The sequence below is a fragment of the Dethiosulfatibacter aminovorans DSM 17477 genome (assembly GCF_900142005.1).
In the GTDB taxonomy this organism is placed as follows: domain Bacteria; phylum Bacillota; class Clostridia; order Tissierellales; family Dethiosulfatibacteraceae; genus Dethiosulfatibacter; species Dethiosulfatibacter aminovorans.
In genome coordinates this window covers 57,672-173,014 of the sequence record NZ_FQZL01000005.1, presented here as the reverse complement: position 1 = coordinate 173,014, position 115,343 = coordinate 57,672, and the positions used below count along the sequence as shown (strand labels likewise).

At 42.1% G+C, this 115,343-nt stretch carries 95 protein-coding genes, 2 tRNA genes and 3 riboswitches (2 of these 100 cut by a window edge); of the genes, 23 read left to right on the top strand and 74 right to left on the bottom strand.

Annotation, left to right across the window (positions count from 1 at the left end):
• Positions 1-2,985, bottom strand: the 5' portion of a protein-coding gene (locus BUB05_RS02510; RefSeq protein WP_073046634.1) for an AAA family ATPase. The gene continues 207 nt to the left of window position 1, outside the view; the window shows 2,985 of its 3,192 coding nt (coding positions 1-2,985); it begins with the start codon at positions 2,983-2,985; the stop codon falls past the left edge of the window.
• The gene (locus tag BUB05_RS02505) at positions 2,982-4,148 is read right to left on the bottom strand and encodes an exonuclease SbcCD subunit D (RefSeq protein ID WP_073046631.1); all 1,167 of its coding nucleotides are present in this window, start codon (positions 4,146-4,148) and stop codon (positions 2,982-2,984) included. The genes BUB05_RS02510 and BUB05_RS02505 overlap by 4 nt, the downstream gene beginning before the upstream one ends.
• 300 nt (positions 4,149-4,448) lie before the next feature.
• On the opposite strand from BUB05_RS02505, the gene BUB05_RS02500 reads away from it, so the two are divergent.
• From BUB05_RS02500 to BUB05_RS02490, 3 genes are read left to right on the top strand one after another with little or no spacing between them, the layout of a single operon-like run.
• Positions 4,449-5,486, top strand: a complete 1,038-nt coding sequence (locus tag BUB05_RS02500; RefSeq protein ID WP_073046628.1) for a TRAP transporter substrate-binding protein — start codon at positions 4,449-4,451, stop codon at positions 5,484-5,486.
• Between the two features lie 53 nt (positions 5,487-5,539).
• Entirely contained in the window at positions 5,540-6,037 is a 498-nt protein-coding gene (locus BUB05_RS02495; RefSeq protein ID WP_073046624.1) for a TRAP transporter small permease, read from the top strand.
• Between the two features lie 2 nt (positions 6,038-6,039).
• Entirely contained in the window at positions 6,040-7,326 is a 1,287-nt protein-coding gene (locus BUB05_RS02490) for a TRAP transporter large permease (RefSeq protein WP_073046621.1), read from the top strand.
• 101 nt (positions 7,327-7,427) lie between these two features.
• Here the strand turns inward: BUB05_RS02490 and BUB05_RS02485 are convergent, their stop codons facing one another.
• The 10 genes from BUB05_RS02485 to BUB05_RS02435 all read right to left on the bottom strand — a co-directional run bounded on the left by BUB05_RS02485 (position 7,428) and on the right by BUB05_RS02435 (position 17,191).
• Positions 7,428-7,652, bottom strand: coding sequence for a MoaD/ThiS family protein (locus BUB05_RS02485; protein ID WP_073046618.1), 225 nt, complete (start codon positions 7,650-7,652; stop codon positions 7,428-7,430).
• An 18-nt stretch (positions 7,653-7,670) separates the two neighbouring features.
• Positions 7,671-8,006 (bottom strand): MoaD/ThiS family protein, encoded by a 336-nt coding sequence (locus BUB05_RS02480; protein ID WP_073046615.1) that lies wholly within the window; start codon positions 8,004-8,006, stop codon positions 7,671-7,673.
• A gap of 156 nt (positions 8,007-8,162) precedes the next feature.
• Complete coding sequence (locus BUB05_RS02475; RefSeq protein ID WP_073046612.1) at positions 8,163-9,938, bottom strand: aldehyde ferredoxin oxidoreductase C-terminal domain-containing protein; 1,776 nt, start codon at positions 9,936-9,938, stop codon at positions 8,163-8,165.
• 436 nt (positions 9,939-10,374) lie between these two features.
• The gene (locus BUB05_RS02465; RefSeq protein ID WP_217683714.1) at positions 10,375-11,526 is read right to left on the bottom strand and encodes an iron-containing alcohol dehydrogenase; all 1,152 of its coding nucleotides are present in this window, start codon (positions 11,524-11,526) and stop codon (positions 10,375-10,377) included.
• A 779-nt stretch (positions 11,527-12,305) separates the two neighbouring features.
• Positions 12,306-12,381, bottom strand: a tRNA-Val gene (locus BUB05_RS02460).
• Between the two features lie 65 nt (positions 12,382-12,446).
• Entirely contained in the window at positions 12,447-13,148 is a 702-nt protein-coding gene (locus BUB05_RS02455) for a DUF2161 family putative PD-(D/E)XK-type phosphodiesterase (protein WP_073047169.1), read from the bottom strand.
• 6 nt (positions 13,149-13,154) lie between these two features.
• Positions 13,155-14,186 (bottom strand): type 2 isopentenyl-diphosphate Delta-isomerase, encoded by a 1,032-nt coding sequence (gene fni, locus BUB05_RS02450; protein ID WP_073046606.1) that lies wholly within the window; start codon positions 14,184-14,186, stop codon positions 13,155-13,157.
• A gap of 59 nt (positions 14,187-14,245) precedes the next feature.
• On the bottom strand, positions 14,246-14,785 hold the full coding sequence (locus BUB05_RS02445) for a GNAT family N-acetyltransferase (protein WP_073046603.1): 540 nt from the start codon (positions 14,783-14,785) through the stop codon (positions 14,246-14,248).
• The gene (locus tag BUB05_RS02440) at positions 14,778-16,244 is read right to left on the bottom strand and encodes an alpha-amylase (protein WP_073046600.1); all 1,467 of its coding nucleotides are present in this window, start codon (positions 16,242-16,244) and stop codon (positions 14,778-14,780) included. Before BUB05_RS02440 ends, BUB05_RS02445 begins: the two co-directional genes overlap by 8 nt.
• A 185-nt stretch (positions 16,245-16,429) precedes the next feature.
• Positions 16,430-17,191 carry a DUF948 domain-containing protein gene (locus BUB05_RS02435; RefSeq protein ID WP_073046597.1) on the bottom strand — a complete coding sequence of 254 codons (762 nt, stop codon included), beginning with the start codon at positions 17,189-17,191 and terminating at the stop codon, positions 16,430-16,432.
• A gap of 316 nt (positions 17,192-17,507) precedes the next feature.
• Here BUB05_RS02435 and BUB05_RS02430 point away from each other — a divergent pair, with 316 nt between their 5' ends.
• On the top strand, positions 17,508-20,123 hold the full coding sequence (locus BUB05_RS02430) for a stalk domain-containing protein (RefSeq protein ID WP_073046594.1): 2,616 nt from the start codon (positions 17,508-17,510) through the stop codon (positions 20,121-20,123).
• A 166-nt stretch (positions 20,124-20,289) separates the two neighbouring features.
• On the opposite strand, the gene BUB05_RS02425 is transcribed toward BUB05_RS02430, so the two are convergent.
• Both BUB05_RS02425 and BUB05_RS02420 read right to left on the bottom strand, forming a co-directional pair.
• Complete coding sequence (locus BUB05_RS02425; protein WP_073046591.1) at positions 20,290-21,177, bottom strand: hypothetical protein; 888 nt, start codon at positions 21,175-21,177, stop codon at positions 20,290-20,292.
• A 255-nt stretch (positions 21,178-21,432) separates the two neighbouring features.
• Positions 21,433-21,508: transfer RNA gene (locus tag BUB05_RS02420), tRNA-Lys, on the bottom strand.
• A gap of 360 nt (positions 21,509-21,868) precedes the next feature.
• Here BUB05_RS02420 and BUB05_RS02415 point away from each other — a divergent pair.
• Positions 21,869-23,578, top strand: coding sequence for a SulP family inorganic anion transporter (locus tag BUB05_RS02415; protein WP_073046588.1), 1,710 nt, complete (start codon positions 21,869-21,871; stop codon positions 23,576-23,578).
• A 37-nt stretch (positions 23,579-23,615) separates the two neighbouring features.
• Here BUB05_RS02415 and BUB05_RS02410 read toward each other — a convergent pair whose 3' ends face one another.
• From BUB05_RS02410 to BUB05_RS02400, 3 genes are all read right to left on the bottom strand, one after another.
• Positions 23,616-25,247, bottom strand: coding sequence for a M20/M25/M40 family metallo-hydrolase (locus BUB05_RS02410; RefSeq protein WP_073046585.1), 1,632 nt, complete (start codon positions 25,245-25,247; stop codon positions 23,616-23,618).
• A 76-nt stretch (positions 25,248-25,323) separates the two neighbouring features.
• The gene (locus tag BUB05_RS02405) at positions 25,324-26,763 is read right to left on the bottom strand and encodes a YfcC family protein (protein WP_245819719.1); all 1,440 of its coding nucleotides are present in this window, start codon (positions 26,761-26,763) and stop codon (positions 25,324-25,326) included.
• Positions 26,764-26,776: 13 nt separating this feature from the next.
• The gene (locus tag BUB05_RS02400; protein WP_073046582.1) at positions 26,777-27,916 is read right to left on the bottom strand and encodes a M20 metallopeptidase family protein; all 1,140 of its coding nucleotides are present in this window, start codon (positions 27,914-27,916) and stop codon (positions 26,777-26,779) included.
• A gap of 270 nt (positions 27,917-28,186) precedes the next feature.
• Between BUB05_RS02400 and BUB05_RS02395 the strand changes: the two genes are divergently transcribed.
• Positions 28,187-28,846 (top strand): TetR/AcrR family transcriptional regulator, encoded by a 660-nt coding sequence (locus BUB05_RS02395; RefSeq protein WP_073046579.1) that lies wholly within the window; start codon positions 28,187-28,189, stop codon positions 28,844-28,846.
• 68 nt (positions 28,847-28,914) lie between these two features.
• On the opposite strand, the gene BUB05_RS02390 is transcribed toward BUB05_RS02395, so the two are convergent.
• Entirely contained in the window at positions 28,915-30,201 is a 1,287-nt protein-coding gene (locus BUB05_RS02390; RefSeq protein ID WP_073046576.1) for an adenylosuccinate synthase, read from the bottom strand.
• A 427-nt stretch (positions 30,202-30,628) separates the two neighbouring features.
• Between BUB05_RS02390 and BUB05_RS02385 the strand changes: the two genes are divergently transcribed.
• The 6 genes from BUB05_RS02385 (at position 30,629) to BUB05_RS02360 (ending at position 37,190) form a co-directional block, all read left to right on the top strand.
• Positions 30,629-31,984, top strand: coding sequence for an aspartate-alanine antiporter-like transporter (locus BUB05_RS02385; RefSeq protein WP_073046573.1), 1,356 nt, complete (start codon positions 30,629-30,631; stop codon positions 31,982-31,984).
• A gap of 541 nt (positions 31,985-32,525) precedes the next feature.
• Positions 32,526-33,674 carry an ABC transporter substrate-binding protein gene (locus BUB05_RS02380; protein ID WP_073046570.1) on the top strand — a complete coding sequence of 383 codons (1,149 nt, stop codon included), beginning with the start codon at positions 32,526-32,528 and terminating at the stop codon, positions 33,672-33,674.
• Positions 33,675-33,785: 111 nt separating this feature from the next.
• Positions 33,786-34,664 carry a branched-chain amino acid ABC transporter permease gene (locus BUB05_RS02375; protein WP_245819729.1) on the top strand — a complete coding sequence of 293 codons (879 nt, stop codon included), beginning with the start codon at positions 33,786-33,788 and terminating at the stop codon, positions 34,662-34,664.
• A gap of 3 nt (positions 34,665-34,667) precedes the next feature.
• Complete coding sequence (locus BUB05_RS02370) at positions 34,668-35,717, top strand: branched-chain amino acid ABC transporter permease (RefSeq protein WP_073046563.1); 1,050 nt, start codon at positions 34,668-34,670, stop codon at positions 35,715-35,717.
• Position 35,718: 1 nt separating this feature from the next.
• On the top strand, positions 35,719-36,477 hold the full coding sequence (locus BUB05_RS02365) for an ABC transporter ATP-binding protein (protein ID WP_073046560.1): 759 nt from the start codon (positions 35,719-35,721) through the stop codon (positions 36,475-36,477).
• Between the two features lie 8 nt (positions 36,478-36,485).
• Positions 36,486-37,190, top strand: a complete 705-nt coding sequence (locus BUB05_RS02360; RefSeq protein WP_073046556.1) for an ABC transporter ATP-binding protein — start codon at positions 36,486-36,488, stop codon at positions 37,188-37,190.
• Positions 37,191-37,269: 79 nt separating this feature from the next.
• Here the strand turns inward: BUB05_RS02360 and BUB05_RS02355 are convergent, their stop codons facing one another.
• From BUB05_RS02355 to BUB05_RS02270, 18 genes are all read right to left on the bottom strand, one after another.
• Positions 37,270-37,797, bottom strand: coding sequence for a hypothetical protein (locus BUB05_RS02355; protein WP_073046553.1), 528 nt, complete (start codon positions 37,795-37,797; stop codon positions 37,270-37,272).
• Positions 37,798-37,892: 95 nt separating this feature from the next.
• Complete coding sequence (locus BUB05_RS02350; RefSeq protein WP_073046550.1) at positions 37,893-38,630, bottom strand: peptidylprolyl isomerase; 738 nt, start codon at positions 38,628-38,630, stop codon at positions 37,893-37,895.
• Positions 38,631-38,738: 108 nt separating this feature from the next.
• Positions 38,739-39,155 (bottom strand): DUF1292 domain-containing protein, encoded by a 417-nt coding sequence (locus BUB05_RS18400; protein WP_094762654.1) that lies wholly within the window; start codon positions 39,153-39,155, stop codon positions 38,739-38,741.
• Positions 39,156-39,323: 168 nt separating this feature from the next.
• On the bottom strand, positions 39,324-39,761 hold the full coding sequence (locus tag BUB05_RS02340) for a threonine/serine exporter family protein (RefSeq protein ID WP_073046547.1): 438 nt from the start codon (positions 39,759-39,761) through the stop codon (positions 39,324-39,326).
• The gene (locus tag BUB05_RS02335; RefSeq protein WP_073046544.1) at positions 39,758-40,546 is read right to left on the bottom strand and encodes a threonine/serine exporter family protein; all 789 of its coding nucleotides are present in this window, start codon (positions 40,544-40,546) and stop codon (positions 39,758-39,760) included. The genes BUB05_RS02340 and BUB05_RS02335 overlap by 4 nt, the downstream gene beginning before the upstream one ends.
• A gap of 197 nt (positions 40,547-40,743) precedes the next feature.
• A complete protein-coding gene (locus BUB05_RS02330) occupies positions 40,744-42,627 on the bottom strand; it encodes an aldehyde ferredoxin oxidoreductase family protein (RefSeq protein ID WP_073046541.1) in 1,884 nt (627 codons plus the stop codon).
• A gap of 4 nt (positions 42,628-42,631) precedes the next feature.
• Positions 42,632-43,042 carry a 4Fe-4S dicluster domain-containing protein gene (locus BUB05_RS02325; protein WP_073046538.1) on the bottom strand — a complete coding sequence of 137 codons (411 nt, stop codon included), beginning with the start codon at positions 43,040-43,042 and terminating at the stop codon, positions 42,632-42,634.
• A gap of 99 nt (positions 43,043-43,141) precedes the next feature.
• Positions 43,142-43,417, bottom strand: a complete 276-nt coding sequence (locus BUB05_RS02320; RefSeq protein WP_073046536.1) for a MoaD/ThiS family protein — start codon at positions 43,415-43,417, stop codon at positions 43,142-43,144.
• A 177-nt stretch (positions 43,418-43,594) separates the two neighbouring features.
• A riboswitch (molybdenum cofactor riboswitch) is annotated at positions 43,595-43,720 on the bottom strand.
• Between the two features lie 73 nt (positions 43,721-43,793).
• Positions 43,794-44,630 (bottom strand): MerR family transcriptional regulator, encoded by an 837-nt coding sequence (locus BUB05_RS02315; protein WP_073046533.1) that lies wholly within the window; start codon positions 44,628-44,630, stop codon positions 43,794-43,796.
• A gap of 190 nt (positions 44,631-44,820) precedes the next feature.
• A complete protein-coding gene (gene nhaC, locus BUB05_RS02310; protein WP_073046530.1) occupies positions 44,821-46,263 on the bottom strand; it encodes a Na+/H+ antiporter NhaC in 1,443 nt (480 codons plus the stop codon).
• A gap of 183 nt (positions 46,264-46,446) precedes the next feature.
• Complete coding sequence (locus tag BUB05_RS02305) at positions 46,447-47,307, bottom strand: response regulator (RefSeq protein ID WP_073046527.1); 861 nt, start codon at positions 47,305-47,307, stop codon at positions 46,447-46,449.
• 1 nt (position 47,308) lies between these two features.
• Complete coding sequence (locus BUB05_RS02300) at positions 47,309-48,586, bottom strand: ATP-binding protein (RefSeq protein ID WP_073046523.1); 1,278 nt, start codon at positions 48,584-48,586, stop codon at positions 47,309-47,311.
• A 159-nt stretch (positions 48,587-48,745) separates the two neighbouring features.
• Complete coding sequence (locus BUB05_RS02295; protein ID WP_073046520.1) at positions 48,746-49,426, bottom strand: HAD family hydrolase; 681 nt, start codon at positions 49,424-49,426, stop codon at positions 48,746-48,748.
• Positions 49,426-49,887, bottom strand: coding sequence for a 6,7-dimethyl-8-ribityllumazine synthase (gene ribH / locus BUB05_RS02290; RefSeq protein ID WP_073046517.1), 462 nt, complete (start codon positions 49,885-49,887; stop codon positions 49,426-49,428). The genes BUB05_RS02295 and ribH overlap by 1 nt, the downstream gene beginning before the upstream one ends.
• A gap of 1 nt (position 49,888) precedes the next feature.
• Positions 49,889-51,097: a bifunctional 3,4-dihydroxy-2-butanone-4-phosphate synthase/GTP cyclohydrolase II gene (locus tag BUB05_RS02285; protein WP_073047160.1), complete on the bottom strand. Its 1,209-nt coding sequence runs from the start codon at positions 51,095-51,097 to the stop codon at positions 49,889-49,891.
• 13 nt (positions 51,098-51,110) lie between these two features.
• Positions 51,111-51,764, bottom strand: coding sequence for a riboflavin synthase (locus BUB05_RS02280; RefSeq protein ID WP_073046514.1), 654 nt, complete (start codon positions 51,762-51,764; stop codon positions 51,111-51,113).
• On the bottom strand, positions 51,765-52,877 hold the full coding sequence (gene ribD, locus BUB05_RS02275; protein WP_073046512.1) for a bifunctional diaminohydroxyphosphoribosylaminopyrimidine deaminase/5-amino-6-(5-phosphoribosylamino)uracil reductase RibD: 1,113 nt from the start codon (positions 52,875-52,877) through the stop codon (positions 51,765-51,767).
• A 181-nt stretch (positions 52,878-53,058) separates the two neighbouring features.
• Positions 53,059-53,172: riboswitch (FMN riboswitch) on the bottom strand.
• A gap of 124 nt (positions 53,173-53,296) precedes the next feature.
• Entirely contained in the window at positions 53,297-53,743 is a 447-nt protein-coding gene (locus BUB05_RS02270) for an Hsp20/alpha crystallin family protein (protein ID WP_073046508.1), read from the bottom strand.
• 248 nt (positions 53,744-53,991) lie between these two features.
• On the opposite strand from BUB05_RS02270, the gene BUB05_RS02265 reads away from it, so the two are divergent.
• Complete coding sequence (locus BUB05_RS02265) at positions 53,992-55,041, top strand: DNA polymerase IV (protein ID WP_073046505.1); 1,050 nt, start codon at positions 53,992-53,994, stop codon at positions 55,039-55,041.
• Here BUB05_RS02265 and BUB05_RS02260 read toward each other — a convergent pair.
• The 3 genes from BUB05_RS02260 to BUB05_RS02250 are packed head-to-tail and all read right to left on the bottom strand — an operon-like array spanning position 55,038 to position 57,613.
• The gene (locus BUB05_RS02260; RefSeq protein ID WP_073046503.1) at positions 55,038-56,219 is read right to left on the bottom strand and encodes a class I SAM-dependent rRNA methyltransferase; all 1,182 of its coding nucleotides are present in this window, start codon (positions 56,217-56,219) and stop codon (positions 55,038-55,040) included. The two genes, BUB05_RS02265 and BUB05_RS02260, sit on opposite strands and share 4 nt — an antisense overlap.
• Before the next feature lie 13 nt (positions 56,220-56,232).
• Positions 56,233-56,916, bottom strand: a complete 684-nt coding sequence (locus BUB05_RS02255) for a FadR/GntR family transcriptional regulator (RefSeq protein WP_073046500.1) — start codon at positions 56,914-56,916, stop codon at positions 56,233-56,235.
• A 13-nt stretch (positions 56,917-56,929) separates the two neighbouring features.
• Positions 56,930-57,613: a FadR/GntR family transcriptional regulator gene (locus BUB05_RS02250; protein WP_073046497.1), complete on the bottom strand. Its 684-nt coding sequence runs from the start codon at positions 57,611-57,613 to the stop codon at positions 56,930-56,932.
• A 358-nt stretch (positions 57,614-57,971) separates the two neighbouring features.
• On the opposite strand from BUB05_RS02250, the gene BUB05_RS02245 reads away from it, so the two are divergent.
• Positions 57,972-59,111: a baeRF7 domain-containing protein gene (locus tag BUB05_RS02245; RefSeq protein ID WP_073046492.1), complete on the top strand. Its 1,140-nt coding sequence runs from the start codon at positions 57,972-57,974 to the stop codon at positions 59,109-59,111.
• Between the two features lie 49 nt (positions 59,112-59,160).
• Here the strand turns inward: BUB05_RS02245 and BUB05_RS02240 are convergent, their stop codons facing one another.
• The 5 genes from BUB05_RS02240 to BUB05_RS02220 all read right to left on the bottom strand — a co-directional run bounded on the left by BUB05_RS02240 (position 59,161) and on the right by BUB05_RS02220 (position 65,500).
• Positions 59,161-60,543 carry an FAD-binding oxidoreductase gene (locus BUB05_RS02240; protein ID WP_073046491.1) on the bottom strand — a complete coding sequence of 461 codons (1,383 nt, stop codon included), beginning with the start codon at positions 60,541-60,543 and terminating at the stop codon, positions 59,161-59,163.
• 118 nt (positions 60,544-60,661) lie between these two features.
• Entirely contained in the window at positions 60,662-61,822 is a 1,161-nt protein-coding gene (locus BUB05_RS02235; RefSeq protein ID WP_094762651.1) for an amidohydrolase, read from the bottom strand.
• Positions 61,823-61,828: 6 nt separating this feature from the next.
• On the bottom strand, positions 61,829-62,992 hold the full coding sequence (locus tag BUB05_RS02230; protein WP_073046480.1) for an amidohydrolase: 1,164 nt from the start codon (positions 62,990-62,992) through the stop codon (positions 61,829-61,831).
• Positions 62,992-64,230: a Zn-dependent hydrolase gene (locus BUB05_RS02225; RefSeq protein ID WP_073047156.1), complete on the bottom strand. Its 1,239-nt coding sequence runs from the start codon at positions 64,228-64,230 to the stop codon at positions 62,992-62,994. Before BUB05_RS02225 ends, BUB05_RS02230 begins: the two co-directional genes overlap by 1 nt.
• 67 nt (positions 64,231-64,297) lie before the next feature.
• Positions 64,298-65,500 (bottom strand): hypothetical protein, encoded by a 1,203-nt coding sequence (locus BUB05_RS02220; RefSeq protein WP_073046477.1) that lies wholly within the window; start codon positions 65,498-65,500, stop codon positions 64,298-64,300.
• Between the two features lie 199 nt (positions 65,501-65,699).
• Here BUB05_RS02220 and BUB05_RS02215 point away from each other — a divergent pair, with 199 nt between their 5' ends.
• The gene (locus tag BUB05_RS02215; protein ID WP_073046474.1) at positions 65,700-67,550 is read left to right on the top strand and encodes a helix-turn-helix domain-containing protein; all 1,851 of its coding nucleotides are present in this window, start codon (positions 65,700-65,702) and stop codon (positions 67,548-67,550) included.
• Between the two features lie 14 nt (positions 67,551-67,564).
• Here BUB05_RS02215 and BUB05_RS02210 read toward each other — a convergent pair whose 3' ends face one another.
• The 7 genes from BUB05_RS02210 to BUB05_RS02185 all read right to left on the bottom strand — a co-directional run bounded on the left by BUB05_RS02210 (position 67,565) and on the right by BUB05_RS02185 (position 74,211).
• Positions 67,565-68,248, bottom strand: coding sequence for a FadR/GntR family transcriptional regulator (locus BUB05_RS02210; protein WP_073046471.1), 684 nt, complete (start codon positions 68,246-68,248; stop codon positions 67,565-67,567).
• Between the two features lie 11 nt (positions 68,249-68,259).
• Positions 68,260-68,442 carry a hypothetical protein gene (locus BUB05_RS18535; protein WP_139257918.1) on the bottom strand — a complete coding sequence of 61 codons (183 nt, stop codon included), beginning with the start codon at positions 68,440-68,442 and terminating at the stop codon, positions 68,260-68,262.
• Positions 68,426-68,941, bottom strand: a complete 516-nt coding sequence (locus BUB05_RS02205) for a FadR/GntR family transcriptional regulator (RefSeq protein WP_175548493.1) — start codon at positions 68,939-68,941, stop codon at positions 68,426-68,428. Before BUB05_RS02205 ends, BUB05_RS18535 begins: the two co-directional genes overlap by 17 nt.
• 300 nt (positions 68,942-69,241) lie before the next feature.
• Positions 69,242-70,003, bottom strand: a complete 762-nt coding sequence (locus BUB05_RS02200; protein ID WP_073046469.1) for a dimethylarginine dimethylaminohydrolase family protein — start codon at positions 70,001-70,003, stop codon at positions 69,242-69,244.
• Between the two features lie 44 nt (positions 70,004-70,047).
• Positions 70,048-71,508 (bottom strand): alanine/glycine:cation symporter family protein, encoded by a 1,461-nt coding sequence (locus tag BUB05_RS02195; RefSeq protein ID WP_073046465.1) that lies wholly within the window; start codon positions 71,506-71,508, stop codon positions 70,048-70,050.
• A 154-nt stretch (positions 71,509-71,662) separates the two neighbouring features.
• Complete coding sequence (locus BUB05_RS02190) at positions 71,663-73,327, bottom strand: M20/M25/M40 family metallo-hydrolase (RefSeq protein ID WP_073046463.1); 1,665 nt, start codon at positions 73,325-73,327, stop codon at positions 71,663-71,665.
• 8 nt (positions 73,328-73,335) lie between these two features.
• Positions 73,336-74,211 (bottom strand): dimethylarginine dimethylaminohydrolase family protein, encoded by an 876-nt coding sequence (locus tag BUB05_RS02185; protein ID WP_073046460.1) that lies wholly within the window; start codon positions 74,209-74,211, stop codon positions 73,336-73,338.
• Positions 74,212-74,384: 173 nt separating this feature from the next.
• On the opposite strand from BUB05_RS02185, the gene BUB05_RS02180 reads away from it, so the two are divergent.
• The gene (locus BUB05_RS02180; RefSeq protein WP_073046457.1) at positions 74,385-75,032 is read left to right on the top strand and encodes a GntR family transcriptional regulator; all 648 of its coding nucleotides are present in this window, start codon (positions 74,385-74,387) and stop codon (positions 75,030-75,032) included.
• Between the two features lie 132 nt (positions 75,033-75,164).
• Here BUB05_RS02180 and BUB05_RS02175 read toward each other — a convergent pair whose 3' ends face one another.
• The 6 genes from BUB05_RS02175 to BUB05_RS02150 all read right to left on the bottom strand — a co-directional run bounded on the left by BUB05_RS02175 (position 75,165) and on the right by BUB05_RS02150 (position 84,001).
• Positions 75,165-76,916, bottom strand: a complete 1,752-nt coding sequence (locus tag BUB05_RS02175; RefSeq protein WP_073046454.1) for a sigma-54-dependent Fis family transcriptional regulator — start codon at positions 76,914-76,916, stop codon at positions 75,165-75,167.
• A gap of 71 nt (positions 76,917-76,987) precedes the next feature.
• Positions 76,988-78,088, bottom strand: coding sequence for an NAD/NADP-dependent octopine/nopaline dehydrogenase family protein (locus BUB05_RS02170; protein WP_073046451.1), 1,101 nt, complete (start codon positions 78,086-78,088; stop codon positions 76,988-76,990).
• A 64-nt stretch (positions 78,089-78,152) separates the two neighbouring features.
• Positions 78,153-79,559 carry a YfcC family protein gene (locus BUB05_RS02165; RefSeq protein WP_073046448.1) on the bottom strand — a complete coding sequence of 469 codons (1,407 nt, stop codon included), beginning with the start codon at positions 79,557-79,559 and terminating at the stop codon, positions 78,153-78,155.
• A gap of 455 nt (positions 79,560-80,014) precedes the next feature.
• Positions 80,015-81,571, bottom strand: a complete 1,557-nt coding sequence (locus BUB05_RS02160; RefSeq protein ID WP_073046445.1) for a hydantoinase/oxoprolinase N-terminal domain-containing protein — start codon at positions 81,569-81,571, stop codon at positions 80,015-80,017.
• Between the two features lies 1 nt (position 81,572).
• The gene (locus BUB05_RS02155; RefSeq protein ID WP_073046443.1) at positions 81,573-82,661 is read right to left on the bottom strand and encodes an S-methyl thiohydantoin desulfurase family protein; all 1,089 of its coding nucleotides are present in this window, start codon (positions 82,659-82,661) and stop codon (positions 81,573-81,575) included.
• A gap of 68 nt (positions 82,662-82,729) precedes the next feature.
• The gene (locus BUB05_RS02150; protein WP_073046440.1) at positions 82,730-84,001 is read right to left on the bottom strand and encodes a cytosine permease; all 1,272 of its coding nucleotides are present in this window, start codon (positions 83,999-84,001) and stop codon (positions 82,730-82,732) included.
• A gap of 307 nt (positions 84,002-84,308) precedes the next feature.
• Between BUB05_RS02150 and BUB05_RS02145 the strand changes: the two genes are divergently transcribed.
• The 3 genes from BUB05_RS02145 to BUB05_RS02135 are packed head-to-tail and all read left to right on the top strand — an operon-like array spanning position 84,309 to position 88,269.
• Positions 84,309-85,850, top strand: coding sequence for a sigma-54 interaction domain-containing protein (locus tag BUB05_RS02145; protein WP_073046437.1), 1,542 nt, complete (start codon positions 84,309-84,311; stop codon positions 85,848-85,850).
• Between the two features lie 4 nt (positions 85,851-85,854).
• Complete coding sequence (locus tag BUB05_RS02140; RefSeq protein WP_073046434.1) at positions 85,855-86,955, top strand: DUF917 domain-containing protein; 1,101 nt, start codon at positions 85,855-85,857, stop codon at positions 86,953-86,955.
• A 9-nt stretch (positions 86,956-86,964) separates the two neighbouring features.
• Positions 86,965-88,269 (top strand): hydantoinase/oxoprolinase family protein, encoded by a 1,305-nt coding sequence (locus BUB05_RS02135; RefSeq protein WP_073046432.1) that lies wholly within the window; start codon positions 86,965-86,967, stop codon positions 88,267-88,269.
• A gap of 143 nt (positions 88,270-88,412) precedes the next feature.
• Here the strand turns inward: BUB05_RS02135 and BUB05_RS02130 are convergent, their stop codons facing one another.
• From BUB05_RS02130 to BUB05_RS02105, 6 genes are all read right to left on the bottom strand, one after another.
• Positions 88,413-89,819, bottom strand: coding sequence for an FAD-binding oxidoreductase (locus BUB05_RS02130; RefSeq protein ID WP_245819717.1), 1,407 nt, complete (start codon positions 89,817-89,819; stop codon positions 88,413-88,415).
• 25 nt (positions 89,820-89,844) lie between these two features.
• Complete coding sequence (locus BUB05_RS02125) at positions 89,845-91,011, bottom strand: YkvI family membrane protein (protein WP_073046429.1); 1,167 nt, start codon at positions 91,009-91,011, stop codon at positions 89,845-89,847.
• Between the two features lie 175 nt (positions 91,012-91,186).
• The gene (locus BUB05_RS02120) at positions 91,187-92,179 is read right to left on the bottom strand and encodes an electron transfer flavoprotein subunit alpha/FixB family protein (protein WP_073046425.1); all 993 of its coding nucleotides are present in this window, start codon (positions 92,177-92,179) and stop codon (positions 91,187-91,189) included.
• Positions 92,180-92,983: an electron transfer flavoprotein subunit beta/FixA family protein gene (locus BUB05_RS02115; protein ID WP_073046423.1), complete on the bottom strand. Its 804-nt coding sequence runs from the start codon at positions 92,981-92,983 to the stop codon at positions 92,180-92,182.
• A 433-nt stretch (positions 92,984-93,416) separates the two neighbouring features.
• On the bottom strand, positions 93,417-94,829 hold the full coding sequence (locus tag BUB05_RS02110; RefSeq protein WP_073046420.1) for an exopolysaccharide biosynthesis polyprenyl glycosylphosphotransferase: 1,413 nt from the start codon (positions 94,827-94,829) through the stop codon (positions 93,417-93,419).
• A 141-nt stretch (positions 94,830-94,970) separates the two neighbouring features.
• Positions 94,971-96,383: a sugar transferase gene (locus tag BUB05_RS02105; RefSeq protein ID WP_073046416.1), complete on the bottom strand. Its 1,413-nt coding sequence runs from the start codon at positions 96,381-96,383 to the stop codon at positions 94,971-94,973.
• Between the two features lie 185 nt (positions 96,384-96,568).
• Between BUB05_RS02105 and BUB05_RS02100 the strand changes: the two genes are divergently transcribed.
• Positions 96,569-97,726, top strand: a complete 1,158-nt coding sequence (locus BUB05_RS02100) for a hypothetical protein (protein WP_073046413.1) — start codon at positions 96,569-96,571, stop codon at positions 97,724-97,726.
• Positions 97,727-97,792: 66 nt separating this feature from the next.
• Here BUB05_RS02100 and BUB05_RS02095 read toward each other — a convergent pair whose 3' ends face one another.
• From BUB05_RS02095 to BUB05_RS02050, 10 genes are all read right to left on the bottom strand, one after another.
• On the bottom strand, positions 97,793-98,488 hold the full coding sequence (locus BUB05_RS02095; protein ID WP_073046410.1) for an ECF transporter S component: 696 nt from the start codon (positions 98,486-98,488) through the stop codon (positions 97,793-97,795).
• A 57-nt stretch (positions 98,489-98,545) separates the two neighbouring features.
• Positions 98,546-100,066, bottom strand: a complete 1,521-nt coding sequence (locus BUB05_RS02090) for an S-layer homology domain-containing protein (RefSeq protein ID WP_073046408.1) — start codon at positions 100,064-100,066, stop codon at positions 98,546-98,548.
• Positions 100,067-101,767: an ABC transporter ATP-binding protein gene (locus BUB05_RS02085; RefSeq protein WP_073046405.1), complete on the bottom strand. Its 1,701-nt coding sequence runs from the start codon at positions 101,765-101,767 to the stop codon at positions 100,067-100,069.
• Entirely contained in the window at positions 101,740-102,657 is a 918-nt protein-coding gene (locus tag BUB05_RS02080; RefSeq protein WP_073046401.1) for an energy-coupling factor transporter transmembrane component T family protein, read from the bottom strand. Before BUB05_RS02080 ends, BUB05_RS02085 begins: the two co-directional genes overlap by 28 nt.
• Positions 102,658-102,673: 16 nt before the next feature.
• The gene (locus tag BUB05_RS02075; protein ID WP_073046397.1) at positions 102,674-103,636 is read right to left on the bottom strand and encodes a DUF4430 domain-containing protein; all 963 of its coding nucleotides are present in this window, start codon (positions 103,634-103,636) and stop codon (positions 102,674-102,676) included.
• A 119-nt stretch (positions 103,637-103,755) separates the two neighbouring features.
• Positions 103,756-107,598: an S-layer homology domain-containing protein gene (locus BUB05_RS02070; RefSeq protein WP_073046394.1), complete on the bottom strand. Its 3,843-nt coding sequence runs from the start codon at positions 107,596-107,598 to the stop codon at positions 103,756-103,758.
• A gap of 160 nt (positions 107,599-107,758) precedes the next feature.
• A riboswitch (cobalamin riboswitch) is annotated at positions 107,759-107,947 on the bottom strand.
• A gap of 99 nt (positions 107,948-108,046) precedes the next feature.
• Positions 108,047-108,556 carry a flavodoxin family protein gene (locus BUB05_RS02065; protein ID WP_073046391.1) on the bottom strand — a complete coding sequence of 170 codons (510 nt, stop codon included), beginning with the start codon at positions 108,554-108,556 and terminating at the stop codon, positions 108,047-108,049.
• Between the two features lie 113 nt (positions 108,557-108,669).
• Complete coding sequence (locus BUB05_RS02060) at positions 108,670-109,869, bottom strand: MFS transporter (RefSeq protein ID WP_073046388.1); 1,200 nt, start codon at positions 109,867-109,869, stop codon at positions 108,670-108,672.
• Between the two features lie 187 nt (positions 109,870-110,056).
• Positions 110,057-110,896 carry a DUF1048 domain-containing protein gene (locus BUB05_RS02055; RefSeq protein ID WP_073046386.1) on the bottom strand — a complete coding sequence of 280 codons (840 nt, stop codon included), beginning with the start codon at positions 110,894-110,896 and terminating at the stop codon, positions 110,057-110,059.
• Positions 110,889-111,224 carry a PadR family transcriptional regulator gene (locus BUB05_RS02050; protein WP_073046383.1) on the bottom strand — a complete coding sequence of 112 codons (336 nt, stop codon included), beginning with the start codon at positions 111,222-111,224 and terminating at the stop codon, positions 110,889-110,891. The genes BUB05_RS02055 and BUB05_RS02050 overlap by 8 nt, the downstream gene beginning before the upstream one ends.
• A 230-nt stretch (positions 111,225-111,454) precedes the next feature.
• Here BUB05_RS02050 and BUB05_RS02045 point away from each other — a divergent pair, with 230 nt between their 5' ends.
• From BUB05_RS02045 to pepD, 3 genes are read left to right on the top strand one after another with little or no spacing between them, the layout of a single operon-like run.
• A complete protein-coding gene (locus BUB05_RS02045; protein ID WP_073046380.1) occupies positions 111,455-112,519 on the top strand; it encodes a 2,5-dihydroxypyridine 5,6-dioxygenase NicX family protein in 1,065 nt (354 codons plus the stop codon).
• Positions 112,520-112,527: 8 nt separating this feature from the next.
• On the top strand, positions 112,528-113,592 hold the full coding sequence (locus tag BUB05_RS02040; RefSeq protein WP_073046377.1) for an aminopeptidase: 1,065 nt from the start codon (positions 112,528-112,530) through the stop codon (positions 113,590-113,592).
• A 20-nt stretch (positions 113,593-113,612) separates the two neighbouring features.
• Positions 113,613-115,049: a beta-Ala-His dipeptidase gene (gene pepD / locus BUB05_RS02035; protein ID WP_073046374.1), complete on the top strand. Its 1,437-nt coding sequence runs from the start codon at positions 113,613-113,615 to the stop codon at positions 115,047-115,049.
• Here the strand turns inward: pepD and BUB05_RS02030 are convergent.
• Positions 115,046-115,343 carry the 3' portion of a PucR family transcriptional regulator gene (locus BUB05_RS02030; protein WP_073046371.1) on the bottom strand. Its footprint extends 1,298 nt past the window's final position, so only the last 298 of its 1,596 coding nucleotides appear in the window; its start codon lies beyond the right edge, outside the window; it ends in the stop codon at positions 115,046-115,048. The two genes, pepD and BUB05_RS02030, sit on opposite strands and share 4 nt — an antisense overlap.

Sequence of the window (115,343 nt, the reverse complement as noted above, 5' to 3'; positions counted from 1 at the left end):
CTGGACGCCTCCCGCATATGACTGCACCACATCAGAAAGCCCAAGAGCCATTGATAGGGATGCCTTGAATCCTTCCCCTCCGGAAAGGGTCTTGACATGTCTCGATTTGCCAGTATAGTTGTCGAACACTTCCAGCTCGAGACCACTTTGCTTGTTCTTCCTTTCCAGTTCCTCGGTCCTCGAAAGTACAAATCTGCCCTGGCTCATCTTTCTGAGCCTTATATTGGCTGCTTTCAGAATGTCATCAAGAAATGCCGCCAGTACATACCTTTCAAAGGTAATCATTCCCTTGTTCCTTCCCTGGGCTATAGCGGCAAGGTTCCCAAGGACCTTGTACCTGTTCTCCCTGTCCCCGATTTCTTCCTTTATCTTTTTAATGCTCTCAACAATCTCCGAATTGTTTGCAGACCGATTCTCAATGGCGCTTCTTGTCTTGATCATCTCATTGATTGCACTTCCGATACTATCTACTGCCTTGTCGAATTCCTCAATGCTGGCCACTTGAAGACCCTTTGTTTCAGCAACAAGCTTTTCATATTGCTGTTTCTGGAAGTGGAGCTCCCTGCGGTGTTCTTCAACGATTTTTCTGTTTATTTCCAATTCATCTGCGGTCATCTTTGAGCTGACATAATCATCAAAAGATAAAAAACCTTCACTTATGATCTTAGCTTTCAGTTCCCTGCCTGCCTTTTCACTCTTTTCACAGGAACTTTTTTCTTCATTTCTCAGCTGTTCAAGACTGGCCTTCACTCCGGCAAAGGACACCTTTGCAGACTCAAGGTTCCTTCTTGCACTTTCGTAGCTTTCTTCCACCCTTCTCTTGATTGTTGCCACTTCGTTCATTTTTGTAATAAGACTTTTTACGCTTCGCAGTTCTTCAGGAACTTCAGTATAGATTGCCTCAAGCTTCGTCTTCTCACGAGACAATTTACCGGCTGATTCGAGCTGTGTTGCAGTGAGGCTTTCTATCTCCTTGTCCAAATCCTCAATGTTCTTCCTGGAAGCCTTGATTTTTCCCTCCAGCTCATTGCCTTCATCCGCAAGTGCTTTCATCTTCTTTCCTTCACCTGCTATATCATCAAGCTTCATCCTGCAATTCTCCATTATGGCCGGCATATCCTCCTTACTTAGAGCCTCAAGATACTTCATGTCCCTTAACTTTCCGTCATCAGTCGATTCCGAATAGCAAACCAGCTCATTGAAAAGAATTTTTCTGTCTTCCGATATCTTTTTCAGCTTTTCTTCCGATACCGCCACCTTTCTAGCTGCATCATTCACCTTCTTATCCTGCTTTTTGACATCTTCTTCCAGCTCGTTTATCCTGTCTTCAGATATGGACTCACCTGAAATTAATGCAGGCGAAGGATGGTCAAGTGACCCGCATACGGGGCATGGCTTTCCTTCTTCAAGTTCCGCAGCCAGAAGGGCAGCCTGGTTTCTAAGGAAAACAAGCTTGCTTGACTTGTATACCTTGTCCAATGACTGAAGCACCTGCTCTTCTTTTTCCACAGTTTTCCTGTATTTTTCCAAGTCTGTCCACACCTTGTCCCATTCCTGGAAATTCAAATGTATTTTTTCAAGATTCTTCCTCTTTTCTTCCCACTGCTTGTATTCACTTCTCAACCTGACCTGGGCGGTCTTTGCCTCACCTGATTTTTTCAGTCTTTCCTCATATCCACCAAGGTTTTTCCTGGTTTTATCAAGATTGAGCAAAGAGGTTTCCTTCTTCTTATGCTGAATCTCTGCATCCTTCCCCATCTGTTCAACAGACCTGCTGACAGCTTCAATCCTGCTTACCTTGTCTTCCAAAGCTTTAAGGGAACGGAGCTTTTCTACAAGTTTCTCCCTCATTGCCCTGCTTTCAGAAGAATCCTCCTTGCCGAATACAGCCTCTGCTTTTTCAAGAATTCCTTTTGCTTCTAAAAGTTCTTTTTCCTTCTTCTTTCCCTTCTCTATTATCCCGTCAAGTTCCTTCTGTCTTTCATCGCGGTTCTTTTCATGCTGAAGTATGAGGGCAGCCTTCTCCCCCTTCATTATCCTTTCCTTAAGGTCCTTGATTTCTGCCGACCTTTCCTCAAGTTTGCCTACTTCCTCAGCTGTACTGTCCTTCAGCTTCAGCTTTTCATTGTCACTTTTTGCCTTTTCCCTCTTGGATACAAGGTCCTCTTTCTCCTTGTTTTTGCCTTCAATCTTAAGAGACATGTCTCTTTTCAAACCTTCGTCCCTTTTTATCAATTCAAGAGTCCTGAGAATAATTTCGTCCATGTTCTTGCTGGCCGAAGCAACAAGTTCTTCAAGGACCTCGTCTTCTCCGCAATCTATTTTTGCAGCTTCATAGTTCCTCAACCTTTCCTTGTCCTCTATGTCCCTGTGCAGCGCCTTTGATTTCATATCCAGATTCATCTGCATCAGGTTGTAGAGCCTCGTATCGAAGAGCTTCCTGAGGACCTTTTCCCTGTCCTGGCTGTCAGAGTTGAGCATCTGCCTGAACTCACCCTGGGGTATCATCATTATCTGCCTGAACTGGTCGGCATTTATTCCCATGAGTGATTCTATCTTTTCATTGACCCTGCTGACTCCCGTCATAACTTTTCTTCCTTGACCCTGGCCTATGAGAAGCTCCGCCTCTGGCTTCTGCTCCGTAAACCCTTCCCCCCTGGACTTGGGTTTATTCTGTTTCGGTATCCTCTTCACACTGTATCTTGTTCCCTTAAGCTCGAAATCAAGCTCCACCTCTGTAAGGAGGTCGTCCCTTGAATACTGGCTTCTCAAACTTTCAGCCGACCTTCCGCTCTTTCCTCCGCCGCTGCTTCCACTTGCCTCCCCGTACATCGCAAAGCTTATGGCATCGAATATGGTTGTTTTCCCGGAACCCGTAGGTCCCGTAACAAGGAAGAGATTTCTTCCGTTGAGCTCCTGAAAATCCACAGTCTCTATTTCACCGTAGGGTCCGAATGCTGTCATCCTTAACTTTAATGGTCTCATACTTCCCTTCCCTTTCTTCCTATTTCATCGAATATGTCCACCACTATTCCCTTCTTGCCTTCATCGAATTCTTCACCTGACAAGTTCTCGTAAAACTCTCCAAAAAGCTCCACAGGATTCTTCCGTGAAAACTCGTCTCCTGCAGAAGTCCTGTCCTCACCGGCTTCCCTGTCAAACTGTTCCCTCTCAAGTCGCAATATATTGGGATAGACAGACCTAAGCCTACCTATGGGATCCAAGAGTTCTCCCTTGTCTGTTAGACTTGCCATTATGTAGTCGTCGGTATTTCCCAGGGAATATATTTCTCTGTCCATGAGGCTGTTCAGGTCTCCCTTGATTATCCTCAAGTCCCTGAGTGGCTCCAGCTCCCTAAGTTCATATTCTACATTCCCATCTCCATCCATATCCACTATGGTTATGGATTTCCTCTGCCTCGCCTCAGAGAAGGAATACTTCAAAAGGGATCCGGAATACCTTATCTTCTCATTTTTCACCTTCTGCGGCCTGTGGAGGTGGCCCAGGGCAACATAGTCAAAGGGATCATAGTAGTCGACATTGACATATTCGGACCCTCCTATGGACAACGGCCTTTCAGACTCGCTTGTCTCCGGAGCTTCCGTACCCATAAGAAAGGCATGGGATATGCACACATTCCTTGAATTGCCATCCATCTTGTCCACAATCCTTCCAAGAACCATCTTCATTGCATCATCATGGGTCTTGATTTCTCCTTCCCCATAAAGTTCCCTTACAACTGCAGGCTCTGCAAATGGCACTGGATAGAAATCCACAGTCCCATATTCATCCTCCACCTTCACAGGGATTATTTCCCTGGAAATATTTCCCCTTATATGGAGTCCCCTATCCGTAAGTATTTTGCTTGCAAAACCTACCCTGTCAGGGCTGTCGTGGTTACCTGCTATGGCAATTACTGTGATTTCATGCTTCAGTATGATTTCAGAAAGTGTATCGTCAAGAAGTTCCACAGCCTCCACTGGAGGGATGGACCTGTCGTATATGTCTCCTGCAATTATGAGCACCTGCGGCTTTTCAATCTCTATTGTCTCCACCAGCTGCTTAAGCATATGTCTCTGGTCTTCCGTCATATGGACTCCGTGAACGAGCTTTCCAATATGCCAGTCGCCAGTATGTATTATCTTCATATGTCACCTCTATATTCAGACCAGACAGCGGGGCTTGCCCCACTGTCTGATCATAAATTTTTCTCACCAGATAATTATAACACTTTATAGGAGTATTTCGAACAGGTACTTTTCAGTATATTTCGAAAGGTAAAGGCTTTTTTGTTTTTATGCAAAATATTTATGAACATCATAACAAAACCTTTTGGTTCTCAAAAACTGCTGTGTCATAATTTGTCATATTTTGACATCTGATAATCTTTTTTGTGAAACCCTTTTCCTGTATACTTTAGAAAAACACATTAATGGAGGAGAAACACTATGAAATCAAAAAGAATTTTAGCACTTATACTTGCTCTGATGTTGCTGTTCGTTGGGTGCTCAAGCCCAAGCAATACCGATTCAGGAGAAGGTACTGAAGTCAAGCAGGGAGAATTCAAGATCAAGGTGGGTCTGGTTACACCTGAGCAGGACATAGCAACCCAGTCAATGAGACACTTCGAAGCAGAAGTGGAAAAGCTTTCTGAAGGAAGAGTTGACGTTGAGTTGTTCCCAGGTGGAGCAATCGGAGGATCTGCAGACATCTTCAATGGTGTTCAGGACGGAAGCATAGAAATGTGTGTTAACATCTATCCACCTTTCGCACAGTTTACAGATGCATTCCTTCTTTACAACCTGCCATACCTTTTCAGCAACAAGGAAGTTGCATTTGAATTCCTTGACAGCGACATAGCAAAAGAAATAGCAGCAAGCATAGAAGACAAAGGATTCAAGCAGCTTGCAGTATTTGACGGCGGATACAGAAATGTGTCAAACAACGACAAGCCCGTACACGCACCGTCAGACCTTGAAGGACTTAAAATCAGGACTCTCAACAACCCTGTTCAGATTGACTACTTCAAGGCATATGGAGCCAATCCTACTCCACTGCCATACGGAGACATCTACGTAGGTCTTCAGACCAAGACAATCGACGGACAGGAAAACAGCTTCAGCAATATTGCATCAATGAAGTTCAACGAAGTTCAGAAATACGTTACAGACACTCAGCATGGATTCGACCCTGTCGGTATGTTCATAAACACAGATATCTATGCTTCATATCCGGACGAAGTGAAGGCTATAATAGACGAAGCTGCTCTCAGCACTCAGGCATTCAACAGAGAGCTTGCAATCGAACTTGAAGCAAAAGCATTGGAAACAATAGCGGAAACTACTGAAATCACATACTTGACAGATGAAGAGAGACAAGCATTCATAGACGCAGCAATGCCTACATACAAAAACTTTGAAGAACAAATCGGAAAGGAACTTTTGGAGAAGGCTCTTGCAAAGATCGAAGAAATCGAAAACAAGTAGGAGTTAAATACAGGGTGTCTTTTGACACCCTGTACTATTTACGGAGGTTATAAATGAAATTTTTAAAATTGCTTGACGAGCATGTAGAAGAGTGGATACTGATAGTCACTTATACGGCCATGCTCATAATAGCCTCAGCACAAGTGTTTTTCAGATACGTGATCAATTATTCCATATCATGGAGTCAGGACCTTCTGACTTACATGCTCATCTGGTCCGTATTCATTGGAATCTCACTGGCTGTCAAAAAAAGGAAGCATATCAAGGTAGAACTTGCCTTTGTAATACTTCCAAAAAAAGCACAATTTTTCCTGAAAGTATTTTCAAACCTTGTATTCATGGTATTCTGCGGAGTATTCAGCTATTTCTCCTTGATAAAGGTATACAAACTCATCTTCATCAATCCGCAGATATCGGAATCAACGGGTCTTTCAATGTGGTTGATTCAAATTGCAGTACCAATCGGATTCATACTTAGTATTTACAGACTCGTAGTCGACACAAGACTGCTCTTCCAGGAAAGAGCGGATCAAATAAGGATAGGAGGTTAATCATGCATATATTTTTATTGTTGGCTTCCTTTTTCCTCTTCGTATTCCTGTCGGTGCCAATAGGCGTATCAATAGGAATCGCACTTTGCATCTATGGATTTTCAGGAGGTGCAATGGGACTTGACTATATTTCGCAATCAATATTTTCCTCAATGAACAGCTTCCCTCTAATAGCAATCCCCTTCTTCATACTTGCGGGATCAATAATGGAAGGAGGCGGGCTGTCGAAGAGACTTATTAACCTTTCAAATTCCATGGTAGGGCATGTCAGGGGAGGACTTGGAATAGTAACCGTCCTCACGTGCATCTTCTTCGGAGCCATCAGCGGTTCAGCAATAGCTACAGTTGCAGCCATAGGAACAATCATGATTCCTGCAATGGAGGAACAGGGATATCCCAAGTCCTTCGCTACTGCACTTACTGCAGCGGCTGGAGTTCTCGGAACGATCATACCGCCAAGCATCCCCATGGTAATGTACTGCGTGGCACTTCCAGCAGCATCACCCGGAAACATGTTCATGGGTGGAGTTGGCCCCGGTCTATTGGCGGGAGGCGCCCTCATAGTTCTTGTTTACTATTTCGCACGTCGTGACGGCTACATGGGATCAAACGAGAAATTCAGCATAAAGAATGTTCTCAGGAATGCAGTGAAGGCAATCTGGGCCCTCTTCGTACCGGTAATCATAATAGGCGGTATCTACGGAGGAATATTCTCTGCAACAGAGGCTGCCGTGGTTGCCTGCGTATACGGATTCATCGTCGGAAAATTCATATACAAGGAACTTTCCATCAAAGCCACTACAACGGCATTCATAAGCTCAGCCATAACGGTATCTTCAATACTCATAGTTGTTGCAACGGGATCGGTTCTAGGAAAGATCCTCACAATCGAAGGCGTACCGAAAATGGTTGAATCAGCACTTACTTCAATGAGCAGCAACATATTTGTGCTCCTAATAGTAATAAACCTGATACTTCTGGTAGTTGGTTGTGTAATGGAGACTTTCACGGCCATCATAATCCTCAGTCCAATACTGTACCCTATAGTTGCACAGTACGGTATAGACGTATATCACTTCGGCGTAATGATGATACTCAACCTATCAATAGGATTCATAACACCGCCGGTTGGATCAAACCTATTCGTTGCCTGCGGTATAACGGGCATGAAGTTTGAAAACCTTGTAAAGGCAATCTGGCCTTTCCTTCTGGCTCTATTAGTTGCACTGATTCTGGTAACCTTTATACCAAATATCACTTTATTTCTTCCGAATTTGTTTGGCATGTAATAACACAACACCGGAATCAAAAACACCCGGCACTCCAGTGAAAATTCACCGTAGTTGCCGGGTGTTTGTTTTCTGTTTAAGTTGCTTGCTCGCTGTACTTCTCAACCTCCGCCTACAGGGGGAAACAAAGCCAGCACATCGCCATCCTTCATCTCTGCATCTTCATCCACCCTTCTGCCGTTGACCATTATGATGGCAACATCCTTGAGGGGTATGTCCAATCCTTCTATTATGTCCTTCGGAGTTGTACCTTCGTCGATGTCATGTATTGCCACCTTTTCCCGATTTTCCCTCAGGGTTGCAAAAAGCTTCACTGTTATTTTCATTAACCTCACTCCCACAAGTTACTTCTTTTTCCTATTAATGATTTTGAAATTTGCTTCGTTATCCTGATTCTTTCCGTAAAATCCAAGGGCAATCCTGTATGGACCGGGACAACCAGGCGGAAGAAAGGCCATTCTGTCTCCAGGATTAATGGTATAGTCAAGACCCTGCACAAAGCCGTTTACAAAGATTACTTCGACATCCTGGGGATCGATTCCCATCCTGTATGCCAGTTCAAATCCTGACAAAGGACCCTCCACTTCAAGAAACACAGGCATTGATCCATATTTCTTCCTGATGTATGAATCCAGTTGTAAAAATCCCCTGATTTCAATTTTATTAGACTTGCCACACATAATTTTCCTCCTAGACAAAGTAGCTATTATGCATCACCCAGTATATAATTGAGCCGGACACAAATCCGGCTCAATCATGTAATCTATATATATAATGTTAGGATATATTGTCCCAGAATGTCAAGACAAAAATCCCTTCTTTTTTATAGCTTAATTCTAGCTTATTCTGAGTTCTTCTGATTCACCTTCACTATCGAAATTCATAACCTGGTCAATCTCTTCAGGTGTGAAGTCCCAAACAACATTGTGTGGTGACAATGGTTCATATTCCATGAATTCAGGCAATCTGTCGTCTTCCCTGGTGAATCCCGCCCTCTTGTTGAAGTCCAATTCAACCTTGAGAACCGATTCTCCCAGCTTGTTTACGTCATCTGCAGTAAGAGCCAGTCCGTACTGTGCGTTTATCATATCTATCAGAGCCTGGAAGCCTGCCGGATTGTCAGCAATACCGAAGTATACGAAGAGGCACATTCCCGTGCTGTCTATTGCTGCAGTTCCTATCTGCATGGCTCTTGCATATTCTATCTGTCCATCCTTCTTGAGTGGGTCGATATCTGCTCCAACCTTTAAAATATTACCTGAAATACAGTATCCTGCCGTATGGTCCGCTCCCATTGGAGTCGTTGCATAGGTAAGTCCTATACCCTTGACTGAACGAGGATCGTATGCAGGTATTGCCTGATTCTTAACTACAGGGACCCTGAAAAGACCGCATGTTTTTCCTACAACGGCAGCTCCACTTCCTATAATCCTTGCAAGTGGTGTAGGCTTGGCCATATCCTTCACTATTTCAAGTACGGCTTTCCCATCACCCCAGGGAATCAATCCACCTTCCATTGCAGTAGCCACTGCAACAGCAGTTTCTATACTATCCACTCCAATATCATCCATTGCCCTGTCTATATATGCTATTGCATCAAGATCCTCGATACCCGCATCGGCTCCAAGTCCCCAGATGGTTTCATACTCAAAACCGCTTGTTACATACTTTCCACTCTTGTCGGCATACCATTGCGAACATCTGATTACACATCCAGGATGGCATCCGTGGGACACCTTGCCTTCCCCGCCACGTTCTGTAATTGTCGCATTCAAAGTTTCACCGGAGATGTTGTCATTATAGTCTATTCGTCCCTTTGTAAAATTTCGGGCAGGCAATCCGCCAGCTTCATTAAGAATATTGACAAGTACATCGGTACCATAAGCTGCAAGCCCTTGTCCAGCCACGGGATGGTCTAGAAGAGCCTTTGCAAACACCTTTGAAGCTTCCCTGAATTTTTCCGGATCTGCAACCTCTATCTTTCCTGCACCAGTTCCATCAATTACAACAGCCTTGACCTTCTTTGATCCCAGAACGGCACCCAGACCTCCACGTCCTGCACTTCGGATGTTTCCTTCGGGGTCTTTCAATGAGATATTTGCAGACGGCAAACGATATTCTCCCGCCGGTCCTGCAATGGCGATAGCTACTTTCTTTCCGTATTTTTCGCTTAGTATCTCTATTGCTTTATAGTTTCCACATCCACCCAGTATTTCCTCAGGAGCTTCCTCAATAGTAACTCCTTCCATATCTATTTTTATTATATAGAATTTGTCTTCCGCGGGCATTCCTTCAATTACAAAAGCCTTGATACCCATCCTGGCTACTATTTGAGACATGGTTCCACCGGAGTTACATTCCTTTATGCCTCCTGTCAAAGGACTTTTTCCTCCAACCGAGATACGTCCGGAGTTTGGAGCAGTTGTTCCGCTCAAAAGACCTGGGGCAAATATCAGCTTGTTGTTTTTACCTAATGGATGGCACGTAGGCTTGACTTCGTCATTTACAAAATTTGAAGTCAATGCACGTCCACCAAGACCTGCATACTTTTCAGGTACATCTCCAACGCTTGCTTGTAAAGTTGTCATGTCAATACGTATAAATTTGTTCATATTTCCTCCTAAAGAACTATTAATGTAATCAGTATGAGTTCTTTATGTGCAAGTAACATGCCAATATTAACAATCAAGCATTTTAAACGTTTTCACCATTCCGAAATGATACCAGATCCAGTTTTTGTTGCATTACGTGACAATTGAAGCGATATTCCACTGTTCCATTTTGTATCTATGTATCGTTTTGTAGCACCTTTTGTTTCGCTATCTGTTTTTCGGCATATTTTGTTATTTTTGCTATGTTTCGTAGCGCTTTTAACCATCTTTATTTTATAATCGCGTTTATATCGCATGCCGGTCATTCCAAAAGTTTGCAACTATGTCCACTCGCCAAATACGAACATCCTTGGATTAAACAAAGGAAAGTCCGTAACCGAACTTCCCTATAATGTATTCTCTTTATATATTGTATTTATTAATGTAATTTGCTAAATTACATAGCAATCTTGTACATCTCCATGACCTGTTCTAGTGTAGCAAGCCTTGGATTAGTCAATTGACATGCATCCAGTTTTGCATTTGTAGCCATAACCTCAAAATCTTCTTCCTTAACACCTAGTTCAGTCAAACCGGCAGGTATTCCTATTGAACTAGAAAGCTCCTTGATAGCTTCTATTGCCGCCTTTGCAGCATCTACAGTCGATAAACCATCAACATTCACTCCCAAAGCATCAGCAATATCCTTGAACCTTTCAGTATTTCCGATCAGGTTGAATTCGGATACAACCGGAAGAAGAATTGCATTGCACACTCCATGAGGCAAATTATAGAATCCACCAAGCTGATGAGCCATAGCATGTACATAACCCAAGGAGGCATTGTTGAAAGCCATTCCGGCAAGATACTGTGCATAGGCCATCTTCTCTCTTGCAACCATATTTGTTCCATTCGCTACCGCCATAGGCAGATACTCTGCAATAAGTTTTATGGACATCAATGCCGCCGAATCCGTCAATGGATTTGCTGCAGTTGAAACGTATGCCTCAACGGAATGAGTAAGTGCATCCATGCCAGTAGCAGCAGTCAAAGAAGACGGCATACCCACCATAAGCTCAGGATCATTGATGGACAGTGCAGGCGTTACTCTCCAGTCAACAATAGCCATTTTAACTTTACGGGCCGAATCTGTTATAATGCAAAATCTTGTCATTTCCGATGCAGTCCCCGCAGTAGTATTAACAGAAACCAAAGGAACCATTGTATTTTTCGACTGGTTTACACCTTCAAAATCCTGAATTTTACCACCATTCGAGGCAACCAGTCCAATTCCTTTTGCACAGTCATGGGAAGAACCTCCGCCCAGGGATACAATAGAGTCACATTTTTCTTCATTCCACACTACCAGGCCGGCTTCCACGTTTTTGTCAGTAGGATTAGGTTCCGCTCCGCCAAATATGACTACATCAATTCCTGCATCTTCAAGAATCCCTTCAACCTTTGCAGCCATTCCCAATTTAACCAGCATGGCGTCCGTTACAAGAAGAACTTTCTTCCCTCCAAGATCAGCCACCTTGTTTCCAAGTTCATTTACACATCCTGCTCCAATCAAGTTCACCGTAGGTATAAAATATTCATTCACTGCCAATTTGTTTCCTCCTTAAAATTTTTGCTATGGGACAAATTATAGCACCGCAAAAAATGGAATGCAACTGTTTTTTTGCATATTTATTAGCCCACTCACAAACCCCTCAACAATTGTATTTGAAGATTCAGCAAAAATATCGTTAAGGTTTTATCAATCCAGTCAAAGTATTATCAATGTTAATCAATGTTTATACTTTTCGTCTTATATTTCACGCAATCTATTTCTTCGATATTATATAGTGCATGTTTTTCATGCTTTTGTATATTTATAATACCTCTTTGTTTTTCTCCTAGCAGCTGATTTTATAATGAATATGCATTTTCCTAAAGCAAGTAACATACCGATATCTGCACCTCAGCAAAATAAATGTTTTCACAATTTTGCAACGACAATTTTCTTGAGTTTTTGTTTCACATTAGCGAGCTTCGGCAACAATCCAACGTTCCATTGTGCACCAGTGTTCTATTTCGATACAATAACTCATTTTTCATCATCTTCCCACAGTATGTATTGTTGAGTTTTGTCACGATTTGTTACAAATATAACAAGATTTTCTGCAAATATCTGGCTTTCCCCAAGTGTTTTTTGTTTCAAATTTTGGTAATTGCACACTAATAAAAAATCACATTTTATTTATATAGTGCGATTCCTTTATGCTGTTGACCTCCTAAAAATTATGTTGCAAACCCGACTTAAAGAGGTCAGTTTACACTACTACGCGCAGCGGATTATTTACATTATAAAAAAACCGCATCATTAAAAACGATGCGGTTTTTTACTGGTGGAAAATACGGGACTCGAACCCATGACTTCTTCCACGTCAAGGAAGTACTCTACCAGCTGAGTTAATTTTCCAATATTCACAATATAGTGATATTATAGCAAATATAAATCAAAAAATAAAGCAAAATATGCTCATTTTAATCTTCCTTGCTCCTTATCTTGTCTATTATATGGTTGTAGTTCTCCACCTCGCTGCGTCCCTTGTTGCTGAGCCTGTAGACGCCCTTGTCCGCCCTTTCGAACCACCCATAGTAGTTTTTGTAGAGGATATTAGTGGACTTTTCATTTCCGGAAGCTTCCCTAAGCTCTCCCGTAGTCATTTCATCCGTTTCCCTCAAATATGAAGCCAGTTCCAATGCTTTCTCCCTGTATGCAGTGACAAGCTTACCCTTGGTTCCGCCAGTATTGTTGTCTCCGTGCCTGTTTGAAAGCTCCCTGTCCACAAGGGTTCTTTTCTTCTTGCTTCTTGTCCTGCTGATTTGAAGATTGAAAGGTTTCGGTTCCAGGGCTATCTGAGCATAGGCATTCTTTTCGTTGAATGAAACAAAAATAAGTCCAAGCTCAAGTCTTCTCAACAGGTATTCCTTGTCCTTAAAATCCTTGGAGAATCTTTTCTTGAACTTGGGAAAAGGCACAGCAACATAGACATCTTCATATATCTTCTGTCTCTTCACTGCCTGAATCAGAAGCTTCATGCTGAGGGATGTCTTTAGCTCTATTACGATTTTTCTGTCGTCCTTTACGGCCACCACATCCATGTCATCGACTTCGCTGTAGACCTCGTATCCCATTCCCTCAAACAAGTCCTTTACCGGCTGGTATAATTCAGTTTCTTTCATTTTCAATCAATCCCTCATCCATTCTTTCAATTCTCCCTTGATCATGGGGTCCAGATTTCTCAAATCTTCAATACTTCTGCATCCTAGAAGCATCATCATGACTTTCATCTTGTGAAAAATCTCTTCCATCAATTTCTCCGCAGCCTTGTATCCCCTTTCCAGATATCGCCTCAATACAACACCGCAGACTGCCGCCAGTTCACTGTTCAAAGACAGAGACTTTACTATGTCGGAAGCAGATTCCATGCCTCCGCTTGCTATTATTTTTATATCTCCCTTAAGTTCCCTGCACTGCAGAAGACACGCTGCTGTCGGTATTCCCCAGTCATAGAGATCCGAGTAATCAATGGTTTTATTCCTGAGGTCCTCGATTTCAATGAAATTGGTTCCTCCTTTGCCGCCTATATCCACATACTCGATTCCCATATCCACAAGCCTCTTCACGGAAGTCTTCGACATTCCAAAGCCCACTTCCTTGACTATGACAGGAACTTCGATGCGCCTGGATACATATTCGATATTGTCGAGGACTCCCCTAAAATGCCTGTCCCCTTCCTCCATGCACATTTCCTGGGGAGCATTAAGGTGCAGCTGCACCCCGTCTGCCTTGACCATGTCTATGGCTCTTGATACGTCATCCAGGTTTGCATGGGCTGAAAGATTGGCCAGAACCACCTTGTCCTTCAACACCTCTCTAACCACCTTGTAGGACTTGTGGTTTCCGCTTTTCAGTCCAAGGGATTGAGAGCCTACAGCCATGGGGATGTTGAATCTGCCGGCCAGTTCAGCAAGCCCCCTGTTGATTTCAAGGGCTCCGTCGAACCCTCCTGTTGCAGCATTTATCATTACTGGATAATCAATCTTCTTCCCAAGGAAGGTAATGTCAGTTACAATCTCCGAAAAGTCCAGTTCCGGAAACGAATTGTTATCAAGAACAACATCTCCAAAGAGGTTTGAATTCCTGCTTTTCCCCTTCAAAAAATTCTCAATATGTTCCTTCTTTCTCTTTTCAGATATTTCTATATAATTGCTATCCATGTCCTACCGTCCTTTTCATATTTCATTCCATTGCTCTGCAGCAAATATTATAATATCATTTACAGTCTCTTCTCCATCCTGTAGTCATCATGCCATTTTCCATTGTAGAAGGTAAAGTCCTTGACTATGTGGAATCTTTTGTATCCCAGTTTTTCATAAAACCCGATTGCCTTTTCATTGAAGGCAAATACTCCAAGCTCCATTCTTGTTGCTCCCAGTTCCCTGGCGCGATTTTCCAAAAACTCCATGGCGGCTTTTCCCGCCCCTTTGCCGTGATACTCCTTTTCTCCTATGACTATTCCAAGCCATCCGGTCGGTTCATCCTTCCCTGCAAGGTGTTCAGGGTTCATATCAATTGAAGCCGAGCCTATTGTCCTGTCTCCACAGCGAATCATGTATATTTCCTTGGATCCGCTTCTCTCATAGCTCACCTGGAGCATGAGACTTGATACGTGCTTCAAAGGCTCCTCATGAAAATTGGGAGTAATCAGATATGCCAGGTCAGGGTCATTGTCCCACCTCGCTATATGATGAAAACCTTCAAGATCATCCTTATCAAGGAGATGAAAAGTATATATGTTTGAACTGCCACTAATCATATTGCACTCCTTCCTGTCTGCAAATCCATACGCTGACGAACCCTCCCTGAACAGGGAAGTCACCGAAGCCTTCACCATCAATAGTTACACAGCCCTGGTCATGACCTAGATAATCTGTGTAAACGCTGCCTTTGTTCTCTTCTCCCACAAACATCCTTATTGTGCCATTTTCCTTGTTTGACATGATTACGGCAGCATTCTTCCTTTTGTCTTCCGCACCTTTCCTTACCCAGCCTATGAGATTTCCGCTTTGGAAATAGTTGTCTTCATCACCAAAGCAGTAATTCTTCCTAAGATACATAAGCCTGTCTATGGAACCCTTCATTCCATCAAAGGGATTGTCTCCTCCCATTCCATAGTAATCACCGTAGAAGACACAGGGATATCCTGATTTTCTCAATAAGATCATCGCATACGCCATCTCCCTGAACCAGGGCTCAACCCAGGATTGAAGAGCCTGTCCTGGCTGCGAGTCGTGGTTGTCCACAAAAGTCACTGCCTTTTCAGGGTATTTCGCCACTACCGTGTTGTCGAATATTGTCCTGAGATCATATCCGTCCCCCTTCACTGATGCTTCATAGAAATTATAGTGGAGTCCTACATCAAAAATATCTATGTCAAAGTCTGTACTGTTGAGATACCCTTCCTCCGCCTGGATACTGTCCCTCCAGTATTCACCTACAAAATAGAAGTCCTTTCCGAATTTTTCTCTCACATGGGTCTTGAACTCCTTCACGAAATCAGTGTCAATATGCTTCACCGCATCAAGTCTGAACCCGTCAACTCCTGTCTCATTGACAAACCACTCCGCCCATTTCTTGAAATCCTCCCTGACTTCGGGGTGGGCATGGTTTATATCCGCAAACATGAGATAATCGTAGTTTCCCATTTCACGCGAAACACCAAGATTCCACCCCTTGTTCTCGCCGATTATCCTGAAGATTCCCTTTTCACCGCTTATATTGTCATAGTCCACACCGCTGAAATGGTTGAAGTTCCACTTGAATTCTGAATATTTCCCCTTCCTTCCGGGAAAGTCAAAACGAGTCCAGGCCTCAATATCTCTCGGTTCTTCCAGTTCTTTTGTCCTGTCATTGAAATCAACCTTCACAGCCATGAACTTCTCGGTACCATCACCGCCTGCCTTGTGGTTCATCACTACATCTGCATATACTTGGATCCCCTCGTTGTGAAAGGCTTCTATCATCTCAATAAGCTCTTCCTTTGTTCCATATTTGGTCCTGACAGACCCTTTCTGGTCAAATTCCCCCAGGTCGTAGATGTCATATATTCCGTATCCCACATCCGAGGTGCCTGTCGCCTTGAATACAGGAGGAATCCACAAGGCTGAAAAGCCGGTTTTTTTAAGCTCCCCGGCCTTTTCCTTCATCATGTTGTAATAGTTGCCGTCATCCGGCAGATACCACTCGAATCCCTGAAGCATTGTTCCGTTTCCCATTTCACCCTCCTTGTAAATCGATACTTACAGTATAGCATGTACTCATTTGCAATTCAATTTCTCAGGATATAAAATCAAGGCAGCCGAATCCGTAAGACCCGCTGCCTATCATATGTTAATGCATATTCGACTTCACTACACCGCTTTATCAGCCAACTGCAAGTAAAACATTTTACTCATTGATTCTACTGCATGGGAATGAAGTTGACCTTCCAGATTCCGTTTTCATCTTTATCCAAATTGAAACCGTATTTGAACTCTTCTTCGCCATCATAATCGCTGTTCCATAATACAAGAGCATGGGCCCCCTCTACTTTCACCTCTACATTATAGGCTGTCTCAAACTCACCGAAATCACTGATTCTATGTTCCTCCGGAATATTCATATGCTCTTCCTTTGTCCAAGACATATCATAGTCTTCATGATTTACATAAAGTTCATACTGCGTTTCATAATCCTTAATATAACTACAGTACAGATAAAGCTTCATAATGGTAAACGGCTCAACAGCCGTGAGCATCTCATCATTGTATTCCTCCTTGAAGCTTTCATATATCATAAGCTCGTCCTCGCTCATGTCCAGAAAGGATATTGATTCAAAATTGGCTTCAGCCTCGTCTTCAGCTCCTTCATCATGCCCGAAATTTTCCTCAAGTATTTTCCTTATTGCTGAAATACTGTTGACGTTGTCGTTTAGAATTTCAATTTTTCCGTTGAGTTTTTCGATTTGTTCATTCTTCTCTTCAACATCAGCCGCCATTGCATCCATGGACGTTTCCATTTCGGCCTTTTCTCCTTCAAGAACTTCGATAGTGCTTTCCAGGGATTCCACCTCTTTCCTCAAGTCCTTTATCCTTACGGTCTGTATATAAAACATATATACCAATGCACCTACAACCACAAGGAGAAATATGCTTGCGATTATGCTTCCAATTCTATTTTTCATACTATACCTCCACAATGTCCAAATCGTTTCAAAAATTCCAGTGCCTTCAATGGGCTATTTAACAAATATAACATGATTCCATTAGAATACCATTAGAGGAATTTTATCTTCTCTTATATATTATAATAGCTGCTTTGAACAAATAAAACTCATTTTATTCAAAACACCTTAAATGAATAAATCTTAACATTATTTTTATGTCTTTATTCGTCAACCGTAATGGTTTTCCTCCATGATTTATGCTATCATATTAGAGTGTGAAATATTCAATAAAGCTACGAAAAACTTTGCAGATTTATGCTTAATGGAGGTATTTATGTTCAAAAGAATCATGACAACAATCCTTGCGGCCGCAATGCTGGCATTTTTGCCTCAGGTACCAGTGATAGCGGAAGCAAGCGAGCTGACCACGGATATCAACCTGGTGGTGGACGGCGAGGATATTACGGAACTGTCGGCTCCAGTAATCGTTGACAACCGAACGCTGATTCCCGTAAGGTTTGTTGCAGAAGCACTGGGGGCCGAGGTTGGTTGGGATGGAGAAACCTACACTGTCACAGTGGACAAGGGGAAGGACCATCTGAGACTCATCATAGACAGCAGACTGGTTCAATACGACCTTGGAGAATCATACCAGATAATCGACGTTGCGCCAAGAATCATAAACGACCGCACCTACGTACCCTTAAGGGTCGTGAGCAATGCCCTGGGAATAGGCATTTCATGGGACGGCGACACCAGAACCGTTTACGTAGATTCATCAGAAACATCGGATGTAGAACCTTTCTATGAACTCAATATGGTTTCACTGGAGGAAGGGGATACAATAACGGGAAAAACGGATATCGAGATTGATGTTCCCGACAAGTACAAGGATATTGACGGCAATCTACGACTTCTTCTATTGGACGGAGAGACGGGAACGGGATTCATAAAGGACAGCAGGGATGTTGCAGATTCAATACTTACCTTTATCCCTGGAACTGAAACCCAGGAAAACAAGGTCCTTGCCGCTGTTCTATACGATAAAAACGGTAATTTTCTCGCAGGAGATGCCTTATCGGTGGACATTGACGTTGATCCAAAGGTTGAATTGCCTGAAATCAAGGATTACAGCAGGCATCAGGACGAGCTGGTGCTAAATCCGGACATCAACTTCCTTTCCAAATACGTCATATATGAATTCCAGAACTTGAAGACGGGAAAGGTTACTAAAACAAGCGAAAGGGATCCTTACGGAAGCTATACATTCACACCTTCCTTCGAAGAGGCAGGAGAATATACCGTCAAGGCGACAGCCTACGATACTGAGGAAAACAGCTACGTTGGAGAAGCCCTCCATGTGACAATAGATGTTGACAGAAGTCTAAGCCTGTCGGGAGTATATGACGGCAAGACAATAGACAGTCCCGTCGCCCTCATAGCAAGCAGAAACTATGATGTTACGGAAACACAATATATAATAAGAGATCCAGATACGGGCAGGGAAACACTTTTGAGATCCCAGCCCTACGGTGAATTTGACTGGTTCCCTTCTTCCGAAGACGGATTTGACGGAGAAATGGACCTTATTGTAAGGGTAAAGGATACCGGTGCAGTTGCATATGAGGATCTTGAAATCAGCGATGAAGAACTCATCCATGATTTCGACGACCTTGACGGGCTGCTGTTGACCCAGTATCCCAGCGATTCCCAGGGAGACATGGACACATCATCCAGAAGCAAGGACGGCAGATCCGTCAAGCTGTCCTACGACTTCACAACCATGATTCCCGATGATCAGTCCATTACATTCATTGAATTCGGTAAAGATGGAAGAAAGATAGACGGCAAGCCTGCAAGCTTTTCCATGTGGGTTTATGGAGATGACAGCGACCACTGGCTTAGATGCAGGATAATAGATGCAGCCGGAGAACTGTACAAGATCGACTTTGCAGACGAAGTGGACTGGAAAGGATGGAAAAAGGTCACAGCTGAAATTCCATATGGAGTGACCTACCCCATATCCCTTAAGAACATATATATAGCCGAAATCGAATACGACGAAAGGGATGACGGTGCAATTTACATTGACCAGCTGACTGCAAACTACGCAAAGGAATCCCCTTCAAACTTCCACGACAGTGAGCCTGTAAGGGTTACAGTGGACGGCAGTCCAAGGCTGCTTCTCAAGGGTGTAGGACCGGGTCAGGTCCTTACGGGTGATGTAAACCTATCCGTTGCAAGCAACCTTGACATCGACAGCGTCGAATACTATATGAAGAATCTCAACTCCGGAAAGACAACACTTCTGGGAGAAGCCAGTGCAGGAACCAAAGTCACATTTTCCCCAACGGAATATGACAGCGGAGATATAAGCATCTATGCAGTAGGCTATTATGACGATAAAGAAATAGAAAGTGAAGCAGTAGACCTTGAAGTGTTTCTTGGAGAAACATACACATCGGAACCCATATCGGGCAAAATGGAATTCAAGGAAATGGCTTCTGAGATGGCAGTGGAGTCATATAAAAAAACCGGAATGTCGGCTGCTCTGCAGACTGCCCAGGCAATCCTCGAAACGGGCTGGGGACAATACATACCTGTAGACAAATATGACGGCACCTTTTCGAACAACCTCTTCGGCATAAAGGGAACAGGGTCAAATGGTTCCGTCATCGTCAATACCTGGGAAGTATACAACGGAGTATCCTTCAGGTGCGATGACTACTTCAGGGCTTATGAAACACCTGAGGAAAGCTGGGTGGACCACAAGGCGCTTCTCCTGGAAAAAGAAAGATATGAAGGATTCAGGGATGTAATGTACGACTACACACTGGGAGCCTTCGCCATAAGGCGTGCAGGCTATGCAACAGACCCAGACTATCCCATCAAGCTCATCTACATCATCAACCACTACGACCTTATAGACCTGGACAGAATTTCAATTTAAAAATGGCAACAATATTCGAACACTCGCAATACCCCGCCCCCACTTATAGAAGTGGGGGCTTTCTGGTCAAAACTAGTGTTAAATCGCGAAAAAAGTCAGCATAACTCTTAAGAGTCATACTGACTTTTTATTTGGGCTGTTTGACATGCCCCTTTTCTATTTATTATTACTCGATTTCCAGAGCCATGAAGTTTTCAACAAGGGTTGTATTCTCTTCAGGTGTCAGACCTGCGAAAAGAATATAGTTTCCATTTGACACTATCTCATATTCCTCTATACCCATGCAAACCATCCATCTGCTAAGGTTCCCCATCTTGGGCTTTGTTCCCTCTATGTCGGAGCCTTCCTCCATTTCAAGGACAAATACAGTGGCAGGTCCAAAGAATCCGTTGTTCATCACTGCATTGCTGTATCCTTCCAGAACCTCACCCTGGTTTATATAGTTGTTTACCTTCTGTACATGTTTTTCTGCATCAGTCATATATGATACGAATTCAAGCATTGAAATTTCAGTATCTCTGAAAATAGCAGTAAACACATCCAGTGAATTTTCCAGTCCTTCAGATACCATTCCTTCAAATTCCATATTATTGAATGCTTCTACAAACCTTGCATTTTCCTCTTCTCCAAAACCTGTAAACATTGCAAAATTATCCCTTACTACTATTTCATATGTCAGTATTTCTTCATTAACACACTTTTTAAGGGCATCCATCTTTTCAGAAATCATAGCCGCCCCTTCACTGCTGTCCATTTCAATTACAACCAACTTCCCTAGTCCATTACCCGAAAAGTATGAATCCGTCTCGGCACAGCCTACAAATCCCTCCATCTCTTCAAGTTCAAAGATCCACTTCAAAGCTTCCGCATCACGATGCACCTTGATTTCATCCTTGATGTCCACTCCGGCGATTTCATAAAGCTCCAGCAACACGTCATATGATGACTTGTCCAGAAACACGCCTTCATCTTCAACACTGTCTCCTGCACCACCGTTCACACCACACCCTGCCAGCAAGGCAATCACCATCATTAAAGCTATTATTTTTTTCATCTTAATTCTCCTGTTTGTTTTATATTTTTTGTTACAGTAAACTAAGACGAATCAAATCAAATACTGTTCCAAATTAAACAGTAAAAAAATGTTAAGAATATTTATTATATTTTCTTGAAGAATTCGGGAACAAAATGATTAATGCCTATAACTAAATGCATATTGAGAATAAGATAATTTCATCATTGGAGAATCATATGAATAGATGCAATAAAAAAACCGCCAACGTGTTATCGTTAGCGATTCTTTTCTTGTTGGTGACCCATCGGCGACTCGAACGCCGGACACCCTGATTAAAAGTCAGATGCTCTACCGACTGAGCTAATGGGTCATGTCCTTTTGCAGCCCCGTTTCTTGACTGCCGTTATATAATACTACAATCATAATTTGATGTCAATACAAAAAATAACTTTTTTTACAATAATTTTTCTTTTGTTTTTCATGTTCTTTACTCGCCGCAGGACAAGCGTTTTCCTTGATTAGGATTAATATATGCCAAAGAGAAATATCCGTTTACTGTCACAAAATATTCTCGACTTTCTCTTCACTGTTGATCTGCAAATTAATCCTTTAGTGTTTATTTAATAAGAATAACGTGTTAAAATTTATTTATAACAACAATAATCATACAAAAGAGAACGAACTACTCCTTTAATGCAAGCTATATATATTTACAAGAGGAGAAATCGATATGTATTTATTCAATCCTTTAATCAACACTCTTAAAATATACAACAAGGAATATTTCAAAAACGACCTGGCTGCTGCTTCAACTGTTGCTGTAAGCGCAATCCCCCAATCCATAGCCTTTGCCATACTGGCGAAGATTCCACCAATATATGGTCTTTATTCGGCAATAATAGGCACAATAATCATTTCACTTTTCAGTTCATCGAGCCATATAATTGGAGGTCCCACAACCGCAACCTGCATCCTCATAGCAGGAAGTCTGGCTGCCTATATAAACCTGCCCACAGAAAGCTACATGACTGTTGTTTTTCAATTCACCTTCATGGTAGGGATAATACAGGTTTTGTTCGGTGCTCTCAACCTGGGGAGGATATTGAATTTCATATCACACTCCGTAATCAAGGGCTTTATTATAGGCGTGGCTTTTTTGAGCATCTTCGGTCAGGCAGGCAATGCTGTAGGAATGCTTCCTCCACACGGCATTACAGCTTTTCAAAAAGTGATCTTCATACTATCCAATATAAGAAACTGGAACATCTACTGCATCATCATTTTCACAATAGCATGCTTAACACTTTATTTCACTAAAAAAATACACTATCTTTTCCCCAGCAAACTGGCAGCCATGCTTGCAACAGGATTGATCGCGTATTGCTTTGATCTGGAAAAACTTGGTGTTGCAGTACTTGGAACAACTAGTACCACCCTTCCCAGCTTCAATTCTTTCGACATTGATTTCGAAATGTTTCTAACCCTTGTTCCAATGGCATTATCATATTCCATAGTATCTCTCATGGCTTCAATTACAACAGCAAAGACAGTTGCCAAAAATACCCATGAGAAAGTAGACAACAACAGGGAATTTATTACGCAGGGAATAGCAAATATAATCGGTTCATTCTTTCAATCCTTTGCAGGAACAGGTTCCAACTATAGGACATACATAAACTACAATGCCGGCGGAAAAACAAGAATCGCAGGAATAATGTCGGGAATAATAATCGCATTGTCCCTGCTGTTATTCGGGAGATATATTACCTATATTCCAAAGGCCTGTCTTGCTGCCATAATTATAACAGTGGCAAGCAATATGATCAATTTCAAGGAAATCATACAGTACCACAACAGTTCCAAACAGGATTTTTATGTTGCAACCATCACCCTTGCCGCCATAATATTCCTTCCACGTCTTGACAGGGCAGTACTTATAGGTACAGGGGTATCCATATTCCTTTACCTGAATGAAAGCAGCTCCGCCAAGATCAAGATACTTCACCATGTAAAATACAACGACAGCTTTGTAGAAATAGATATAGACGATCTTATGGAGGAAGAAGACATGATAGCCGTTAGAATAGAGGGCAACCTTTATTTCGGCCTTGCCTACGACCTGGCTGAAAGCTTATCGGAAATAAAAAACAAGTCGGACAATTTCATACTGCGCTTGAGGGATGTAAACAGCATGGACATAACATCCTACAACATTCTGCTTGAATTCACCCAAAAAATCCATAACAGGGGCGGAAACATCAAACTAAGCGGCGTCAGTGAAAAAATGTACAAATTCCTTGATAAAAACGGATACTTCGACCACATATCAAAAGATGATGTATTCATGATGGAGCCACAGATCTTTTCTTCCTTCATCAAAGCCATGGAAAAGGCCAAAGAAGAAATCAATGCTAAGAATACGGAAAATCAAAAGAAATAAACAAAAGACTGCCGCCGGCAGTCTTCTATATTCGTGTTTATCTCTTGAAATACCCCTCTATTATATACCTTATTAGATTCGGCACCGTCTCATTCAAGTCTATCCTGTTGACCCTTTCACTGATCTTATGAATATCCTTTCCCCATGGCCCGAGATTGATTACGGGAATCCCAAGATTTTTCATTCCTTCAAATGGTATGCTGTAAAGACTTCCCCAAAGGGGCATGTTTTCTTTTACATAATTACCCACTCCCCTTCCGCACTGGAAATCAAAATAACTGCCGTCGGATATGCCCATAAAGGCTTTCTTGTTTTTCACATCAAGTGCTGTATTCTTGTATAGAAAACCGCTGATATTATCGTCTATGTCCAGAAGGTACCTGTCTTTCAAGTCAATATTGTCCTTCAATATATGAGGATAGTACGGCGGAGATATGGACAGGACAACCACAGGATTTTTGTCTGGAATTATATCCAGAAGAGATTTTATAAGTAAAAGGTTCGATTCCGCCAAAGTGATCTCTCCCCTGTTGATTTTTCCCGCTATTTCCTTTTTCTTGTCTTCGATGACACTATTGGTCAAATTATCGTCATAGGCAAGAGCTTCACTCATAAGCTCCTGATAAGTCAACACCCTTGTTTTTATATCATAACTTTCTTTGATATTGTTGAACCTTTTGAAATTCCTGTTTATATCCCTGTAAGCCTCATCACAGGCTTCTTTACAAATATTTTTCAACTCACTCATTATTTCATACGGAGTGCTCTCCAGTGTAAGAAAACCTATATATCCTCCCGCAGCTTCAGGTACGGACACATCGTATCTTTCCTTGAAGTCCCTGGCAAAGCCCCATGACGGAGGAGGTGTAACCATTCCATGGCTGAAGTCGGAAAAATCCGTGTTCATTTCGGTCTTGTCTATGATTTTAGACAAGACATATGAAGGATTAAGTCCCTTGAAGATTTCACCCATATGGGTTCTCTTTCCCTTTACGTAGACACTCATAAGAAGCTTGCCGACAGACCCGTCAAAATATACATACTCATCCTGCCTGTCCCTGTTGTGAGGTTCAGTATTTATTGTAAATTTGTAATCCAGTGAAAACTCATTTTTCAGGTCCTCCAGCAAAAGCACGGCATCTCTCATTCCAAGAGACAAATTTTCCTCATCCGGAACCGAAATGAAAAGCACATTGCCACTGAAATAATCAACCTCCGAGAATGATTCAACAAGCTTCATTTCGATGGCCGCGCCTGCCTTCATGTCTGCAGTTCCCCTGCCGAATATCCAGTCATCGTCATGAAGATCCGCTTTGACCTCATCATTGAGCTCCATCCCAGCCATTTTTTCCTTGAGAGCGGCCGGCTTGTATGCAAATTCCATAAGCTCGCCATAGTCAAAGCTGTCCACCACATCATGATGGTTCAGCAGTATGATTGTCTCATCTCCCTTGCCTTTTACAAGAGCCCATACTGCACTCCTTTTAAAGGGATCATTCTTCATATGGAAATACCCGAAATTCCTGTCATTCTTCTTGAAATAATCAAGTCTTGAAAACCATTCGTATATGAACCTTTCAACTTCCAGCTCCTGTGCAGTTCCCGTATCACTTTGTACTGCAACAAGTTCATACATTAGCTTTTCAACATCCCTATTGTATCTGTCCATATCACACCTCTTGAAATAATATAAAAAATGATGCCATAGTTATTATAGCATCATTTTTCATCTTAGAATAAATTATTTAGAATGGTCCATAATTAATTTTTATTGCTATAAAAATAAATATTATCTGTACAATAACAGAAATCCCAAAGAATGGAAGAAACCATCTATAATACTTGTTAAGGGGTACCTTGGCTATTGCACATCCTATTAAAAGGAAACCTGTAGGCCAAAGCATATTTGAGAAACCGTCACCAAACTGATATATAAGACATGCTATCTGTCTGTTCATTCCAATAAGGTCCGCAATAGGAGTCATTATTGGCATTGATACTGCTGCCTGACCACTTCCGGAAGGAATAAGGAAATTTAGTACAGTCTGGAAAGCAAGCATTCCCACACTGCTTAGATAAAGACCCAAACTGCTGAGTGAATCCGTAAAGCTGTGAACTACAGTATCCACTATCTGTCCTTTTTGCATTACTACAAGTACTCCTCTGGCAAATCCAACAACCAATGCTGATAATACTCCTTTTGATAATCCTTCAACAAAAATGCTTGCAAGCTTGTTTGGAGACCATTTATTAACTATACCAGTGAAAATTGCCACTCCCATAAATATTGCTGCAACCTGGTTTATATACCAATGCAGATTTATAAGGCCATACCCCATGATGACTACACCAATAAAAAGTACAAACAAGGTAGCTTTTCTCGTAGCTGTCATTTCCGTCTGCGCCCTCTCGCCGTCAATTACGAAATCCGAGTAGTCAATTCCATATACATAGCTTTTTGTAGGGTCTTTCTTTACCTTGTTTGCATATCTAAGAACATATGCAACCGACAACAGAGTCATAACCACCAGTACAGCTATTCTAAATCCTATCCCAGAGAAGAGTTCAAGCTCCGCAATTTGCTGGGAAATACCGACTGTAAACGGATTAATTGTAGAAGAAGCAAATCCTACACCAACAGAAGTAAAGGACATTCCTATACCTACAAGCGGGTCATACCCTAGAGCTAGGGATAAGGTTACAAATATTGGTATAAATGCAAGAATTTCCTCATACGACAAGGTGCCTGTTGATCCCCATGCGGAAATCAGTATCATTACTGCTGCTATCATTAAGTTGGAAGACTTAGGATGTTTTTCAATTTTTCTTGTCATGGCGACAATACTAGCATCAATTGCACCTGTTCTTTCTATAACATACAGTGCCGCAAATGCCATAAAAATCAAAAATGTAATTCCTGATGCAGCAATAAGCCCTTCTTCAATACTCACTAATATGGCAAATGGCCCAACAGGACTACTGTCTATATAAGTAAAAGAAGCAGGATCTATAACCATCCTTCCAGTAGCTTCATTCAATACTCTTTCATACTGTCCTGCCGGTACTATGTATGTCAAAATTGCTGTTAAAACTACCATAACAATCAATACTACCAAAACATGTGGAAATTCTCTTTTCATTTTTACTTGTACCGGTTCATTCTTAGTTACATTTTTCCCTTCCATAGTAAACTCCTTTCTATTCTTGCATTGCCAGATTTTTAAATATTTCAACACCAACCATCATTGCCTCTTCGTCAATATCAAATCTTGGATCATGATGTGCAGTTCTGATATTCTTTTCTTCACTGCCTGTACCTAGCCATATGAAAGACCCTGGTTTCTTAGTCAGATAATAGGAAAAATCTTCAGACCCCATCATTCCTTCATCAATAAATATAAATTTGTCATCACCTATCATTGCTTTGATCTTGTCTGCAAAAAACATCGATATTCCTTTTTCATTGATAACCGGTGGTAATCCGTCATTGAAAACTGTTTTGTAGGTTCCTCCACAACTTTCAGTTACAGTCTTCACAATTGTTTCTATCCTGTTTTTCAAATACTCTGCTGTATCTTTTGAAAATGTCCTTATAGTCCCTGTCATATTTACATTTTCGGCTACACCATTGCTAATGGAACCGCCACTGATAGTTCCCACATTTACAACCAAAGGATTAAATGGATTCATCTCTCTGGCCACTAAATGCTGTATGTCATTAATGATACGTGCAGACATTGCAATCGCATCAATTGCAAGGTGGGGAGTCCCCGCATGACCACCCTTTCCAGTAACCTCAATTGAAAACCTGGTTGCCGAAGCTGCTGCATTGCCTATACACATGCCGGCGGTCCCCGTATCCATTTGATTGCTGACATGCATACCAAATATCATATCCACATCATCCATTATTCCATCTTCCACCAAATGTTTCGCACCGCTGTCAGGTCCTTCCTCCGATGATTGAAATATGAACCTGACGTTATACTTCAGCTTGTCTTTATTTTCTACAAGGGCTTTGGCAGCACCCAACAGCATAGCTGTATGTACATCATGTCCGCATGCGTGCATCTTGCCTTCTATCCTGGATTTGTATTCCTTGTCACTTATTTCAGTTATGTCCAACGCATCCATATCAGCCCTTAATCCAAGAGTCTTAAATGACTTATCGACCGCCAGTAAAGCTGTAACGCTGCTTATCCCATAACTTTCATCAGCTACAAGCCCTATTGATTCAAGCTCTTGTTTTACAAACCCGCATGTTCTGTCAAGTTCAAATCTTACTTCAGGATACATGTGCAGTTCTCTACGCGTAAATCTCAAATATTCTTTCATCATTTCGCCTCCTCTGAATTCACTTTATATTTAAAATATCCCCCAATTTCGACACGTGTCTAATTTACGCTTTAATTATATCATAAATATTATCATTGTCAACGTTTTCTTGACACGTGTCAAAATTCAAATCGGCACTTTAGATGATTCAGATAAATATCAGTTCGAAATTTTGCCATATTATCCAATGCTTTGCTGTTTTCATTGACAACACATGTTTTTTAATATAAATTTTAATAACAGGAATTAATGTTCAAATCAACGAGGTGAAAAATGGCTTACAAGAAAAGTTCTGAAACAAAGAAAGCAATTATAAACGCTGCAATAAAACTCTTTGAAGAAAAGGGTTATTACAATACAAACATTAAGGATATTGCCGGTGAAGTAAATATTGTTCATTCATCCATATACTATTACTACAAGAACAAGGAATTCATTGCACGGGAAATATTCGATCTCATAATAATAGAAATATTCAAAATCATTGACGACATTGAGAAAAAGAATCCAGACATCCTCTTTAAGGTAATCACACAGTATTGGCTGACCTTCAAATACATAGCTTTAAATAAGTCTACTCAGGTTGTTCACTTGGACCTTGTCCGTTATGCCGACTATAGTTCAAAAAACCTTGAACGTATAATAACTTCCTATTTCAGGAATGTTAAGCTTTTATTTAAAAAATTCAAGCCTCAATATACGGATAATGATTTTAAAACTTACTTAATTACAAGCGATGGTTTCTCCAAGTCACTAATAAAAGGACTAATCAACAGCCACATAGATATGACCATAGAAGATTCTCTTGATTATTTCCTGAGACACATGTTAATACACGACATGGAAATAACAGAAGATGAATATACAAGAACCTTTAATGAAGCCATTGAATTCTGCAAAAGGGTTGAAATTGATACAAAAAATCTAATCTAAAAAATAAAAACACCGCCAACTATGACGGTGTTATTTTAATAAATCATATATCTAATTTTCTTAAGCTATTAGAAAAGATCCTTTCTTATGAAAGTTTCGCTTCTCTTCGGTCCCACTGAAACTATGTCTGCAGGAACGCCTGAAAGCTCTTCCATCTTCTCTACATACAGCCTTGCATTTTCAGGAAGCTCTTCATAGGTCTTGGCCTTAAGGACATCTTCCATTTTCCATCCATCCATCTCTATATAGATAGGCTCGCATCTTCCAAGTGTTTCAAGACTTGCTGGGAAATAGTCTATTACCTCTCCGTCGAGTTTGTATGCCACACATATTTTCAGCTTCTCTATGTCGGAAAGGGTGTCAAGCTTTGTTATTGCCATTGAAGACAATCCGTTTATCTGTACAGAGTAGTTGAGCATTACCATGTCAAGCCATCCGCATCTTCTAGGTCTTCCCGTTGTAGTTCCGTACTCGAATCCCTTTTCTCTTATGTTGTCTCCCATTTCGTCGTGAAGTTCCGTAACGAAAGGTCCCATTCCCACTCTTGTAGTGTAGGCTTTGACAACACCAAGTGCATTGTCAAGGCTGTAGGGGCTTATTCCTGCACCAACTGCAATGCCGCAGGTTGTAGGATGTGAAGATGTAACGAACGGATATGTTCCATAATCTATATCAAGAAGAGTTCCCTGTGCTCCCTCGAAAAGAATCTTGGCATCATCCTTTACAGCCTGTCTCATCACAACATTTATATCAGTTATGTATTTTGAAATTCTTTCCATATGACCCATATACTCTTCCACTATTGCATCTTCATCAAGAGCCTCGGCATCGTAGTATTTCACAATAAGGTCGTTCTTTCTTTTGATATTGTATCTAAGCTTGTCTTCGAAGTCTTTCTTGTTAAGGTAGTCGCACATCCTGATACCGGATCTTTCAACCTTGTCTCTGTAGCACGGACCTATTCCCTTTACAGTCGTTCCAATTTTGTTCTCTCCTCTGGCTTCTTCTTCCAGTCTGTCTATTTCTAAATGGTATGGGAAAATGATATGGGCTCTGTCTGATATTACCAGGTTGTCGGTAGATACTCCCAGGTCGTTCAGATAATCCATCTCCTTCACAAGAGCTTTTGGATTTACAACAACTCCATTACCTATTACACACGGCTTATCCTTGTATAGAATTCCCGAAGGAACAAGATGAAGCTTGTACTTCTGGTCTCCAAGTTCAACTGTATGTCCAGCATTGTCTCCACCCTGGTATCTTACTACCATACTGGCTTCTTTTGCTAGAAAGTCGGTGATTTTACCCTTTCCTTCGTCGCCCCACTGTGCTCCCAATATAACTAGATTTGACATTTTTTCCTCCTTAAACACCCTCGGGTGTTTACTCTATTATTAACCTTCAGGGGGTCCCAGTTACACAAACAAGGACGTCCTTGAAACAATTTAAGCATTTTAGCTACTATATATTATCAGAATGTCTGTTCATAGTCAATCAAACAACGAATATTTTTTTGTTTATTTTCGTATTTGTTTATTCACATCCAAATAATTGCATCTGTTACTAAAACAATAAGCCATTTATCAATACAAAAGGCTGACATGACGAATAAATTTCAATCTTCACATTTATTAGTTCGTTAATTGTTTAACGCTTTATTTGTGTAATAATTTTAAATTTCATTTAATTTATTTAAAAAACTATTTAATATATATTGAAAATGTTTTCCTGCGGCGGTATCCATGATAGATTTATAACAAAGAAAGATTTAGGAGGTAGTATATGGAATTCAATATTACTGAATGGATTATGAATCCCTTCGTACTAATGTTTATTACTGTTTTATCAGGTATGCTTTTCGGGAAAGTCAAATTCGGAAAGTTCAGCTTCGGAATTTCAGGATGTCTTTTCACAGGGCTTGTTATAGGATGGGGAATCCTTAAATATGCCAAAGACCTCGACGACAGCAAATATGCAACTGACTTGATAGTATCTGGTGTAATACCCAAGAACTTTTTCTATCTGTTCCTAATATTGTTTGTTGCAGCAGTAGGTCTTCTAGCATCAAAGGATATGGGCCTTGTTCTCAAGAGATATGGTACAAAATTTGTTGTACTGGGAATACTCATTACATTCCTTGGCGCATCTACGACTTATGCCATGACACTTCTCAACTCAAAGGCAAGTCCATACGAAGTGTCAGGAGTCTATACAGGGGCTCTAACCAGCTCACCGGGCCTTGCCGCAGCCATTGAAACAGCAACAGGTCATGCTACTGACTGGTCAGAAGAATACGAATACCTTCCGGCAGAAGAGAAGGAAAGATTCCTATATATACTTGGCGAAGAAGGCGCCACTTCAGAAAACACTCCAACACTCACCGACGAGCAAAAGACAGCATTCATAAACAACGCAGCTGCAGAAATCGGAGTTGGTCATGCAATAGGATACCCAATGGGAGTTGTAATAGTAATAATAGCAGTTAACTTCTTCCCAAAACTTTTTGGAATAGATGTAGAAGATGAAAAGAAAAAATACAGGGCTGAGATGGAACAAGCCAGAAGTGAAATAGGAGGAAAACAAATTGAAGAAGTATCTTTTGACCTTACCGCATTTATACTTGCCTGTTTTGTTGGCTTTACGATTGGCAAGCTTAAGATAAACCTGGGGCCTCTGGGCTTCCTTTCACTCGGAGCCACTGGTGGAGTTCTAATAGGTTCACTTATTCTTGGACATATCGGAAAGATCGGTCCTCTCAATTTCAGAATGAGCAACCAGATTTTGGGTACCATAAGACAGATATCCCTTGCTTTCTTCCTTGCTGTCGTTGGACTTAGATATGGATTCAAGGTTTTCGAATCACTGGCAGGAACAGGTGCATATCTTGCTCTGGTATCCGTAGTTGTCGGAATAGTTGCCATGGGCATAGGCTTCTTCGTAGGAAGACATGTCTTCAAAATCAACTGGACAATGCTTTCAGGAGCCATCTGTGGAGGAATGACTTCAACACCCGGACTTGGAGCTGCTGTCGATGCAGTTGGAAGTGACGACCCTGCAACAGGATATGGAGCCACTTATCCATTTGCGCTCCTGGGAATGGTTGTATTCACCATCATGCTTCACAATATGCCTATGTAGTTTAATATATTCCTCAATATAAACCCTAAATATCACAGAATAATTGACAGCAAAAGGAGCCTTCCGGCTCCTTTTTGCTGTATACATATTAAAGCTGTCCAATATTTAACCAACCTTATTGTATAAAAGACCTGTTAGCATAACAGGAAATAGTTGTAATGCCAAGTTTAATGTGTAATGTTTTGCACTTCCTGCATATTTATGCATCAAATAAACCTAGCAATCTCTTCTTCTGACGTCAACTATTATTGTACTAAAATCAGATCATTTATCAGGATTGTATTTTTAAAAACAAACATTGTATAAAAATGTTACAATATTGTAACATTCAATTGTAGCCTTTTTTAGCCGCCATAACGTATTTTTGTGCACTAATTAATTTGTGCGCGTAACAAACACACAATTCGTTTACACAAAGTCAATTAGATTACAACTTTGTAATTTTTTGTTTATTCGCAATAAAAACCACTTGAATAATTATTAACCCTGGTATACAATATATAAAGAATTTTCATTAAATCTTGGGGAGGACAAAAACAAAATGAAAAAAAGAATTTTAGCATTAATGATAATAGCCGTATTGGTATTATCAACAGTACTTACAGGTTGCGGCACCAGCGAAACCGCAGAAATTGAAGAAGCACAAGTAATCAAGCTTGGTTTCATAGGACCTTTGACAGGTGACTACAGTCTTTACGGCGTATCAAACGACGAAGGTGTAAGACTTGCAGTTGAAGAAATCAATGCAGCTGGCGGAGTCAACGGAAAGATGCTTGAAGTTGTATCCTACGACTCAAAGGGAGACAAGACTGAAGGTGTCAATGCATACAACAGACTTAGAGACCAGGATGGAATAACTGCACTTCTTGGAGCTACATTCAGTGGTGTTACTCTTTCTGTAAAGGAAATTGCAGTAGAGGACGGAATGCCCGTACTTACTCCTACAGCAACTCACGCTGATGTAACTATCGATGCACCGAACGTATTCAGAGCATGCTACACTGACGCATACCAGGGAATCACTGCAGCAGTTTTCGCAGCTGAAAACCTTGGAGCTACAAAAGCAGCGATCCTTTACAACACAGAAGATGCTTACTCTGAAGGACTTGCAGTTTCATTCAACGAGAAATTCGCTGAAAACGGAACTGTGACAAGCTACGAGGGATACACAAAGAACGACGCGGACTTCAAAACAGTTCTTACAAAGATTCAGGCTGAAAACCCGGATGTACTTTTCCTTCCTGACTATATAGCAAAGGTTGGAACAATACTTGCTCAAATAGAAGAAATCGGACTTGATGTTGTATGCATAGGTGTTGACGGATGGGACGGAATCGAAGAAGATTATGCAGATGTTGCAGAAGGACACTATTTCGTAAACCACTACGCAAAAACTGATGAAGCTGAAATCGTTCAAAACTTCATAGCAGCTTACGAAGAAATGTGGGACAAAACTCCAAACGCTCTTGCAGCACTTGGATATGACGCAGCATACATCATGAAGGATGCTCTTGAAAAAGCTGGTTCCGAAGATTCAGAGGCTATAATAGCAGCTCTTGCAGAAACTGATTCAGACGGTGTAACCGGACATATAGTATTCGATGAAAACGGAGACCCTCAAAAAAGCATTTCAGTTATCCAGATCGTAGACGGAACACACGTTCTGGCTGCAAAGGTTAGCGGAAACTAAAAGCAACACATAGACATTCAACAATTATAACGGAGATATGGATAAAACCTTGTAGGAGAGATTATGTCTCTCCTACAGTTTTATTTGCTATCCAAAGGAGGAACGACATTGATTTTATTCTTACAGCAGTTGATAAACGGTCTGTCCGTAGGTAGTATATATGCTGTAATAGCCCTTGGTTACACCATGGTTTACGGTATAATCAAGCTGATCAACTTTGCCCACGGCGAAGTAATGATGATGGGTGCATATTTCGCATTCATTACAGTTATTGCAACTGGAATGCCCTTCATAGCAGTGCTCGTTGTATCAATGGTACTGGCAGCACTTCTGGGTATTACTATTGAGACACTGGCATACAAGCCATTAAGAAAGGCACCAAGAATATCCGCACTAATAACTGCAATAGGTATGAGTTTATTTCTGCAGAATCTGGCCCTTGTAATATTCAAGGCAGACCCAAAAGTTATGCCATCTGACGTTATAGTAAAAAAACCTATAATGATCGGACCGCTACAAATAGGTACAGTAACCATAATAACAATAGTACTTTCAATATTCTTCATGGTATTATTGGATTTCTTCATTAAAAGAACAAAACCCGGAAAAGCAATGAGAGCAGTTTCTGAAGACAAGGAAGCTTCAATTCTTATGGGGATCAACGTAAACAGGACAATAAGCATCACATTCGCCATCGGTTCGGCACTTGGTGCTTTGGGTGGAGTACTTTACGCCATCGCATATACCCAGGTGTATCCTACAATGGGAATAATGCCTGGACTTAAGGCTTTTGTAGCCGCTGTACTCGGTGGTATAGGCCTCATTCCCGGAGCCATGCTTGGAGGTTTTGTAATAGGTATGGTCGAAACCATTACAAAAGCATACATTTCCAGCCAGTGGTCAGACGCCATAGTATTCGGTATACTCATAGTGGTTCTTATATTCAAACCTACAGGCATACTTGGCAAAAACGAAAGAGAGAAGGTGTAGAAAATGAATACAAACATAAAGAGAAGTTATACATTCAATATCGTATCCATCATTCTCCTCTTCATAGTGATGAAGGTTCTAATATCCGCCAACATATTGACTAGATACTATACGGGCATTGTCATTTTCATTTGCATAAACATAGTCCTTGCAACAAGTCTTAATCTTGCAACAGGATATCTGGGCCAGCTGGCACTTGGACATGCCGGCTTTATGGCCGTGGGAGCCTATGCTTCCGCCATAACGGCAATTGCACTTAAACCTACGCTTTATGCACACCTTAAGAGTCTGCAACTGCCGGAATATCTGGACTTTCTGCCGGGATTGGTTATTCTGCTAATCAGTCTGACCGTAGCCGGCATTGTAGCAGGACTTGTAGGTATAGCGATTGGTATACCGGCCCTCCGTTTAAGAGGCGACTACCTGGGTATAATCACCCTTGGATTCGGTGAAGTCATAAGGGTGGTCATCAACAATATGAGGGGTTTAACAGGCGGAGCCCAGGGACTTACAGGAATTCCCAGGATTTCAAGCTTCAACAGCGTATTCTGGATTACCGTTTTGGTAGTTGGAATTCTATACACACTTACCCACTCCAGACAGGGACGGGCGATAATCTCGATCAGAGAAGATGAAATAGCTGCAGAAGCCGTAGGAATACAGACAACCAGATACAAGGTTATGGGCTTTGCAATTGCAGCATTTTTTGCCGGTATCGGCGGCGGTCTCTACGCTCATTATATAGCCGTCTTGGATCCCAACACATTTGGATTCATGAGATCCGTTGAAATACTGGTTATTGTCGTACTTGGTGGAATGGGAAGCTTGACGGGGTCAATTATTGCAGCAATCCTATTGACAATACTTCCAGAAGCACTGAGGGATTTTGCAGAGTACAGACTTCTGATCTATTCCGGACTGCTTGTTGTAATGATGATATTCAGGCCTCAGGGAATATTCGGAACACACGAATTCTCAATGTCAAAGTTTGTTCACAAGCTTAGGCACAACCAGATTATCTCACCGAGAAAAGAAATAAAGGAAGGTGAATAATATGGCATTATTGGAAACCAAAGGAGTAGTAATGCAATTTGGCGGACTGAGAGCCGTTGACAATTTTGAAGTATCCATTGAGGAACACGAGCTTGTTGGTCTTATCGGTCCAAACGGTGCCGGGAAAACTACAATATTCAACATGCTCACGGGAGTATATACCCCAACCGAAGGAAGCATCACGCTTGCGGGAGTTGACGTTACCGGCAAAAAGCCATACGAAATTGTAAGGCACGGCGCAGCAAGAACATTCCAAAACATAAGGCTTTTCAAAGACCTGACAGTGATAGACAATATTAAGATAGCCTATCACAACGAAATGAACTATTCCACATTGGAAGGAATATTCAGAGGAAAAAGGTACTGGGCCGAAGAAAAGAAAGCACAACAGGAATGTCTTGATTTCCTGAAAATTTTCGATATGGAGGACTATGCAGATACTCTTGCAAAAAATCTTCCTTACGGAAAACAGCGAAAACTTGAAATAGCGAGAGCACTTGCTACAAATCCCAAAATATTAATGCTTGATGAGCCTGCTGCCGGAATGAATCCTCAGGAAACCCACGAACTGATGGAGACAATCCATTTCATCAGGGACAAGTTCGATATAACAATACTGCTAATCGAACATGACATGAATCTTGTCATGGGTATCTGCGAAAGAATAGTGGTTATCGACTACGGAAAGATTATTGCCAAGGGAACTCCTGACGAGATCAAGAACAATCCCGACGTAATAAGGGTATATTTGGGAGAGTAGGTGAAAAGATGTTAAAAATTGAAGATATAAATGTTTTTTACGGTAAAATACATGCCATACACGACCTGAGTTTTCATGTCAAAGAAGGCGAGATTGTAACACTTATCGGTGCTAACGGAGCAGGAAAGACCACAATTCTAAAGACTATTTCAGGAATTCTAACTCCATCCAGCGGTATAGTGAAGTTCAGGGATGAAAATATGGCAAGCATTCCGGCCCATCAGATAATCGATATGGGAATGGCCCACGTTCCAGAAGGCAGAAGGGTGTTTTCGAAGATGAGCGTGCTGGAAAACCTTGAAATGGGTGCTTTTATAAGAAAGGACCAACGTGAAATCAAGGAAGACCTCGAAATGGTATTCACCAGATTCCCAAGGCTAAAGGAAAGGATGAAGCAAACCGCAGGAACACTAAGCGGTGGCGAGCAGCAGATGCTTGCAATGGGAAGGGCTCTAATGTCAAGACCTAGGATCATCCTCATGGACGAGCCTTCAATGGGGCTGGCTCCAATCCTCGTTGATGAAATATTCAAGATCATAAGGGACGTAAACGATGCCGGCACTACAGTTCTTCTCGTTGAACAGAATGCAAACAAGGCCCTTAAGATTGCCGACAGAGGCTACGTACTTGAAACAGGAAGCATAATCGCCGAAGGAAAAGCCAGCGATCTTCTTGAAGACCAGGCTGTCAAAGAAGCTTATCTTGGTGGCTGATATCACCTGATTGTGAAACAAAGGCTAAATAAATCAAGGCACATGGAAATTCCAATCAATTTCCATGTGCCTTTAAATTTTATTTTTGATCCCTGTAACCTTCCCTTATGACTCTGTACTCACCTGTAACTGTATCAACTTCGAATATATTGAAGTTTGTTCTGATATCAAATCCTTCGTAATGGGTTGCTAAATTTATTGAAGCCGAACCTCCAGCACCGCTGGTTATCCTGTGGAAAACTCCAGGCGGCCACACCACAACTGCATTTCCATCACAAATTTTCACCCCGTTGTGTTCTATAGAGTCAGGAGTTATTAGAAACCTTTCTATTTTTCCATGTTCAGGAGTGTAAACTTCAACATGCCTTTCCCCAGCAAGTACAAAGAGATTGTCCGCCTGATGCGGATGCATGTACCATGTTTTCTCAACATCTCCTACCGGCCCCGGCGATATGGCATTTCCCTTGTGAATAACCCGGTCAACAGCATCTACTTTGGGAACCATGGACTTGTCCATAATATCAAAGTCAACTCCCGGAGTACGCCTGAACTCCTTTAACATAATAACCCTGTACAGCCCTTCAATTTCTTCCAAGATATAATCCATAACCCGCCTCCATACACTTTAATGATTTTGCCCGATTTATAATATTATATCACAAGAATGAACCGACAACCATCAAAGGCTATCGGTTCCACGTTTTAATTGTTTATTGTTGGATTCGTAAATTCGTAACCGTTCAGGTCAACTCTTATGCTCTCCATAACTACATCCTCTTCCGGTTTGTCTCCATAGCCCGTTTTCACATTTGCAAGCCTGTCAACCTCTTCAAACCCGTATATGACATTCCCAAAGGCTGCATAGTCTCCATCGAGGAAGGTTGCATCACCGTGGACTATGAAGAACTGGCTTCCCGCTGAATTGTAGTCCCTGCTTCTAGCCATGGATATGACTCCCGGCGTGTGGCTCAGATCGTTGTCAAAACCATTCTTTGCAAACTCACCGTCTATTGAATAACCGGGATTTCCCGTTCCTGTTCCAAGGGGGTCTCCTCCCTGTATCATGAAATCCACGATTATTCTATGGAAAACAAGACCGTCATAGAATCCCGACCTTGAAAGAGCCAGGAAATTATTCACAGTATTGGGAGCAGTTTCAGGATACAGCTCAAGAATTATGTCATCTCCATCTTTTATGCTTACCTTCACTATGGGCAATCCCTCCTCAGGAACATAGTCGCTGCCAGGCAGGCATTCCGCCCTGTATTCGTCAAAATCGAAATCTTCAACCTCGCCATCCCAGAAACCTTCACTGTCACTTTTTTCTCCATCAGCATTATCTTCTGCAGGCTCTTCCTGCTGCCCGCAACCGACAAGAATTGACAGGGACAAAACCGCTGCCAATATAAATACCAATAATCTTCTCAAATCAATTTTCATAAATCTACCACCTTTTAACAAATTCAAATATTATAAATTAAAATACAATAGAGATGAACACCCGTTCATCTCTATGATAATAAGCATTATATTACAAGTCGGAAAATTTTATTCCTCGTCCATTCCTCCGAAGATCTCTTCAAATACACTTCCTACCTTTTCGAATTCATCGTCGGACTCTATAGCCAGAAGCTCAACACCTTCCTCATCTTCCTTGTATCCGTAGATGAAGTATTCCTCCTGTCCCTCTGGAAGAAGTGCAATGTATTCCTGCTCGTCAATTTCAACGACTGCAAGAACAAGGCATTCCTTTTCTTCTCCGTCGTCGAAAGTAACCATCATTGTATCTTCGCTTGCTTCCTGCGGAAGTTCACGATCATGTGCACCGCATTCGCATTCGTGTCCGCATCCTTCATGGTTATGCTCTTCATGACTCTCACAGCATTTGTCTTCCTTGTTGTCTGTACAACAGTTGTCTTTTTCTAAGTTATCATCGCCGCAGCAGCAGTTATGTTCTTTACTCATATTAAATCTCCTAAATTTTATTTATCATCAGGCTTGTCATTTCCTATAGCATAGGAAGGTTAAGTATACATACCCTCTTTCTTGAAAACATATGTCCTGTTGATTTATTGTATAATATCATAATCTATACCCTAAAATCAACGCTTTAGTCTCTTAAAAGCATTAAGTTTAGTTCATATTCCCTCTCCGGCTTCCATGAATCTTTCTTCCTATGGAAGTCGTCAGTATCACAGCACTTGAAATAGCCAATGCCACTAGAACAGTCTCCGTCCCAACCTCCATGGCTTCAATGTAATCGGATTCGATTATTTTTTTCATTGAATAATAAAGGCCATATCCAGGCACAAGTGGAATGATTCCGGGAACAACATAAACAGTGGCAGGCACCCTTCTTAATTTAGCCATTATTTCACTGACCATGCCCACTGCCAGAGCTCCCGTAAACGCCGCCATGACTATGGAGTCAAATTGAAGGAGGAAAAGCGAGTACACCGTCCATCCCACAGCCCCTCCTGTAGAAGCAAGCACCAGTTGTTTCCGGGGTATATTAAACAATACTCCAAATCCGAAAGTACACAAAAAGGAGAAAATAAAATCCAGTATCATATTCTTCCTCCAAATATCATAATATATCCCTGGAGAATCGTACCTACTCCAAGAGCCAAAGAGACCGCTATCCAAACCGCCTCCGTCATCCTTGATGTTCCCGAAACCAAATCCCCTGATATTATATCCCTGATTGCATTGACTATTGCAAGTCCCGGTACCAGGGGCATGATGGAACCAATTATTATACTGTCAATGTCTGCACCCAATCCGAAGTATTCCAGCGACTTCACCATAACCAGCGTCGACAGCATATTTATCATGCCTCCAATAAAGTTCTTCACAAAGAACGGAAGCCTGTATTTGTCGGATATCATTGTGAATATGATTACCAGTACACTTGTTGCAAAGGCAAGAGGAAATTCAATCAAACCTCCACCAAACAAGAGGCTGAAAAATCCTCCCACAATGCCGCCGCCTAAAACAATCTCCCATTTCTTGAATTCCGGTGCACTGTTTATTTTTTCAAGCTCTTTGTCGGCATAAGCCACTGCAAGGTCTCCGGAAGCAAAGCTTCTGGAAAAATTATTAACCATTGCTATTCTTTCAAGGTCCACCCTTTTGACATTTGTCCTATGAATAATGGAATAGTATTCCCCTTCATATTCGAGGTTTATGAATATTCCTGTAGGAATTACAAAGCAGCTTGCATTTTCAATACCCTTGGAATTGCATATCAGATTTATTGTCTCCTCCACCCTATAGGTTTCGGCGCCATTTTCAAGAAGAATCCTTCCTGCCTTAAGCGACAGCTTGAGTATCCTGTTTATTTCATTCCTGTTCATATATTTCTCCAATTTTCCTAGACTGCATAACACCAATGTGAAAGGCATATGAATTTTCACTTTCCAAGACTTCAAAAATACTCAAATTTGTGAAATTTACTGTATTATAACAAACAACCCCTGTGGAAATCAAGCGATTTTCACAGGGGTTGTCGACCTTAATATTTGTCCATTTAATTGAATATATCTATACTTTGTTATTTTTGGGCAAGAAGGCCGTTGTATATATCCTCCATACCAAGCTCCTGGAATTTTTCCCTTGTCGGAATAGCCTTTTCCTTGTCATAGGAGCATGCCTCGTAATACCTGTCAAGGGCACTTTCCATGTCTACCTTCCTTCCTTTTGGAGGTCCTGCAAAGGCTCCTTCAGTCATGAAGCGATTAGGCAGCTTGTCGTCTTCCCTTCTGAACCCCCTTTCATAGTTCAAGGCTCTTTCGAGAGCTATCGTCCTTTCAGCCTTTCTGAGAAGTTCTTCCTTGTCTGTATCTATCCCCGTAAGTGCAGTATAAAGGGCTGCAAGGGTGGTTGCGTGAAGCTCGCAGTTGATTACATTGAAGTCACATATTCCTATAAGGTTCGTAACTACAAAGAATTCCTTCACCGATTTCAACCATTCCTTTGATTCACTGTCATCGAAGGGATCTCTCGGCTCCTCAACTCCAAGGTCTGGATACAGATATCCAAATGCATCTATGGTAGCAGCATAGGGCCTCATATGGCAGGCTCCCCTTTCGGAAGTTCCGAAGGATACTGTCATAGCAGAGCTTCCCCTTGGGTCTGTAGCTGATATTTCCATACCCTTTACAGTCATTGTGTAGTCAAGGGCCCTGCCTCCGATTTTCTCCGCTGCAACCTGGGATCCGTCAGCAAACAAGTCTCCGCAACCTTCCCTTAGGCCCATCTTTCTTATAAGCTCCACCATTGCCTTTCCATTTCCGAAATTCAGTTCTAGTCCGTCGAGGTCTTCTTTTGTGATAATTCCCTCTTCAAACAATTCCATGGCAGCCGATATCGTCGCTCCTCCTGAAATTGTATCCAAACCGTATATTGTCAAATAATAGTTTGCCATTGCTATGTCCTCGTATGAATTAACTCCACATCTTGGACCAAGAGCTGCAATTGTTTCATATTCAAGTTCACCAATCCCTACGTCTTCTCCAGAACCTGTATTCTTCATCACAACATACTTGTGGCAACCAAGCTGGCATGAATAACAGGCTCTTCTTCTGACATCAAACTTTTCCCTGTTGTTCCAAAGATTGTAAGGCATTATAGGTTCAAGCTTCTCGAAATAGTTCTGTCTGAAGTTCCTGGTTGGAAGCATTCCGCATTCATTGGCTCCGTCAAGCCATGCAGGAGTTCCATATCCATGGACTGGCCCCCAGGTATACACCTCATCCCTTATTTCCTTTATCGCTACCGCATTTATCTCAAGGAACCTGTCCTTGTCTTCTATCTCTATCTTCCCGGTTCCCCTGACTGCTACGGCCTTAAGATTCTTTGATCCCATTACGGCACCTGCTCCCCCTCTTCCGGCAAAACAGTCGTCGCTGAAAATGCAGGCAAGACTCGAAAGCATTTCTCCACCCTGCCCTATGCATGAAATCTTGAATTCCTTGCCCAATTCCTCATAGAGCATTTCAGTGGTTTCCCTTGTATTTTTGCCCCAGAGATGGGATGCTTCCCTGATTTCCACCTTGTCGTCATCTATGACCACAATTACCGGCTTGTCTGCCTTTCCTTCAAATATGACAGAATCATATCCTGCAAACTTGAGCTCGGCCCCGAAATGGCTTCCCATGTTTGACGACCCTATGGTATTGGACAGCGGCGAAAGAAAATTTATCGAGGTTCTTGATGCAGAAGCCATGGGAGTTCCTGTAAGCGGTCCCGTGTTGAAGGACAGGATGTTCTTCTCCGATAGAGGTTCCGCATCATGGGGAACCTCATCCCACAATAACGCCACTCCATAACCTTCTCCTCCAAGGTATCTTTTCACATATTCTTCGTTGAGCTTTTCCCTGCCTATACTTCCGGACGTCAGGTCTATCCTCAATACACAATCCTTATATCCTTTCATTTCATCACCATCCCAATGCCTGTCTAGGGCAAATTTTCACACATTCCGGAACTCCACCGCACAAGTCACATTTAAAGGCCATTGACCTTCCCTCTACTTCTATCATGCTTATGGCATTTACTGGACAATCCTCGGCGCATTTCCCACAGCCGATGCAGGCATCGCTTATTGTCACCGCACCAGTGAATGCATCCCTGGATATGGCATCGGCCAGACAGCGTTCCGCACATACCATGTCCTCGCACTGCTGACATACGGTCTGGTTGAAATGACCTATTTTCTTTTCCTTGATCTTTATTCCTGTAGCAGCCGGATCAACCGCTCCCAAATGAAACACAGAACACACCGATTCGCATGCCCTGCAACCCTGACACAGGTCAGGATTTACCCTTACTTTAATTACTCCCGGTTTCATAAAATCCTCCTTAAAATTTTTATAAACACCAGATAAACACATCGTCTGGTTATTGATACCTTCAGATTTGCGTACCTTGTTGATCAAGACGGTATTCCCTTATCCACCTCCTCCTGCTATGAATATTTCTACCGTGTCCCCTTCTTCAATAACCGTAGTTTTCCTTGAAATACTGTTATTCACACTTGCAATGAGCCAGCTGGGCTTAATAGTTATCTCCAGAAACTCAAGAAGTCCATGGATATCAATCCCCGACTCAACTTCCATATCCTTGTCCCTGAAGCCTGCTGAAGAAGCCAGCATTCCCTTCAGCTTCACTCTTATGAGAATGTTTCCCACCTCCATCTTTACTAAAATTCTAAGTAAAGTTATCATATTTCACACAACCAGTTTAGCAATTATGAATAACAGCGAGGTCTCGACTTCGACGACCTTGAATCAACATAATAAATTGTAGATTCATGGAAGGAGGGAGTAGGGAGCCGTTAGTCATAATTGTGGAGCGGTTACAATAATACCAACTTTACCAGACATCAAAAAAGAGCATACCCGAAATATTCGAATAGCTCCTTTGCAATCACGGCAGGCATAAAATCACTTTTAATACCCATAGTCCCTATATTCCTGATTCTGTCTATGTTTTCTGCCGGAACATAAGAATCGGAGATTTATTTGATTTTCCACTAATTAAATTATAAACCCTATTGTTACAATAGGGTCAAGGATGTTCTATTATTTTATTTTAATCCATTCATCTTATTGGAACCTGTAGTCTGATATACATTCCCCTGCTGTTTTCATCGAATACGGGAAGCTCAGTTATCACTTCACAGAGATAGTCTCCCACTATTTCATATCCATTTCCGCTGACATGGTCAAGAAGCTTTTCCGCATAATACAGTTCGTTTTCAAAGCCCTCCTCACCCTTGAAACAGATGCAGGCGTATTTACCTTCCATTACACTCTCGAATCCTTCCTCCCTGCTGTAGTCATTGTCAACAAAGACGAAAATCTCGGTGGATTTGTAGTTTCTAGCTTTAATGTTTTTCTTTCTAATTATGGAACCGACATTGTGGAAGTATATCATGGGAAGGTTGTTGAGCTGTACCTGATTCTTCAATTCCCTAAGCATATACTCATAGGTCTCTATACCCTTTTCATATATGTTCATTCCGCTGTCATAACAAAAAATACGCCTTTCGGAAAACTCTATAATTCTTACAGACTCATCTTCAAGGGTTCTTTCATATTCCCCGAGATTCTCCTTGAACCTCATTGCCCCTCTTTCCATTATTTCAAGCTTCTTCTTGTTTTCCTCTATCCACTTAAGCTGCCGGTTCAGGTTCTCAACTATAAGTTCAATGTCGTTCTTTTCAAAAAGCTTCTTTATCTGGTCAAGGGACATTCCCAGAAGCTTCATATAGTTGATAAGGTCAAGCTTGGCACTCTGGTTTATGTGATAATACCTGTATCCCGTATCCTCATCCACCATCGACGGCTTAAGAAGCCCAATATTGTCATAATGCCTCAAGGTCTGTATGGTGACCTTGTTCACCTTTGCCATCTCACCTATTTTAAGCCTGTTCATGGAACCATCCCCCTTGTCATCTAATAATTGTTTATCAAATATTCATTGATAAAACACAAGTGCATGTATAATTATATCATGAATGCTTTTTTACACAAAAGAAAAACCGCCGGTTGCTTAAAACCGACGGTTCCTGTGTCATCATATATGTTACAAGCCCGAAAAACCATTCCCATAATTTGCAATTCAGTTATTTGCCAATTTGCTCCGCTACTCCCCTGAACGCCTTCTTCTCTTCCCTTGCACTCTTCACCTTTTCCATTGTGATTCCGGTATATCCGTAGAATATGGAAATCAACGGGTTAAGAAGGTTGAGGAATGCATATGGCGCATATGCAAACGGATGAACTCCCAGAGTCTTGTACATGAATGCTCCACAAGTGTTCCAGGGCACAAGTGCCGATGTAAGAGTTCCCGAATCTTCAAGGACTCTTGAGAGGTTCTTTGGATGAAGTCCCTTCTCGTCGAATATATCCTTGTACATTCTACCTGTTATAACTATTGACAGGTACTGGTCGCCTGCAACGAAGTTACATGCAATTGCAGTAAGCACTGCTGAAAGAACAACTGATCCAGTGCTGCTTGCCAGTGAAAGTATCTTTCTTGCTATCGCTTCAAGCATCCTTGTCTTTTCCATTATTCCGCCGAAGCACATTGCACAGATTATAAGAGACACTGTCCACATCATTCCGTCGATTCCACCTCTTGAAAGAAGGGTATCAACAGCTTCAACTCCTGTATCGGATACAAATCCGTAATGTACTACATCTATTATGGCTCCAAGGTCCGCTCCCTGGAATACCACTGCAAATATTGCTCCAACAGCAGTTCCGCCTATTAGTCCCGGTATGGCAGGAATCTTGAATACAACCATGAATATTACAAGTACCGGTGGTACGAGAAGCAGCGGGCTCACTGCAAACTGTGAAGTGATTCCATCAAGTATTACCTGGATATTATGTGTATCCAGAGTGTTTCCGGCATATTTAATGCCTATGATTCCGTATAGTATCAATGCTATTACAAGACTTGGAATAGTAGTATAAAGCATGTGTCTTATATGTTCAAAAAGCTCCGATCCTGCCATTGCAGGAGCAAGGTTTGTCGAGTCGGAAAGAGGTGATAATTTGTCTCCGAAATATGCACCGGAGATTATTGCTCCAGCCACTATGTGAAGAGGTATGCCGAGGCCTTCTCCTATACCTATAAGTGCTATACCTACAGTACCGGCAGTAGTCCACGAACTTCCCGTAGCTATGGAAACGATTGCACATATGATCGTAGTTGCAACCAGGAATATACCCGGAGATATTATCTGCAGCCCGTAGTATATCATTGAAGGAACTGTTCCTGACAGGATCCATGCTCCCGTCACTGCACCGATTATCATGAGTATCAGTATTGCCTGCATTGAAATCCTTATGGTTTCAACTATTGCATCTTCCATTTCCTTCCAGGTGTATCCTGAAGTCATTCCTATTAAAGCTGCCACAATTGCCGTAGCCAGAATCGGAATATGAGGATCCGCACCGTAGATGTTGATTCCTACAAAAAGTGAAGCGATTAAAAATATTACCGGTATTATTGCCTTCCCGAATGTCATGTTTTTAGCCTTTGTCTCTTTGATTGACATATAAGTCCTCCTAAATTTAATAAAGATTGTGGTGCCATGGTGCCGTGGTATCGTTTTCTTAAATACATTCTAAATATGGAGAACAAAAAAATACAAAAAAATACCAAAATAGCAAAAAAAATCACAAAAACTTTTAGTTTCTGTGATTTTTTAAGCTGATAATAAAGGGGCTTGAATATTCTTTTAATTTTCCCTAAGCTCCTGATTTGCCATAAGGTTGTCAATAAACTTCTTTACGTTTATCTTACCGCCAGACATCCTGTTTCCACGTATGTAATCCATCTGGGCCTTGACATCCTGAAAATTGTACAGCGAATTGGAATATCTGGTGAAAGTAATGTTCATATAGTCTTCAATGCCTATGTTTGCAAGATTGTTAAGACCCATGTTGACAGCCCTCCTGATTCTCTGCTCCATCGCTTTTGGATTGTCATCGGTGAGTTTTTTGCATATGTCCTTGAACCTGTAGTCATATATTGACACCTTGTTTTCAACAAGGTATCTGCATACCTTCAGTATGTCCTCTCCGCCCTTTTCACCAAGAATTCCAAGTCTGTTGAGAATTCTTCTTATGCTGGTGATTATATCCGTTACCGGGTCGTCATCATCCTTCCTGCCTGAGGCTTTTTCCTTCTTGACAACTACACTGCTTATCTGGGAAAAGATTTTTTCCATGTTAATCTTTTCAGCAATCTTTTCCATTACAATCTTCACTTCTATATTGTTTATAGGTTTGTTGATGAAGAATTCTATTCCTGACTTGTATGCACTGCTTATCATGTTTTTCGTATTGACATGGGAAATCATTATGAACTTTATGCTTTCATTGTGCTTCCTTATGTCGTTGACCATCTCGATTCCATCCTTTTCAGGCATCAAAAGGTCTATAAGAACAATATCCGGCTCCAGCGACAGTATTTCGTCGACAGCAGCCTCCCCTCCAAGGGAAAATCCTATTACTTCGCCAAGGTCGTTGTCCTCGATTATGTTTTCCAATACCTTGATTGCAGATATGTCATCGTCAACTATGTATATTCTAAGCATCTTAACCTCCCAGATTACCCTTAGGTATGGATATCTTAAAAACCGTACCGGCACCGTATTCAGATTCAACGGTTATTTCACCGCCGAACTTGTTTTCCACAACGGACTTCACAAGGGTAAGGCCTATTCCCCTGCTGATGCTGCCGGTGTTCTCATTGAACTTCGTCGAAAATCTCGGTGTAAAAATATATTTAAGGTTTTTCTCCTTTATTCCCTCACCGTTGTCTCTTACTGTAAATACATCGTTCCCATTTTCCGAATATTGTCTGACTTCCACAAGTCCCTTTCCTTCCTTCTTCTCAACGGCTTCTATAGCATTGTTGATGAGATTTCTGAAAACGGACATAAAGGAGAAATGCTCCTCTATATAATAATTGTCCTCTATGTCGAAGAAAATGTCTATGTCCTTTTCCGTATGCTTAAGTATCCTTTCGGTGCTTTCCCTCAGGATATCAAACACATCCTTCATTTTCATCTTGCTGGTCTTGAGCTTCCTGTCCATTATTTCATCTATTCCACGAATGACCCTGATATAATCCTTCTTTATTTCATGGACATCCTTTGCTATGGATAGGGAAAGCTTCTTAAGGGACTGGTCGATTTCCGCACTGGATATTTCACCGTAGAGTGTATAGGCATCATTCATCACATTCTCTATATAGCTGAGATTCATGTCGAGAAAGTATGTTTCAGCTTTCAGGTCAGTAGCTATGGACATGAGGTTCTTGTTGCTGTCCTCGTGCTCCTCCCTTACGGCCAGAAGCTCAAAATGTCTCAGGATCCTTATTACGATAACCGCTATAGCTGCTCTTATAAGGGCGGCAATGACAATATATTGGACAGTTTCAGGCTTCTGGGTTCCCGGCAGGGTAAATACCCTTGTGATGAATTCAAATAGATTGCCTGTGAAATCACAAAGGAAAAATATGAAAAAGCTCCTTAAAGCCGTGATCCTTACCTGACTTTTGGTATATAGCAAATAAAACACAAGTCCATACATGAAATAGAAAGGAATTTCCTGATAACTGCTCATGAGCGCAGCTGTAAAATCACCTGTCAACATTGCAAGAAGCCAGCTTCTTGACAGTATTTCCGCTATTCCCGCAAATACCAGTGCAATAATTGGATTAACCTCATGGTACATGTTCAGAAGCAGAGGATAAAACACCACTGCAAAGGTTAACCTGAATCCCTCAATGGGTACATCAAGATAGAAAAGAGAAGCCAGCACGTCTACAATGGCTATCACCGCTATTTGTCTGATATATTTTATCTTCATAATATAATCAATCTCCGGCTAATATTCTGTAATCCATTATATATCTAATATATCCATCTTGCAAACAAAACAAGCAATCTAAAAACAAAACAGCGGCTTATGTTTTACAACATTCAGCCGCCTTTACATGTCACAATTCACATAATAATGATTATTCTTCTATTTAAATATCTCCAGCAGCTCAGATATGTCATTTATCAGCCTGTCCGCATCCTTCAACTCTTCACTGTTGCCGTATCCGTAAAGACAGCCTATTGTGCAGACATCGTTGCCGACTCCTACCTCCATATCCTTGTGCCTGTCCCCGACCATTGCAAATCCGGGCTTCAGCGAGCCGCTTACCATCCTGAATATTTCATCCTTCGGTATGAATCCAAACTCTTCCGAAGAATATATATGGTCGAAGTATCTGTCGAGATTAAAAACCTCGGTGACCATGTCCCTGTATTTCACACTGCAGTTGCTCATAAAAACAAGGCTATATCCTCTTTTCTTGAGCCCTTCAAGAACTTCAAGGGCTCCATGGTACAAAACTCCCTTGCCGCCCGAAAGGAGACTGTTCATCTCCTTTCCTATCATTCCTCCTGCCTTGTGCCTTATATCTGTGTCTAGGTCGGGCATGAAGTCCTTCCACATCTCTTCCTTGGTGAAACCAAGCCATCTGGCTATTTCTCCGTCTGCCCACTCTTTTTCCTCGGCACAACCCAGATCCACAAGGAATCTGTAGCACTTCCTGAATGCAGGGCCGTAGACCTTTATGCTTTCATGTATGGTGCCGTCAAAGTCAAGTATTATTGTCTTTACATCTTCAATAATACATTTTTTTGAGCTCTCCGCCATTAGATTTCCTGAAGGAGGTTTACCATTTCAACTGCAGTCAGAGCAGCCTCAAATCCCTTGTTGCCTGCCTTTGTGCCGGCTCTCTCAATGGCCTGCTCAATTGAATCAGTAGTGAGAACACCAAAGATTACAGGAATTTCAGTTTCTAAGGAAACATGGGCAACACCCTTTGTCACTTCATTTGAAACATAGTCGAAGTGAGGAGTAGACCCCCTTATTACGGCACCGAGACAGATGACAGCATCATATCTGCCGGTTTTAGCCATTTTCTTTGCAATAAGTGGTATTTCAAAGGCTCCCGGCACCCATGCAACCTCGATGTTGTCCTCTTCGACACCATGTCTCTTAAGTCCGTCAATTGCTCCGGAAAGTAGCTTTCCACCTATAAACTCATTGAACCTTCCAACTATGATTCCATACTTCTTGTCCTGTGATACCAGTTTTCCCTCATAAATTTTCATCTTATTCTTCCTCCTCGAAGTCCAGCATGTGGCCCATTTTCTCTTTTTTTGTTTTCAGATAAAATTCATTTCTTTCATTGTGGTTCATTTGTATAGGCACCCTGTCGACTACCTCAATGCCATATCCTGACAATCCGGTGATTTTCTTGGGATTGTTGGTCATAAGCCTCATCTTTCTGACACCCAAATCGTATAGTATCTGTGCACCTATTCCATAATCCCTCATGTCATCCGGGAATCCAAGCTCTATATTCGCTTGCACCGTATCCATTCCCTGATCCTGAAGTGCATAGGCCTTGATCTTGTTTATGAGACCTATTCCCCTTCCTTCCTGCCTCATGTAAAGAAGTACTCCCTTGCCCTCGGCAGCTATCTTTTTCATTGCTTCGGCATACTGCTCTCCGCAGTCGCACCTTGTTGATCCAAAAGCATCCCCTGTAAGACATTCCGAGTGGACCCTTACCAAAACCTCATCGCCTTCCTGGATGTCGCCCTTTACAAGTGCCACATGATGCTCTCCATTTAGCTTGTTTATAAAACCTATCATCCTGAATTCGCCGTACTTTGTCGGAAGGTTGGCTTCCGCAACCCTTTCCACAAGCACTTCCTTCATTCTCCTGTAGGCAATAAGCGCCTCAATGGATATTATCTTCAGGTTGTGCTTCTTGACATATTCCATAAGCTGGGGAACCCTTGCCATGGTACCGTCGTCGTTCATTATCTCGCATATTACGCCTGCCGGATACAGTCCTGCAAGCTTTGCAAGGTCTACAGCAGCCTCAGTGTGTCCTGCTCTCTTCAGAACTCCTCCGTCTTTTGCCGCCAGAGGAAAGATATGTCCAGGTTTTGTAAAATCTCCAGGTCTTGACTCCGGATTTACAAGCTGGAGTATTGTATTGGCCCTTTCCTGACATGATATGCCTGTAGTTGAACTTATATGGTCAACAGAGACAGTGAAAGCCGTCTCCTTGGGATCGGTGCTGTCAGTAATCATCGGAAATATTTTCAATTCCTCCAGCCTTTCCTTTTCCATGGGAGTGCATATAAGCCCTCTGGCATGCATCGCCATGAAGTTGATTGCTTCATCAGTGGCCATTTCTGCAGCCATGAGAAGGTCGCCTTCATTTTCCCTGTCCTCATCGTCTACCACTACTACCATTTTTCCTGCTTTGATATCTTCAATTGCTTCTTCTACCGTATTGAATTTCATTTTGTATCCCCTTTCAATAGAATCCATTTTCTTTTAGAAAATCCATGTCTATTCCTTTTTTTTCTTCCTTTGCCTCTTCCTTGAACAACGTCAGTCTCTCGATATACTTTCCTACAAGGTCGCATTCAAGATTTACCTCTTCTCCAACCTTCTTGCCTGTCAGCGTTGTTTCTTCCTGTGTCAGAGGTATGATGGAAACCTTGAAACTTTCCTTTCCAAGGGCCGCAACAGTCAAACTTGTTCCGTCTATGGTAATGGAGCCCTTGTGAATGATGTATTTCAAAATCTCCCTTCCCGCACTGATTTCAACCCATATTGCATTATCATCTTCTTTGAATCCAACAATCCTTCCCGTACCGTCAACATGGCCTGACACTATGTGTCCCCCGAGCCGGTCTCCTACTTTCAAAGCTCTTTCAAGGTTTACCCGGCTTCCGTTTTTCAGGTTTTTAAGGTTTGTCACCCTCATTGTTTCAGGCATTGCATCCACAGTAAATTCATCGCCGGTAAATCTTGTAACCGTAAGACAGATCCCATTTGTGGCTATACTGTCTCCCAGCTTAACATCATCCATTATCTTCGATGCCTTGATTGTTATTTCTGCAGAACTGCTACCCGACACAATCTTTTTCACCGTTCCTATTTCTTCAATCAACCCAGTAAACAATCAATCACCTTCTTCCTTATCTTTATTGTCAATCATTCCGGTTATGAGTATATCCTCGTCAAATCTTTTTATGTCTATATCCTTAAGCTTCACGGCATCCCTTATATAGGTTATTCCTTCACCTTCCACAGGAGTCTTTGCATTCTGTCCGCCTATCATCTTTGGAGCCACAAAAGCCATCACCTTGTCTACTACTCCGGCCTCAAGGGCACTATAGTTGAGGGTGGCGCCCCCTTCCAGAAGGACCGAATCCAATCCCATTCTTCCCAGTTCATCAAAGAGCCATTTTATGTCTATGCGATTTTCCTTGAGAGGGGTTACTATGACTTCAGCACCTTTTTCCCTCAATGCTTCAAGCTTTTCATCATATGATGAACCTGTGGCAATTATGGTTCTAACACTTGATTCAAGATTAAGTACCCTGGCATCGAGAGGAATCCTGCATCTGGTATCAAGAATCACCCTTACTGCATCCTTGTCCAGCTCACTGTCCCTTCTTGTCGTCAGGCTTGGATCGTCCGCCAGGACTGTTCCTATCCCCACCATTATTGCAGAAACCTTCTGCCTTATGTCGTGGACATACTTCCTGGACTTTTCACTGGTAATCCATTTGGAATCCCCGGACCATGATGCAATCTTTCCATCCAGTGTCATGGCATACTTCATGTAGCAGAAAGGCTTTTTTGTAAGTATGTACTTGATGAACACCTCGTTAAGTTCCTTCACATCGTCCTCAAGAACTCCCGTTACAACTTCTATTCCTGCATCCCTTATTATCCGTATGCCTCTTCCGGCCACAAGGGGGTTGGGATCCGTCATTCCTATTACGACTTTGGCGAATTTGGATTCCACAATTTTTTTGGCACAGGGAGGAGTCTTTCCGAAATGGGAACAGGGTTCAAGCGTTACATAGATTGTCGCTCCCTCCACGTCCTCAGTGGCACTCTCTATTGCATTGACCTCTGCATGGTTGCCTCCATAGTATTCATGGTAACCTTCACCAATAATCCGATTGTCTTTCACTATAACCGCTCCAACAAGAGGATTCGGACTCGTATGCCCCGTGCCCTTCTTCGCCAGGTTTATCGCTCTTTTCATATAAAGTTCGTCCATACTACCTCCTATTTAAAGTTTTTTTGTTTATTCACAGTATTTCTTTAACAGCTCTTAACTATTGGAGTTGTATACAATAGCTTAGAAATAAAAAAACTCTGAAGAAAAATCTCCAGAGTCATAATCATAAAAATGTCATACAAAACTATACAGTTATACATTGTAACATATTTTGTAGAAACAAACACTTCTTCCATCCAGACTTTACTGTCGGTACTGGAATTACACCAGTTCAACCTCTCGGCTCGTGGACTGTACCACCGGTCGGGAATTTCACCCTGCCCTGAAGATTCATATTAACTTATTATTAAAATTAACACATAATCTATTTTTTGTCAATAAGGAAAGCGATTTTTTAATTGCATTTAATATCTTAAGCTTTCAAAAGCACAGTCCCATTATTAGGACCGTGCTTTCTGCTAGTCTATATCTATTCTCTTGGATCTGTCTTTCTTATCCTTCTTTGGAATCATTATGGTTAGAAGTCCATCTTCAAGCTTTGCATTGATTCCTTCCGTCTCTGCATCTTCCAGATATACCGTTCTGCTCATTGAACAGAATCTTCTTTCCTTGTGGATGTAATTTTTCTCCTCTTCTTCAATTCTTTCATCCCGCTTGATGGAAATTGAAAGTCTGCCGTCGTTAAGCTTAAGGTCGATTTCTTCCTTTTTCACACCGGGAAGTTCAGCCTCTACTACATAGTCGTTTTCATTCTCCTTCACATCAATCTTGAAAGTATCGTGCATCAGAGTCCTTTCAGGTATCCATGAATCCGAAAAAAAACCATCCAGCATATTGCGGAAATCTCCAAAACCGAATCTTTCCAAATCCCGTCTCCTTCTGTTGAAAGGTACTAAATTAGCCATGTCAACAACTCCTCTCTATTCATTTTTAGCACTCTCCACCAACGAGTGCTAATCCTTAATTAATTTATACCACTTTTTGCAGACTTTGTCAATATTGTGAAAAGATACTTTGTTCAAAAAAATTCACAAAATTCTCATGAAAAACATCTAAAATCCAGCACAATTTTCCTTGTTATATGATATAATGAAAGAACATTAGTTCGAGTGCTTATGTAAATATTTAAAAGATTGAAAAAGAGACGGATATTATGAAAAAAAAGATACTTCATGTCGATCTGGATGCATTCTTTGCATCAGTGGAACAGCTGGACAATCCAAAACTTAAAGGAAAGCCTGTAATAGTTGGAGGCACTTCAAAGAGAGGTGTAGTTGCAACATGCAGCTACGAAGCGCGAAAATACGGAGTTCACAGTGCCATGAGCAGTGTAATGGCCCACAAGCTGTGTCCCAACGGAATATTTGTAAGAGGCCATATGGAAAGGTACAAGGAAATCTCTTCACAGGTTTTTGAAATACTTCATGAAGTGACTGACAGCATTCAGCAAATGTCCATAGACGAGGCATATCTGGATATTACCGACCTTGATGAAGATCCCCATGACATTGCTGTCTGGATAAAGGAAGAAGTGAAAAACAGGATCGGCATAACAATATCCATAGGCATATCCTACAACAAGTTCCTGGCAAAGCTTGCCTCGGACTGGAACAAGCCCGACGGCATCTTCAAGATTACCGAAGAGGACATTCCTGACATCCTGATTCCTCTGCCTGTACTAAAGGTTCACGGACTGGGTAAAAAGACTGCAGCCAAGCTCAACAATATCGGTATTTTTACCATTGGAGATCTTCTCCAATATGATATAAAAAGCCTGTCGTATATCTTCGGCCAGTCCCGTGCCGAGGAAATATACAACAGGATTAGGGGTATCGACAACAGAAGCATAAAGGTTACAAGCATCAGAAAATCCTACGGGAGGGAAACAACCTTCAGCGAAGATACAAAAGACAGGGAATACATCAGGGAGGTCCTTGACATATATCTCCTTAAGATCACCGACAGACTGAAGAAAAGCAACAAGCTTGCCAAGACCGTTACCGTGAAGATCAAATACGAGGACTTCGAACAGATAACCAGAAGCCACAGCCTGACTTCATATACCTCAAGCTACGACCTCTTCAAGGAAGCAATGGACCTTGTGCTGGACGGAGTGGAACTAAAAAAGAAAGTCAGACTCGCAGGAGTCTCACTTTCCAATATTTCCGACAGCGAACACTATCAGATGTCCATCTTCGATTAACTTACGGAGATGAACACCACCTTCAGGTAGTTCCCCTCCCTGAATTCCTCAATGGTAGCAAAATCAACGGGAAGCGAATGTTCTTCGAGTATTCTGTACCTTTTTCCCTTTTCCACAAAGGCGGTATCGATGAATTTCTTGAACTTGTCCATGTTGAATGATGCGCAGTTGGTGGAGGCTGCAATAACTCCTCCATCTTCGGTTATGTCTATGACCTCCTTCAGAAGGTCCTTGTAGTCCCTGTCTGCACTGAATATGTTCTTCTTTGATTTCGCAAAACTTGGTGGATCAAGTATCACAAGATCAAACTTCATTTCCTTCTTTGCTGCATACTTGAAATAGTTGAAAACATCCTCCACCACTATATGGTTCGTATCAAGGTCTAGTCCGTTGATGTTAAACTGTTCAGTTGTCTTCTCAAGACTCCTGTTGGCAAGGTCGACGCTTGTAGTGCTTTTGGCATCGCCGAGGGCTGCAAACACTGAAAAAGCGCCCGTATATGAAAAGGTGTTAAGCACCGTCTTCCCCTTGGAATACTTGTCCCTTATCCTTTTCCTCACTTCTCTCTGGTCAAGAAACACTCCGGTCATGTCTCCTTCGTCAAGATAAATGGCAAAGTTCACTCCGCTTTCCCTGACTATTATTGGAAACTCACCCTTTTCACCCATGACAAAATCATCTTCCTCAATACCGTCATCAAATCTTTTCTTCTGGTATATTCCTTTGTAAACAACCATCCTGCTGAGGATTTCTACAATTATATCCTTGAATCTGTAAATACCCTTGCTGTACCAGTTTATAAGATAATACCCGTCATAGTTGTCTATTGTGAAGCCGCCTATTCCGTCACCTTCGCCGTTGAATACCCTGTAGGCGGTGGTGTCCTCGTCAAAATAGAAGGGTGCCCTTTTGTTAAGGGCCGTAATTATCTTGTTCTGGAAGAACTTCCGGTCTATAGCCTCATCCTTTCTTGTAAGGACCCAGCCGTATCCCTTATTCTGCCTTCCGAAATATCCTCTTGCAACAAACTTGTTCTTATCGTCGACAAGCTTCAGTATTGCTCCCTCGCCCTTCAAGTCATGGATATTGTTGACCGCCTCCTTGAAGATCAGAGGATATCCCTCCTTGTATTTCTTAATATATCTTTTATTTATTCTTACAATTATTTCACTGTCCATGGCTTTCCTTATCCTATTGGTAATATTTATTGATCATATCCATATGAATTTTCATGCTGTTTCTCGCCTTTTCCCGGTCTCTGCTAATTATTGCTTCATATATGTCCCGGTGAAGTGTTTCAAGTATGTCCTTACTTTCATTTTCCAGTACCGTATGCCTTATATTGTAAGTGAAGAGTTGAATCATTGGTGCCATTGCATTGTAGGCATTCAGTATGATGCTGTTTTTTGATGCCTTGGCAATTAGATAGTGGAACCTCTTGTCAAGTTTCGACTTTTCCACTTCCCCTTCTGCATTCAACATTTCCCCATAGCATTCCTTGAGCTTTTCAATTTCAGCTTCAGTGATTCTTTCCGCTGCCAGGGTTGATATTTCAACCTCGATCATCTTTCTGAATTCAAGGACATCATCTGTCGTTGCATCTGTAAGCTTAATTACTATCGCCATAGGCCCCTCAGGCCATTCATCAAATTCATCCTTGATATAGGTACCGCTTCCCGGCCTGTTCTCAATGAGTCCGACGATGCTTAGTATCTTGTATGACTCCCTGATTGCCGCTCTGCTGACTTCCAATGCTTCTGCCAGTTCTCTTTCGGTAGGAAGCTTGTCGCCTCTCTTTATTCTATTCAATCTGATTTCTTCAACCAGATATTCCATAACCTTGTAATAGGTCTTGTTCGAATCTGCCCTTATCATTAAACCACCCCTGTTATTCGAAATATTTTCTTACTTCAGTCATATGCCTTTTCATTGCTTCTCTTGCTTCTACAGGGTTTCTTTCAACAACAGCTTCACAAACTTCCCTGTGAATTCTCACAAGGAGATCCTTCCCTTCCGATAGAATCCCTCTTGTTCTAACATCGTAAATAAGCATATCCATCATATACTCCATGGCATTGTACGAATTAATCAATATAATGTTTTTAGTAGCCCTGGCAAGAAGACTGTGAAACTTGTTGTCGTATTTTGCATTTATGAATTCATCATCAATATTGATAAGCTTTTCATAACAGTCCTTTAATTCTTCAATTTCATCATCTGTAATTCTTTCAGCTGCAATAGTCGCCATTTCCACTTCTATCATGTTCCTGAATTCAAATATCTCATGTTTACCTGTATCCGAAAGCATGAAGGCTATGGACATCGGTCCTGAAAACCAACTGTCGAAATCTTTTCTTATATAGGTTCCGCTGCCCTGCCTTCTTTCAACGATGCCAAGCATGTCGAGTATTTCCAGGGCTTCTCTAATTGAATTCCTTCCTATTTCAAGTATTTCAACCAGCTTTCTCTCTGTAGGGATCTTGTCTCCCTTTTTAAGCCGTCCTTCCTCCACTTGTTGTCCGATATATTCTATGACATGTTCATATGCCTGTTTGTCTTTTGAATTGTTCATATTATCACTCCAGTTTCTAGACTCATTATAGGGTAAATGTACTTTAAAGTAAAGCCGTTAGCCGTATATTCACATCAATTTGAAGTAGGGAAAGTTATGTTGTTTGCAAAATTTAATCTCCCAGCTTGTAGTTCATCAAGTTCAAATATGATATAATTATTATAGACAAAACAACTTCATTGCTTCAACAGTTACTCACCTTGTTTCTCATCAATTTAAACATTTCACTATAACAATAATCATAATACTTTCCCTATAATTGCCTAACCATGTCGCGTTTTATGCGACAGCAAATAAATTGAGAATGTTTTCATTAATACTTGCTGATATAACTCAAATATTATAAGGAGGTTTATTAATGAATCAATTAAGAAAAGATGATGTTCTAAAGCTCATCAAAACCAAAACAGATCCATGTATCTCCATCTATCTGCCTACTGAAAAGGCAGGCAAGGACATTCTGAAAGGAAGGATTCTCTTGAAGAATCTACTTAAGGAAGCTGAGAAAAAGCTTTCCTTGCTCAACATTTCAGAATCAGATACCAAAAACATCCTGAATGAAGCATATGATTTAATTGAAGATTTGATCTTCTGGCAGAACAGTAATGAAGGTCTTGCCCTTTTCATTTCAGGCAATACTTTCAAATACTTCAAGATGCCGGTTAAATTCCAGGAAAAAGTTCACGTATCCAAAGAATTCAATATTATACCTCTTTTGTCAATGCTTACAAAAGACGAGAATTATTACCTTTTGTCATTGAGTCAAAAAAACATAAAACTGTACCGCTGCGATGAATTCAATATTAATGAAATAGAGTTGGATATGCCTACATCCTTGGATGAGGCACTGCAAATGGACAATCCCGAACGACAGCTTCAGTATCATTCCGGTAATCCAAATTCAACCTCTGCAATTTATCACGGTCATGGCGGAAGTCCGGATGACAACAAAAACCACATAAACAGGTTCATGCAGATGGTAAGCAACGACATACTTGAATTCATGCCCAATAAAGAGCTTCCTCTCATTGTTTCAGGTGTCAGCTATATCGCTTCAATGTACAAGGATGCCAACAAGTATCCAAATATGATGGACCAGCATATTGACGGCAATCCTGACAATATCCATCCCAAGGAGTTGAAGGAAAGAGCGCATAAAATCATGTATGAAATGTTTAATCAAAAAACAGATGCAATGATGGACAAATTCAGCGAGGCTAAAAGTGTAGGCAACGGTTCGGACATACTGGAAGATATAATAGCCGCATCATACGAAGGCAGAATCAACAAGCTTTTCCTCACATCAAACATAGAAAAGTGGGGCTACTATGACGAGAATCTCAATTATCTTTATGAGCTTTTCGAGCCTACAATAGAAGCCGAGAACGTCATAAACATAGCAGCCATCAACACACTTAAAAACGGAGGAGACGTACTGGTATACAGTCCTGAGGAAATGAACAACGAGGACAGGCATTTTGCAACATTCAGATACTAATTTTGCTAAGAATGCAGCAAGCCGGCAGTTTTGCCGGCTTGTTTTAATTCTAGCTTATTCCCGTTCCAGGATTCATTATATTGTTTGGATCAAAAACATTCTTGATTCCTCTCATTATTTCCAGATGTTTTGGCGAATACTGTATGTCGAGCCTTTCATTTCTAATCTTGCCCACACCATGCTCTGCAGTTATTGTTCCACCCAGACTCACTGCCAACTTGTATACGTCCTTTGATAGATCCTCGTAACCCTCGGGCTTTTCTCCATCATCTGTCATAATGAAGTTATGGATATTCCCGTCGCCTGCATGACCAAAGGAAGGAATTGTAGCATTGTATTTCTTGGCCAGTTCATCTATTCCATTCATATAATCAATTATCTTGCTTACAGGTACGGCCACATCCAGTATGTCCACCACCATATGTTGTACGCTGGGATAACCGTGACTTCTGATTTCAAGGATTGTTCTTTGCTCCTTGGCAGTCTCGGCAATAAGGCTGTCAACCGCTCCATTTTCCTCGCAGATTTCAACTATTTTTTCACTTACTTCGTAAAGTGTTTCTTCCTTGGCTTCATCAAGTATGAAATAAAGGTCCACTATACCTTTCTTGGCAGGCCATTCCAGCCCCAGATCCTTTGCAGACCTCAACATGAAATCACGCTCAATATATTCAGCAGCCAAAGGTGTAATCCCCGCTCTCAGTATCTTTGGAACAACTTCCACCGCCTTCGCCTTGTCGTCAAAAGAAACCAGGAGACTCCCCGTATTGCTGGATTTGGGGTACAGTTTAAGTATGGCCTTTGTCACAACTCCAAGGGTACCTTCGCTTCCTATCATCAAATGGGTAAGGTCATATCCGGTATTGTCCTTCATAAGTTTTCCGCCTGTCTTGATTATTTCACCTGTCGGAAGCACTATTTCAAGACCCTTGATCTGGTTTCTCATTACTCCATGCCTTACAGCTCTTACACCGCCTGCATTTTGTACAATCATTCCTCCAACCTGTGCTCCTTCATCTCCGGGGTGTACAGGAAAGAAAAGACTGTCATGAGTTTTGAATTTATCCTCCAAATCGAATAGAGTGACTCCAGCCTCACATTCGACCATCAGGTTTTCTTCATCAATATCAATAATCTTGTTCAATCTCTCAAGAGACATGACAATGCTCGGCTTTATCGGCACAACTGCACCGGCGCATCCCGTACCTCCACCTCTGGCAACTACTGTGCACTTTTCCGCATTAGCATACTTCAGTATTTCTGAAATTTCACTTGCATCGGCAGGCTTGACCACAACACAGTCATAACATGGAACAGGTGCTATTGCTTGCTCTGTTTCATCGGTGATGTAACTGTCGATTTTTTCAGAATCACTTGCAACCCAGTCGTTACCAACTATTTTCTTCATAGCTTCAATAATCTTGTTTTCCATACTTACCTCCATTTTTTGGTAGAACCACTAAGTATATTATATAACCCGGTAGAACATTTGTAAATGCCTCCGGGTATAGTAGATATATTAACAATCCATCATTGCTGCCTTATCGTTTTCAGTTGCTGTTTAGATAGTCAATGGCAAAATGATAATACATGCCCGTTCCTATTTCCAGGGCATCTTCATTGATATCGAATCTAGGATGGTGATGGGGAAATGTCTCCCTGTCCTCAAATCCTGATCCGACAAATACCATGGCTCCCGGTATTTCATCAAGATAATAGGCCATGTCCTCACTGCCGGTTGTCTTCTCCAGATTCATTATGTTGTCGCTTCCGGCAACCTTCTCAGCCACCTTCCTGGCCTCCATTGCAATTACTTCATCGTTAATGGTTGCAGGTGTACCCTTGGGAATGTTCACTTCAGCTCTTCCACCGAACATTGAGGCAGTACATTCCGCATACTCCCTGATTCTATTCCATGCACTTTCCCTTGATTCCTGGCTGAAGCATCTCAATGAACCCTCAAGATGGGCTTCATCAGGTATGATATTGAACCTGGTTCCGCACTTCACTTCTCCAAATGTCAGGACCATAGGCTCCATTGGATACTTCTCCCTGCTCAACATTGCATTTGAATTCATTATAAAGGATGATGCCATTACAACGGGATCCACCGTCTCATTTGGAAGGGATCCGTGTCCGCCTTTACCGTAAAAGTCTATTATTACAGGGTCTCCAGAGGCCATCCTTGGCCCGCTTTCCACATTCACCTTCCCGGCAGGTATATTGTTCCACAGATGCTGTCCCATGATGGCATCCACACCATCAAGGGCTCCATCCTCTATCATTTTCTTCGCTCCCCTTAGGGTTTCCTCCGCAGGTTGAAACAATAATCGTACATTACCCTTCAATTCATCCCTGGATTCCACAAGGGCTCTGGCTGCACCCAGGAGCATTGCTGCATGTCCATCATGACCACAGGCATGCATTAGTCCCTGTTTTTTTGACCTGTACTCAACATCGCTTGCTTCACCTATCTCAAGGGCATCGATATCCGCCCTCAATGCAACAGTCCTTCCGGGCTTCTCTCCCTTTATTGTTGCAACAACTCCCGTCCCTGCGCATTTTTCACAATGGAGACCAATCCCTTCAAGCTCTTCGATTATTCTCTTCTGTGTTCTTGTTTCATTCCAGCTGGTTTCGGGATTTTCATGAAATTCTCTTCTCATCCTGATGACATATTCTCTTTGTTTCCTGTATGTTTCACTGTTCATGATCCTTTACCTCCCTAAAAATTCCACTGCATACTGGGCATACAGACCCGAAGCCACCTCAAGGGCATCCTCGTCAATATCGAAGCACGGATGATGATGGGGGAAAAGTTCGACCTTTTCCTCGTTTTTCGATCCTACAAAGGCAAAAGCCCCAGGCACCTCCACCGTATAGAATGAAAAGTCTTCTCCACCTGTAGTCTTCTCATACTTCACCAAACCTTCGCTTCCAAGAAGACTCCTTACTGCATCCTCTCCGATGGAAGCCATTTCAGGGTCGTTTATGGTTGGAAGCACCAGCTGCTCATATTCAAGTACAGCTCTGGCCCTATAGCTCTCCGCCGTCCTTTCAGCCACCCTTCTTATCTGCTCCTCGAAGATGTTGTTTACATCCATGCTGAAGCATCTGGTTGTTCCTTCAAGATAGGCTTCTCCTGCCAATATGTTCTGTCTCGTTCCTGCATTGAATATTCCAAGGGTTACAACTGCAGGATCCAAAGGATTGATTTCCCTGGCAACAAGGGCCTGCATGTTCATTACAGTCGCTGCACCCACAACCACGGAATCTATTCCCTGGTTGGGCATTGACCCGTGGCCGCCCTTTCCGGTAATATTGATGTTGAATATTCCCGCCGAAGCCATCCTTGGGCCTTCCTCCACGGAAACCTTGCCGACATCGATGCCGTTCCATACATGTATTCCGAAGATTCCATCGACTCCTTCAAGTTCCCCCTCGGATATGAGTTTTTTTGCACCCTTGGCAACCTCTTCTCCAGGCTGGAACAAAAGCTTAACAGTTCCGCTGAATTCATCCTTTATTTCATTGAGGATTCTTGCCGCAGTCAAGAGGCTTGCCGCATGTCCGTCGTGTCCGCAGCCGTGCATCATGCCTTCAACCTTTGATCTATATACAATTTCATTCTTTTCCTGAAGTTCAAGAGCGTCAATATCGGCCCTAAGGGCGATGGTTCTGCCTTCAGTCTTTCCCTTGATGATTCCAACCACGCCTGTTCCGGCAGCTTTCCTGCAGGGAATCCCTAACATTTCCAGTTCTTCCACGATCCTGTCGGAAGTTCTTTCCTCCTTCATGGCCGGTTCGGGATTCATATGAAATTCCCTCCTGATGGAAACCGCATAGTCCTTGTACTCTTTTGCCAGTTCCTTAATATTCATTATTCCACTTCTCCAATTCCAAGTATTGTATGATAAATCAGCTCTATGCCTTTTTGCAACTGATCATAATCCGTCCATTCCTCAGGGCAGTGGCTTCTGCCGTCCCTGCTGGGTACGAAAACCAGTCCTGAATCCACCATCGAAGCCATTATCATTGCATCATGGCCTGCTCCGCTGGTCATTTTTTTATATCCTATGCCACCTTCATCAGCCTTTTCCTGCATTGTATTCAAGATTTTTTCGGACATGGTTACTGGAGTTACATTCAAAAGCTCTCTCATTTCCCAAGCCAGCCCCCTGGAATCAGCCTTGTCCTTCAGAGACCTTTTGATTCCAGCTACAACTCCGTCTATGCAGTCCTGGTTTCTGGATCTTATGTCCACAGTCAATTCAACTTCACCAGGAACTATGTTTGCAGCTCCAGGAAAAACGTCCATGGCTCCCACCGTTGCAACCGTCCCGTCTCCCTGGGACAGGGCAAGCTCTTCTATCTGGCATACCAACTCAGAGGCTGCAATGAGGGCATCCTTTCTGAGATTCATAGGTGTCGTACCTGCATGATCGGGTCTACCCTTGATGCCTATTCTGTATTCTGCAATTCCTACAATATACTCAACCAATCCAACATCCAGGTTCTCCTTTTCAAGAACCGGTCCCTGCTCTATGTGAAGTTCTATGAAGGCCCTTATTTCATCCGGACTCCTTTTTGCACTGGAAATCTTTTCAGGCTCAAGTCCAAAGGATGCCATTGCTTCCGCCATGGATATTCCATCACTGTCACAGTTCGCTTTCAATTCCTCAAGAGTCACTCCAACCGTCATGGCCCTACTTCCGAAGACTCCTCCGCCAAACCTGCCTCCCTCTTCCTCTATCATTCCTACGAATTCCACGGGATAGGCTGTCTTTACATTGTTCTCCACAAGACTCCTCATAACTTCAAGCCCCATTGCTATACCTGCAGGTCCGTCAAAATTTCCACCATTTTTCACTGAATCGAAGTGGGATCCTACCATTATAGACGGCATTTCCACGGGATAATCCTTCATCCTGCCAAAAACCGTTCCTGCAGCATCCTCATAGACATATAGATCCAGCTTCTCAAGCTCTCTCTTTATGTAGTTCCTCGCCTGCCTGTCTTCCTCCGTAAAGGAAAACCTGGTCAGTCCCCTGCCGGGGGTTGAGTTGAATTTTGACAGTTCTTCAATGTCTTTCACTATTCTATCTAAGTTCGTCTTCATTTCCTCACCTTCCAAAGACGACACCTCTTTCGAGGTGTCATCCAGATTTTATGTTATTTTACCCTTGCTACAGAAGCTTCACAAATATTCCCGCTATTATTACCGATGCTATTGTAACTGTAGTGAATCCTCCAACCAGCATCTTTGGAAGCATTGTTTCTATCGCATACTCATATTCCGAATCACTGTCCGTAACCGACTTGGCCGCCTCTATTGTGAGTATGTAGTCTGCGGGGAATCCGTAGAGTGCAGTCATTGCTATGGAAAATGCCATCTCCTTCGTCTCTCCTAAAAGCTTTCCGATCAGCATTGACATTATACCCATTCCCGTTACACCAAGAACTATGATCCCAAAGAGTGGACCTACAATCTTTCCAAGCATTTCAGGAGTAGCCTGTGACAGACCGGCAAATATGAACGCCATGAGTACCGTCATAAGGAATCCAAAAGCATTAGCCTTTACAAGCGCCTTTTCCTCCAGGAATCCTATTTCCCTTCCAATTACACCAAAAAGAAGACATACGACAAACTGGTTAAGGTGAATATATGGTGCAACAGTTGCAGCAAGCCAAGCCACGAGACCGAGCTTCACAAGAATCACATAGCTGGACTGGTATTTCTCGGGTACCGGAGGGAATATCCTGAACCTGCTTTTTGATGCATCTTCCTTTTCAGCCAGGTCTGCACCAACTGAATTCTTCATATGCTTTACATCCATTTCACCGTTCTTCACCTGGTCCGCAAGCCTTCTGGCTTCCTTCTTAAGCAGGATGGCTGTAATGGGATACCCGAAAAAGCCCTGCATGATGTACATGCATGTAGCCAGTACGGCTATGGATGCAAGACCCATTTCCGTCGCTGCTCCCGACATGAGTATTGATGCGACCACGCCACCTGTCAGCGGAGGTGTTGCCGCAACCACTGTCTGCCAACCAAACATTGCCCTTCCTATAGTCAGTGTCATGGCGCATATGCCCACGATGCCCGATAAGGCTATGAGTATTGTCTTCCATTGTCCCAGAAGCTCCCTGACGCTCATCAGGGTACCCATATGGGTGAGAAGAAGATACATGGACAAATATACAACAGGAGTTGCAAAAGAACTCTGAGTAACTATATCTGCCGGCAATACGGTCCAGAAACCAACCAGAAACAATACTGCAGATACGAATACGGAAGGTATGAAGGCCTTTGTCTTCGTAGATACTATTTCGCCTATTGTCAAAATCAACAATACGATGCTGAAAGCACCAACCACATTGAATACCATAAATAAATCCTCACTTTATATTATTTTATAAATTATTTGATTCTACCAGATAGGACAAATATATACCATGTTATAATTAACCAATTACTATAGATTTTTTTGTTAATTTTCACTATAATATTCCTATACCTGATTAAAATAAAACATCATCGATTCTTTCCACACCCGGCAGGTAAATTTTATATAAGGACCAATGCAAATGTATAATAAGAATATAGATAACAAGAAACTGTTAAGACTTCAGTCACTCCTTGAAACAGCCAAGATACTCAACTCCAAACAGGATACGGACACAATACTGAGAACGCTCCTTGACAGATGCTTTGAACTTCTACCCGGTGGGGATATCGGAGCCATATTCCTCTACAATCAAAACACCAATCTCCTTGAAATGAGAGCATACAGCGGCATGGGGGATTCGGTAAAGGATGTAAAGCTAAAACCAGGAGAATCCATGACAGGCTTTGCATTCAACAAGAGGGAGCCTGTATTCTTCAAGGATACAAGGACGGTTATGAAATACATGGATACAATGGAGGATGAAAACACGCATATGACCGTTCTGGCAGAACTGGATTCCTCCGCTGTCAAAAGCTCAATCTGCTGCCCCCTCATGCACAGGGACCAGCCTATAGGCGTTCTTGTAATCGACAATCTCAATGAATCAACTCCCCTTGTCCAGGATGATGTAGAGTTCCTTGAAGCAATATCGGTCCAGGCTACTATAGCCATTGTAAATGCTCAAAACTATGAAAAGGAAGTCGAAGCAAACAGGACACTTTCCCATTATACCAAAGTCATCGAAAAAGAAAGGAACAACTATCGTTTTTCAACTGATATCCACGCCAGGTTCACTGATATGATGCTTAACGGGAGGACAATCGAGGATGTTCTTGAGGAATCCAAGAACATCCTAAATCTCGATATTTTTATTATTGACGAGCTCTACAATTTTGGTTATCATACATCCGGAATAAGCGACCAGATTGATTCAATAGTCAGGGAACTGCCAAACATGATAAAATATCTTAGAAAAAACACAGCCATGGCCTATCGATGTATCCACCAGGAAAAATATCTCCATATATTCCCGATTATGGTTAACAAGGAATCAATGGGATGGTTATGCATAGTATCTGATACGGACAAGCTGGAAGAATTGAAAAGGATAACTGCAGAAAGAGCTTCAACGATTACAGCCCTTGAACAGTTGAAAAGCAGCGAACTCTTCAATATGGAACAATCGCTGAAAGGTGAGTTCATCGACAACCTGATAAACAACACCTCCCCTGAATACATAGAAAAATGCTGTTCGCAGTACAATATTGACACTAACGGAACATACAGGATAATACTTTCAAAGATGGAGTTTAACAACTCATCCTATGGCAATGAAATTGAATTCAACGTGCTCAAGTCAATGAACCGACTGTACAAACCTGTTGGAGAAACTGTGAAGTATCATTTCAACAAATCATTTTCAGTCATTAAGGGAACAGGCATAGTGTCCCTTGTTGAAATCGGTCACTCCAAAAGTATGGAAAAAATCGAATCCCTGATTAAGGAAATTGAAGCAAAAATGTCAGAATACAACAGTCAAAGAGGCCAGCCTGTTCATTGCAAAACTGCAGTCAGCAACTCCTTCCACGGTATAGGTAATTTCAGCAAATCATACAATAACGCTGAATATGTGCTTAGCCTCATGACTACATACGGCAAAAAATACAAGCGCATGTTCTATGACAATCTAAAGGTGAAAGGACTGCTTTCGAGAAACGATACAACATATCTTGAGTCATTCACAGACGACATCCTGGGTCCCCTTCTCTCATATCCCTCCTCGCACAGGGATGAATTCATCAGGACACTTGAAACCTATATAAGGTCTAACTGCAGCTACACTACTGCAAAGGAAAGTTTAGGCATACACGGCAATACACTGAACTACAGGATTGGCAAGATTTGTGAAATACTGAACCTGGATATAAACGACTACAACGACAGGTTGAAGATCCAAATCGCATTCGAAATAAAGGAGCTGCTTGAATAGCAGCTCCTCTGTGATTATTTATAGTATTTGATTATCGTTTCCATATGTACCTGCATGCTCTTCCTCGCCGCTTCCACATCCCTGGAAACGATTGCCTCGTATATGTTCCTGTGGAGCTCTTCTAGTATTCCCTCATACTCACTGTCTACTACAACAGACCTTATGTCCCGGGTGAAAATCTGAAGCATGGGAGACATTGCATTGTATGCATTCAGTATTATCTGATTTTTTGCAGCCTTGACAATGGTGCCGTGGAACTTCTTGTCGTATTCAGCCCTTACCATCTCATCGTCATCACCGATCATCCTCTCGTAGCACTCCGTAAGGACTTCAATTTCCCCGTCTGTAATCTTTTCCGCTGCAAGGGTTGCCACTTCCACCTCTATCATTTTCCTGAATTCAAGAACATCCTTCATGGTGGTGTCCGACAGCTTGAATATTATAGACATTGGCTCCATGAACCAGTCGTCGAACTCATCCTTTATGAAAGTCCCCTGGCTGGGCGCACTTCTCAGAAGTCCTACTATGCTTAGTATTTTGTATGATTCTCTGATGGCTGCTCTGCTCACTCCAAGATACTCGGCAAGTTCTCTTTCAGTAGGCATCTTGTCACCCTTTTTCAGTTTTTTCATCCTTATCTGTTCTGTAAGATACTCCATCACCTGGTAGTATGTCTTGTTTGAATCTCCCTTAAGCATATCGGCCTCCTTTAGTGGTAGTATCTTCTAACAACTTCCATATGTGCCTTCATGGCTTCTGCCGCCTTAACAGGATTTCTCGAAACCACCGCTTTAAAGAGGTCGTCATGAACCCTTGCCGCCAGCTCCAGACCTTCATTGAGAAAAGCTTCTATCCTTATATCATATATGAAAAGGTCAAGCATATAGTCCATTGCATTGTATGAATTTATGATGATTATGTTTTTTTGAAGCCTTCGCAAGTATGCTGTGAAACTTCAAGTCATATTCAGTGCTGATCTCCTGATCCTCGGTCCTTGTCATCTCATCATAACATTCCGTCAGTTCCTCGATTTCTTCATCCGTAATCCTCTCGGCTGCAAGGGAAGCTATCTCGACCTCTATCATGTTCCTGAACTCAAAAACTTCCTTCCTGCTGGTTTCCGAAAGCATAATGGCAACAGACATGGGTCTTGAAAACCATTTGTCGAAACGGTCCTTAATATAGGTCCCGTCGCCCTGTCGCCTGTCTACCACTCCAAGTATGTCAAGTATCTTAAGGGCCTCCCTTATTGAATTCCTTCCTATTCCCAGGAAATCCACCATTTCCCTTTCAGATGGAACCCTGTCTCCTTTGCCAAGAGCACCTTTTTCCACCTGGTCGCTTATATATTCAATTACCTTATAGTATGCCTGTTTTCTATTGTTATCCATGTCATCACTTCCCCATTTTGCAGTTACTATAAGAATATTATAGGATAACTGAATTTCAATGTAAAGAAATACAGACATCAATGCCTGAAAATAGAGGAACCCTGCAACTGGATTAGTATATTCTCCGGATGATTTAATATGGTTCCGAAATAAAAAAGGATACATGTTCCCTACTCCCTCAGCACGAAAATTTCTAATTATATAAGGAAAATTTTCGAACTTCGAAGTCGAGACCTCACATGTATCCTGTTTTATTTCTAGTTTGTTAAAGTATTACTGTATTTGGTTATTTTTAGATTATTAAAATCTCAATGACAAGCAGCTAAGGCCTCCGTCGATTTTCTGGAATTCTGTCATTTCGACAAGTTTCAGGTCGTAGTCAAGGTCCTCAAGCTTTTTCTGAAGCTTGGGGAATCCTGCAGGCATGATTATGTGGTCGTTTACTCTTACGCAGTTGGCAGCGTACATCTCGTCTTCCGGAACGGTTATCTTCTCAAATTTCTCGAAATCGGGATGAGTTATGAACTCGCCGGCTACAAGGACCCTGTTGTCTCCGATGAAGTTTACACCTGTCTTGAGGTGGAACATTTCCTTAAGTTCAACGACCGATCCAGTATAACCGTGCTTTTCAACAATTTCAATGAACTGTCTCGCGCCTTCCTCATTTGTCCTCTTTGAAAGTCCTATATAGAAATGGTCTCCTATCTGCATTACGTCTCCGCCTTCAAGGTGACCTGGAGATACGATATGGTCAAAGTCATCGAAAAATTCAGTCAATGCTTCCTTTACCTTTATCTCCTCTCCCTGTCTTGTGTCAACTCCCGGGTTTGTGATGATTGCCATCCTGTCCGTAACAACGGCAGGATCCTCAACGAAGCATGAATCCGGATATTCTTCGTCCGGCTCCATTATCTTCACTTCAACACCGCAGGCCCTGCATGCCTCTATATACTGTTCATGCTGCTTGTATGCCTTTTCATATACAGGCACTCCCAAATCCGATGTTGTCTGTCCTGAAACCACACTCTTTCCCGGTCTTCTCACTACAAAATTCTTAAACATGTTTTCCTCCTAAATTTTAATAAATATTTATTTTTAAAATGCTTTTATAAATTTGATGCCTTGTTTATATCTTCCTGATCGTAGAAAACCCTGAATTCAGGATCAACTTCACCTATTCCAAGATACCTTGCCTTGTAGTCCTTCAAAAGCTTGATGAATGTACCGCTTAAAAGAAGCAGGGAAAGAAGATTTGCAAATATGGGCAGTGCCGTTGACATGTCTGCAAAGAGCCATACTGCTGTTCCAGGCATTTCATTCACTACAGCCACTACCACAAGCAATAAACCTGGTAATGGATACGACCACTTGTATATATCGAGTATAATCTTGTTCTTGCGGTTTTCTTCTCCAAGAAGATATCTTACAAGGACTTCAATCTGTGCATATAGCCCCGATGAAGTTGTTATACCGAAGAGAAGCACTCCCGATGCAAGTATGATTCTTCCAAAGCTTCCAATTCCCGTTTCAAATGCGCTAAGTGTAAGCTCTGCACCAGAAAGTCCCGAAGACCACTCGCCTGTCACAATTATTACAAGTGAAGTTATTGTACATATTACGATCGTATCAAGGAAAACTTCAAATATTCCAAGTATTCCCTGTCTAATTGGATGGTCTGTCTTTGCAGAAGCATGTATCATAGGAGATGATCCCCAACCTGCCTCATTTGAGTATACGGCTCTTGACATACCAATTTTTATTACCTGGGAGAATGCAGCACCTGCAAATCCTCCAAGGGCAGCTGAACCGTTGAATGCTCCTCCGATTATCATTCCAAAGGCATGTGGAAGAACCGCTGCATTTTTTATTATTACAAACAATCCGCTTGCCAGATAGAATAAAATCATGAAGGGAACTATCTTTGATGCAATCTTTCCAAGGGAAGGAAGACCGCCACTGATCATAAGATAAAGAAGTACTGTATATACTACACTTACAACGATCATGTTCATGTCAAATGTAGTTGCAACAGCTTCCGATACAGTATAGTTCTGCATTGTAAGGAAGAATCCAACTCCAAAACCAAAGATGAATATGAATGCCAGCACCTTGGGTATTACATTCCAGCCTCTTTCTTTGCCAAGACCCTTGCTTATATAATATGTAGGTCCGCCGTATGTATGTCCGTCTTCCTGTGTGTTTCTGAAATATACTGCCAGTGAAACCTCTGCCATCTTAATTACCTGACCTAATATTCCAGCAACTATGAGCCAGAATACCGCTCCGGGACCTCCTACTGCGATGGCGGTAGCAACTCCACCAATGTTCCCAACTCCTACCGTTGCTCCTGCTGCTATACTGAGTGCTTCAAGGGAACTTAAAGTTCCTTCCTCACCTTCCGTATCCTTTCCGAAGAGCCTTCCCAAAGATGTTTTGAAGATGTGAGGTATGAATCTAAATTGAAAAAATCCTGATGTTACCGTAAAAAATATACCTATAAACAAAATTGTAAGCACAAGAGGCATTCCCCATAAATATTCCCATACTATTTTCTCCATCAAAGCCATGTTGATCCTCCTTAAATTTAAATAACTTTTCCGATCCAATTATTTCAGAGGAAATCACTGGACCGAATTCCTGCAAGAAGCCCGCACTCCTTGCATCTAGCTTGGTTTATTGGTTTATAATTTATTAGCTTCAATTATGTCAATTCATTGTAGGTTATTGGTGCTTCATATTCAATTGTATCGTTTCTTCCTTGAGGACATGTTCCAAAACATGCTCGATTATCCTTGGTGTTCTCTCGTAAAGGTCTTCCCTGTATACTCTCTCGCTTATCTTGTGAAAGTCTTTTCCCCAGGGGCCTATGTTTATGCATGGCATCTGAATTTCCTTTATGTCCTCGAATGGTATGTCATAGTATTTTCCCCACAGAGGCATATTTTCCATCTGTGACAAGGTAGACTCCATGTCATAGTTCAATGATGAATAGCTCAGGTCGCTGATTCCCGTAAAATAGTACCTGTTCATATACTCCTGCTTCCATTCCCTGGTGGTGAATCTGTTGATCATTTCAAGATAGTCGGGAACATCCTCCTGAAAAAGATTTGACACACCCGGATAAAGAGGCATTGTCATTCCCGCCACAATGAACATCTCCTGCCTGTTGATAAGCTTTATAATGTATTCTACAAGTTCATAGTTTGCATTGACAAAGGACGTCTTGTTGAACCTCAAGTCATCGATTATCTTCTTCTCGAATTCATCATACTTCCTATAGTATTCGTCACCCTTTTCCTTCAGCAGGTCCAGGAGTTCATTGAAGGTCACTACATGCACCGGCCACTTATCCCCTATGGTCTTCCGATTTGTCTTTTCCATGAATATGTCCCGGGCATCATTGTATTTCTTCATGTATTCGTCACTTTCCTCAACACATACAGCCATTAACTTCTTCAATATCTCCTCTGGAGATGTTGAAAAATTCAGGACATTCATATAACCTATGGATGATTCGGGAGTCGATATGTCGTAAACCTCCTTTGAATCCTTCACGTGGACCCAGGTAGGCGGAATGCTCATTTCTCCTTCAATCTCGTCTACAAAGTCAAGGTTTAGCTCTGTTCTTGCAACTATCCTGCTCATTATTCCCGAAGGGTTGATTCCCTCAAGTACCTTTCCTGCATGGGTCAGTATCCCCTTGACATATACAAAGAAATTCATCTTTGCTATGGATCCCTGGCTTATCATTCCTTTGGTATAGTCAACCCTCTGATGGGGCTCCGAATTGATCATCAGCTTGTAATCAAGACCGTGCTTTTCCTTGAGCCGTCTGAGAATCTTAACTCCGTGTCTCATTCCAGCCGAAAGATTTTCCTCATCGGGAACAGCCAGGACTATTATGTTTCCAATCCTGTCCTCATCCTTTGAAATCTCCTTCATCAGTGAAAGCTGTATTGCTCCGCCTCCTTTCATATCCGCTGTTCCCCGTCCGAACAGCCAGTTTCCGGATTGCAGATCATCCACTGCCTCCGAGTCAAGTGAATCGGAAGATATTTCAAGTGCTTCTCCAAGCTTGTCAGGTTCAAAGGCATAGTCCTTGTATTCGTTGTAGTTTTCAACATTCACCACATCGCTGTGGTGAATGAACACTACAGTTCTCTTCCCCTTGCCTCTCAGCAATGCCCAGTTTACAGAACGGTTGTGAATATCTCCAGGTATCTTTTCCGAACCAAAATCGTCCGGATTTTCCTTGAAATATTCCATGGATTCAAAATATTCCTTCAAGAATCCGTCGATTGAATTTTCCCTGTATGTGTTTGTTATAGAATCAAGCGCCACATATCCCTTTAATGTCCTGCCAATCTCATCTCTGATGTTGCCCATAGGATCACCTATACTCTTGCAACAGGACAGGTGAGGCAGGTAGGTCCTCCCGTTCCCTTGAATGAAAGTTCCGCTCCCGGATATGTGTACAGCTTGCATCCCTTTTCATGGAGCTTGTCATATATGTCCCGGTTTCCTTCCATTAGGACACATACACGAGGAGCCAAGGCAAGTACGTTTGATCCAAGATTGTCGTATTCCTCGTCATTCACTTCAACAAGCTCAAACCCTCTTTCTATAAGATACTCTCTGAAAGGTACCGGCATGTATCTGCTGTAGACAACTGCAAGGTCCTCATCAACTATGCTTATTATACTCATGAGGTGAAGACATTCGGCCTCTCCGTCAGCATGGGGCATGGGTACGATAATGTATTCGTCAACAATATCTTTTGTCAGCTCCTTGAACTGCCTTATCCCCTCGTCGTTTGTTCTGTATCCTCTTCCTATGGCCACTGTCTTCTCGTCTATCCATACCACGTCCCCACCTTCAATCTTGCCGGGGGACTGTATCCACCCCAAGGTGTCTATTCCAACTTCCTTGAACTTCTTCTCAACCTCGAAGCCCTCCTTTTGTCTCAGAAGCTTTCCAGTGTTGAAGAAAATAGCTCCCTTTTCAGTAATCTTCAATGAATCATGGGTGTAAATCGAGTCAAGTCCCACATTGTCAGACTGTGGAAGGTAATCCACATTGGCAACGTTTTCTTTTATTATATTTTCAAAAACCTCGTATTCCTTCAATACCGTTTCATAATCCGGCTCACTCGTATAATTGAAGGCTTCCCACGTCTTGCTCAGGTTTTCCTGGGAAATGAATGCATCCTTCGGATGCTTGATGAGAATTCTGTCGATTTTCTTATGCATCGACTGACAACCGTACTTCATAACTTCCTCCTTGAAATATTAATTTGTTATTAATATATAATATATTTTAGAGGATTTAATATATTTTGTCAAGCTTTTATATATTGTATACAATATACTATGTGTACAAATCCCATTTTATGTAGTACAATATATTATATTCAAACTTGGCTACAGAATTTATGGAGGAAAGAATGTCAGCTATACTTACATTGAAGGACCATGTATACAACTACATATCAGATAAGATTAATTCAGGCGAACTTAAGGCAAATGAGAAGATAAACGAAAAGGAAGTCATGGACGCACTGAACATCAGCAGGACTCCTGTGAGGGAGGCGCTTATACAACTGGCAGCAGAGGGGTTCATACACAATGTTCCCAGGAAGGGATTCCTTGTAAAGCTCATTGATGAAAAGAAAATTCGCGAGGTTTATTCACTTCTGGGAGTTCTCGACGGCTATGCCGCAAGCATTTCATGCAGCAAACTCACTGACAGGGACTATCGCAGCATGGAAATGCTTGTATATGGTATGGACAAGGCTATAAGCGACGGCGACTATTCAGACTATCACAGCCTTCAGGTGGAATTTCACGATATTTATATCAACAAATGCGAAAACGAAGAACTTATTCGCATGATCCACCAGCTTAAAAACTTCTTTATAAAGGAAGAAAACAGTGACGGTAGCCAGGAGACAACGGATATCTTCCTTAGAACCAACCGGGAACATGAAAAGATTCTCGAGCTTTTCAGACAAAAGAACATTCCTGAACTTGAAAACTACCTGCGAACCGTACACTGGCATCCCATACATGCCCATTTCGATACGGTAGGGTAAAATACACTTCAAAAACCATAAAAGGTGAAGCGACTCGATTTTAAGTCCTTCACCTTTTCTTATATTCACGAAAACACATTTTGGCAGTATAGAGTTTCCCTTCTACTAATTACATTCTTTTTTTCTCACACTCTATTCCTTCAACTTCCTGTAGAGGGTAGCCCTTGATATCCCCAGCGCCTTTGCTGCGAGAGTCTTGCCCTCAACTGTATCGCCATATACCCCTATCGCCTTTTGTATTAGCTCCTTCAAGACATCGTCAAGCTTGGGGATCTCTACTTCTTCCCTCTTGCCTGACTCCATATGCTCCCTTACATTCAACGGAATGTTTTCATAAATCAGATATTCCTCAGAAGACATGTTCACCATATACTCAACTACATTCTGAAGTTCTCTTACATTTCCCTTCCATTTATAGTTAGTCAGAGTTTTCTCCGCTTCCATCGTATATCCCTTGATGCTTTTACCCAGAGTATCATTGTATTTATGCAGGAAATATTCGAGAAGGAGTGGAATATCCTCCTTCCTTTCCCTGAGAGGAATCATCTTGAAGGGTATTACATTCAGTCTGTAAAAAAGGTCCTCCCTGTATTTGCCTTCCTTTATGAGTTCTTCAAGATTCTTGTTGGTAGCCGCTATCACCCTCACATTTATTGGTATGGTTCCTGTTCCACCAAGCTTTTCTATTTCCTTTTCCTGCAAGACTCTTAGAATCTTCGGCTGAAGGTGAAGGGGCATTTCTCCTATCTCGTCAAGGAATATGGTTCCTTCATGGGCCAGTTGGAATTTTCCAAGCTTGCCTCCTTTTCTTGCTCCAGAAAAGGCACCTTCCTCGTATCCGAAAAGCTCGCTTTCAAGCAAATTATCAGGTATGGCTGCACAGTTTACTGCTATGAATGGCTTGTTGCGGTATTCCCCAAAGTTGTGTATTGCCCTTGCAAGCAGTTCCTTTCCGGTTCCGCTTTCACCCTGAATAAGAACTGTGGAACTGCTGTCGGCGATCTGCTTAGCATTCTCCTTTAAACTCACCATGCTTTCACTGTTCCCTAATATATCATCAAAGCTTGTGGGAAGGTCCACTATTGAAAGGTCGTTTACCTCCCTGTATACGTCAACCATGCTTTTTACAGTAAAGACAGTACCTATGATTTCATCTTCAAATTCGATTGGTTTTGTTGAAAGGAGACAAAAAATCTCTTCACCCGAAGATTTCAAATATACTTCCTTGTTTTTTATATCGTTGCTTTTAACTATCGATTTTTCAACTTCTTTGTTTGCTATATATTCATAGATGGTTGAATCCTCATGATAATCACTGCCAACCAGCTCCTTGAATCTGTAGTTGCTGTATATGAACCTGCCATCCTTGTCCACAGCCGCAACTGCATCAGCCATTGTATCCATAATTGCCATAAGTCTTTTTCTCAGAATATTTATTTCCCTGTTCCTGGATTCATCAACCAGCTTTCCAATCATCAAGTCGCACATTCTGTTTATGAATTTTATGAAATAATCCTGTTTATCCAGAAGGTTCCTTTTCCTGTCCGGAGTATCCGCATAGACTCCGATACTGCCAATGGTAGTGCCTTCGAAAACAATAGGAACTCCAACAATAGATTCCACATCACAAATCTCCCTGCTGGAACATTTCTGACATCCATAATATTCATCTCTTGATTCAAGAATTACAGATTGACCTGACTCCATGACCTTGGTCAGTATGGAGTCAGGATTCAGGCAACTGTTTTCACAATTGTTTATTTCAGAGCTGTCGGCAATTATCAACAATTCATTGTCACAGATCAAAACATCCATGTCCAAAACAGAAGAAAGTATCGTTGCCGTCTGTTTGACATAGTTTCCAATTGTTGAAAGTTTCAACATATGCATTCCTCCCTCGAAAAACTTGTTATAATAAAGCGAAACAAGATGCATAAGCACCTTGTTTCATTTTATCATTTCATTCCGTTTGTAGCAAACTCAATAATACTTTCGGCCGCCATACCTTCAATGCCAAGATTTTCGACAGTCCTTGCATTCTCGTGAAGATCTTTTTCCAGCATCAATTCAGCCAGCTTCACAATTATTTCCATTCTTTCAGTTTTCATACCAAGTTGCTTTCCTACAGATATTAAGGGTATCAAGCCCATAGGTATATCTTCAAATAAATATCTTGTATTCAGAGATTTTGGACCCTTTATGCCGTCATAGGCTTCATTGTTTCTAACAGCCTCACTCAGAGTATCTCTTTTCACATTGTATTCAAGCTCATATTGCTTTACACAGGTGAAAAGGTTCTTATCATCTTCGAGCCCAAGTTTTCTCCCTATGGCAACTCTTTCGGCATCCATTCCTTCGATGAAGGAACCAATAGTCTGTGATATCCCATCATGGTAAAAATACCAGTCTTTATCGGATTCTATCCACGACGTGCTCAGAAGAGTTGGTGCACAATGCACTATAGGATTAGTGCTGTCTATGCTTGTAACAAGAACATTTTCCGCCTCTTCGATCTCTTCGTATATTTCCTTTAGAAGTTTGCACACATATTTATTATTAGTTGCAGGAAGAGAGGACACAAGAAGCCTGTCCTTTTTACCAAGAATGTCCGCCCTGCCCGGTTCCACACTTCTACAGGCATAAATCAAGGTATTGCTCTCGGCAATAGTTATGTTCTTCATATATCCACAATCTTCCAATGCCTTTTTAAACGCGAAGGCTCCAAAGGTTGCTCCCGGATGAAGAAAAACTATTTGATCATCCTTCAAATATGGAGCGCATTTTTCAGCTATGGCTCTGTGATATATGGAAGGATTAACTACCATTATAATATCCGCATCACATATTACCGCTCCTATGTCTGTAGATGCAATTTTAATTTTTCCGAATCCCTCTTCAATGCCACCTATATGGATTCCACCCTGCTTTTGTATTGCATCAATCGTCTCTTCAAAAGCGTCATAAATGTTCACTTCATATCCTAGAAGCCCTAGATGTCCTGCTATAGCCTGACCGCCGTTTCCTGCTCCTATCACTGCCCATTTCGTCTTTCTCAAATCTTTCACCTCATATAAAATGTATTGTATTGATTTTATATTTATGAGATTTGTTCGATTTGTTCTAGAATGGTCCCCATCCTATTTTAACTGCTATTGCCAATACTGCCAAAATCCATACTGTCCACTTGACTACAAGCACAGATGCAAATTTGAACCATCTGCCGAATGATATGCCTGCCAGTCCAAGAGATGCCATAACTACGGGGTGTGTTGGCGTTATCATGTTCCAGAATCCGTCTCCCGCCTGATAAGCAAGGACAGCCACCTGTCTGGTAGTTCCTATTACATCACTTATTGAAGACATAATAGGCATAACCACTACAGCCTGACCTGTAGAGGAAGGAATTGCAAAGTTTATTAATCCTTGAGTAAAGTACATCCCCCAGGCTGAAAGCACACTGTTAAGATTCTGCAGCGGAAGTGAAATTCCGTAAACTATGGTATCCATAATGTTTCCATCCTGCAATACAACCAGTATGGCCCTTGAAAGACCTATGAATATTGCTGCAGTCGTCATTTCACCGGCTCCCTTTAAAAATTCGGTAGTATATAGATTGAAATCCCCCTTGTAGTAGATCATTCCGACGATAAGTCCCATTACCATGAATAGTGCGGAGATTTCAGCAAAATACCAACCATATTTAAGAACTCCGAATATCAATACTCCTACCGTAAGAACAAGTATGCCCAGTATCAGTTTCCTTTCAGAAGTCATCTCAAATGTTTCCCTGTTGTCAAGTTCTATGGATTTTTCGATGTCTGATTTCTTTATCTTTTTTCCATATCTTACAGTATGGTGTATTGCAATAAGAAGACTTCCTGCCATTAGAACAACCCTCAGACCAAGCCCTGAGAATATGGGGAGTTCGGCTATTCCCTGCGCTATCCCTGTATTGAAGGGATTTAAGGGACCGGAAGAATATCCGCAATATATTCCGATGACAACCATGGCAACACCAACAGTTGCATCATATCCAAGGGCCATGGACGCAGCCACGAGAATTGTTACAAAAGGAAGTGCTTCCTCTGCCATTCCAAAAGTCGCTCCACATATTGCAAATGCAGTCATTATCAATCCTATGAGTATGGATTCCCTGCCGGCAAATTTTCTTATTAGTTTTTCAAGACCGGCATTGATTGCACCGCTTCTTGAAATTATTCCAAAGGCTCCTCCTGTAATGAAAACAAAAGAAATTATTTCAGCTGCATTTACAAGTCCACGATAGAAGGAGGATAACAATCCGCCAATTCCAACAGGAGTCTGTTCAACATTTTGGTATGTGTTTGCAACAACCAGTGTTCTGTTTGTCGCTTCGTCGAATGCCCTTTCATACTGACCTGCCGGCACTATGTACGTAAGTATTGCCGCCAGCAAAATCATACACATAAGGAGTGCTGCCGTCGTAGGCATTCTAGATCCTTTTTTTGTATCAGAATTCAAATTATTATTCAATTTTTGACTACTCATTTTACACCTCTTTAATATATTAATCAAACATGCGCATGTCCAATAAGCAAAACTCAATATAAAATCAATACACCTTTTTATATAAGCAAGGACCATGCCAAGATTTATTTCCCTGTTTTTCAATGGTTTCATAAGTTTGAGTTCCTTTCTATTTCTCAATTTGATAACTGCCGGACAGGCTCAACCCAATTAATGACGAATTCCAGCACGAATCAAGTATTTCTCAATTTGATAAACTTTCTCATATCGAGAAACTCTTTCCCAGTCAGCTAAACACTAAGGCCAATTAATAAAAAATGACATCCTATTTAACAAGATGTCATTTCTTTCTGTTTACTTAATTATAAACCAAAACAAAAACTGCAGCAATCGCGTTATACGATCGCTGCAGTTTTCCATCCGGGTCATGGCCGATATTACCAGAAAACTCAGGTTGCATTTATCATTTTCTAATATTATATTCTCAAATCCCCTGCAGCCTTAACCTTGATCCTGGTTGCATTTCCTGTATGATAAGCCAGAGGAACATCTTCAACATCGACAATCTCCACGGTCCTTTCATCCGCTCCGGCCCTCACGGTCATTTCTATTGCTTCCTCTTTGCTTTGCTGAAGCGCATCCTCTCTTGTCAAGCCGTCCCCTATTGTGAACAGTTTTTCAAAAGTTCCACTTACCTGTGCTATTGCGGATCCGATAGCATTGGCAACGGGGTAGTTTTCAGGCTTTATTACCTGCGATACTCCCTTCAGGCTGTCTCTCACAAGTATACCTCCACCTCCGACAAGGACAACAGGTACAGGCTCTGCCGAAAGTTTCATCCTGTCTATTCCGTCTTCAACCTTCTCCATCATTTTATCCATGGTGTCTCTTGCAAAATCCATGTCTATGTGCTCAACAAGGGATGAATCACCAATCTGGCTCATACCAAGCCTTACGGCAATGTCTGTTGCAGTAAGGGTGTCTCCTCCGAAAACCAGTGCTTTCTCCCTCAGTTTGTAACCTACGCTGTCCGGCCCAATTTTCACGGCTCCTTCATTCTCCCTTATGATAGTTCCTCCACCAAGTCCTATTGCTATGATGTCAGGCATCCTGAAATTAGTTCTCGCACCTCCAACATCCGCCGCAAGGGACGACTCCCTTGGAAAGGAGTTCACTATGACTCCAATATCCGTGGTTGTGCCTCCTACGTCTATTACTATTGCATTTTTCAGTTCACTCAAAAATGACGCGCCTCTGATACTGTTAGTCGGTCCACAGGCCACAGTAAGAATAGGAAACTTCCTGGTGAACTCGACGCTCATCAATGTTCCGTCATTTTGACAAAGATACACTTCCGCACTGTCTACTCCCTGCTTTCTCAAAGCCTCAATGAATCCTTCGGTTACAGTTTCAGCAACTTTCATAAGGGCTGAGTTAAGAATAGTTGCATTTTCCCTTTCGAGAAGGCCCATGCTTGCCACTTCATTTGAAAGGGATATGGATACATCACCCAGTTCCTCCCTTACAATGTCAGCAGCCATATACTCGTGTTCGGACCTGACCGGCGCGAATACGCATGCTATGGCTATGGCGTCAACCTTTCCTTTCATGGACCTGACGGCTTCTCTGATTTCCTGTTCATCAAAGGATGTTATCTCCCTTCCGTCAAATTCATATCCCCCCTTCAATATATGATAGTTTTCACTTACAGCTCCCCTTAAGTCTTCCGGCCAGTCTATCATAGGCTCTATGGAATGGGTCGCTGGCGAGCCAAGCCTCAGTATTCCCACCTTGCAAAGCTTCTTCCTCTCGACAATTGCATTTGTACACTGTGTAGTACCCAGCATGGCATACCTTATTTTTTTCCTGTCAATTCCGGATTTTTCAAGAACAGCCTCGATGGCATTGTAGATACCCGTACTGATGTCTTCAGTTGTAGGCATTTTCACATTTTCAACAAGTTTCAGATTTTCATCTATGATGACCGCATCGGTATTGGTCCCACCTACATCCACTCCAATTCTATACATCATTTCACCAAACCTCCTTCAGTCTCTCTTCTATAGGTATGTAGTCCATATCATATCCAAAGTATCTTGGTCCTACAGTTTCAATACCTTTGTCCGTTCTCCATTGATCATCGCACTTCAGTCCTATTACAAGGACCCTGCTGCCGTACTTCAACGCATCTGTAGTTATTGGTATGATATTTTCCAGGTCAACCATGCAAATGAGATCAGGAGTCGTAGCAACTACCCTGTCTCCCCTCTTTGCAATGAGGTTCTCGTTCTGGAATTCAACCTGGCATGTTTCTCCCTTGTAGCTTTCTATTCCGTCGATTTTCACTGTACCGAAGTTGAAACCCTCTTTTGTTTCTCTTCTTACATCTGAAATCTTGCCTCTGAACAGCTCGTATCCGTTTATTTTTTCCAGCAACTGCTCAACAGGCGGAGTTTCATGGCTGCTTGATTCCCTTATGGCCTTGCCGATTTCCTGGGAAAAGGTCATTACTCCATCGATGGCACAGGCTTTGATCTGCCTTCCTTCCATTGGGTATATCCCTATCATTACACTGCCGCCCTGCTCCACAGTAAGAGCTCTGGCTAGATTTTCCGACCATTTGTTGTTGATAGTGTTCAGTATGCTCATGTTTCCCTTTTCATCCGTTATGGCCATAGGTGATGATGTGACTCCATGAAGGTGATATGTAACCATTTGCAATTCGGGAAAGGCCCTGCCCATACCGTCACCGTCAATTATTGGAACTCCCATCTGTGCCGCTACTGCAAGGGGTATCATTGAATTCACCCCTCCGGCCTCGATGGGCATAGTGGCGTATATTTTCTTGCCCATATGCTTTTCCATGGCTTCGAAAACCTTTTTAAATTCACAGCCGTTTGCAATCTTTTCAATCAATACGGTAGGAGCTCCCATCATTGCCGTCGGCAATACAAGGGCATCATCCGGCACTTCATCTTTGCTGATGACAGTAACGGGTCCATGGTCTTTTATGGCCTGTAGAGCCATGAGCTTGCCAATGTAAGGATCTCCTCCCCCTCCCGTTCCCAGCAGTGCAGCCCCAAGAGCAATATCTTCTATAGCTTGTGCATCCAATTTCCTCATTTCTTCCTCCTCGTTTTTATATCACAACTTTAGTTGACTTGATTCTTGCATTAATTTGATATCACTATTTATTTCTCATTACTAGTCATGATGGAATTCAAGACCAAATATACCAGCATTGAAACAATAATACCATTTACAGGCTGTATTCCCCATTTGACAACAATGGCCACTGCAGATCCCGCCAGCCACGCAAGTATTCCCTGATATGCAATACCCTGCTTTATTCTAAAGTTTTCAACCTTTCCCTTGTTGATTATCCAGTACTCAGCAATCATGACTCCCGCCACCGGCGGAACAGCAGCTGTCAGCAATGACAGAAATCCTACAAAATGGTTTATTATTCCTGCAACGGCGCAAAGGGTTCCAGTAAATCCTGCAACGGCAGTGGCAAAGCTTCTTTTAGAAGCGTCAAGGTTGAACATGTTCGTTATTGCCAGACCACCTGAATATGCATTCACAGTGTTTGTGGTCCAGGTGGCCAAAACAAGGGCCACGAGTCCAAATGCAGGCACACCAAGATCAGTAAGGACTATTGAAATGTCGTATGTTCCAGAAACAAGACTCATTATTCCACCCATCACTATCATGGAGATACCTGCAGGAAGAACTCCCACTACTGATGACTTGACTACGTCGGCCCTGCTTTTTGCATACCTTGAATAATCTCCGGCAATTACACCGCCAAAGGCAAAGGTTGCAACAGCCAGAGCAATTCCCTGCATGAGCGGGAAGGGCGTAGGCGGCTGATACGAAGTGATCACGCTGCTTCCATATTGGGAGATGGATTCATAGACACCATAGAGACAAACGATTATCAAGGCAGGTACTGCAATATAATTAAGGTACTTGAGTGCATTGAATCCATAGATTGCAGTCACCAGCATGATGATGCCCCAAATCAGCGACGAAAGCCATACGGGAAGGTTGATTCCCATGGCAGACGACAGTATGCCGCTGAATGCCGAACCGCATACATTAGCCTGAAATCCAAACCAACCTATACATGCAACACCGATTATCATTGATATGATAAGCTTCGAACCCTTTTCACCAAAAGATCCGGCTGCAACACTTACAGTTGGCAGTCCGGTATCCGACCCCTGCATTCCCTGGAAACACATATACAAAACTACAATTCCGTATCCAATCAACGCAGCAAGAAAGGCATTGGGTACAGTCAGTCCAGTTACAAGAAGGCCTCCAATCATCAGACAGGGTACACAGATCATAGACCCTATCCATATCAGCGCTATGCTTCCCCATGACTGTCTCTGATCCAAAGGAACCCTGTTCAAGGTATTTTGTTCAACCGATTTACTTTTTTCATTTAACGACATAAATTCTCTCCTCTCATTTATTGATTCTTAATGAATCTTCATATATTACATTATTGCAACAATTGTGCCAGCTTTCCTCGATCAAAATTACATATTTCCACCATAAATACAATATATCAACGTACTTTCCATGATAATCGCTTAAAAATTCTCATCATCAACGAGTTGAACATGGTGATTATTTTTATTTTTCTCTATTTTTCTCAAACAATCTCACCATTTCTCTCCTTTTCTCTATTTTTCTATTTTTCTCATTTTCTGATAGTATGATATAATTTAATAAATCCTTTACCTGGAGGTAGAAGCCGTGCTAAAAACTCAAAATCTCATAAACAGCCTGGCCATATGCTTTGATGCTAAAATCACAGTATTTGACAGCGATACAATAATAATGAAATCAACAACCCCTGCCTCAACAAAGGGAAAAACTCCACAAACACCGCGCAAGGAGAAAAGGACAAACATGTTGTCACATTCACATCCTCTCATTTACTCCGAGGAGGGACTGTCTTATGTTTTCATACCAGTTATAGGCAGGACAAAGAAAAAAAACGGATTCTTGTGGATATTCGACAACCCGATGAACGAATTCACGGACGACAGGCTAAAAGTCTTGACCTCCCTGTCCGATTCAATAAACGATTCCCTCCACATCTCTCATTTAACGGATTCAAACAAACTGTATTCGGGAGTCATAGAGAGCATAAAGGAACATTTCAACATGCAAATCCAAATCGATAAGGAAGAAGAAATCGAGAAAACCAGTAGCAGAAATACGAAAGACAGGAATGCAATAATAAGCAACTACTATTCCGGAAACCGGTTCATAGGAAGCTTAAAGGCAAGCATTCCAGATGTCGGCAACAGGATTCACTCTGATGACAGCCATTCATCCGCCAAGGTAGAAAACCTGCATGCGAAAATCATTGGCAAGGCACTCTATCTCAACAGAATCCTCGCTAAAATAAACCAGATATCAAACACCGACAGCACCGTACTGCTAAAGGGAGAAAGCGGCACAGGCAAGGAGATGATAGCCAGACTCATCCACTCGGAAAGCAACAGAAAAGACCATTCGTTCATTGCAATAAACTGTGCAGCAATACCTGAAAACCTCCTTGAAAGCGAACTATTCGGTTATGAAAAGGGAGCCTTCACCGGAGCAAGCAACCAGGGTAAAATCGGCAAGATAGAATCCGCAAACAGGGGCACCCTCTTTCTTGACGAAATAGGTGACATGCCTTTGAATCTACAGGTCAAACTCCTGCGGGTGCTGCAGGAAAGATCAATAGAAAAAATAGGCGGCAATCATCTCATACCTGTGGACATTCGAATAATTTGCGCTACAAACAAGAATCTTGAAGATATGATTACAAGAGGTGATTTCAGAGAGGATCTGTTTTACAGAATAAATGTAATACCCGTTACCCTTCCTCCCCTGACCAACAAGCACAACGATATAGAGCTTCTCCTCAATTACTATCTTAAGAAATTTTGTATAGTCCAGAAAAAGCACTACATGACCTTTTCATTGGAAGCAATGGATTTACTGACAGCTTATGAATGGCCGGGCAATGTCCGGGAGCTCACAAACACCGTAGAATACTGCGTAACAATGTCCACCTCCGAAAGAATAGAGGCGGAACATCTTCCATCACATATTAGAAAGTCGGAAAAATCCTGTGGAAAGGGACTGAAGAAAGGAACAAAAAAACTGTCAAAAGATGAGTTCGTTGCACTTCTCCGGAAATACGGGGATTCGACGGATGAAAAAAAACGGCTGGCAAAACACCTGGACATAAGCTTGGCGACATTGTACCGATGGATAGAAAAATACAACAAAGGGTGATTTTATGAAAAAAATTGATAAAAGCTGTATAAAGCCTCTCTTCTTGGGAAGTGTATATCTGGGTACAGGAGGCGGCGGTAAAACCAACAATGCAGTTTATCTTCTGGAAGAACTGTTCTCAAGCAATGTATCAATCCCTCTGATTTCATGCAGGGAACTCGAAAACGATAAATACTATGCAGGGACAGGATTGGTAGGTTCTCCAACACTTCTTGACGATTTTCTTTTTTCCGGTCATGAGAGCATGCCGTCCATAAGGGAACTTGCAAAAATTACCAATTCTGAAATAGCAGGACTCTATACTTTGGAATGCGCAGGTATAAACGCCCTCTATCCTCTGTTCACCGCCGCGCTTTCAGGATTGCCCCTAATTGACGGCGACTGTATAAGCACTGCCTTTCCAGAACTTCAAATGACAACACTACACATAAACAACATTCCTCTTTCGCCATTTTGCCTTTCGGATATCAGAGGGAATGTAACAACTTTTTATGAAGAAGATACCTTCATGCTTGAACTGAAAATCAGAAACCACCTGGCAAGCTACAGCAACGTCGGATTCTTTTCTTGCGGAATGCTCAAGGGCGAAGCATTGAAAAGATCGATGATTCCCAACACCGTTACCCATGCCATGGAAATAGGCAAGGTCTTCATGGAATGCACCGATTATTCAGACCTGCTGAGCCGTCTTGTAACTGTAACAAAAAACTCTATATACGGAGCTGCCATCGAACTCTTCAAGGGCAAGATCCTTGAAATCGACGATGCTACAAATGACAACTGGCAGATTTTAAAGATCAGGGGGATCGAATCTTATTCATCGGACAACTACAGGATAATAATGAAGAACGAGTTCATAGCAGGGTTTAAAAACGATTCTATATCGGTAATGGTTCCGGACTTGATATCCCTGATAGACGTGGATACTCTCATGCCTGTTGACATTAGCGAACTGAAGCCGCAAATGAAGGTGTCCGTAATAGGGATGCCGGCTCCCCTGCCCCTCAAGACACCGACAGCACTCAGTATCGTAGGACCCTCATCCTTTGGCTACAAAAGGACATACAAGTCCCTGGAAGAATTATACTTCGATTACTACTATTAGGAGATCTCAATGAATTTAGGATTAATTCTATCAATCGAGAACAAGAATAGATTCACACTTTCCTGCAAATTGGGAACGTCAGTCATTGCATCCAAGGACTATAAAAAAGGATTATCCTCTCTCCATGATTCTATCGACAACTTTTTATCGTCCCACTCTTTTGATGCCAATTGCATCAAGTCTCTCACGGCGGTCTGTGATATAACCGGATTGAATCTGTCCGCCCAAGTAAAGACGAATGACATCGGATATATACAGCAGTTTCCCGGAAAATATTCTACAGATGTCAAGAAACTGGACATCTGTAATAAGACATATCGAGTTCACTCCATAAACCTTGGATTATCGAAAGATAAAGAATCATTAAGCAAGATTGGGGATGCAGTAAGATATTTCAACGAAAAGGGAATAGAAAAAGTGGGATTAAACAGCTATTTTTCAAAATCATATCCTGAAATCGAAAACAGTACTCACGAAATACTCGAAAATCTTTCAAATGGCAGGCTTGAAATAACCAAATCAAGTATTTTCAATGTTGACGACTATATATCAAGAGAACATTATCTCCTCACAAACCTTGTCTATTTGGATAGTGCAAGAAAGCTCGTCTCCATAATAAACGACGCCCTGAAAGTCTCGAGCATAAAATGTCCTCTTTATTTCCTCAGAGGAGACGGGTACCTGATTGACGAAACATCCATTCTCAAGGAACCTGCATCTACATGGCTGTCGAGTCATACAGGTAAAATACTCGGTTCTTCAAAAATAGCAGGAGCAGAAAACACAATAGTCATAAGTCGAATCAAGGACGACATTACAGCCAGCGGAGTATCTTCTTCTCTGCCTGTCCTCCCTGGTGAATCCACAAGGACTTTTGATATGAAACACCCAGGATTCATCCCTAAAATCATACACATAAAGGAACTTGGCAATGCAGATGAAATGAAAGATGTAATCAACAGATTCAACTTTGGCAAGGAGGATTTTTTTCCCTTGATAAATCTCACCGGCATCGCCTCCGAGAATTTTTCCCTCATGAACAAATATTTGGAAATGGATGATTCAACGGAACTGACAGCCATAGGAGCTGCATCAGCCTTTTACAGCAAGAATTTTACAACGACAGTATTCAATGCATCGTCAAGTAAAATAGACAGTATAAAAGTCATGCTTCTAGAAGAAGCCGAAAGGTATTTCAACGAAATCAAGCTGAATAAAAAAAATATTTCATATGATTTCAGCATCACTCCTCTGAAATATATGAAATATAATTCTTATTTCATTAAACTTTCCGCAAAGGGACATATAAGTTGAAAATAATTATTCCCATACAGCAGGCCAAGCAAAAGCAAAAAAAGGGTAAACAACTCGATTCCAAGCCGTTTCCCCTTTATATAAGCTACTGGCAACCTGAAGGTTGACAGTAAATGTTTTGTTACATTTTTTGTCTTTACCTATTAGTCGACTATTGTTCCAGGATTGAAAATCCCATTGGGATCAAAAGCCTTCTTGATGTTTTGCATTATCTCTATCTCTCTTGCCGAATACTGCTGTTCCATATGTCTCTTCCTGGTTTTTCCGGTACCGTGTTCTGCAGTTACAGTTCCGCCGTAGCTTATAGCCGCATCATACATTTCATTTCTCATGTCGTCAAGGTATTCAGGGATTTCGCCGTTGTCAAGCATGAGGAAGTTGTGTACATTGCCGTCGGCTATATGTCCTACTGCAGGAGAAATGGTGTTGTACTTCTTGGCTATGGCGCTTATGTCCTTGAGCATGTCAGGTACGGATCCCGATGGAACGGCTATGTCAAGAGCATCTGCAATGTTTTCCTTGTAGGCTGTATAGACGTTGCTTCTTATTTCAAGAAGGGCTCTCTGCTCTTTCGTAGATTCCGCTATAAGACTGTCAACCGCTCCGTTTTCCTCGCACATTCCCACTATTCTTTCACACTTTTCATAGAGCTCGTCTTCAGTGGCTTCATCAAGTATGAACATAAGGTCAACGCTTCCTTCTGTAGCAGGATATGCCTGCCCTATATGCTCGGCGGATTCCAGGGCGACTTCCCTGTCCATGTATTCTATTGCAAGCGGAGTTATTCCATCCTGAAGTATCTTTGGTACTATGTCCGAAGCCTCCTCAGTGGTGTTGAAGGATACCAGAAGTGTTCCTATGTTCGGATTCTTGGCGTAGAGCTTCAAGGTAACCTTTGTAACAATACCCAAAGTTCCCTCGCTTCCTATCATCATGTGAAGAAGGTCGTATCCCATGTTGTTCTTGATCAGCTTTCCACCCAGTGTCACAAGCTCGCCTGTTGGAAGGACGACTTCCACACCCTTGATGTGATTTCTCATGATGCCGTGTTTTACAGCCCTTACACCGCCGGCGTTTTCTACAACCATTCCGCCTATCTGTGCACCCTCGTCTCCCGGATGAACAGGGAAGAACAGCTTGTCGTGTTCTTTCAACATTTCGAGAAGGCCCTCCAGCGTTACTCCGGCCTCTACTGTAATCATTATGTTCTTGTTGTCGAATTCCACAAGCTTGTTGAGTCTTTCAAGTGATACCACAATGCTTGACTTGGTAGGTATGGCGGCTCCGCAAAGTCCGGTACCTCCACCTCTTGGTACAACCGGTATCTTATATTCATTCGCAAGCTTCACAATGCCAGACACTTCTTCTGCAGTCCCCGGTTTGACAACCACACAACCGTCAGCTGCCACAGGTCTTACTGCAAGCTCGGTTTCATCATACAAATAGCTTTCCATCTGGGACATATCCGATACAACCCAGTCGTTTCCCGATATGTTCCGCAATTCCCCTATTATTTCCTCATTTATTACTCTTGCTGTTTCTGTTTTCATATGTACCTCCCTATCTATTGTAAATCTATATTTTGTTGGCCTTGTCAGCACTTTCTGCAACAGGTTTCCAACCTATTACACCTTTGACAAGCAATGGAAGAATTATTACGAATACTGCGATGTATCCCAGCGTACCGTAACCCTTTGCAATAAGCGGAATCAATCCGAACTGAGCTATGCACCATGTCAATATAACGTAAGCCAGTGATACGGCCGTACTTCTCTTTGTAAGATTTTCCTTTTGAACTTCCTCGCTGTCGTTTCTTCCTATGAAGTTTACTATTCTGTTGGTAGTTCCGTAAATGAGGTTGACGCCTGTAGATACGGCTCCCAGTATTATCAATATTGAAATAAGAGGAGTAAGCACTGAAGATCCAACTCCGTTCATTACTACAAACAATGCAGGCACTGATTCAGCAAGTATTCCATCCTGATAGAATGCCATGATTCCAAGAGTCGCTATCATAAGTATTGCGGCATTGATTACAAATCCCCAGCCGGCAGCCTTCTTGGCATCACTGGCATCCTTGAGTGCATTTGAATGTGCAAGGTATGCGCCCAGGCAGCATGACTGGAATCCGGCATATACAAATGTCTTCCAGAGCGCCTGCCCGAAGGTTCCAGTACTTTCCAACGTTCCTGCCTGTAAACCTGCAATGTTTGCTGTTATTTTTCCCCATCCTGCTACTACGTTTGGTACGTAAACGACAACTACTCCTGTGATGATTGCGACTGCTATATATGTTGCAGCTTTTCTTACAAGTTCTGCTCCGAATATTGTGAGCAGCAGCATGAATGCAGCGATTAATATTGTATTGAGTATATAGCTTGTTCCAAATACCGTCGTTATGGTTGCCCCGCCTGTTGCAAAGGCAACTGCAGTTGCTGTTACCAATATCAGCTGAAAAATAGCTTCAAATACGGGTGACATAACCTTTTCTACAGGCTTGTAAAATTCCAGTGACCAGCTTCTATAGTCGTATTTCCTTTTCTCAATAGCAAATTTCCATGCGTAATAAAATACAAATGCTTCTATTGCCTGTGACAGTATCGGCAGGAATGATGCATACCATCCGTAACCCACATAATACTGTACAACCTGCCTGCCAGATGCAAATCCACCACCGAAGTGGGTTGTGAACCATACAAATGCTACAGCAAAAAACGTTGGCATAACTGATTTCTTTTCCATTAAAATCCTCCATTATATATTTTATTTTATGATACCTTGGATATAGACTTCTTAAAGCCTTTAAACCTACCCTCCTTTTGCTTCTTTGCTTTAAACCCTGAACAGGCTCAAGCCTGTTCAGGAACATTATTCTGTTATTTATCTTTTCTGTGGTTTATATTTTCCCATGGATCTTTTATACAAGTGCCTTCTGGCTGTTTATCTTATCAATCATCTGAGGAATAACCTCATACATGTCTCCAACTATTCCATAGTCGGCTATGTTGAATATGGGTGCCGAAGGGTCGGAATTTATGGCGAGTATCATTTCCGATTCCTTCATTCCTGCCTGGTGCTGTGGCGCTCCTGATATCCCGCATGCTATGTAAAGCTTTGGCTTGACCCTGTTTCCGCTGTATCCTACCTGGTGAGCCTTCGAAATGAACCCGTCTTCGACAAGAGGTCTTGATGAGCCGACAACTCCGCCAAGAACATCTGCAAGTTCCTTGATCATCTTGAAATCCTCTGATGTCTTCAGTCCCTTTCCTGCTGAAACCACTATTTCAGCGTCGGTTATATTGAAGTCCTCTTCTGTGATTTCCTTCAAGACCTGAATCATGTTGTTCTCTATTACAACAGGCTCAATAACTTCAACTTCACCCTTCCTGCCTTCATCACTTTTGGCCTCGTCAAACTCCTTGTATCTTACGGTTGACATCTGAGGCATATAGTCAGACTTGATATGTGCCAGTATGTTCTCACTGAATGCAGGTCTTATCTGCACAAGCTTCTTGTCGTCCTGGTCGATTTCCAATCCCGTACAATCTGCCGTCAATCCGCATTTAAGGGCTGCCGCTACTCTAGGTGCCAGGGACCTTCCGAAGCTTGTTGCTCCAAAGAGGCATATTTCAGGCTGCACATCGTTGATGACCTTCACTACATTCTTCGAATATGTCAAAATTTCCGGGATGCTGAATATGTCATCATCCTTAACATGGTAAACCTTGTCGGCTCCCCTGTAGATGAGTTCCTGCAAGTCAAGGTTGGAAGGACCGCATATGCAGCATAAAACTTCCTCGCCCAATTCGTCTGCAAGCTGTCTTGCCTTTCCGAGAAGTTCATATGAAACCTTGTGTATTACTCCGTCCTTTTGCTCAGCATAAACCATTACACCTGTAAAATCCTTCATCTACTTCACCTCCAGTATCTTCTTGTTTTTCAATATATCTGTAAATTCATCAAGGGCTGAGTTTATGTCTTCCCTCCACATCTTTCCTTCCCTGCGAACCGCTTCGGGAACCTCTATCTTCTTAACCATGGTTGCAGACCCTTTAAGTCCTGCACCTGTCTCATCGATATGGGCACTCATCTTGTCAAGTCCCCATACGGGTATTTCAGCCTTTCGCGCCTTCATCTTGTTCTTGAATGAAGGAAGTCTTGGATTGTTTATATCCTTGGTAACGGTCAAAAGTCCCGGAAACTGCATCTTCTTTACATATACTCCGTCCCATATGTCAGTTACGGCAGTTATGTCCTTATCTGTTACCTCTTCAATTTTTTCTACAAAGCAAATATGTGGAATGTCCAGTATTTCAGCAACCTCTGATCCTACCTGACCAGTGTCTCCGTCAACTGTCTGCATGCCGGCAAGTACAAGGTCATATTCTCCAATTTCCTTGATTCCTGCTGCGAGTGTATTTGCAGTAGCCTTGACATCTGCTCCACCGAATTTCCTGTCGCTTAAAAGGATTCCCTCATCCGCTCCTCTGGCTATTGCTTCCTTAAGAGCCGTTTCCGCACTTGGAGGTCCCATGCTCAAAGCCACCACCTGGGCTCCTGTTTCTTCCTTGATTGCTACGGCAGCTTCCAGGGCGTTAAGATCAAAAGGATTTATTTCCGTTCCTGCAGACTTCCTGTCCACAACTCCCTTTTCCCTGTCAAACTTTACCTTCTCCATGTCGGGAACCTGCTTGATCAACACAACAATTTTCATACTTTACCTCCTAGTTTTATGTCACAACTTTAGTTGAGTTAATTCATGTACCATTTGAAATATAAAAGCTTCAATTATTTTGCAAATGGTACATGAATTATTACGAAACTCGTTGTGACATAAAACCTCTTAATTATTTTTATTTCCATAAGAACACAAAATATTTCCATACCATCATTTTGGTAGAACCACTTCCATTAAAAGAATAGCACTTTTTTATCTTTTTGTAAACAGCTACCGGAATAGTAGTTTATTTAACAATCCTGCAAACGTTACACACATTGAAAAATAAAGATTCTTATAAAAAACGGCTTGGATTTTTTTTAAAAAAATCCAAGCCGTTACATATATTTGCATTATTTTTAAGGCAATATCTCAAATCGTTGCAATCGCTTGATCCAAAGAATTACTTAAAGTTAATGAATTAACAATCTTATTTTACCACTTCTATAACACCGTTCTCATAGACCTTGACATCGAAATTGATTTTCTTTGCCGTACCATTCAATGCTCCGACCTTCTTCAAACTTTCCGCAGACGGTTTCGTGAAAATCACTCTCAAATTATAAAACATTATCTTGATATCAAGAAGAAGCGAATAGTTGTTGATATAGTAAAGGTCATAAATGAGCTTGTCCTTGAAGGCTGTATTCTGCCTGATTGAAACCTGGGCCAACCCGGTCATCCCTGCCTTGAGTTTGGTCCTTAGCCTGTATTCGTCATAATCCTTGATGAACTTCTCTGCAATCTCAGGTCTTTCAGGTTTAGGTCCAATGATGCTCATCTCACCCTTGAGAACATTGATAAACTGAGGAAGATTGTTGATTCCTGTCATTCTTAGAATCCTTCCCACACCGGTCAGTCTGGGATCAATTCCATCGACAGTTGCAGTTCGGTCAACTTCCTCCGGTTTTTTGACCATGGTTCTGAACTTTATCAGTTCAAACTTTTTGTTGTTAATTGTGAGCCTTGTCTGTTTAAAGAAAACCGGACCGCCATCCTGAACCTTTACGGCTATGATTGAAGCAATGAGAACCGGGGACAGTATCACAATTCCCAGAATGGACAGCACTATATCCATTGCCCTTTTAAGGACAATCTCCTCTTCACTTATATTGTTGCTGAAGCTGAAAACGGGTATGTCGTTTAAAATTGTAAATTCGGCAGTATTGTTGAAAACAGCCAGGGTCGTAGGAATTGCAAAGACTTCCTTGTTCTGTGTATAGCAGTATCTGATTATGTCAGCTTTCAATACAGTATCAACCTTGTTGCTGATGAATACAGTTTCCGACTTGTCAATATATTTCATAAGCATCTTTTTTCTCAAAATTTCAGAATCAAGAATATACCTGATGTCGTATAAATGACCCAAATGCTTAATAAGCCTTATGGTAATCATTTCCTTGTCGTCTGTAGTACCAATGACTATTGATTTTTCCTTGACATGTACCTTTTGATAAAGCAGGAACATTATCTTCTTCTGAATGGTAAATGCCGCCAGACTGAAAATAATGGAAAAAGAAAAGATGGAACTCGGAATTCTTGCCATGTTGAACAAATATTCAATGGCGAGAACTATTACATGGATGCAAATTATGGAACTTATGGAATTATACATGGTTTTAAGATATCTCTTTTTACCGCAGAGATACGGCTTGTATACCGAAAAAACACTGAATGATATAATGGTTGTAAGGACCAATAATGCTTTGAATCCAAGATCTGCAAATGTCAAACCTTCTGTAAAAACAGTGAATGCAATGAATAATCCGCCGACTATTGTCAAATAATCTATTATGACCTGTGCTCTGAAAAACGATTTGTTCTCATTTGATTTTTTAATCATGTTGATACCTCGTGTACTACCCCTATGTAAAATTCTCGGGGCATCAAACCCTTCGAATTATCGGTCAGTTGAATCATCCCGACCGATTAACAATGTGCTTATTATATCAAAGTTTTCCCTTCCATTCAAGGATTCTATCCTCTACCTGACAACCTCAATCACTCCACTATCATGAACCCTGACATCAAAATCATTCTTCCGGGCAGTATCCTTCAGGGATTCAGCCTTTTTTAGCCCTTCAGTAGAAGATTTCATAAATATTACCTTCAGTGTATAAAACATTATCTGGACATCGAGAAAAATCGAGTAGTTGTTGATATAGTAGAGGTCATAAATAAGCTTGTCCTTCAGGGCGGTATTGTATTTGCCCCTGACCTGGGCCAGTCCGGTTATACCTGCCTTGAATTTGGTTCTGAACCCGAATTCATCATATTCCTCTGTGAATTTTTCAGCAATTTCAGGCCTTTCCGGTCTCGGTCCCACTATGCTCATTTCACCCTTAAGCACATTTATCAGCTGAGGCAATTCATCGATCCTTGTCATCCTAAGAAATTTTCCGACCCTGGTTATCCTTGAATCATTTTCATCGGCAATCACCGCACCCGTCAGCGCCTCTGCATTTTCAATCATGGTCCTGAACTTGACCATATCAAATTTCATGTTGTTCTTCGTAAGTCTGGTCTGTCTGAAAAAAACCGTTCCTCCGTCCTGGACCTTGACGGCAATTCCTGAAGCAAGCATGACTGGAGAAAGGACCAGAAGGCCGACTGTAGACAAGACTATGTCCACTGCCCTTTTAAGAACCATCTCCTCATTGCTTATCCTGTTGCTGAAGCTGAAAACAGGCATGTCGTCTAGAGTAGTGAACTCCGCAGTGTTGTTGAACACAGCCAAGGTTGTTGGAATTGCAAAGACCTCCTTGTTCTGCATATAACAATATTTGATTATGTCTCCCTTCAGAATCGCATCAACCTTGTTGCTTATGAATACAGTCTCTGACTCTTCTATATACTCAAGAAGCATCTTCTTTCTCAATGTTTCCGAATCAAGTATATACCTGACGTCATAAAGATGGTCAAGATGCTTTATAAGCTTTATTGTTATCATTTCCTTGTCGTCTGTTGTTCCAATGACTATTGATCTTTCCTTTATATGTATTTTCTGGTAAAGCTTGAACATCACCTTCTTTTGTATCGCAAATACAATAAAACTGAAAAACATGGAATATGCAAATACTCCAGCCGGTATCTTTGTCCTTTTAAAAATATATCCCAGGGTTATGACGATTACATGGATGGCTATTATGGAAAATATGGAATTGTACATGCTGTCCAGGTATTTTTTCTTCCCGCAGTAATGGGGCTTGTATATGGAAAACACGACGAATGAAAACACTGTAACTATTGCAATTACTTCCTCGAAGCTGAATTTTGCAAAACCGAGTTCTCCAGCGGCAATTGCATATGCAATACCCAGTCCGACGACTACAGTCAAATAGTCTATTATGAATTGTATTGTGAAAAACAACTTGTTCTTGTTTGAATTTCTAATCATATTGACACCTCATGTGCTATCCTCAATAATGTGTTTATTATATCAAAATTCCAGATTACAAACAAGAATTCCACATTCGGGAATTTTGACAATTGCCCACAAAAGGAGTATTATTGAATTGCACATCAACAAGCAAACGTTAACATTTCCGGGACCAGGTTCTCAAAATAATTCAAGGAGAATGTATGAGAATATTGTTCGCACCACTGATAACCCGCTTGAAGCTTACTGAATCACATGAACGAGTCAGGATGCTTTCTGAAGAAGCCATGAGAAGGGGACATGAAGTCGCCCTGTCGGCGAACCAATGCTGCAATTATTCAAAAATCAAAGGCACCGGCCTCTACGAAGCCCCCCTGCCAAAAAACCTGAAATCATCAATAATCAAACAGAAAACCGGAAAGGAATCAATACCCAAGGACTGGTTTTACAAGGTTGACAACATGCATTCATTTTCCGACGCACTCTATATCATGGGTGCCATAGGCAAGAAATACTACAAAAGGGATGTAGAATCAATAGCAAGTGCCATAGATTCATTCAAGCCGGACATAGTCTATTCGGACCTTCGGCCCGGAGCCTTGTCGGCATCTTTGTCAAGGAATGTAAGGATTGCCAGCACAGTCACCTTTCCCCTTTGTGAATACCACTCACAGGACCGGTATGTACTGGATATCATCAACTCCTGCAACAGCAAAATCGGCATATCAAAATCCGGTTCTCTCTGCGATTTTTTCGACAGATCAGACTTGAGATTTGTTCCCAGCATTTACGAGTTGGAGCCACTTGCAGGTAAATCGGTGATCTTCACAGGTCCCATAAGGAAAACCGAGTCTGTGAAAGCTCTCATTCCCTCAAAAAAAATAGTTATAAAGCTAAGGTCAATGGACAGTGAATTCATTCTCAAGGAAACCATAAAAGCCTTCAAGGGTACGGATTTCAATATATTGCTTGTATCATCAAAGCTTGGGAACGGTGACTTCGGCAATGTGACCGTAAGAAAAAATATAAACATGAAAAAACAGCTGGCAGATGCAGCCGTCTTCATTCACAACGGGGAAAACGAGGATGTTTTCAATTCAATAACCACGGATACCCCGCAGATAGTTGTACAATGCAATGTTTATTTTCTGAAATACAACGGCTACTCCATCCAGAGAAACAAGGCTGGACTGTTGATAGAAAAGGAAGAATTCAACAGGAACAGGCTTCCACGCATAGTAGACAAAATCCTAAGCAAGGAAAAATATTTGGAAAATACGAAAAAACTTTCAAAGATACTTGCCCGCCATGGTGGAGCTGTCACAGTAATTGATGAGATGGAAAAACTTACAGGCAGATAACTCAACAAACAAAAAACCGTATCCAAACAGGCTGTGAATCCGCCGGTTTGGATACGGTTTGATTTTTCATGGCCTGTCAACTGTAAGCCTTCTCTTGAATCTGGTAAGTATCAGAAAAAAGGACTTCCCGAACACCAGGGTAAAAAATACATTTCCCATGGCATGGAGCGAGTCGAAGGGTATGCTTGCTATATATGTGGCTATGAAGGTCTTGACGGTCAATGGATATACAAATCCCACCCAGTGCCATATATTCATTATCCATCCGTACATGAATCCGCAGCAAAAGGCCACTGCTGCAAACACCTTGACATTGAACTCCTTCGATTTCCTGCCAAGCTGTCCCGCTATGATTCCGCATAGGCCCCAGCAAAACATCTGCCACGGAGTCCATGGTCCCTGTCCTACAAAAAAGTTTGAAACAAGAGCAGCCACCGCTCCAGTAACAAATCCAGTCTGGCTTCCAAAGACATATCCTGTAATCATTATTATGAATGTGGTAGGCTGCAGGCTCATTATTATTGCAAAGGGTACCCTCGATATGCCCGCTATAGACGCCATGGTGGCGATAAGGGCCATCTCCTTGGGATCGACCTTTTTCTTTTCAAAGCTGACGAAAAACATGAGGATGGCTATGCCGACTATGCACACCGAAAGCAGTGCCCAGTTTATTCCACTGAATGGACTGTCGGGTATGATACTCAAGGCAAGCATAGCAACCGCTGACGTCATCAAAACAATATATGCACTGAACCTTTTCATATCCTAATCAACTCCTGACTTCCAAAAAACAAAAGGGACGGTTCTTTTTGTTTTTTGTTATTTTATAAAATCCAGTATCTTCTTTATGCTGTAGGCGCATTGTGCCCTGGTGGCAGGCTCCGAAGCCTTGAATCCAGGATAAAGCAGACCATATCCATCTGCAAGGGATACATATCCCGAATACCAGTATTGTCCCTCTTCCATGTCCGCCTTCTTTTCATCAGGCATAATGTTCACAAGCATGGTAGCAAGCTCCGCTCCGTTTATAAGACCGTCGGGATCGAACACCTCGGAAGACCTTCCCTTTATTATGCCTTCCTTGTAGGCTATGGCTACATACCTGTAGGACCACAGACTTCCCGGAACATCCTTGAAGGTCAGATAACTGCCGTAACTGTCATTCCCCATGTCCAGCCCCTTCACCGCCATGGATGTGAATTCGGCCCTTTTCACGGACCCTTCAGCCATGAAGGTACCGTCTGGATAACCGTTTACGATACCTTGTCCAACAAGACATGCAATGGAATCATATGCCCAGTGCTCCCTTGACAAGTCGGTAAACATTGCTTCCGACTCAAGTTCGCTATAGTCCACATTGACCGGATAGGGCTTTTCGCTAAGGGCCGCTATTACATAGGCAGTCATCTTCACCGGTGAGGAGCTCACTCCGTCCTTCCAGTCGAAGGAGCCGTCACTTGCCTGAAGACTCATGAGGTGTGTCTTCACATTTTCATTCCCAACAGTCCAGTAGGAACCGTCATAGTCCTCTCCTGCTGCAATAAGTCCCTGCATGGACCATGCATCAGATGCCGAATTGGAGTCATTGCCCATCATGTCGCTGGCGCTTATTCCTCCGTCATTTTCCTGCCTAGACTTGATATAGTCCAGGGCATCCTGTATGACAGCAGAATCCCTGTCCTCTCCGAGAAGCACAAGGGTCGATATCGCTATCCCCGTATCGTCTGTATCGCTTTCTCCTCCGACGAGCCAACCGAAACCTCCATCGTCGTTCTGGCTTGCAACGAGCCATTCCCTGGCCTTGTCCCTGTCATAATCACGGTTTCCGACTGATTCCAGTGAAAGCACGGACCACATGTGGGCGTTTATCATCTGGTCCTCGCCTCTGTCAGGCTGTCCGAAGTGACCGTTTGGCTGCTGGAAGGACTCCACCTTTTCTTCAAGGTCGTACCCCTGATACTGGGAACTCCTTTCTGCTGCAGACAAGGCCAGAAGAATCCTCACATAATCTACCGTATCTTCAGGCTCATAATCGGCACTGAGGATGTATTCAATCGGCCCGTCCCCTTCCGGCTTCCACTTGCCGCTTTCAATATTCTCTCCTGCTGCCTCAAGGGCCATAACACTCCAGCAGGTAAGGGCAACACTGCTGTCCCTTCCCGCTTTAGCCGGGAATCCACCGTCACTGTTCTGCATGTCATTGAGATACCCGACGGCATCATTTATCATTTCAGCACTTTCACCCATTTCATCACTTTCGTATCCATATGCGTGGTTAAAAGGTACAAGCGACACGACCATAACCAAAACAATACATATTAAAAACCTGCTGATCTTCATTTAAATCTCCTTCATCCTTTTATGTTTACGCATTTCGAGTTTACTCAATACATCCTCACCCTGCTTCACGGTTATAACCTTGTCCCTGTAGTTGTGGAAAAGCCTGCTTATCTGGGGCGAATAGAAGGTCGAATTGGACAACAGATCATACTTGCTTCCTTTTTCAACAATGCTACCGTCATCCATGAGTATTATATCGTCGGAATACTCTGCCGCAAACTCCACATCGTGGGCTATCATCAGTATTGCTGTACCTTCATCCTTCAGTTTCAGGAGTATTTCTCCAAGATTCTCCTTAAGCTCATAGTCAAGACCCCTTGTAGGCTCGTCAAGGAGAAGAAGCTTAGGTCTTGTAACGAGGACCGAGGCAAGAGCCACGCGCTGCCTTTCCCCTGCACTGAGGTCACGGGGATTGCTGTCCTCGAACTTGTCTATATCGAGCTTTCCAAGTATTTCATCCACTATGCCGTCATCCTTAAGGCCCAGGTTGTTCAAGGTGAAATTAACTTCCTCCCTTACCGTAGGCAGGAAAAGATAATCGTTTGGATCCTGGGACAGATATCCCACCGTGGATGACAGTTCCTCTACAGTGGATTTTTTGGTATCCTGGCCTAGAATCCTTACATGTCCCCTGCCAGGCTTCAGCAAGCTGTTTATATTCTTCAACAAGGTTGTCTTTCCGCAGCCGTTTTCTCCCATTATCACCGTGAAAGAATTTGGAGCAAGTTCCATTGATATGTTCTTCAGTATTTCACTGCCGTTTGGATATGTGAACCATAAATTTTCAATATCCACTATATGGTTGTCTTCCGAAACCTGATTGTCCACTTCCGCCTTGTCGCATTCACTTATTCCCTGGCTGCTTCTTTCATCCAGCAAAAACTCGTTCTTAATGAGTTCCCTTCCCTCCTTTACCGTTACAGGTATATGGGGATAGTGAATGTTTGCAAACAGTCTGGAAAGAGGAGGTATGAAGGGCTTGTTTTCCCTGACGGACCAATTGGCAATTGCGTTCACATTCGTGGAATCCTGGACTATTTGTCCGTTTTCCATAGCAATGATCCTGTCTGCGAAATGAAAGCACCTCTCCAGCTTCTGCTCAGTGAGGATTATCGTTATTCCATTCTCCTCGTTGAGCCTCCTTACCATTGTAAGGATTTCCTCTCCCGCTATGGGATCAAGCTGGGAGGTGGGCTCGTCCAGAAGCAGTATGTCAGGATGCATGGCAAGGACCGATGCAAGGGCAACCTTCTGCTTCTGTCCTCCCGACAGTTCGGGAATAAAGCTGGTCTTGTAGCCCGACAGTGAAAGTGCACTGGTCACCTCCATTATCCTTCTTTTAATCAAGTTGTTTGGAAGCTCAAGGTTTTCCAGACCGAAGGCTATTTCCTGTTCCGCATCGGTCATTACAAGCTGACTTTCAGGGTCCTGGAACACCATGCCCACCTTCTGTACCAGCCTGCGCCTCTCATAGCTGCCAATATCCTCATGGTCTATTTCAACCTTTCCCGAATATGTTCCTCCGTAAAAGTCAGGAACCAGACCTGCCATGGCCCGTATCAGAGTCGACTTTCCGCTTCCGGATCCTCCTACGATCAATACGAACTGTCCCTGGGGGACTGTAAGGTTGATATTTTCAAGTGCCTTTTTACCCGTTTCGGGATAACTGTAATTCAGATTTTCAATTTTAATATCGGCCATTTTCTCCACCCCCAGTCAAGTATTGCAGGAAATATCAGTGCTGCTACCACTATATACAATAAATTGAATTCCGAAACATCGAAGGAAGTGAGCTTCGGATAGTAATCATAGGAACCATATCCCTTAATATATGCAGCCACTCCAGCCACAATCGCTAAAACAGTCACTCCTATTACAAGGTAGTCCCTTATCCTCCAGAACTCCCTGTTGTACACTGTCCTCTTTCCGCTTCCGTACCCTCTTGAATACATTGATTCAGCCTGCTGAAAAGACCTTTCAAGACTTGACATGAGGAGTACGCTTACTATTGGGAACATGTTCCTTGCCCTTTCCATGAATCCGACATTCTCTACCTTTACTCCCCTGCATTTCTGAACCTCCATTATCCTTCTGTAGTCGCTTACCATGAGAGGAAAAAGCCTGATGGACAGGGTTACTATGAATACGGTCTTGTTTCCGAACCTGCTGAAAAGCTTCATGAACCTATCAGGCTGAACAGTATATGTATAGAAGCAGAATATGCTTATGATGGTCAAAAGCCTTATTCCCATTCCTGCACCGTATGACAATGCTTCAAGGGTTATCCTCACCTTCCCTATTAATGGCAGCCTTGGTCCAAGAAAGAGTACTGTACGTCCAACCCTTACAAACAGTGCATTGATTGTCATTATTATCAGAATCAGAGGCAGTCCCGCCTTCAGATATCCCTTCCATTCCTGAAAGTTCCCCGAATCAACAATCATTACTGCAACCACAACAAAGAGGCTCATCAGATACACAGGATGGGTGAACATCAATGAAAGAAAAAAAATTGCAAAAATGAAAAATGCAATTGTAAAAGGATGTAGCTTGTATATTAAATTGTCCTTTTCTCTGTATAAAGGTATCATAATAATACATTCCTTATTATTTTATTGGCAGTTTGATTATGTTGCTGTCTTCCACTGCAGCACTGTATGTGCTGTCTATTTTATTAGTATCATTTACCAGCAATTCTATGGCTTTTTCCAGACCGTTCATATCGGTTCCTGAAATTATCCACAGAGGGCAATCATCTCCAAGACCGTCTCCATGGGATACTATGCTTCCTGCACCACCCTTCAGCGTTCTTACTTTTTCGCTGCTATTGCTGAGAAGGTCAATTCCCTGGTCGCTGTAGTATACATAGGTTCCGTTTCTTTCATATGCTTCGTTGAGCTTGTTCAGATATTCATATCCGGACAACTCCTCCCATTGACCTAGAACAATGATCGGCCCTTCCCTGTCTTCCATCATGCTGTTGTCTATCCCTGATATTTCAACTGATTGAACTCCCTCATTAAGAAGTGCGTCCTTAAGTTCCATTGCAAGTTCACTGTTTTCATCGGAAGACATTATTGTAATTACTGCAGGCTTTCCCCTGTAGCCGTGTACAAATGGCTCCGGATAAGAACCTATGACTGTGGAATTTGTTGCATCCATGCTTTCCCACTCATGGTAATCCCACCAAATGACATCGCCTTCAACTAGGTCGTAGTCAAGGGGCCCTACATCTGCACAGATTCCATTGACATAATAAAACCAGTCAAGTCTTTTTGTACCGTCGGAATACGACTCCAGACCATTGATTCCCGAAATGAATCCTCCACCGTGGTCTGTTGCTATCTCCACAGCTGCATCCATGGCGTCAAATACCGTCCAATACTTTTCAAGACTTATGGATTCCCTGAAAAGCTCTTCAATTCCAAAATCCCTTGTTACAATCAATTCTATCTTCGCTGATCCATCATCAGGCACTTCGCCTGTATCATTAGTGCTGCTGCAGGCGGCAAGAAGCATTAGAATGCCTATTACCGCCACAACAAACAAGTATCTTTTATTTATTTTCAATCTGAACCTCACATTATTTGTTCTAGCATAGGAAAGTTGAAATATGTATAACACCTTAAAGCGTTGGTGTTATAGTGTTAAGGAAACTTTCCATAGCCGCTTGATAAATGCTTTCGCATTTAACGCAGCATAGCTGCTTTCTGGAATGAGTAGTTCATGTACCTGTACACGACTACTGCCGCTTCCGCTCTGGAAAGTGCATTGCCTCCCCTGAAGGTATTGTCTTCATAACCATTCATGAGTTCAACGCTGTATGCAAATTCCACACCCGGTCTGGCCCACTCAGGAATATCAAGAACATCGTCAAAGGCAAGTTCCACAGACTCCATATCGTCATCATCTCCAAGTCTGCTGAGGACAACCGCTATTTCATTTCTGCTTATTTCATCGTTAGGTCTGAAGCTTCCGTCAGGGTCTCCGGTTACAATATCATTATTATAACCGCATTCAACATATTGTGCAAACCAATCGTCTGCATTCACATCTGTAAATACGCTTCCATCAGCTTCAGCCTTTTCAATTTCCAAAGCTTCAACAACAATCTTAACGAATTCAGCCCTCGTTATGGACCTTTGAGGCTCATATCCCTCTCCGGTTCCGTTTATCACACCTGCTCCTGCAAGAATCTCAACTGCATCCCTTGCCCACGCCATCGTGTCGTCAACATCGGCAAACTCGACTCTTGCTTCAGTTTCAATGACTGCAAACTTCGTGAAGTGGTCTATTGCAAATACAACCATTCCTGTCTCAAGGTCTATCACACACGGAATTGTTATCCACCTGCCTGTTTCCTCGTCAAACCATGCAGGCTTAAGGCTTTCAAGGTCGGTGTTCTCATCTATTGGTACCGTAATGCTTATTGTTACAGGTTCGTCGAATTGTGTTCCATCAGGACCGAAATCATATACTGAAGAACCTATCCTTACTGCAAACCTTTCAGGCGATTCATTCCCGTCAAGCTCCTCGACAGTTATTTCAAGATCTTCTTCCAATGCATCTTCAGGTACAAGAATCGAAAGCTCGTCGTCAGACAACACCAGTTCGTCTCCCTCGTAGTCGCCGGACAGCGATACGTCATTGTCCTCAAGTTCCTTCGCCAGGTCTTCTGCTTCACTTGCACTCATCATGTCGTCTTCGTTGAGCAACACAGCTCCGTCATTCAGCTCTTCTCTGTAGTCTTCAAGCATTTCCTTCACTGCATCCTCGTCGACTGCAGTCGCCGCCCCAAATGAAGATGAAGAGCTTGGCCAGTCTGGGGCTTCTCCCATTGATGAAGTACTATACCACCAGAGAATCTTGCTTCCACTGTTTACATTCTTTTCAATTGCAGGAATGGTTGGTACTTTTCCGTTGACTGAATACATCCAACCATTGGAACCCATATTTTCCTGACCCTCGATTTCATCCACCATATCCTTTGAACTATCTCTGAAATCATAGTCAAGTCCGGTTGCATCAAGAGCACCCAGTGCAGTATAACCATACTCATCGTCTTCAGAGATCATCACTTTCCTTGGTCCGTATAGAAGCTCGTCATCCTGGCCAATTACTGCTACGTATACCTGGACATCGCTGCTTGTGGATGGTTTTGTATCAACAGTTATGACAGCTGTACCAGTACACGATTCATAATTTGCTGAAATTTCAACTGTTCCTGAAGCATTGGCCATCATCAGGCCTGTTGAATCTATTGATGCAACATCAGTATCCGAAGATATCCAGTCCGCCACATCACTTATATTTATCTCTGATCCATCCATTTTCACAGCTTTTGCACTGAACTGTTTTGTATCACCTGAATAAACCAAAGCCTCTTCAGGGTCAATTATTACATCAAGAATTGAATCCGATGCTACTGTTCCTCCAAGCTGAAGATATGCATCCAGTGCCCATGTAGTTGAAGGGACGTTTCCGAAGCTACCGTCAACAGGGGCATAGTCTCTCATGAAGTTCACCGGGCTTTTCCCGCCGGCGCTTATCCATGTTTTGGGGTCCTCACCAAGTACGGCTGCTGCATATATCATTTCTGAAGTGTCCGTTACTGCATCGTCCCATCCCGAAATATAGCTGCCGTTTTCCTGTTGATTTGAATGAAGCCAGGTCATACCGGAATCTATTGCAAGCTCTATTGCCTCTGGTGTCACAGTCGTATCATTCTCAGCCGATTTCAATACCCTGACAGCTTCTACAGTTGTCATGAAATCATTGGATATCCAGTTCACAGCATCTTCCTTGGGCCATGCTCCTGTTGCATCCTGATTGTTCAGCACGTACATTACTACCGCATCCACATCCTGACCGGCAACAGCCAGTGTTCCTTCTCTTGCCATGAGGTCATATGCGGCCATATTGCTGTATATGGCGTATATTCCGCTGTCAAGTTCACCTTCCATTGTCTGTCTGTCAATGAGTATCGCCGCCATGCTTGTTGACTTCAATTCTTCCCCCATAGCATCTGCAGCAAGATAATCCTGTGCTATCCTCTTGGCCGACGCCGCTTCAGGGTCTAACAGTGTCGCATCTATTAGAGCCATGGCATCGTCATACATGTTTGAACCGTCATACTCCCACTGGCTGATATCAACGCCGGCTTCCATGAGTAGATAAACATCATAGGAGCTGAAATTTCCCCATCCTGCATCTACGGGTGTTCCCGCAGTATATGCCTCATAGTTGTTCCTTATTGCGACGAGGGTCATATTATCTTCGTAGGATTCAACTATTATATCAATGCTGTCTTCACAGCCTTCATATTCCGCCGTTATCTCGGCATTTCCCACTCCAACGGCAGTTACTGCTCCATTATCATCAACTGTTGCCACTTCCTCATTTGATGATGTCCATGAAACCATAGTCGATACATCCGATTCTCCGGTTAAGTCCAATGCAATAGCAGAGCATGTAGTGGTTTCTCCTCTGTTTACCGTTCCATTTTCAATATCCACAGTAACATTCAAGGTCTCATTAAGTGATACAAACCCTCCAAGCTGAAGATATGCATCCAGCGCCCATGTAGTTGAAGGAACGTTTCCGAAACTACCTTCAACAAGGGCATAGTCTCTCATGAAGTCCACCGGGCTTTTCCCGCCGGCACTTATCCATGTTGTTGGATCCTCACCAAGGACAGCTGCTGCATATATCATTTCTGAAGTGTCCGTTACTGCATCGTCCCATCCCGAAATATAGCTTCCGTCTTCCTGTTGATTTGATTGAAGCCATGTCATACCGTAATCTATTGCAAGCTCTATTGCCTCTGGTGTCACAGTCGTATCATTCTCAGCCGATTTCAATACCCTGACAGCTTCTACCGTTGTCATGAAATCATTGGATATCCAGTTCACAGCATCTTCCTTGGGCCATGCTCCTGTTACATCCTGATTATTCAGCACGTACATTACTGCCGCATCCACATCCAGACCGGCACCAGCCAGTGTTCCTTCCCTTGCCATTAGGTCATATGCAGCCATATTGCTGTATATGGCGTATATTCCACTGTCCAGTTCACCTTCCATTGTCTGTCTGTCAATGAGTATCGCCGCCATACTTGTTGACTTCAATTCTTCCCCCATAGCATCTGACGCAAGATAATCCTGTGCTGCCCTCTTGGCCGACGCCGATTCAGGATCAGACAGTGTCGCATCTATTAGAGCCATGGCATCGTCATACATGTTTGATCCGTCATACTCCCACTGGCTGGTATCAACTCCGGCTTCCATGAGTAGATAAACATCATAGGAGCTGAAATTTCCCCATCCTGCATCTACGGGTGTTCCCGCAGTATATGCTTCATAGTTGTTCCTTATTGATGTAAGGGCAAGGCTATCAAAAGCACTTACACCCACTGCCTCGGCAGTTCCAACCACCGGGCTGATTCCAGTCGGTAAATATGAAAGGACCGTCATCATAACCATCAAGAAAACCAATACTCTTGAAATAATATTATTGCTTTTTCTTCTAAACATCACTTCTCTCCTTCAAATTATTTTTTTGTTGTTCAGCACTACTAAACAAGGAGTGGTCAGTAAAATAAACAAACCTCCTGTCCTAAAAAGACAAGAGGTTAAATTCATATTTATTAATTCACATGATCAATAACAAAATACACTCCCTCATCGTTCGTAAGGCTTTGTGTGAAAACAAGCAGGTCTCCTGGCTCAAGGATTATCATCTGTTTATGCCCTTCCCGAAGAAATCAGTGGTTCGCATAACGACTACCCTATTACAGTGGCGTGACCGCGCGGGATTCCAACCCGCTTCCCTTTTAAACAACATTCTTTCAAAACGCTGTTAACTTGCTTACTATTCAATTAAGACGAGTATATCACTAAAGTATACATAGTTCAATGATTTTAAGAAAGAAAAAATGAAGAACCAAAAGAGTTCTCCCAATCATTATTCAATCGTTCATATTCAAACCAATACAAGCTTCTTAAGTATAACATCATCCACTTCTTTTTCAAGGTGTTCGTTCCCTGCATACTTGTTGGGAGGTGCACTTGAAAGGGCATAGGAATCGACCATATGTCCACCTGCATTTTCTATCCTTGTCTTGAAGTATTCATGGACTTCCGCACTTCCCTTCTTGCCGGGATCAGCCTGGAGGGTGACAACGTAGATCCTCTTTCCATTGAGGTCCATCTTATCCATGAAGGCATTGAATGCAGGAGTGCCGTTGCCTGCCCAGATGGGAGTCATGAAATATATTTCGTCATATTCACCGACCTCTTCCCAGGGATTTCCTTCAAGCTTTGAAGCCTTCTTTTTCAATGCCTGGAATCCGCTCTTCACGAATCCAAAAACTCCATTCCTACCCTTTACTTCAACTAGTTTCACAAGGGCTGCATCGATTTTACCGGCCAGATAATTTGCAACATACTCGGTATTTCCACTTTTTGAATAATATAAAATGCATTTTTTCATAATATTCATCTCCAAATCATACTTTTTGCATTTAAGAATATATATTTATTTTAACACAAGCAATATAATAAAGAAAGCGCCCTCATGGACGCTTAAACAGTTCAGTTGACCAATCAGGCTTTCTTCCTTCTGTAAACCATGAAGTATGTGAGCACTGTTGCTATGAACAAGGGTATCATCATGACTCTTGTAGAGTAGATGAGTCCATTGACATCTGCTATTCCACTGAAAATCATCATGCTTATGGACCCGATTCCTCCAGGTATTCCCATGATTATTCCCGTTGCAAAGGACTGGCTGTTGGGGATTATCTTGTGGCTCATCAAAACGCCCACAGTATTGGTGAATGAAATGGAGAATCCAAGGCTGCCAACACCTATGGCCGCCAGGATGCTTCCTCCGTAGCCTATCATAGAAAGGCTTACAAGACTTGCCAACATACCTATAATAAATACCCTCTTGTCGCCGATCTTGTCAATGAGCATTCCTCCGACCATGGTTCCCACAGGTCTTCCAAACAGGTGGATGGTCAGAAGAACCGCACCATAGGCAAAATTCTTTATTGTCAGGATCTGAATTCCATATGTAACTATGAAACGTCCGCTCAACACCTTTATCAAGCTTACATATATAAGTACAACAAGCCAAGCCATGTCTCTTCCGGACATGTTAAGTTTTTCCTTCTTATGCTCTTTTGCAGCAAGCTTGCCGTTTTTTTGATTCTCTTCTGTATCTATCTTTACATTTTGAATTCCCAGAAAATACATGCACGCAGCTGCTGCACATCCCGGTATCATTAGAAATGCTATCTTTTCAATGCCGTAGGTGGTTGCTATCCAAAGCCCCACTATTGATGATACTGTGGCGGAAAAGCCTCCAACAGTCATGAATACCGACAGCGATGTCCCCTTCGAAGTCCCTCCCAGCGATACGGCAGTAGTCGAACCGAGAGTGTGAAAAAGCGCCGAAGCCGACGACCCCAGGGCCAGCACGACGACAAGGAGATAGAAATTGTTAACGATACCTGAAACACTTATCCAGACGGATATCCAGATTATAGATATTATAAGATGTCCAGGCTTCCCCTTCTTGTCCGACAGAAGGCCGAAAAAAGGCTGAAAGAATGATGCGAATACCAGCATGACAATGGACAGTATCCCTTGCTGTGTAAGGTTAAGGTCAAGCTTCAGTGCAAAATATAATGATATGGGTGCTATCAGCCCGGCAAAAAAATCGTTTGTGAAGTGTCCCACAGACACAGCAACGAGCTGTTTGTAGCTGTTCTTCTTTGATGAATGGTCAGTTTGATTCATAAATATACCTCGAGTCATGATTAGTTTAATTCCGCTTAAGTATATCAAATTAAAATTGCCATTACAATCATAATCTAAACATTTACCCATAATGTAAGAAGGCAGCTTCGCTTCGTTTAATGCAAAAGAGCAGATGGCAACCATATTCATGACGGTTGCATCTGCCCTAAAAATCACTCATGTTTGTCTACTTGCCTTTGACACTTGCATATCTCATCAAAAATACACTTCCTGCCAGAAGCAGCACTCCGGCAGCAATGGAAGCAACGGAAGCAAAGACCGGTACGGGAGTGTCAATTATTTTTACAAACCACGGACTATCAACAAGAATCAACATGGCGACCAGTCCAAAAGGCAAAACAAACGGCAAAAGTATTATCAATCTTTTTATGCCCCTCAACTGTTCCCTTGCAGCTTTTTGCATTGCAAGATTAATCCATGGGAAAAATGCATAGGCTATGATAGCATATGTTGCCACAAGACCCAAATCAAGAGTTTCGGTCTTTAGTTTTTCAACTGATATGCCTCCTGTTCTCAAGACCTTGTATGCCTTCATGAACAGCAGGTAGCCGATATACAATGCCGTACTGTAGGAAAACCAGTAAAGGGCCGAAGATCTGCCTTTGGTTTCCTCAACGAACCCCTCAAGAAATGATTCAAGATCACCACCGGTAACATCGTCTATGTTCCTGTTTTCAAGACTCGCATGCTCGAATATTTCAAGGACCATGTCCATGACTCTGACTTTTTCACTTCTTGGACCTGCAATAGTTGCAATGGCTTCATTGGCATCCATATAAGCATCCCTGTATCCTTTGGGAAGGTTCCTTACCCTGTCCTCCAGCTGCTTGATTCTAAAATAGTTTGCTGCAACAGCAATTACAGCCAGCAGGATTATCAATCCAAACATTAATCCTATTGGGCCTCTAGAACCGGGCTTTAGCTTAATGAATATTATAATCTGTATGATAAGAAGCACTGAAAGTCCAATTGACATGAAGAGCTTGTTTCTTCCAATATTATTCACAAAGATCACCGCCTTTCATAATATTATCCACAACCTTTGATATGTCTTTCCACACGGCCTTGAATGATTTCAGAAATCCCCTTCCTTCATCTGTTATGGTGAAATACTTCCTTTTGGGTCCAAGAGGGGATTTCTTCGATTCCGAAACTATGTATCCCTTCTTTTCAAGCCTTATGAGAACGGGATAGACGCTTCCTTCGTTCAAGTCCTTGAAACCCGAATCGTTCAAGTCGCTGGTTATCTTGTATCCGTATGTCTCTTCTCTCTGTATTATCTCAAGTATGCATCCTTCCAGCAGTCCCTTCAGAAGCTGTGCCCTGTCTACCATAATCTCACCTCCACTACTATGCATAGTCTAGTAGCTACTTTAATTATACCACACTACTCTATATAGTCAAGTAGTTGGATTTTTTTCTCGCAGTTGCTACATGCACATTTTTGTATAGATTTGGTGTGCTTATGTTTACACAATATGCAAATCATATATTATATAATCAACATAAGCATAGATTAATAGTGTTATGAGAATTTATTATCAAAACATGCCAAGGAGGAATTATGAATTACCCAATAGGAATCGAGATGTCGGAAAGCTATCTATCTTACGAAGTCCAGGCTGCAGCCATGAAATTGGTCAAGGATGTGATGCTTGTGCTTCCGGGGGAAACCGTAGTCATAACGGCTGACAGTTCATCTGACTCAAGGGTTGTAGAGGCGACTGCAAAAGCAGCTTATTCAATTGGTGCTTCCCCTGTCATAATCAACTACCCCACAACGTACAAGGCATTTGAGGAACCGGTTCTTCCGGTTGCATCTGCAGTCGCTGCTGCAGACGTATGGATTGAATTTGCCTACTACTGCATCATGCATACTCCGTGCTTCCAGAAGGCAATGGAATACGGAACGAGATATACATGCCTGACGGGCATGGACGCAACAATGATTGTAAACACCATAGGGAAAATCGACTACAACCTGGTGGTTGAATTCGGGGAATACTTGACGGACTATATCCAGAAGTCTGATGAGATAATAATTCAGGACAGGAACGGTACAAACCTGAAATCCTACAACCGAGGAAGACAAGTCAAGCACTCCGGCCAATTGGCGACCAAGAAAGGCTATCCGGTAATGCTGGGAGGTCAGGTCAGCTGGTGCCCGGTAGAGGAAACAATACACGGAACCCTCATATTCGATGCAGCTGTTTTCCCTCCATCGGAACTCGGAATAATCAACAGCAATATAGTAATGGAGCTCGAAGAAGGCAGGGTCAGGAAGATCACAGGCGGAAGCGACGCTGAAATCTTCAACAGATGGCTGAGTGACTTCAAAGACCCCAACATGTTTAGACTTGCTCATTATTCCATAGGATTCAATCCGGGAGTTACACAGGCTACGGGAAGAATTGTGGAGGACGAGAGAATTTTCGGATGCATTGAGTTCGGTCTGGGAAGTCAGGGAGAAAGCCTGAAAGGCGCTTTCTGGAATGCAGCTTCCCATACGGATGGAATAGTCTCAAAACCTACAATCATTGCAGACGGCAAATATTTGGAAAAGGATGGTATATACACCGATCCTGAAGCTGTAAATTATTGTAAAAAATTAAAAATAAAAGGTTATTAGGAGGAAATATGAATTATCCAATAGGAATCGAAATGTCAAAAGATTATCTGTCTTACGAAACCGCAAAGGCAGCATATAAACTCGTAAAAGATGTAATGCTGGCAAAGGAAGGTGAAAACATAGTCATCACCGCAGACAGTTCTTCAGATCGAAGAGTGGTTGAAGCAACTGCAAATGCGGCCTATTCAGTAGGTGCCATACCTGTCGTCATCTATTGTCCCACCAGTGAAAATGCATATGCCGAACCCGTACCACCCATCGGACAGGCTGTTTCCCATGCCGATGTATGGATTGAGTTTGCCTACTCTTCAATAATGCTCTGCTCTTCATACCAAAAGGCATTGGACTTTGGATGCAGGTATATCAACCTTACCGGAATGGATGTCACCATGATGGTAAACACAATCGGAAAGGTTGACTATAAATTGGTTGTAGAGCTGGGAGAACTGATAAAGGGAAAACTCGAGAAAGCGGATGAAGTTATTATCAGGGACAAAAACGGTACAGACCTGAAAGCCTACAACAGGGGAAGGGCAATAAGGCATTCCGGCCAGATTGCCACCAATAAAGGATATCCCTACATGCTTGGCGGTCAGATTAGCTGGTGTCCAGTTGAAGAAACCATCAACGGCACTCTTGTATTCGATGTGGCGTTATTTCCACCAACCGAACTGGGTCTTCTGAACTCAAACATTGTACTGACCTTTGAAAATGGAAGGGTTGTGAATATTGACGGTGGAAAGGATGCAGCTGTTTTCAGGGCATGGCTGGAGAACTTTGAAGACGAAAACATGTACAGGCTCGCCCACTATTCTCTTGGATTCAATCCGGGCGTAACGAAAGCTACCGGAAGGATAGTAGAAGATGAAAGGATATTCGGCTGCATGGAATTCGGAATAGGCAGTCAGGGCTCACAAATCAAAGGCGCCTTCTGGACGGCCGCGTCCCATACGGACGGAGTTGTGTCCAAACCTTCAATAATACTGGATGGTAAGCCTCTTGAAATTAACGGAAAATACGTAGATCCTGAAGTGGCAGCACTGTGCAAGAAACTCAATATCAATGGATATTAGAAATAAATCGGGGAGTTAAAATGATTGACTACAAAGATTCAATAATCGAAAACTTCAGAACGATAAGCAAAATCCCCCGGGCATCAGGAGACGAAAAAAGAATAAGCGATTTTCTTGCAGCATATGCAAGAACAAAGAATCTTGATGTTCACCAGGACGATTTTTACAACTTGATAATCAAGAAGAAATCAACAATTGAAAATTACAGTGGTCCTGCAGTTATTCTGCAGGGACACATGGACATGGTATACGTCAAGGATTCAGATTCCGAGCATGAATACTCTGAAGGAATAGATGTATATGAAAAAGATGGATTTCTTTATTCGAAAGGGACTTCCCTCGGTGCAGATAACGGAATTGCCATCTCCTACCTTATGAATCTAATGGATTCGAAGGATATTCCCCACCCTGATCTTGAAATAGTAATAACGGTTCAAGAGGAGGTTGGCCTGGCAGGAGCAGCACATATTGATGCCTCAAAACTAAAAGGCAAGAATTATATAAATCTCGACGCTGAAAACGAAGGATTTTTCTTTGTATCATGTGCAGGAGGAGTACGCAGCGAAACCAGGATACCCCTATACATGACGCCATCGAATTCCGAAAAATATTCAGTCAAAATCTCGGTATCCGGTTTGAAGGGCGGCCATTCTGGCATGGAAATAGACAAAATGAGAGGAAATGCCATAGTGCTGATGGCAAGAGTGTTAAAGTATGTTGGTGACCACAATGAAATATCTCTTAGCAATATCGAATGCGACGGGAAGGCAAATGCCATACCAAATATTTGCAGATCCTCCATCTTATGCAGCGATCCTGAAAAGATCAATGATGACTTGCGCGACATGGAAGCTGTATTGAACAGTGAGCTGAATCCACTTGACCAGGTTAAAATAGAAACCGAAGTATCAAAAAACGAAAGCACAATCAGTGTATATACCAAATATACGTTCAGCAAGATAATCAGTATGATACAGCTGCTGCCGAACGGTGTCATACATATGGACAAATCGTTGAAAGACATGGTAGAAACCTCTGCCAACATCGGCGCAATACATACGGAAAATGACAAACTTATTTTGCTGTCATCAATCAGGAGCTCCGCGGAAAGCAGAAAAAATGAAATCATCGATAAAATCAAGTCACTGGCAAATATTCAAGGCTGTGAATCAGTTTTTTTCAACAACTATCCCGGCTGGGAATTCAATCCTGATTCAAGCCTTAGAAAAATATCGATGGAATCGTATACTCAACTGACTGGAAAAGAAGCAACCTTATCATCAATTCACGCCGGACTTGAATGCGGATACTTCGACAACATGATTGAAAATCTCGACATTGTCGCATTCGGTCCCGATGTGTTTGATGTACACAGCCCCAAAGAAAGAATTAGTATCGAATCTGCAGCAAGGATCTTTGAACTGATCGTTCTGATTCTAAAAAAACTTTCCGCCTAGTTCTGCAAATCCTTCAGTTTGAATGCCAATTGCAACAGCAACCTGCTTTCCGACTTTTCCAAGTTCAGGTCAAGCAGGTTGTCTATTTTATTCATTCTCTTATACAATGTATTCCTGTGAACAAACAAGGCGTTTGCAGTTTGGTTTATGTTGAAATCATTTTCAATGAGAGATGACAGCGTGTCAAAAAAATCTGTATTGTTTTCAGCATCGTAGCGAATTATCCTCTCCACAGTGTTCTTGTATATCTTTGACAATGCAGGATGGTCCGACACCTCATGAAGAAGATGATAG

Bases quoted from the DNA above. Each gene is read 5' to 3' on its own strand.
- BUB05_RS02175 (WP_073046454.1), bottom strand. From the start codon at position 76,916: ATGTTGAAACTTTCAACAATTGGAAACTATGTCAAACAGACGGCAACG.
- BUB05_RS02080 (WP_073046401.1), bottom strand. From the start codon at position 102,657: ATGATACCTTTATACAGAGAAAAGGACAATTTAATATACAAGCTACAT.
- BUB05_RS02235 (WP_094762651.1), bottom strand. From the start codon at position 61,822: ATGAACAGTGAAACATACAGGAAACAAAGAGAATATGTCATCAGGATG.
- BUB05_RS02150 (WP_073046440.1), bottom strand. From the start codon at position 84,001: ATGTCGTTAAATGAAAAAAGTAAATCGGTTGAACAAAATACCTTGAAC.
- BUB05_RS02190 (WP_073046463.1), bottom strand. From the start codon at position 73,327: ATGGGCAACATCAGAGATGAGATTGGCAGGACATTAAAGGGATATGTG.
- BUB05_RS02285 (WP_073047160.1), bottom strand. From the start codon at position 51,097: ATGAAATTCAATACGGTAGAAGAAGCAATTGAAGATATCAAAGCAGGA.
- pepD (WP_073046374.1), top strand. From the start codon at position 113,613: ATGATTGACTACAAAGATTCAATAATCGAAAACTTCAGAACGATAAGC.
- BUB05_RS02155 (WP_073046443.1), bottom strand. From the start codon at position 82,661: ATGAGGAAATTGGATGCACAAGCTATAGAAGATATTGCTCTTGGGGCT.
- BUB05_RS02435 (WP_073046597.1), bottom strand. From the start codon at position 17,191: ATGAAAAATAGAATTGGAAGCATAATCGCAAGCATATTTCTCCTTGTG.
- BUB05_RS02370 (WP_073046563.1), top strand. From the start codon at position 34,668: ATGAATACAAACATAAAGAGAAGTTATACATTCAATATCGTATCCATC.
- BUB05_RS02330 (WP_073046541.1), bottom strand. From the start codon at position 42,627: ATGAAAGGATATAAGGATTGTGTATTGAGGATAGACCTGACGTCCGGA.
- BUB05_RS02050 (WP_073046383.1), bottom strand. From the start codon at position 111,224: ATGGTAGACAGGGCACAGCTTCTGAAGGGACTGCTGGAAGGATGCATA.
- BUB05_RS18400 (WP_094762654.1), bottom strand. From the start codon at position 39,155: ATGAGTAAAGAACATAACTGCTGCTGCGGCGATGATAACTTAGAAAAA.
- BUB05_RS02225 (WP_073047156.1), bottom strand. From the start codon at position 64,230: ATGAAGACGAACTTAGATAGAATAGTGAAAGACATTGAAGAACTGTCA.
- BUB05_RS02135 (WP_073046432.1), top strand. From the start codon at position 86,965: ATGAATTTAGGATTAATTCTATCAATCGAGAACAAGAATAGATTCACA.
- BUB05_RS02455 (WP_073047169.1), bottom strand. From the start codon at position 13,148: ATGAAAGAAACTGAATTATACCAGCCGGTAAAGGACTTGTTTGAGGGA.
- BUB05_RS02380 (WP_073046570.1), top strand. From the start codon at position 32,526: ATGAAAAAAAGAATTTTAGCATTAATGATAATAGCCGTATTGGTATTA.
- BUB05_RS18535 (WP_139257918.1), bottom strand. From the start codon at position 68,442: ATGGACTATATGCTTGACCTTTTCATATATGATATAAGGATAGAAGCT.
- BUB05_RS02385 (WP_073046573.1), top strand. From the start codon at position 30,629: ATGGAATTCAATATTACTGAATGGATTATGAATCCCTTCGTACTAATG.
- BUB05_RS02045 (WP_073046380.1), top strand. From the start codon at position 111,455: ATGAATTACCCAATAGGAATCGAGATGTCGGAAAGCTATCTATCTTAC.
- BUB05_RS02445 (WP_073046603.1), bottom strand. From the start codon at position 14,785: ATGATTAGTGGCAGTTCAAACATATATACTTTTCATCTCCTTGATAAG.
- BUB05_RS02125 (WP_073046429.1), bottom strand. From the start codon at position 91,011: ATGGAAAAGAAATCAGTTATGCCAACGTTTTTTGCTGTAGCATTTGTA.
- BUB05_RS02405 (WP_245819719.1), bottom strand. From the start codon at position 26,763: ATGGAAGGGAAAAATGTAACTAAGAATGAACCGGTACAAGTAAAAATG.
- BUB05_RS02180 (WP_073046457.1), top strand. From the start codon at position 74,385: ATGTCAGCTATACTTACATTGAAGGACCATGTATACAACTACATATCA.
- BUB05_RS02395 (WP_073046579.1), top strand. From the start codon at position 28,187: ATGGCTTACAAGAAAAGTTCTGAAACAAAGAAAGCAATTATAAACGCT.
- BUB05_RS02250 (WP_073046497.1), bottom strand. From the start codon at position 57,613: ATGAACAATTCAAAAGACAAACAGGCATATGAACATGTCATAGAATAT.
- BUB05_RS02185 (WP_073046460.1), bottom strand. From the start codon at position 74,211: ATGAAGTACGGTTGTCAGTCGATGCATAAGAAAATCGACAGAATTCTC.
- BUB05_RS02295 (WP_073046520.1), bottom strand. From the start codon at position 49,426: ATGGCGGAGAGCTCAAAAAAATGTATTATTGAAGATGTAAAGACAATA.
- BUB05_RS02495 (WP_073046624.1), top strand. From the start codon at position 5,540: ATGAAATTTTTAAAATTGCTTGACGAGCATGTAGAAGAGTGGATACTG.
- BUB05_RS02060 (WP_073046388.1), bottom strand. From the start codon at position 109,869: ATGAATCAAACTGACCATTCATCAAAGAAGAACAGCTACAAACAGCTC.
- BUB05_RS02090 (WP_073046408.1), bottom strand. From the start codon at position 100,066: ATGAAGATCAGCAGGTTTTTAATATGTATTGTTTTGGTTATGGTCGTG.
- BUB05_RS02115 (WP_073046423.1), bottom strand. From the start codon at position 92,983: ATGAAAATTGTTGTGTTGATCAAGCAGGTTCCCGACATGGAGAAGGTA.
- BUB05_RS02195 (WP_073046465.1), bottom strand. From the start codon at position 71,508: ATGGCTTTGATGGAGAAAATAGTATGGGAATATTTATGGGGAATGCCT.
- ribH (WP_073046517.1), bottom strand. From the start codon at position 49,887: ATGAAAATTTATGAGGGAAAACTGGTATCACAGGACAAGAAGTATGGA.
- BUB05_RS02165 (WP_073046448.1), bottom strand. From the start codon at position 79,559: ATGAGTAGTCAAAAATTGAATAATAATTTGAATTCTGATACAAAAAAA.
- BUB05_RS02065 (WP_073046391.1), bottom strand. From the start codon at position 108,556: ATGAAAAAATGCATTTTATATTATTCAAAAAGTGGAAATACCGAGTAT.
- BUB05_RS02410 (WP_073046585.1), bottom strand. From the start codon at position 25,247: ATGGACAGATACAATAGGGATGTTGAAAAGCTAATGTATGAACTTGTT.
- BUB05_RS02490 (WP_073046621.1), top strand. From the start codon at position 6,040: ATGCATATATTTTTATTGTTGGCTTCCTTTTTCCTCTTCGTATTCCTG.
- BUB05_RS02430 (WP_073046594.1), top strand. From the start codon at position 17,508: ATGTTCAAAAGAATCATGACAACAATCCTTGCGGCCGCAATGCTGGCA.
- BUB05_RS02040 (WP_073046377.1), top strand. From the start codon at position 112,528: ATGAATTATCCAATAGGAATCGAAATGTCAAAAGATTATCTGTCTTAC.
- BUB05_RS02245 (WP_073046492.1), top strand. From the start codon at position 57,972: ATGAATCAATTAAGAAAAGATGATGTTCTAAAGCTCATCAAAACCAAA.
- BUB05_RS02500 (WP_073046628.1), top strand. From the start codon at position 4,449: ATGAAATCAAAAAGAATTTTAGCACTTATACTTGCTCTGATGTTGCTG.
- BUB05_RS02300 (WP_073046523.1), bottom strand. From the start codon at position 48,586: ATGAAGATAAAATATATCAGACAAATAGCGGTGATAGCCATTGTAGAC.
- BUB05_RS02120 (WP_073046425.1), bottom strand. From the start codon at position 92,179: ATGAAGGATTTTACAGGTGTAATGGTTTATGCTGAGCAAAAGGACGGA.
- BUB05_RS02210 (WP_073046471.1), bottom strand. From the start codon at position 68,248: ATGCTTAAGGGAGATTCAAACAAGACATACTACCAGGTGATGGAGTAT.
- nhaC (WP_073046530.1), bottom strand. From the start codon at position 46,263: ATGTCAATCAAAGAGACAAAGGCTAAAAACATGACATTCGGGAAGGCA.
- BUB05_RS02070 (WP_073046394.1), bottom strand. From the start codon at position 107,598: ATGTTTAGAAGAAAAAGCAATAATATTATTTCAAGAGTATTGGTTTTC.
- BUB05_RS02425 (WP_073046591.1), bottom strand. From the start codon at position 21,177: ATGAAAAAAATAATAGCTTTAATGATGGTGATTGCCTTGCTGGCAGGG.
- BUB05_RS02325 (WP_073046538.1), bottom strand. From the start codon at position 43,042: ATGAAACCGGGAGTAATTAAAGTAAGGGTAAATCCTGACCTGTGTCAG.
- BUB05_RS02305 (WP_073046527.1), bottom strand. From the start codon at position 47,307: ATGCTTAGAATATACATAGTTGACGATGACATATCTGCAATCAAGGTA.
- BUB05_RS02335 (WP_073046544.1), bottom strand. From the start codon at position 40,546: ATGAACAGGAATGAAATAAACAGGATACTCAAGCTGTCGCTTAAGGCA.
- BUB05_RS02475 (WP_073046612.1), bottom strand. From the start codon at position 9,938: ATGAACAAATTTATACGTATTGACATGACAACTTTACAAGCAAGCGTT.
- BUB05_RS02390 (WP_073046576.1), bottom strand. From the start codon at position 30,201: ATGTCAAATCTAGTTATATTGGGAGCACAGTGGGGCGACGAAGGAAAG.
- BUB05_RS02415 (WP_073046588.1), top strand. From the start codon at position 21,869: ATGTATTTATTCAATCCTTTAATCAACACTCTTAAAATATACAACAAG.
- BUB05_RS02105 (WP_073046416.1), bottom strand. From the start codon at position 96,383: ATGATTAGAAATTCAAACAAGAACAAGTTGTTTTTCACAATACAATTC.
- BUB05_RS02350 (WP_073046550.1), bottom strand. From the start codon at position 38,630: ATGAAAATTGATTTGAGAAGATTATTGGTATTTATATTGGCAGCGGTT.
- BUB05_RS02270 (WP_073046508.1), bottom strand. From the start codon at position 53,743: ATGGCTAATTTAGTACCTTTCAACAGAAGGAGACGGGATTTGGAAAGA.
- BUB05_RS02205 (WP_175548493.1), bottom strand. From the start codon at position 68,941: ATGGATAACAATAGAAAACAGGCATACTATAAGGTAATTGAATATATA.
- BUB05_RS02100 (WP_073046413.1), top strand. From the start codon at position 96,569: ATGAGAATATTGTTCGCACCACTGATAACCCGCTTGAAGCTTACTGAA.
- BUB05_RS02215 (WP_073046474.1), top strand. From the start codon at position 65,700: ATGTATAATAAGAATATAGATAACAAGAAACTGTTAAGACTTCAGTCA.
- BUB05_RS02240 (WP_073046491.1), bottom strand. From the start codon at position 60,543: ATGGAAAACAAGATTATTGAAGCTATGAAGAAAATAGTTGGTAACGAC.
- BUB05_RS02400 (WP_073046582.1), bottom strand. From the start codon at position 27,916: ATGATGAAAGAATATTTGAGATTTACGCGTAGAGAACTGCACATGTAT.
- BUB05_RS02320 (WP_073046536.1), bottom strand. From the start codon at position 43,417: ATGATAACTTTACTTAGAATTTTAGTAAAGATGGAGGTGGGAAACATT.
- BUB05_RS02085 (WP_073046405.1), bottom strand. From the start codon at position 101,767: ATGGCCGATATTAAAATTGAAAATCTGAATTACAGTTATCCCGAAACG.
- BUB05_RS02365 (WP_073046560.1), top strand. From the start codon at position 35,719: ATGGCATTATTGGAAACCAAAGGAGTAGTAATGCAATTTGGCGGACTG.
- BUB05_RS02480 (WP_073046615.1), bottom strand. From the start codon at position 8,006: ATGTGTGGCAAGTCTAATAAAATTGAAATCAGGGGATTTTTACAACTG.
- BUB05_RS02360 (WP_073046556.1), top strand. From the start codon at position 36,486: ATGTTAAAAATTGAAGATATAAATGTTTTTTACGGTAAAATACATGCC.
- BUB05_RS02220 (WP_073046477.1), bottom strand. From the start codon at position 65,500: ATGGTATTCAATGTGGTTGGTGCTTTCAGCATCGTATTGTTGATTTTG.
- BUB05_RS02265 (WP_073046505.1), top strand. From the start codon at position 53,992: ATGAAAAAAAAGATACTTCATGTCGATCTGGATGCATTCTTTGCATCA.
- BUB05_RS02255 (WP_073046500.1), bottom strand. From the start codon at position 56,916: ATGATAAGGGCAGATTCGAACAAGACCTATTACAAGGTTATGGAATAT.
- BUB05_RS02505 (WP_073046631.1), bottom strand. From the start codon at position 4,148: ATGAAGATAATACATACTGGCGACTGGCATATTGGAAAGCTCGTTCAC.
- BUB05_RS02110 (WP_073046420.1), bottom strand. From the start codon at position 94,829: ATGATTAAAAAATCAAATGAGAACAAATCGTTTTTCAGAGCACAGGTC.
- ribD (WP_073046512.1), bottom strand. From the start codon at position 52,877: ATGGACGAACTTTATATGAAAAGAGCGATAAACCTGGCGAAGAAGGGC.
- BUB05_RS02485 (WP_073046618.1), bottom strand. From the start codon at position 7,652: ATGAAAATAACAGTGAAGCTTTTTGCAACCCTGAGGGAAAATCGGGAA.
- BUB05_RS02095 (WP_073046410.1), bottom strand. From the start codon at position 98,488: ATGAAAAGGTTCAGTGCATATATTGTTTTGATGACGTCAGCGGTTGCT.
- BUB05_RS02315 (WP_073046533.1), bottom strand. From the start codon at position 44,630: ATGAACAGGCTTAAAATAGGTGAGATGGCAAAGGTGAACAAGGTCACC.
- BUB05_RS02260 (WP_073046503.1), bottom strand. From the start codon at position 56,219: ATGGACAGTGAAATAATTGTAAGAATAAATAAAAGATATATTAAGAAA.
- BUB05_RS02140 (WP_073046434.1), top strand. From the start codon at position 85,855: ATGAAAAAAATTGATAAAAGCTGTATAAAGCCTCTCTTCTTGGGAAGT.
- BUB05_RS02340 (WP_073046547.1), bottom strand. From the start codon at position 39,761: ATGATACTGGATTTTATTTTCTCCTTTTTGTGTACTTTCGGATTTGGA.
- BUB05_RS02200 (WP_073046469.1), bottom strand. From the start codon at position 70,003: ATGTTTAAGAATTTTGTAGTGAGAAGACCGGGAAAGAGTGTGGTTTCA.
- BUB05_RS02440 (WP_073046600.1), bottom strand. From the start codon at position 16,244: ATGGGAAACGGAACAATGCTTCAGGGATTCGAGTGGTATCTGCCGGAT.
- BUB05_RS02130 (WP_245819717.1), bottom strand. From the start codon at position 89,819: ATGAAAACAGAAACAGCAAGAGTAATAAATGAGGAAATAATAGGGGAA.
- BUB05_RS02355 (WP_073046553.1), bottom strand. From the start codon at position 37,797: ATGGATTATATCTTGGAAGAAATTGAAGGGCTGTACAGGGTTATTATG.
- BUB05_RS02230 (WP_073046480.1), bottom strand. From the start codon at position 62,992: ATGAATATTAAGGAACTGGCAAAAGAGTACAAGGACTATGCGGTTTCC.
- BUB05_RS02160 (WP_073046445.1), bottom strand. From the start codon at position 81,571: ATGATGTATAGAATTGGAGTGGATGTAGGTGGGACCAATACCGATGCG.
- fni (WP_073046606.1), bottom strand. From the start codon at position 14,186: ATGGATAGCAATTATATAGAAATATCTGAAAAGAGAAAGAAGGAACAT.